The 115,343-nt window shown below is 72.1% G+C and carries 90 protein-coding genes and 1 pseudogene (2 of these 91 only partly in view); 41 read left to right on the forward strand and 50 right to left on the reverse strand.

Annotation, left to right across the window (positions count from 1 at the left end; genetic code table 11):
* Positions 1 to 1,339 carry the 3' end of an AfsR/SARP family transcriptional regulator gene (locus QOM21_RS26100; protein ID WP_407553456.1) on the forward strand. 2,195 nt of this gene lie to the left of the window's left edge, so only the last 1,339 of its 3,534 coding nucleotides appear in the window; the start codon falls outside the window, past its left edge; it ends in the stop codon at positions 1,337 to 1,339.
* Positions 1,340 to 1,531: 192 nt separating this feature from the next.
* Here the strand turns inward: QOM21_RS26100 and QOM21_RS26105 are convergent, their stop codons facing one another.
* The 3 genes from QOM21_RS26105 to panB all read right to left on the reverse strand — a co-directional run bounded on the left by QOM21_RS26105 (position 1,532) and on the right by panB (position 4,551).
* Positions 1,532 to 2,362, reverse strand: a complete 831-nt coding sequence (locus QOM21_RS26105; RefSeq protein ID WP_407553457.1) for an ABC transporter permease — start codon at positions 2,360 to 2,362, stop codon at positions 1,532 to 1,534.
* On the reverse strand, positions 2,359 to 3,399 hold the full coding sequence (locus QOM21_RS26110; protein ID WP_407553458.1) for an ATP-binding cassette domain-containing protein: 1,041 nt from the start codon (positions 3,397 to 3,399) through the stop codon (positions 2,359 to 2,361). Before QOM21_RS26110 ends, QOM21_RS26105 begins: the two co-directional genes overlap by 4 nt.
* A gap of 246 nt (positions 3,400 to 3,645) precedes the next feature.
* Entirely contained in the window at positions 3,646 to 4,551 is a 906-nt protein-coding gene (gene panB / locus QOM21_RS26115; RefSeq protein WP_407553459.1) for a 3-methyl-2-oxobutanoate hydroxymethyltransferase, read from the reverse strand.
* A gap of 153 nt (positions 4,552 to 4,704) precedes the next feature.
* Here panB and QOM21_RS26120 point away from each other — a divergent pair, with 153 nt between their 5' ends.
* The 4 genes from QOM21_RS26120 to QOM21_RS26135 all read left to right on the forward strand — a co-directional run bounded on the left by QOM21_RS26120 (position 4,705) and on the right by QOM21_RS26135 (position 9,713).
* The gene (locus tag QOM21_RS26120) at positions 4,705 to 6,315 is read left to right on the forward strand and encodes an MFS transporter (protein ID WP_407553460.1); all 1,611 of its coding nucleotides are present in this window, start codon (positions 4,705 to 4,707) and stop codon (positions 6,313 to 6,315) included.
* Positions 6,312 to 6,965, forward strand: a complete 654-nt coding sequence (locus tag QOM21_RS26125; RefSeq protein ID WP_407553461.1) for a TetR/AcrR family transcriptional regulator — start codon at positions 6,312 to 6,314, stop codon at positions 6,963 to 6,965. The genes QOM21_RS26120 and QOM21_RS26125 overlap by 4 nt, the downstream gene beginning before the upstream one ends.
* Positions 6,966 to 7,323: 358 nt before the next feature.
* Complete coding sequence (locus QOM21_RS26130) at positions 7,324 to 8,244, forward strand: endonuclease/exonuclease/phosphatase family protein (RefSeq protein WP_407555822.1); 921 nt, start codon at positions 7,324 to 7,326, stop codon at positions 8,242 to 8,244.
* A 224-nt stretch (positions 8,245 to 8,468) separates the two neighbouring features.
* The gene (locus tag QOM21_RS26135) at positions 8,469 to 9,713 is read left to right on the forward strand and encodes an MFS transporter (RefSeq protein WP_407553462.1); all 1,245 of its coding nucleotides are present in this window, start codon (positions 8,469 to 8,471) and stop codon (positions 9,711 to 9,713) included.
* 96 nt (positions 9,714 to 9,809) lie between these two features.
* On the opposite strand, the gene QOM21_RS26140 is transcribed toward QOM21_RS26135, so the two are convergent.
* Positions 9,810 to 11,564: an NAD+ synthase gene (locus tag QOM21_RS26140; RefSeq protein WP_407553463.1), complete on the reverse strand. Its 1,755-nt coding sequence runs from the start codon at positions 11,562 to 11,564 to the stop codon at positions 9,810 to 9,812.
* Between the two features lie 420 nt (positions 11,565 to 11,984).
* Between QOM21_RS26140 and QOM21_RS26145 the strand changes: the two genes are divergently transcribed.
* Positions 11,985 to 13,346 carry a glutamine synthetase family protein gene (locus QOM21_RS26145; protein WP_393892146.1) on the forward strand — a complete coding sequence of 454 codons (1,362 nt, stop codon included), beginning with the start codon at positions 11,985 to 11,987 and terminating at the stop codon, positions 13,344 to 13,346.
* A 61-nt stretch (positions 13,347 to 13,407) separates the two neighbouring features.
* Positions 13,408 to 16,428, forward strand: a complete 3,021-nt coding sequence (locus QOM21_RS26150; protein WP_407553464.1) for a bifunctional [glutamine synthetase] adenylyltransferase/[glutamine synthetase]-adenylyl-L-tyrosine phosphorylase — start codon at positions 13,408 to 13,410, stop codon at positions 16,426 to 16,428.
* A gap of 15 nt (positions 16,429 to 16,443) precedes the next feature.
* Here the strand turns inward: QOM21_RS26150 and QOM21_RS26155 are convergent, their stop codons facing one another.
* Positions 16,444 to 17,112: a TetR/AcrR family transcriptional regulator gene (locus tag QOM21_RS26155; RefSeq protein WP_407553465.1), complete on the reverse strand. Its 669-nt coding sequence runs from the start codon at positions 17,110 to 17,112 to the stop codon at positions 16,444 to 16,446.
* A gap of 188 nt (positions 17,113 to 17,300) precedes the next feature.
* On the opposite strand from QOM21_RS26155, the gene QOM21_RS26160 reads away from it, so the two are divergent.
* Together QOM21_RS26160 and QOM21_RS26165 are read left to right on the forward strand one after the other, a co-directional pair.
* Positions 17,301 to 18,971 carry an APC family permease gene (locus tag QOM21_RS26160; protein ID WP_407553466.1) on the forward strand — a complete coding sequence of 557 codons (1,671 nt, stop codon included), beginning with the start codon at positions 17,301 to 17,303 and terminating at the stop codon, positions 18,969 to 18,971.
* A gap of 79 nt (positions 18,972 to 19,050) precedes the next feature.
* Positions 19,051 to 20,691 (forward strand): amidohydrolase, encoded by a 1,641-nt coding sequence (locus QOM21_RS26165; protein ID WP_407553467.1) that lies wholly within the window; start codon positions 19,051 to 19,053, stop codon positions 20,689 to 20,691.
* Positions 20,692 to 20,899: 208 nt separating this feature from the next.
* On the opposite strand, the gene QOM21_RS26170 is transcribed toward QOM21_RS26165, so the two are convergent.
* The 3 genes from QOM21_RS26170 to QOM21_RS26180 form a co-directional block, all read right to left on the reverse strand.
* Positions 20,900 to 21,760, reverse strand: a complete 861-nt coding sequence (locus QOM21_RS26170) for a phosphatase PAP2 family protein (RefSeq protein ID WP_407553468.1) — start codon at positions 21,758 to 21,760, stop codon at positions 20,900 to 20,902.
* Positions 21,761 to 21,863: 103 nt separating this feature from the next.
* Positions 21,864 to 22,913, reverse strand: a complete 1,050-nt coding sequence (locus QOM21_RS26175; RefSeq protein WP_407553469.1) for a LacI family DNA-binding transcriptional regulator — start codon at positions 22,911 to 22,913, stop codon at positions 21,864 to 21,866.
* Between the two features lie 24 nt (positions 22,914 to 22,937).
* Positions 22,938 to 24,608: a glycoside hydrolase family 13 protein gene (locus QOM21_RS26180; RefSeq protein ID WP_407553470.1), complete on the reverse strand. Its 1,671-nt coding sequence runs from the start codon at positions 24,606 to 24,608 to the stop codon at positions 22,938 to 22,940.
* Positions 24,609 to 24,847: 239 nt separating this feature from the next.
* On the opposite strand from QOM21_RS26180, the gene QOM21_RS26185 reads away from it, so the two are divergent.
* The 5 genes from QOM21_RS26185 to QOM21_RS26205 are packed head-to-tail and all read left to right on the forward strand — an operon-like array spanning position 24,848 to position 30,635.
* Positions 24,848 to 26,128, forward strand: coding sequence for an extracellular solute-binding protein (locus tag QOM21_RS26185; protein ID WP_407553471.1), 1,281 nt, complete (start codon positions 24,848 to 24,850; stop codon positions 26,126 to 26,128).
* A gap of 53 nt (positions 26,129 to 26,181) precedes the next feature.
* A complete protein-coding gene (locus tag QOM21_RS26190; RefSeq protein ID WP_407555824.1) occupies positions 26,182 to 27,060 on the forward strand; it encodes a carbohydrate ABC transporter permease in 879 nt (292 codons plus the stop codon).
* Positions 27,061 to 27,062: 2 nt separating this feature from the next.
* Positions 27,063 to 27,980, forward strand: a complete 918-nt coding sequence (locus QOM21_RS26195) for a sugar ABC transporter permease (RefSeq protein ID WP_407553472.1) — start codon at positions 27,063 to 27,065, stop codon at positions 27,978 to 27,980.
* A 1-nt stretch (position 27,981) separates the two neighbouring features.
* Positions 27,982 to 29,601, forward strand: coding sequence for a glycoside hydrolase family 13 protein (locus QOM21_RS26200; protein ID WP_407553473.1), 1,620 nt, complete (start codon positions 27,982 to 27,984; stop codon positions 29,599 to 29,601).
* A complete protein-coding gene (locus QOM21_RS26205; RefSeq protein WP_407553474.1) occupies positions 29,589 to 30,635 on the forward strand; it encodes a LacI family DNA-binding transcriptional regulator in 1,047 nt (348 codons plus the stop codon). Before QOM21_RS26200 ends, QOM21_RS26205 begins: the two co-directional genes overlap by 13 nt.
* A gap of 16 nt (positions 30,636 to 30,651) precedes the next feature.
* Here QOM21_RS26205 and QOM21_RS26210 read toward each other — a convergent pair whose 3' ends face one another.
* The 3 genes from QOM21_RS26210 to QOM21_RS26220 all read right to left on the reverse strand — a co-directional run bounded on the left by QOM21_RS26210 (position 30,652) and on the right by QOM21_RS26220 (position 32,435).
* A complete protein-coding gene (locus tag QOM21_RS26210) occupies positions 30,652 to 31,290 on the reverse strand; it encodes a DUF1266 domain-containing protein (RefSeq protein WP_407553475.1) in 639 nt (212 codons plus the stop codon).
* A 75-nt stretch (positions 31,291 to 31,365) separates the two neighbouring features.
* A complete protein-coding gene (locus tag QOM21_RS26215; protein ID WP_407553476.1) occupies positions 31,366 to 31,614 on the reverse strand; it encodes a DUF397 domain-containing protein in 249 nt (82 codons plus the stop codon).
* A complete protein-coding gene (locus QOM21_RS26220) occupies positions 31,611 to 32,435 on the reverse strand; it encodes a helix-turn-helix domain-containing protein (RefSeq protein WP_407553477.1) in 825 nt (274 codons plus the stop codon). Before QOM21_RS26220 ends, QOM21_RS26215 begins: the two co-directional genes overlap by 4 nt.
* A 169-nt stretch (positions 32,436 to 32,604) precedes the next feature.
* Between QOM21_RS26220 and QOM21_RS26225 the strand changes: the two genes are divergently transcribed.
* The 3 genes and pseudogenes from QOM21_RS26225 to pulA all read left to right on the forward strand — a co-directional run bounded on the left by QOM21_RS26225 (position 32,605) and on the right by pulA (position 37,583).
* Positions 32,605 to 33,081 (forward strand): ATP-binding protein, encoded by a 477-nt coding sequence (locus QOM21_RS26225; protein WP_407553478.1) that lies wholly within the window; start codon positions 32,605 to 32,607, stop codon positions 33,079 to 33,081.
* Between the two features lie 261 nt (positions 33,082 to 33,342).
* A pseudogene (locus QOM21_RS26230) lies at positions 33,343 to 34,737 on the forward strand (alpha-amylase); the annotation flags it as partial.
* A gap of 176 nt (positions 34,738 to 34,913) precedes the next feature.
* Positions 34,914 to 37,583 (forward strand): pullulanase-type alpha-1,6-glucosidase, encoded by a 2,670-nt coding sequence (gene pulA, locus QOM21_RS26235; protein WP_407553479.1) that lies wholly within the window; start codon positions 34,914 to 34,916, stop codon positions 37,581 to 37,583.
* A gap of 136 nt (positions 37,584 to 37,719) precedes the next feature.
* On the opposite strand, the gene QOM21_RS26240 is transcribed toward pulA, so the two are convergent.
* The 7 genes from QOM21_RS26240 to QOM21_RS26270 form a co-directional block, all read right to left on the reverse strand.
* A complete protein-coding gene (locus QOM21_RS26240; RefSeq protein WP_407553480.1) occupies positions 37,720 to 38,415 on the reverse strand; it encodes a TetR/AcrR family transcriptional regulator in 696 nt (231 codons plus the stop codon).
* Between the two features lie 70 nt (positions 38,416 to 38,485).
* On the reverse strand, positions 38,486 to 39,595 hold the full coding sequence (locus tag QOM21_RS26245; protein WP_407553481.1) for a PDR/VanB family oxidoreductase: 1,110 nt from the start codon (positions 39,593 to 39,595) through the stop codon (positions 38,486 to 38,488).
* Position 39,596: 1 nt separating this feature from the next.
* Entirely contained in the window at positions 39,597 to 40,511 is a 915-nt protein-coding gene (locus QOM21_RS26250) for a metal-dependent hydrolase (protein WP_407553482.1), read from the reverse strand.
* Between the two features lie 160 nt (positions 40,512 to 40,671).
* The gene (locus QOM21_RS26255) at positions 40,672 to 42,660 is read right to left on the reverse strand and encodes a hypothetical protein (protein ID WP_407553483.1); all 1,989 of its coding nucleotides are present in this window, start codon (positions 42,658 to 42,660) and stop codon (positions 40,672 to 40,674) included.
* Between the two features lie 110 nt (positions 42,661 to 42,770).
* A complete protein-coding gene (locus tag QOM21_RS26260; RefSeq protein ID WP_393892166.1) occupies positions 42,771 to 43,001 on the reverse strand; it encodes a DUF397 domain-containing protein in 231 nt (76 codons plus the stop codon).
* A 48-nt stretch (positions 43,002 to 43,049) separates the two neighbouring features.
* Positions 43,050 to 46,199 carry an alpha-N-acetylglucosaminidase TIM-barrel domain-containing protein gene (locus QOM21_RS26265; protein ID WP_407553484.1) on the reverse strand — a complete coding sequence of 1,050 codons (3,150 nt, stop codon included), beginning with the start codon at positions 46,197 to 46,199 and terminating at the stop codon, positions 43,050 to 43,052.
* A 59-nt stretch (positions 46,200 to 46,258) separates the two neighbouring features.
* A complete protein-coding gene (locus tag QOM21_RS26270) occupies positions 46,259 to 46,417 on the reverse strand; it encodes a hypothetical protein (RefSeq protein ID WP_407553485.1) in 159 nt (52 codons plus the stop codon).
* Between the two features lie 303 nt (positions 46,418 to 46,720).
* Between QOM21_RS26270 and QOM21_RS26275 the strand changes: the two genes are divergently transcribed.
* Genes QOM21_RS26275 through QOM21_RS26285 form a run of 3 tightly spaced genes read left to right on the forward strand, consistent with a single transcriptional unit; the run spans position 46,721 to position 49,237 of the window.
* Positions 46,721 to 47,587 (forward strand): GNAT family N-acetyltransferase, encoded by an 867-nt coding sequence (locus QOM21_RS26275; RefSeq protein WP_407553486.1) that lies wholly within the window; start codon positions 46,721 to 46,723, stop codon positions 47,585 to 47,587.
* On the forward strand, positions 47,584 to 48,540 hold the full coding sequence (locus QOM21_RS26280; RefSeq protein ID WP_407553487.1) for a lysophospholipid acyltransferase family protein: 957 nt from the start codon (positions 47,584 to 47,586) through the stop codon (positions 48,538 to 48,540). The genes QOM21_RS26275 and QOM21_RS26280 overlap by 4 nt, the downstream gene beginning before the upstream one ends.
* Positions 48,533 to 49,237 (forward strand): DedA family protein, encoded by a 705-nt coding sequence (locus QOM21_RS26285; RefSeq protein WP_407553488.1) that lies wholly within the window; start codon positions 48,533 to 48,535, stop codon positions 49,235 to 49,237. Before QOM21_RS26280 ends, QOM21_RS26285 begins: the two co-directional genes overlap by 8 nt.
* A gap of 31 nt (positions 49,238 to 49,268) precedes the next feature.
* On the opposite strand, the gene QOM21_RS26290 is transcribed toward QOM21_RS26285, so the two are convergent.
* The 4 genes from QOM21_RS26290 to glnII all read right to left on the reverse strand — a co-directional run bounded on the left by QOM21_RS26290 (position 49,269) and on the right by glnII (position 53,014).
* The gene (locus QOM21_RS26290) at positions 49,269 to 49,832 is read right to left on the reverse strand and encodes a winged helix-turn-helix domain-containing protein (protein ID WP_407553489.1); all 564 of its coding nucleotides are present in this window, start codon (positions 49,830 to 49,832) and stop codon (positions 49,269 to 49,271) included.
* Positions 49,833 to 50,181: 349 nt separating this feature from the next.
* Positions 50,182 to 50,901 (reverse strand): rhomboid-like protein, encoded by a 720-nt coding sequence (locus QOM21_RS26295; RefSeq protein ID WP_407553490.1) that lies wholly within the window; start codon positions 50,899 to 50,901, stop codon positions 50,182 to 50,184.
* Position 50,902: 1 nt separating this feature from the next.
* Positions 50,903 to 51,808, reverse strand: coding sequence for a DUF6891 domain-containing protein (locus tag QOM21_RS26300; protein ID WP_407553491.1), 906 nt, complete (start codon positions 51,806 to 51,808; stop codon positions 50,903 to 50,905).
* 186 nt (positions 51,809 to 51,994) lie between these two features.
* The gene (glnII, locus tag QOM21_RS26305; protein WP_407553492.1) at positions 51,995 to 53,014 is read right to left on the reverse strand and encodes a glutamine synthetase; all 1,020 of its coding nucleotides are present in this window, start codon (positions 53,012 to 53,014) and stop codon (positions 51,995 to 51,997) included.
* A gap of 255 nt (positions 53,015 to 53,269) precedes the next feature.
* On the opposite strand from glnII, the gene QOM21_RS26310 reads away from it, so the two are divergent.
* Both QOM21_RS26310 and QOM21_RS26315 read left to right on the forward strand, forming a co-directional pair.
* Positions 53,270 to 54,157 (forward strand): Gfo/Idh/MocA family protein, encoded by an 888-nt coding sequence (locus QOM21_RS26310; RefSeq protein ID WP_407553493.1) that lies wholly within the window; start codon positions 53,270 to 53,272, stop codon positions 54,155 to 54,157.
* 221 nt (positions 54,158 to 54,378) lie between these two features.
* A complete protein-coding gene (locus tag QOM21_RS26315) occupies positions 54,379 to 54,651 on the forward strand; it encodes a hypothetical protein (protein WP_393892176.1) in 273 nt (90 codons plus the stop codon).
* A 72-nt stretch (positions 54,652 to 54,723) separates the two neighbouring features.
* On the opposite strand, the gene QOM21_RS26320 is transcribed toward QOM21_RS26315, so the two are convergent.
* Positions 54,724 to 55,275, reverse strand: a complete 552-nt coding sequence (locus QOM21_RS26320; RefSeq protein ID WP_407553494.1) for a PadR family transcriptional regulator — start codon at positions 55,273 to 55,275, stop codon at positions 54,724 to 54,726.
* Positions 55,276 to 55,295: 20 nt separating this feature from the next.
* Entirely contained in the window at positions 55,296 to 57,317 is a 2,022-nt protein-coding gene (locus tag QOM21_RS26325; RefSeq protein WP_407553495.1) for an FAD-dependent oxidoreductase, read from the reverse strand.
* A 418-nt stretch (positions 57,318 to 57,735) separates the two neighbouring features.
* Here QOM21_RS26325 and QOM21_RS26330 point away from each other — a divergent pair, with 418 nt between their 5' ends.
* The 3 genes from QOM21_RS26330 (at position 57,736) to QOM21_RS26340 (ending at position 61,400) form a co-directional block, all read left to right on the forward strand.
* A complete protein-coding gene (locus tag QOM21_RS26330; protein WP_407553496.1) occupies positions 57,736 to 58,605 on the forward strand; it encodes an arpA protein in 870 nt (289 codons plus the stop codon).
* Positions 58,606 to 58,671: 66 nt separating this feature from the next.
* Positions 58,672 to 59,574 carry a class I SAM-dependent methyltransferase gene (locus QOM21_RS26335; protein WP_407553497.1) on the forward strand — a complete coding sequence of 301 codons (903 nt, stop codon included), beginning with the start codon at positions 58,672 to 58,674 and terminating at the stop codon, positions 59,572 to 59,574.
* Positions 59,571 to 61,400: a choline/carnitine O-acyltransferase gene (locus QOM21_RS26340; protein WP_407553498.1), complete on the forward strand. Its 1,830-nt coding sequence runs from the start codon at positions 59,571 to 59,573 to the stop codon at positions 61,398 to 61,400. Before QOM21_RS26335 ends, QOM21_RS26340 begins: the two co-directional genes overlap by 4 nt.
* 63 nt (positions 61,401 to 61,463) lie before the next feature.
* Here the strand turns inward: QOM21_RS26340 and QOM21_RS26345 are convergent, their stop codons facing one another.
* On the reverse strand, positions 61,464 to 62,330 hold the full coding sequence (locus QOM21_RS26345) for an Fpg/Nei family DNA glycosylase (RefSeq protein WP_407553499.1): 867 nt from the start codon (positions 62,328 to 62,330) through the stop codon (positions 61,464 to 61,466).
* Between the two features lie 423 nt (positions 62,331 to 62,753).
* Between QOM21_RS26345 and QOM21_RS26350 the strand changes: the two genes are divergently transcribed.
* Both QOM21_RS26350 and QOM21_RS26355 read left to right on the forward strand, forming a co-directional pair.
* Positions 62,754 to 67,526 (forward strand): DUF6531 domain-containing protein, encoded by a 4,773-nt coding sequence (locus QOM21_RS26350; RefSeq protein WP_407553500.1) that lies wholly within the window; start codon positions 62,754 to 62,756, stop codon positions 67,524 to 67,526.
* On the forward strand, positions 67,523 to 68,323 hold the full coding sequence (locus QOM21_RS26355; protein ID WP_407553501.1) for a hypothetical protein: 801 nt from the start codon (positions 67,523 to 67,525) through the stop codon (positions 68,321 to 68,323). The genes QOM21_RS26350 and QOM21_RS26355 overlap by 4 nt, the downstream gene beginning before the upstream one ends.
* Positions 68,324 to 68,601: 278 nt before the next feature.
* On the opposite strand, the gene glnA is transcribed toward QOM21_RS26355, so the two are convergent.
* Complete coding sequence (gene glnA / locus QOM21_RS26360; protein ID WP_407553502.1) at positions 68,602 to 70,011, reverse strand: type I glutamate--ammonia ligase; 1,410 nt, start codon at positions 70,009 to 70,011, stop codon at positions 68,602 to 68,604.
* Positions 70,012 to 70,258: 247 nt separating this feature from the next.
* Between glnA and QOM21_RS26365 the strand changes: the two genes are divergently transcribed.
* Positions 70,259 to 70,726 carry an RDD family protein gene (locus tag QOM21_RS26365; RefSeq protein ID WP_407553503.1) on the forward strand — a complete coding sequence of 156 codons (468 nt, stop codon included), beginning with the start codon at positions 70,259 to 70,261 and terminating at the stop codon, positions 70,724 to 70,726.
* 196 nt (positions 70,727 to 70,922) lie between these two features.
* Here QOM21_RS26365 and QOM21_RS26370 read toward each other — a convergent pair whose 3' ends face one another.
* From QOM21_RS26370 to lipB, 4 genes are all read right to left on the reverse strand, one after another.
* Entirely contained in the window at positions 70,923 to 71,633 is a 711-nt protein-coding gene (locus tag QOM21_RS26370) for a DUF4191 domain-containing protein (RefSeq protein ID WP_393892185.1), read from the reverse strand.
* A gap of 10 nt (positions 71,634 to 71,643) precedes the next feature.
* The gene (locus QOM21_RS26375) at positions 71,644 to 71,859 is read right to left on the reverse strand and encodes a hypothetical protein (RefSeq protein WP_407555826.1); all 216 of its coding nucleotides are present in this window, start codon (positions 71,857 to 71,859) and stop codon (positions 71,644 to 71,646) included.
* Positions 71,860 to 72,097: 238 nt separating this feature from the next.
* Positions 72,098 to 73,048: a lipoyl synthase gene (gene lipA, locus QOM21_RS26380; protein WP_407553504.1), complete on the reverse strand. Its 951-nt coding sequence runs from the start codon at positions 73,046 to 73,048 to the stop codon at positions 72,098 to 72,100.
* Between the two features lie 139 nt (positions 73,049 to 73,187).
* Entirely contained in the window at positions 73,188 to 73,952 is a 765-nt protein-coding gene (gene lipB, locus QOM21_RS26385; RefSeq protein WP_407555828.1) for a lipoyl(octanoyl) transferase LipB, read from the reverse strand.
* Between the two features lie 340 nt (positions 73,953 to 74,292).
* On the opposite strand from lipB, the gene QOM21_RS26390 reads away from it, so the two are divergent.
* On the forward strand, positions 74,293 to 75,747 hold the full coding sequence (locus tag QOM21_RS26390; RefSeq protein WP_407553505.1) for a regulator: 1,455 nt from the start codon (positions 74,293 to 74,295) through the stop codon (positions 75,745 to 75,747).
* Positions 75,748 to 75,804: 57 nt separating this feature from the next.
* Here the strand turns inward: QOM21_RS26390 and QOM21_RS26395 are convergent, their stop codons facing one another.
* The 3 genes from QOM21_RS26395 to QOM21_RS26405 form a co-directional block, all read right to left on the reverse strand.
* A complete protein-coding gene (locus QOM21_RS26395; RefSeq protein ID WP_407553506.1) occupies positions 75,805 to 77,121 on the reverse strand; it encodes an FAD-dependent oxidoreductase in 1,317 nt (438 codons plus the stop codon).
* 251 nt (positions 77,122 to 77,372) lie between these two features.
* Positions 77,373 to 78,281: a TIGR01777 family oxidoreductase gene (locus tag QOM21_RS26400; RefSeq protein WP_407553507.1), complete on the reverse strand. Its 909-nt coding sequence runs from the start codon at positions 78,279 to 78,281 to the stop codon at positions 77,373 to 77,375.
* Positions 78,282 to 78,376: 95 nt separating this feature from the next.
* Positions 78,377 to 78,895 carry a DUF4240 domain-containing protein gene (locus QOM21_RS26405; protein WP_407553508.1) on the reverse strand — a complete coding sequence of 173 codons (519 nt, stop codon included), beginning with the start codon at positions 78,893 to 78,895 and terminating at the stop codon, positions 78,377 to 78,379.
* A 174-nt stretch (positions 78,896 to 79,069) separates the two neighbouring features.
* Between QOM21_RS26405 and QOM21_RS26410 the strand changes: the two genes are divergently transcribed.
* Together QOM21_RS26410 and QOM21_RS26415 are read left to right on the forward strand one after the other, a co-directional pair.
* On the forward strand, positions 79,070 to 81,016 hold the full coding sequence (locus tag QOM21_RS26410; RefSeq protein WP_407553509.1) for a hypothetical protein: 1,947 nt from the start codon (positions 79,070 to 79,072) through the stop codon (positions 81,014 to 81,016).
* A 317-nt stretch (positions 81,017 to 81,333) separates the two neighbouring features.
* Positions 81,334 to 82,287, forward strand: a complete 954-nt coding sequence (locus QOM21_RS26415) for an SDR family oxidoreductase (protein WP_407553510.1) — start codon at positions 81,334 to 81,336, stop codon at positions 82,285 to 82,287.
* 62 nt (positions 82,288 to 82,349) lie between these two features.
* Here QOM21_RS26415 and QOM21_RS26420 read toward each other — a convergent pair whose 3' ends face one another.
* From QOM21_RS26420 to QOM21_RS26450, 7 genes are all read right to left on the reverse strand, one after another.
* Positions 82,350 to 83,372: a helix-turn-helix transcriptional regulator gene (locus QOM21_RS26420; RefSeq protein WP_407553511.1), complete on the reverse strand. Its 1,023-nt coding sequence runs from the start codon at positions 83,370 to 83,372 to the stop codon at positions 82,350 to 82,352.
* Between the two features lie 206 nt (positions 83,373 to 83,578).
* Positions 83,579 to 86,263, reverse strand: coding sequence for a pyruvate dehydrogenase (acetyl-transferring), homodimeric type (gene aceE, locus QOM21_RS26425; protein WP_407553512.1), 2,685 nt, complete (start codon positions 86,261 to 86,263; stop codon positions 83,579 to 83,581).
* Positions 86,264 to 86,677: 414 nt separating this feature from the next.
* Positions 86,678 to 87,301: a GntR family transcriptional regulator gene (locus QOM21_RS26430; RefSeq protein ID WP_393892196.1), complete on the reverse strand. Its 624-nt coding sequence runs from the start codon at positions 87,299 to 87,301 to the stop codon at positions 86,678 to 86,680.
* A gap of 122 nt (positions 87,302 to 87,423) precedes the next feature.
* Entirely contained in the window at positions 87,424 to 89,148 is a 1,725-nt protein-coding gene (gene sucB, locus QOM21_RS26435; RefSeq protein WP_407553513.1) for a 2-oxoglutarate dehydrogenase, E2 component, dihydrolipoamide succinyltransferase, read from the reverse strand.
* A 53-nt stretch (positions 89,149 to 89,201) separates the two neighbouring features.
* The gene (gene lpdA, locus QOM21_RS26440) at positions 89,202 to 90,590 is read right to left on the reverse strand and encodes a dihydrolipoyl dehydrogenase (RefSeq protein ID WP_407553514.1); all 1,389 of its coding nucleotides are present in this window, start codon (positions 90,588 to 90,590) and stop codon (positions 89,202 to 89,204) included.
* Positions 90,591 to 90,889: 299 nt separating this feature from the next.
* Complete coding sequence (locus QOM21_RS26445; RefSeq protein WP_407553515.1) at positions 90,890 to 92,434, reverse strand: leucyl aminopeptidase; 1,545 nt, start codon at positions 92,432 to 92,434, stop codon at positions 90,890 to 90,892.
* 312 nt (positions 92,435 to 92,746) lie between these two features.
* Complete coding sequence (locus tag QOM21_RS26450; protein WP_407553516.1) at positions 92,747 to 93,541, reverse strand: adenosylcobinamide-GDP ribazoletransferase; 795 nt, start codon at positions 93,539 to 93,541, stop codon at positions 92,747 to 92,749.
* A gap of 69 nt (positions 93,542 to 93,610) precedes the next feature.
* On the opposite strand from QOM21_RS26450, the gene QOM21_RS26455 reads away from it, so the two are divergent.
* Entirely contained in the window at positions 93,611 to 94,348 is a 738-nt protein-coding gene (locus QOM21_RS26455) for a hypothetical protein (RefSeq protein ID WP_407553517.1), read from the forward strand.
* Here the strand turns inward: QOM21_RS26455 and QOM21_RS26460 are convergent.
* The 4 genes from QOM21_RS26460 to QOM21_RS26475 form a co-directional block, all read right to left on the reverse strand.
* Positions 94,323 to 95,033 carry a hypothetical protein gene (locus QOM21_RS26460; protein WP_407553518.1) on the reverse strand — a complete coding sequence of 237 codons (711 nt, stop codon included), beginning with the start codon at positions 95,031 to 95,033 and terminating at the stop codon, positions 94,323 to 94,325. The two genes, QOM21_RS26455 and QOM21_RS26460, sit on opposite strands and share 26 nt — an antisense overlap.
* A 598-nt stretch (positions 95,034 to 95,631) precedes the next feature.
* Positions 95,632 to 96,678, reverse strand: a complete 1,047-nt coding sequence (locus tag QOM21_RS26465) for a nicotinate-nucleotide--dimethylbenzimidazole phosphoribosyltransferase (RefSeq protein WP_407553519.1) — start codon at positions 96,676 to 96,678, stop codon at positions 95,632 to 95,634.
* 182 nt (positions 96,679 to 96,860) lie between these two features.
* The gene (locus tag QOM21_RS26470; protein WP_407553520.1) at positions 96,861 to 97,622 is read right to left on the reverse strand and encodes a class I SAM-dependent methyltransferase; all 762 of its coding nucleotides are present in this window, start codon (positions 97,620 to 97,622) and stop codon (positions 96,861 to 96,863) included.
* A gap of 62 nt (positions 97,623 to 97,684) precedes the next feature.
* Positions 97,685 to 98,956 (reverse strand): bifunctional adenosylcobinamide kinase/adenosylcobinamide-phosphate guanylyltransferase, encoded by a 1,272-nt coding sequence (locus QOM21_RS26475; RefSeq protein WP_407553521.1) that lies wholly within the window; start codon positions 98,954 to 98,956, stop codon positions 97,685 to 97,687.
* 160 nt (positions 98,957 to 99,116) lie between these two features.
* Here QOM21_RS26475 and QOM21_RS26480 point away from each other — a divergent pair, with 160 nt between their 5' ends.
* Positions 99,117 to 99,329: a hypothetical protein gene (locus QOM21_RS26480; RefSeq protein ID WP_407553522.1), complete on the forward strand. Its 213-nt coding sequence runs from the start codon at positions 99,117 to 99,119 to the stop codon at positions 99,327 to 99,329.
* A gap of 103 nt (positions 99,330 to 99,432) precedes the next feature.
* Here QOM21_RS26480 and QOM21_RS26485 read toward each other — a convergent pair whose 3' ends face one another.
* Both QOM21_RS26485 and QOM21_RS26490 read right to left on the reverse strand, forming a co-directional pair.
* A complete protein-coding gene (locus QOM21_RS26485; RefSeq protein ID WP_407555830.1) occupies positions 99,433 to 100,167 on the reverse strand; it encodes a methyltransferase domain-containing protein in 735 nt (244 codons plus the stop codon).
* Positions 100,168 to 100,226: 59 nt separating this feature from the next.
* Positions 100,227 to 100,823 carry a DUF3043 domain-containing protein gene (locus tag QOM21_RS26490; protein ID WP_407553523.1) on the reverse strand — a complete coding sequence of 199 codons (597 nt, stop codon included), beginning with the start codon at positions 100,821 to 100,823 and terminating at the stop codon, positions 100,227 to 100,229.
* Between the two features lie 296 nt (positions 100,824 to 101,119).
* On the opposite strand from QOM21_RS26490, the gene QOM21_RS26495 reads away from it, so the two are divergent.
* The 5 genes from QOM21_RS26495 to QOM21_RS26515 all read left to right on the forward strand — a co-directional run bounded on the left by QOM21_RS26495 (position 101,120) and on the right by QOM21_RS26515 (position 107,680).
* On the forward strand, positions 101,120 to 101,917 hold the full coding sequence (locus QOM21_RS26495) for a PspA/IM30 family protein (protein WP_407553524.1): 798 nt from the start codon (positions 101,120 to 101,122) through the stop codon (positions 101,915 to 101,917).
* A gap of 56 nt (positions 101,918 to 101,973) precedes the next feature.
* A complete protein-coding gene (gene pspAA / locus QOM21_RS26500; RefSeq protein WP_393892209.1) occupies positions 101,974 to 102,252 on the forward strand; it encodes a PspA-associated protein PspAA in 279 nt (92 codons plus the stop codon).
* Between the two features lie 115 nt (positions 102,253 to 102,367).
* Positions 102,368 to 103,618: a sensor histidine kinase gene (locus QOM21_RS26505; protein ID WP_407553525.1), complete on the forward strand. Its 1,251-nt coding sequence runs from the start codon at positions 102,368 to 102,370 to the stop codon at positions 103,616 to 103,618.
* Complete coding sequence (locus QOM21_RS26510) at positions 103,615 to 104,301, forward strand: response regulator (protein WP_393892211.1); 687 nt, start codon at positions 103,615 to 103,617, stop codon at positions 104,299 to 104,301. Before QOM21_RS26505 ends, QOM21_RS26510 begins: the two co-directional genes overlap by 4 nt.
* A gap of 211 nt (positions 104,302 to 104,512) precedes the next feature.
* A complete protein-coding gene (locus QOM21_RS26515; protein WP_407553526.1) occupies positions 104,513 to 107,680 on the forward strand; it encodes an efflux RND transporter permease subunit in 3,168 nt (1,055 codons plus the stop codon).
* 86 nt (positions 107,681 to 107,766) lie between these two features.
* Here QOM21_RS26515 and nadA read toward each other — a convergent pair whose 3' ends face one another.
* Positions 107,767 to 108,957: a quinolinate synthase NadA gene (gene nadA, locus QOM21_RS26520; protein WP_407553527.1), complete on the reverse strand. Its 1,191-nt coding sequence runs from the start codon at positions 108,955 to 108,957 to the stop codon at positions 107,767 to 107,769.
* Between the two features lie 348 nt (positions 108,958 to 109,305).
* Between nadA and QOM21_RS26525 the strand changes: the two genes are divergently transcribed.
* Positions 109,306 to 109,659 carry an iron-sulfur cluster assembly accessory protein gene (locus tag QOM21_RS26525; protein WP_362614785.1) on the forward strand — a complete coding sequence of 118 codons (354 nt, stop codon included), beginning with the start codon at positions 109,306 to 109,308 and terminating at the stop codon, positions 109,657 to 109,659.
* Positions 109,660 to 109,721: 62 nt separating this feature from the next.
* Here QOM21_RS26525 and QOM21_RS26530 read toward each other — a convergent pair whose 3' ends face one another.
* Entirely contained in the window at positions 109,722 to 111,239 is a 1,518-nt protein-coding gene (locus QOM21_RS26530; RefSeq protein WP_407553528.1) for a hypothetical protein, read from the reverse strand.
* 105 nt (positions 111,240 to 111,344) lie between these two features.
* Positions 111,345 to 111,569: a hypothetical protein gene (locus tag QOM21_RS26535; RefSeq protein ID WP_393892215.1), complete on the reverse strand. Its 225-nt coding sequence runs from the start codon at positions 111,567 to 111,569 to the stop codon at positions 111,345 to 111,347.
* A gap of 140 nt (positions 111,570 to 111,709) precedes the next feature.
* Between QOM21_RS26535 and QOM21_RS26540 the strand changes: the two genes are divergently transcribed.
* Positions 111,710 to 112,684 carry a carbohydrate kinase family protein gene (locus tag QOM21_RS26540; protein ID WP_407553529.1) on the forward strand — a complete coding sequence of 325 codons (975 nt, stop codon included), beginning with the start codon at positions 111,710 to 111,712 and terminating at the stop codon, positions 112,682 to 112,684.
* A gap of 14 nt (positions 112,685 to 112,698) precedes the next feature.
* Here the strand turns inward: QOM21_RS26540 and QOM21_RS26545 are convergent, their stop codons facing one another.
* Positions 112,699 to 114,162 (reverse strand): cysteine desulfurase/sulfurtransferase TusA family protein, encoded by a 1,464-nt coding sequence (locus QOM21_RS26545; protein ID WP_407553530.1) that lies wholly within the window; start codon positions 114,160 to 114,162, stop codon positions 112,699 to 112,701.
* A 350-nt stretch (positions 114,163 to 114,512) separates the two neighbouring features.
* Here QOM21_RS26545 and coxB point away from each other — a divergent pair, with 350 nt between their 5' ends.
* Positions 114,513 to 115,343, forward strand: the 5' portion of a protein-coding gene (coxB, locus tag QOM21_RS26550) for a cytochrome c oxidase subunit II (protein WP_393892218.1). It continues 132 nt past the right edge of the window; the window shows 831 of its 963 coding nt (coding positions 1-831); it begins with the start codon at positions 114,513 to 114,515; its stop codon lies off the right edge, out of view.

A 115,343-nucleotide genomic window follows, 5' to 3' on the forward strand; every position in this document is an offset into this window, starting at 1 on the left:
CGCCTCCGGCGACGAGCAGGAGGCGCTGTGCCTGGTGCTGTCCCTGCAGTGGTTCTGGTTCCTGCGCGACCATCGCAACGACGCCCACACCTGGTCGGCGGCGGCCGCCGCGCTGGGCCCCAACCCCTTCGAGCCGCCCGTCGCCCCCGCTCCCGATCTGTCCGAGCGGCCCATCGACAAGCCGCCGCCGATGGACCCCGAACAGCTCCAGGAGGCCCGCCGCGAGGTCCGGCTGGTCGCCCTCGCCAGCGTCGACAGCGACATCGAGACGCTACGGGAGCCCAAGATGCAGGAGGAACTGGCGGGCATCCTCGCCGCCTACCGCGGCGGGATGCCGCAGACCTGCAAGGTGCCGGGCGTCATGTGGCACTACGCGGTGCTGATCAACGGGGACTACGAGCAGCTGGCGCATTTGGTCAACACCACCGTCGAAGCCTGTCGCGACCTCGGCCACGACTGGGAGCTGGCGTTCGTCCTGCAGCTGCGCTCCAAGGTTCTCAACGACCACCCCGGCGCACTCGATACGGCGACCGCGGACGCCGACGAGGCCCTGCGGATCTTCCTGCGGATCGGCGATGCGTGGGGCGCGGCCGAGGCGCTGTCCGGTCGTGGCGAGGCCCGTGAGAAGCGGGGGGAGTACGTGCTCGCCGCGCGGGACTACCGCGCCGCGATGGTCCACGCCGAGCAGCTGGGGGCGCACGGCCAGACCCTGATGCTGCGCACCCGGCTGGGCGGCGTACTGATCGAGGACGGCCAGGACGAGACCGGCGAGCGGATGCTGCGCGACGTCCTGGCGCTGGCCGAGGGCCGGCACAGCGGGCGCGACACCGTCCCCTTCGCGCGGATGGCGCTCGCCATGTGGCTGGGTATCTCGGGGCGTATCGCGGAGGCCCGCGGCGAACTGCGCGCGGTGCGCGAGCTGCTGGGGCCGAGGGCCCCCGACCTGTTCGTCGGGATCATCGAGGCCTCGCTGCTCTCGCTGGACATCGACCAGGGGCGGACCGACGAGGGGCTGCTGACGGAGTTCCGGTCGGCCATGGACCGGGTCCAGGACATGTTGACGAAGATCGTCGCGCCGGAGCTTCCGGTCATCCAACTCCTCACCGCGGCACGCGTGCTGATGGCGGTCCGGGGGACGCACGGCGGGGCGGACGCGGCCCGGCTGCTGGGTGCGTACGACGCGCTGCGGGGGCGCTCGCACGTCCAGACGAGGAGCGTGCGCGCGGACCGGGCCCGCACCGAGGCCACCGCGCGGGCGCTGCTGGGCGACGCGGAGTACACCCGCGCGTACGCCGAAGGCGGCGACCTCTCCCTGGAAGAGGCCACCGCCCTCATCTGACGAGGCGGCGTACGGGTCGTGGGACGGCAGCGCCGGCCGGGTGGCCATCGGGCGCCTCCGGACGGCGCGTACGGCGGAGCCGAGGCGTACGACGCCCGCCGGGGCTCCGGGTGAGCGGGTGCGCCCGGACCGCGCCTCTCGGACCACCCGGGGTTCCGGGCTGATCCGAACGGCACGGCCCGGGCCGCGGGCTCAGGTCTTGTTGCGGAACTTCGCGACCGCCAGCGGCATGGTCACCGCCGTGATGGCGACCGCCCAGCCGAGGGTGACCAGGGTGGGGTGGGCGACGGCACCCTGTCCGTTGATCAGCGCACGCGCCGCGTCGGCCAGGTTGGAGAGCGGGTTGACCTGGGTGAACCCCTCAAGCCAGCCGGGCATCGACTTCGTCGGCGCGAAGATCGACGAGCCGAACTGGAGCGGCATCAGCACCAGCATCGCCACGCCCTGCACGGCCTGCGGGGTCTTCATCGCGAGTCCCAGCAGGATGAAGATCCACATCAGCGCGGCGCCGAAGGCCGTGGACAGCACGATCGCGCCCAGGAATTCGAGGATGCCGCCCTTGATCTCCAGGCCGAGCAGGAAGCCCATGCCCAGCAGGATCGTGGTGGCGATCAGCATCCGGCCGACCTCGACGACGATCTTGGCTATCAGCACCGAGGACCGGGCGATGGGCATGGTCCGGAAGCGGTCCATGACGCCCTTGCGGAAGTCCTCGTTGACGCCCGTGCCCACCGCCATGGCGATGTTCATGCCCATCATCGCCATCATGCCGGGCACCAGATACTGCACGTATTCCTGCTGGTTGCCCTTGCCGGCGATGGCGCCGCCGAAGACGTAGACGAACAGCAGGATGAAGATGACCGGCATCAGCAGGGCGTCGAACATCGACTCCGGGTCCTGCTTGATCTGCAGGGCGTTGCGCCGCACCAGCGCGCCGATGTGCCGCAGGTTGGCGCGGACGCCGATCCTGCCCTCGTCGGCGCCCGGCTTGATGCCCGGCGCCGTCATCGTCGCGGCACTCATGCCGATACCTCCGCGTACTGCTGGTCGTGGGTGTCGCCGGCGTCGGTGCCGGCCTCGGACTCGGAGGTCTTCTGGCCGGTGATGGCCAGGAACACCTCGTCCAGGCTGGGCAGATGGGTGCTGATCCCGGCGAGCTGGAAGTCCCGTTGCCCGAGGAGGTTGACCACGGCGGTCAGCTGCTCGTCGCTGATGATCGGTACGTTGACCACACCCCCGTCGTGGTCGGCGGTGGCGCCCGCGATGCCGTCCAGGCCGGACTGCGCGAGGGCGCCGACCATCCGGTCCAGCTCGCCGGAGTCCGCCGGCCGGATCTGCAGGGTGCGGCCGCCGACCTTGGCCTTGAGCTCGTCGACCTTGCCCTCGGCGATCACCCGGCCGCGGTCGATGACCGTCAGCTCGTTCGCCAACTGCTCGGCCTCTTCCATGTACTGGGTGGTGAGCAGGACCGTCGCGCCCTCACGGACCATCCGCTGGACCTCCTCCCACACCTCGTTGCGGGTGCGGGGGTCCAGGCCGGTGGTGGGCTCGTCCAGATACAGCACCGACGGCTGCCCGATCATCGAGGCGGCCAGGTCCAGCCGGCGGCGCATGCCACCGCTGTACTTGGCGGCGGGCCGCTTGGCGGCTTCGGTCAGGGAGAACCGCTCCAGCATCTCGTCCGCACGCCGGCGGGCGTCCTTGCGGGACAGATCGAGCAGCCGCCCGATCATGTAGAGGTTCTCCCAGCCGGAGAGCTTCTCGTCGACCGAGGCGTACTGCCCGGTCAGGCCGATCGTGCGGCGCAGTGCGCGGGGCTGGCGCACCACGTCGTAGCCGGCCACGAAGGCGCTGCCGGCGTCCGGGACAAGCAGGGTGGAAAGGCAGCGTACGAGGGTCGTCTTGCCGGCGCCGTTGGGGCCCAGCACACCGAGCACGGTGCCTTCCCGCACGTCCAGGTCCACCCCGTCGACGGCCTTGACGTCGCCGAAGTGCTTGACCAGACCGCGCACCTCCACGGCGTTGCCGCCCTTGGTGGCTATCGTCGTCTTTCGCGTCATGCCGCCAAAGATGGCAGCTGCCACTGACAACGCACCGACAAGCCACCGACAGGCCGCCGACAGCGCCTGTGCCAACGCGCCCGAAGCGCGTCCGAACGTACGCCGGAGAACGGGGTCGGAACGTACGCCGGAGCACGGGTGGGACGACGCGGACGGCGGCCGGAACGCAGTCGTTCCGGCCGCCGTCCGGGGCCTGGACCCCGGGGGGACAGGGCCCAGGCGTCAGGGGGCGGGTTCCCCTCCCGCCTAGTGGAAGGTGTGCTCCTCGGCCGGGAAGGTGCCGCCGACGACGTCCTCCGCGAACGCCTTGGCCGCGCCGCCCAGCAGCTCCCGCAGCTGGAGGTACTGCTTGACGAAGCGTGGCACCCGGCCCGCGGTGATGCCGGCCATGTCGGTCCACACGAGCACCTGCGCGTCGCAGTCCAGGCCCGCGCCGATGCCGACGGTCGGGATGTGCAGCGAGCGGGTCACCTCGGCGGCCAGCTCGGCCGGAACGGCCTCCAGGACGACCGCGAACGCCCCGGCGTCCTGGACCGCCTTCGCGTCCCGCAGCAGCTGCTGGGCGGCCTCCTCGCCGCGGCCCTGCACCGGGTAGCCGCCGAAGGCGTTGACGGACTGCGGGGTCAGGCCGACGTGCGCCATCACCGGGATGCCGGACGACACCAGCAGCTCCACCTGGTCCGCGGAGCGCTCACCGCCCTCCAGCTTGACGGCGCCGACACCGGCTTCCTTGACCAGCCGGGTGGCGTTGCGCAGGGCCTGGACCGGGCCCTCCTGGTACGTGCCGAACGGCAGGTCGCCGACGACCAGGGCGCGCTTGGTGCCCCGTACGACGGCGGCCGAGAGCAGGGTGATCTCGTCCATCGTGACCGGCACGGTGGATTCGTAGCCGAGGTGACAGTTGCCCATCGAGTCACCGACGAGCAGGACGGGAATCCCGGCCTCGTCGAAGACGGATGCGGTCATGGCGTCATAGGCGGTGAGCATCGGCCACTTCTCGCCGCGCTGCTTGGCCGCCGCGATGTCACGGACCGTGATGCGGCGCGAGCTGGTACCGCCGTACAGCGACTTGCTGCTTTCCGAGGGGGGCTTCGGCGCGGATGCGGAGGAGGACCCCTCGGCCGGCTTCTGGGCAGGCGAAAGCTGCGTCATGGTGACGGCTCCTGTTCATCATCTCGAGGCGCCCTGACGGCGTCCCCGGACTCGCTTCCATGCTGGCACGCGATGCCCGCAAGGGAAAGGGGCCGTGAACCGGTCTTCACCGATACGAGACGGGCTCGTATCGTAAAGGCTATGGTGGGTGTCATGGCCATCACCACGCCGGGCGAAACCGCCTCCCGCGTCCCCGACCACGTCCACCGTCGCCGCTGGGCGATCCTCACCGTCCTCATGCTCAGCCTGCTGATCGTGGTGCTGGACAACTCCATCCTCAACGTCGCCATGAAGACGATCGCCACCCCGGCCCCCACCGGCCTGGGCGCCACCCAGAGCGAGCTGGAGTGGGCGATCAACTCCTACACGCTCGTCTTCGCCGGACTGCTCTTCACCGCCGGGCTCCTCGGCGACCGCCTGGGGCGCAAAAAGGTGCTGCTGTTCGGCCTGGCCGTCTTCGGCGCGGGTTCGGTGCTCGCCGCGGTCGCCGGCTCGCCCGCCGAACTGGTGGCCTTCCGCGCCGTGATGGGCCTGGGCGGCGCCTTCGTCATGCCCGCCACCCTCGCCATCTTGATGAACGTCTTCGAGCGGGACGAGCAGCCCAGGGCCATCGGCATCTGGGCCGGCGGCGTGGGTCTGGCCATCGCCATCGGCCCGATCGCCGGCGGGCTGCTGCTCGACCACTTCTGGTGGGGCTCGGTCTTCCTCGTCAACGTCCCGATCGTGCTGATCGCGCTGGCCGCGATGGTCTTCCTGGTGCCCGACTCCAAGGACCCGAGCCCCGGCCGGCTGGACCCGGTCGGCGTCCTGCTGTCCGTGGTGGGGCTGGTGCTGCTGGTCTACGGGATCATCAGGGGCGGCCAGCTCGCCGACTTCACCGACCCGCAGGTGCTCGCCGCGACGCTGGGCGGCCTCGCCGTGCTGACCGGGTTCGTGCTGCACCAGAAGCACAGCGATCACCCGTCCATCGACATCAGCTACTTCCGCAAGCCCGCCTTCTCGGCGGCCGTCGCCGCCATAGCCCTGGTCTTCTTCGCGCTGATGGGCGTCACGTTCTTCATCGTCTTCTACGTCCAGAGCGTGCGGGGCTACACCCCGCTCCAGGCCGGGCTGCTGATCCTGCCGCTCGCGGCCGCCCAGATGATCTTCTCGCCGCGGGCCCGGCACGTCGTGGACCGCTTCGGCGCCCGCGCCGTGTGCACCGTCGGCATGCTGCTGGTCGCCGTCACCATGACCGGCATGCTCCTGCTCGACACCGACACCCCCATTTGGGTGCTGGAGGTGCTGTTCTTCATCCAGGGCACCGGCATGGCGCACATCATGCCGCCGGTCACCGTCTCGATCATGCAGTCCCTGCCCCGGGAGAAGGCCGGCTCCGGATCCGCCCTGAACAACACCTTCCGCCAGGTCGGCGGCACCCTCGGCGTCGCCGTCCTCGGCTCGCTGCTGTCCACCACCTACCGGAACGGCATCCAGGGCACGCTCGACGGCCTGCCCGGCGTCCCCGCGGCCGCCCGGCACGCCGCCGGCGAGTCCATCGAGGCGACCCTCGGCCTCGCCGACCGCATGGGCCCCGCCGGGCGGGAACTGGTCGGCGCCGCCCGGGACGCCTTCGTGCACGCCATGCATGTCACCGCCCTCGGCTCCGCCGGGACCGCGCTGGTCGGCGCCGTGGTGGTGGCGGTGTTCCTGCCCGGCAAAATGGCACCGGCACCGCGTGCGGCGGAGCCGCGGGAAGAGCGAAAGGCGGGCGCACGACGATGAGCCGGGCGGTGGGAGATTCCGAGGCGGCGGCGCCCGACGCGCGACCGGGGCCGGTGGCCCCCGAGCGCCGCGGCAGACCGCGCAGCGCCGCGGCGGACACCGCCATCATCGAGGCCGTGCTGCGCCTGATCGAGAACGGCGCGTCCATCGGCGAGCTGTCGATGGAGGGCATCGCCCGCGAGGCCGGTGTGGGCAAGGCCACCGTCTACCGCCGCTGGCCGGGCAAGAGCGCCCTGATGCTCGACGTCATGCGGTCGCTGGACACGCCGAGCCCGCCGCCGGCCGGACTCTCCGTACGCGACGACCTGATCCTGCTGCTGGAGTTCCTGCGCCGGCGCGGCCTGGCCAAGCGCAACTCCGCGCTGCTGCGCACCGTCGTCAGCCATGTGCAGGCCCAGCCCGAGCTGTGGGCCGAGTACCACGAGACGGTCGTGCGGGCCCGGCACGAGGCGCTGCTCGCCGTGCTCCGGCGGGGCATGGCGAACGGCGAGATCCGCACCGACCACGACGTCGAGACCGTCGCCGACCTCTTCGTCGGCCCGATGCTGGCCCGCGCCATCCTGCACGAGTGGAAGGAGCTTCCCGACGGCCTCGCCGAGGAGATCGTCGACATGGTGCTGGAGGGCGTACGTCCCGAGCCGGCCGGCTGACGGCCGCCGGGGCGCGCGGTGTTGACGCCCGGGGGGCTCCGGCGCCCGCCGCCGAAGGCCCCGTGGCGGCGCCCGCGGGCAGGCGGGACATGACGGGAGCGTGCCCGTTCTGTCACAGCCGCCCTCCGGGCCCCTCGGGCCGGAACCCGTACCCGTCGCCGCACCGTCCTCACTTCTAAGAAAGAGCGTTACGGACCATCGCCTAGGGTCGATGACCACAGGTGAGGCACACCGGAGCAAGGCAGTGAGGACAGCGGAAATGGCGCAGGCATACATGACGGAGCCGGGGCAGGGCCAGGGGCCCGATCGGACCGGTTCCCGCGTCGGGCGCCTGCTGAACTGGTGGCGTCCGGAAGGGATGTGGCGGCGCGGCGTCGTGCTCGCGGTGCTCGCCGTGCTGCTCGGGCTGCTGATGGTGCTGCACGCCAAGATCCCCAACGCCGTGGGGAACATGGGCAGTCTGCTGGAGACCTTCCTGCCGTGGCTGGGCCTGGGCGTTCCGCTGCTGCTGATCGCCGCGGTGCTGCGGCGCTCGGCGACCGCGCTGGTCGCCCTGCTGCTGCCGGTCGTCGCCTGGGTCAATCTCTTCGGCGGGCTCCTCACCGACAAGTCGGCCACCGGCGGCAATCTCACCGTCGCCACGCACAATGTCGACGCCGGCAACACCGATCCGGCCGCCACCGCGCGGGACGTCGCGGCGTCCGGCGCCGACGTGGTGGCCCTGGAGGAGCTGACGCCCGCCGCGCTGCCCACCTACCGCCGGGAGCTGGCCAAGACCTTCCGCTACCACGCGGTGGAGGGCACCGTCGGGATCTGGAGCAAGCGCCCGCTGTCCGACGCCGCGCCGGTGGACATCAAGATGGGCTGGACCCGGGCGCTGCGCGCCACCGTCACCGCGGCCGACGGCCGGCAGTTCGCCGTCTACGTCGCGCACCTGCCGTCGGTGCGGGTCAAGGTCGAGGCGGGCTTCACCGCCAACCAGCGCGACGGCAGCGCCCGGGCGCTCGGCGAGGCGATCGCCGCCGACCCGGTGCGCAAGGTGATGCTGCTCGGCGACCTGAACGGCACCATGAACGACCGCTCGCTGGCCCCGGTCACCTCCCAGATGCGCTCCGCGCAGGGCGCGGCGGGCGACGGCTTCGGCTTCAGCTGGCCCGCCGGGTTCGCGATGGCCAGGATCGACCAGATCATGATGAAGGGGATGGACCCGGTGGCGGCGTGGACGATGCCGGCCACGGGCAGCGATCACCTTCCGATCGCGGCGTCGGTCAAGGTCTGACCAGGGGCGAGGAGCGGGGACGGGGCGGTACGAGGCCGGCACGCGACCCCCGCAGGACGTCGGCGCGCGAGCCCCGTTCCCGGCGGTATGACGTCGGCTCGTAACGCCCCGTTCTCGGGATGGAATACTTGGGCTGAGAGACTTTGTTCCGCTAGAGAACTTACTGTCCTCCCTGCCGCATGCCCGACCGTGCGCGCTTCCCCTCGTCCCTGGAAAGGTCTTCCATGCCCTTGGCTCTGCTCGCGCTCGCGATCTCGGCCTTCGGTATCGGCACCACGGAATTCGTGATGATGGGCCTGCTGCCCAACGTCGCGGAGGATCTGGGCACGTCCGTGCCCACCGCCGGCTACCTCGTCTCCGCCTACGCCCTCGGTGTCGTCATAGGCGCCCCGCTCCTGACCGCCCTCGGCTCCCGCATCCCGCGCAAGCGGATGCTCGTCCTGCTGATGGCGGTCTTCACGGTCGGCAACCTCGCCTCCGCCCTGGCTCCCGGCTTCGGCACGCTGATCGCCGGCCGGCTGCTGGCCGGACTCCCGCACGGCGCGTTCTTCGGCGTCGGCGCGGTGGTCGCCGCCCGGCTGGTGCGCGAGGGCCGGCAGGCCCGCGCGGTCGCCACGATGTTCCTCGGCCTGACCGTCGCCAACATCGTCGGGGTGCCCGCCGCGACGCTGCTCGGCCAGCACCTCGGCTGGCGCGCGACCTTCCTCGTCGTCGCCGCCATCGGCCTCGTCGCGATGGCCGCCCTCGCCAAGCTGATCCCGCCGCTGCCCGCCGAGGAGCGCACCGGCCTGGGCCGCGAGCTGCGCGCCCTGGGCAACCGCCAGGTGCTGCTCGGCCTGCTCACCACGGTCTTCGGCTTCGCCGGGATCTTCGCCGTCTACAGCTATCTCGCGTCGATGATGACCGAGGTCACCGGCTTCTCCGAGACCTCGGTGACGCTCGTGCTCGCCCTCTTCGGTATCGGGATGACGCTCGGTGCGCTCGTCGCCGGCCCGCTGACCGACCGGGCGCTGCGGCCCACCCTGTACGGGTCGTTGGCGGCGCTCACCGTCGTGCTGGCCGTCTTCCACTTCACCGCCGAGGTGAAGTGGGCCGCACTGGTCTCCGTCGTCCTCATCGGTGCCGTCGGCTTCATGACCACCACTCCGCTGCAGATGCTGGTGATGAACAAGGCCCAGCAGGCGCCGACCCTGGCGGCCGCTTCCAACCAGTCCGCCTTCAACCTCGCCAACGCGGGCGGGGCCTGGGTCGGCGGACTGGCCCTGGCGGCGGGCTGGGGCTGGACCTCGCCGACGCTGGTCGGTGCGCTGCTCGCGGCCGTCGGCCTGATCGTCGCCGTCACGGCCGGCCTCCTGGACCGCGGCGCCCGGGACTCCTCCCGGATCGTGGCCCGCAGCGCGCAGGCGGACGCCGGCACGGACACCGGGGCCCACAGCGACACCGCGGTGGCGTCGAAGAGCCTCGGCTGAACCGAAGCGCTGCGCCGGCGGGGACACCGCACAGGGGCGCCGTGGCCCGAGGGTCACGGCGCCCCTTGCCGCACCCGGGCACCTGGCGGGGTCCCGTCAGGAGCCCTCACGCCAGCGGTTGGTGATCGGCAGGCGGCGGTCCTTGCCGAACCCCTTGGCGGAGATCTTGGTGCCCGGCGGGTACTGCCGGCGCTTGTACTCGGCGTGGTCGACCATCCGCAGCACCCGGGTCACCAGCTCCTCGTCGAAGCCCTGCGCCACGATCTCGTCGTGGCCCCGGTCGCGGTCGACATACAGCTCCAGCACGCGGTCCAAAACGTCGTAGTCGGGCAGCGAATCGGTGTCGACCTGGCCCGGGCGCAGCTCCGCGCTGGGCGGCTTGGTGAGGGTGTTCTCCGGGATCGGCGGGGTCTCGCCGCGCTCGGCGGCGGCCTGGTTGCGCCGGCGGGCCAGCTGGTAGACCACGGTCTTGTAGACGTCCTTGATCGGCCCGTACGCGCCCACCGAGTCGCCGTAGAGCGTCGAATAGCCGCACGCCAGCTCGGACTTGTTGCCCGGCGCGAGCACCAGATGGCCCTCCTGGTTGGAGATCGCCATCAGCGTCGTCCCGCGCAGCCGCGACTGCAGGTTCTCCTCGGCGAGCCCGGTCAGCCGCAGCGCGTCCATGTAGACGTCGAACATGGGCGCGATGGGCACGGTGCGCAGCGAAAGACCGGTGCGGCGGGCCAGTTCGGCCGCGTCGGTGAGCGAGTGCTCCGAGGAGTAGCGCGAGGGCATCGCGACGGCGTGCACATGCTCCGCGCCCAGCGCGTCGCAGGCGAGGGTGGCGACCAGCGCGGAGTCGATCCCGCCGGACAGCCCCAGGACCACGCTGTGGAAGCCGTTCTTGGCGATATAGGCGCGCAGCCCCACGACCAGCGCCGTGTAGATCTCGTCCAGGGCCGTCAGCCGTTCCGCCGGGCCGCCGGGCGCCTCGGGCGGGTAGGCCGGCAGCGGGTCGGCGGAGAGTACGACGTGTTCGACGCGGAGCCCGTCGTCCAGCACACCCGACAGCGGCTCGTCGGCCGCGGCCGGCAGCTCCAGGTCGACCAGCACGCAGGTCTCGGCGAACTGCGGAGCCCGCGCGATCACCCGGCCGTCCTTGTCGACGACGATCGAGTCGCCGTCGAAGACCAGCTCGTCCTGCCCGCCGGTCATCGCCAGATAGGCAGTGGTGCAGCCCGCCTCCCGGGCACGCCTGCGCACCAGTTCCAGGCGGGTGTCGTCCTTGTCCCGCTCGTAGGGCGAGGCGTTGACGGACACCAGCAGCCCGGCGCCCGCGCTGCGGGTCGCGGGCACCCGGCCGCCCTCCTGCCAGAGGTCCTCGCAGATGGCGAGCGCGACATCGACGCCGTGCACCCGCACGACGGGCAGTGTGTCGCCGGGGACGAAGTAGCGGAACTCGTCGAAGACGCCGTAGTTGGGCAGATGGTGCTTGGCGAAGGTCAGTGCCACCTCGCCGCGGTGCAGCACGGCGGCGGCGTTCTGCGGCGAGCCCGCGGGGAGCCCGTAGCGCGGCCGGTCCTGCGCGCAGCGGTCGAGGTAGCCGACGATCACCGGGAGGCCGCCCAGGCCCTCGTCGGCCAGCCGGCCGGCCAGCGCGCCCAGCGCCGTGCGGCTCGCCTCGACGAACGACGAACGCAGCGCCAGGTCCTCGACGGGGTAGCCGGTCAGGGCCATCTCGGGGAACGCGACGAGGTGCGCGCCCTGGTCGGCGGCCTGCCGGGTCCGGTGCACGATCGTCTCGGCGTTCCCGGCGAGGTCGCCGACGCAGGAGTCGATCTGTTGGAGGGCGAGACGAAGTTGAGGCACCTCGCCAGTCTAATCGTCTTTCTGACGCAATGGGGCTTGGCGGAGAACGGCGAGTGTCGCGGGGCCCGGTGGGCGGCCGTCGGAGCGGTCGGACGCAACCTACCCCGGCGGGGTATCCGCAGAGGGGTTGCGGACCGGCCGCGTGCCGGTCAGGGGTGCGGGGAAACGGGGCGCCCAACAGTGGGTCAACAAGGTGCCGTTTATCGCTCAAGAGTGCGCCAAGCCCCCCGATTGCCACCCCCGGTCGCGCTGAACGCGCGTCGGGCGGGAAGGATCGGGGCGGGGGTAACGGCCCGGCGGTTCTGCATCAGGCCAAGGGTGCGTAATGTGACGGTAACCCCCTCACGTGATACTGGTGTGCCACGCCGCGTTTGCCCACGAGCGTGGACAGGCCGATTGACCTGCAAGGATTGGTGACCCATGGACAAGCAGCAGGAGTTTGTGCTCCGAACGCTCGAGGAGCGCGATATCCGCTTCGTACGGCTGTGGTTCACCGACGTACTCGGGTTCCTCAAGTCCGTGGCCGTCGCCCCGGCGGAGCTGGAGCAGGCCTTCGACGAAGGCATCGGCTTCGACGGCTCCGCCATCGAGGGCTTCGCCCGTGTGTACGAGTCCGACATGATCGCGAAGCCGGACCCCGGGACCTTCCAGATCCTGCCGTGGCGGGCCGAGGCCCCCGGCACCGCCCGGATGTTCTGCGACATCCTGATGCCGGACGGCTCCCCCTCGTACGCCGACCCGCGCTACGTGCTCAAGCGCATCCTGGCCAAGACCTCCGACCTCGGGTTCACCTTCTACACCCACCCCGAGATCGAGTTCTTCCTGCTCAAGGACAAGCCCGTCGACGGCCAGCGGCCGACGCCCGGCGACTCCTCCGGCTACTTCGACCACACCCCGCAAAACGTCGGCATGGACTTCCGCCGGCAGGCCATCACGATGCTGGAGTCGATGGGCATCTCGGTGGAGTTCAGCCACCACGAGGGCGCGCCCGGCCAGCAGGAGATCGACCTGCGCTACGCCGACGCACTCTCCACCGCCGACAACATCATGACCTTCCGCCTGGTCATGAAGCAGGTCGCGCTGGAGCAGGGCGTGCAGGCCACGTTCATGCCCAAGCCGTTCTCGGAGTTCCCCGGCTCCGGCATGCACACCCACCTCTCGCTCTTCGAGGGCGACCGCAACGCCTTCCACGAGTCCGGCTCGGAGTACCAGCTCTCCAAGGTGGGCCGCTCCTTCATCGCCGGGCTGCTGCGGCACGCCGGCGAGATCTCCGCCGTCACCAACCAGTGGGTCAACTCCTACAAGCGCATCTGGGGCGGCGCCAACCGCACCGCGGGCGCCGGCGGCGAGGCCCCCTCCTACATCTGCTGGGGCCACAACAACCGCTCCGCGCTGATCCGCGTCCCGATGTACAAGCCCGGCAAGATGGGTTCCACCCGGGTCGAGGTTCGCTCGATCGACTCCGGCGCCAACCCGTACCTGACGTACGCGGTGCTGCTCGCCGCCGGACTCAAGGGCATCGAGGAGGGCTACGAGCTCCCGGCCGGCGCCGACGACGACGTCTGGGCGCTGTCGGACTCCGAGCGCCGCGCGATGGGCATCGAGCCGCTGCCGCAGAACCTGGGCGAGGCCATCGACCTGATGGAGCGCAGCGAGCTGGTCGCCGAGACCCTCGGCGAGCACGTCTTCGACTTCTTCCTCCGCAACAAGAAGCAGGAATGGGAGGAGTACCGCTCCGAGGTCACCGCCTTCGAGCTGCGCAAGATGCTGCCCGTGCTGTAGAGAGTCCGACGCACCCCGTGGAGCGTGCCCGCTCCACGGGGCGTCACCGAGAGGCTGCACCATGGCACCACCCGCTCCGCAGGGACGGCGGAGCAGCGCCTTCACCCGGCTGCTGAGGCACGGTTTCACCGACCCCTCGGCGGCAGGGCAGCTGCTCGACGCCCCCGAGTTCGCCGCGGTACGCGACGACTCGGTCCTGCTCGAAGCGCTCGGCGCCACCGCCGACCCCGATCTCGCGCTGCTCGGCCTGGCCCGGCTGGTGGAGGCGCAGGCAGCGGACGAGCAGCAGGCGCTGCTGAGCACGATCGTCTCGGCGAAGCCGGTGCGCGACCGGCTGCTGGGGGTGCTGGGGGCCTCCGAGGCCCTGGGCGACCATCTCGCCCGGCACCCGCACGACTGGCAGTCGCTGATCACCTACGAGTCGGTCGATCTGCACCCCACCACCCCCGAGTTCGAGCAGGCGCTGGCCGAGGGGATCTGGGGCGAGGGCGCGGACCGCTCGCGTGCGGACGCGCTGCGCGTCGCCTACCGCAGGGCGCTGCTGGGCATCGCCGCCCGCGACGTGTGCGGGACGACCGATGTCGCGGAGGCCGCGGCGGAGCTGGCGGATCTCGCCACCGCCACGGTCCGGGCGGCCCTGGAGATCGCCCACGAGGAGCAGCCGGAGGACGTCGCCCGCTGCCGGCTCTCCGTCATCGGCATGGGCAAGTGCGGTGGCCGCGAGCTGAACTACGTCTCGGACGTCGACGTCATCTTCGTCGCGGAGGCGAAGGACGGCGTCGAGGAGGCGGAGGCGGTCCAGGCCGCGACGCGGCTCGCCGCCCGGATGATGCGCCTGTGCTCGGACGTCACGGCCGAGGGCACCATCTGGCCGGTGGACGCCAATCTGCGTCCCGAGGGCCGCAACGGCCCGCTGGTGCGGACGCTGAGCAGCCATCTCGCCTACTACCAGCGATGGGCCAAGACCTGGGAGTTCCAGGCGCTGCTCAAGGCCCGCCCGATGGCCGGCGACCTGGAGCTGGGGCAGGAGTACGTCGACGCCCTCGCGCCCATGGTGTGGCAGGTCGCCGAACGGGAGAACTTCGTCGTCGACGTGCGCCAGATGCGCCGCCGTGTCGTGGCGAACATCCCCGCGGCCCAGGTCGACCGGGAGCTCAAGCTCGGGCCCGGCGGCCTGCGCGACGTCGAATTCGCCGTCCAGCTGCTCCAGTTGGTGCACGGCCGCAGCGATGCCACGCTCCGCAGCGCAACGACGCTCGACGCCCTGGGCGCGCTCGCGGCAGGCGGCTACGTCGGGCGCCAGGACGCCGCCGCCCTGGACGCCGCCTACCGCTTCCTGCGCACCCTGGAGCACCGCATCCAGCTGTTCCGGATGCGCCGGACGCATCTGATGCCGGAGGCAGAGGCGGATCTGCGGCGCCTGGCGCGCTCGCTGGGTCTGCGCACCGAGCCCGTGCAGACGCTGCGCAGGGAGTGGCGCTGGCATGCCCGCGAGGTGCGCCGGCTGCACGAGAAGCTGTTCTACCGGCCGCTGCTGGACGCCGTCGCGCATCTGGAGCCCGGCGAGACCCGGCTGTCCGCGAAGGCCGCGGGGCAGCGGCTGGAAGCCCTCGGCTACGCCGACCCGGTGGCCGCGCTGCGGCACCTGGAGGCGCTGTCGTCCGGCGTGACGCGCAAGGCCGCCATCCAGCGGACGCTGCTGCCGGTGCTGCTGTCCTGGTTCGCCGACTCCGCCGACCCGGACGCCGGACTGCTCAACTTCCGCAAGGTCTCCGACGCGCTGGGCAAGACCCCCTGGTATCTGCGGCTGCTCCGCGACGAGGGCGCGGCCGCCGAGAACCTCGCCCGGGTGCTGTCCGCCGGGCGCCTCGCCCCCGACCTGCTGCTGCGAGCCCCCGAGGCGGTGGCGCTGCTCGGCGCCTCCGACGGGCTCCAGCCGCGGAGCCGGGCCGCCCTGGAGCAGGAGGTGCTGGCGGCAGTGGGCCGCGCGGAGGGCGCGGAGGCGGGCGTCGCGGTGGCCCGAGGGGTGCGCAGGCGCGAGCTGTTCCGCACCGCCGCGGCCGACATCATCGGCGCGTACGGCACCGAGGGCACCCCCGCGGAGGAGGACCACGGCCACGCCATCGACGTCGTCGGCTCCGCAGTCTCCGATCTGAACGCCGCCACCCTCGCCGGCGCCCTGCGTGCCGCGGTCCGCGACCGGTGGGGCGACACCCTGCCCACCCGCTTCGCGGTGATCGGCATGGGCCGCTTCGGCGGCCACGAGCTGAGCTACGGCTCGGACGCCGATGTGCTGTTCGTGCACGAACCCCGCGAGGGCGCCGATGAGCACGAGGCCGCCAAAGCCGCGCAGGCCGTCGCCAACGAGATGCGCCGGCTGCTCGAACTCCCCTCCTCCGACCCGCCGTTGCCGATCGACGCCGATCTGCGCCCGGAGGGCAGGTCGGGCCCGCTGGTGCGCACCCTCGCCTCCTACGGCGCCTACTACCGGCGTTGGTCGCTGGTCTGGGAGTCACAGGCGCTGCTGCGCGCCGAACCGGTCGCCGGGGACATGGAGTTGGGGCAGCGGTTCATCGAGCTGATCGACCCGCTGCGCTATCCGGCCGAGGGCCTCGGTGAGGACGCGGTCCGCGAGATCCGCCGGCTCAAGGCCCGTATGGAGTCCGAGCGGCTGCCGCGTGGCGCCGACCCGACGACCCACGCCAAGCTGGGGCGCGGCGGCCTGAGCGACGTCGAATGGACGGTACAGCTGCTCCAGATGCGGCACGGCTGGGAGATCCCCGGGCTGCGCACGACCCGCACCCGCGAGGCGCTGGCGGCCGCACACGCCGCCGAGCTGATCGGCACCGAGGACGCCCGGACGCTGGACGAGGCATGGGTGCTGGCGGCCCGGGTGCGCAACGCCGTGATGCTGGTGCGCGGCCGCCCCGGCGACACCTTCCCGGTGGACGGCCGTGAGCTGGCGGCGGTCGGCCGCTACCTCGGCTACGAGGAGGGCCACGTCGGGGAGATGCTCGACGACTACCGCCGGATCACCCGGCGGGCGCGCGGCGTGGTGGAGGAACTCTTCTACAAGGGGTGAGCGCCGGGGCTCCGCTCACGCCGACGAGCCGCCCCGGCCGTCCCCGCCGCGATCGCCGTCCGCGCCGTCCGTCGGCTCCCGGTGCTGGTGCAGCTCTGCCCGTACGCGCTCCATGACGCCGGCGAGCGACAGCTCGAAGGCGTGGTCCGCGCGGGCGGGACCGGCGGCGGCCAGTGCGTGCGCCAGCCGGGGTGCGTCGGCCTCGTCCGCCTCCCACATGGTCGCCGGGGCGGCCAGATCCAGTGCGGAGCCCAGCACCACGTTCTCCAGCGCCGCGATCACCGGGATGACGTCGGACGGGGCGAAGCCGGCGTCCAGCAGCAGCCCGGCCGCCCGCTCGTACTGGGCGATGACTTTCGGGGCGCGCACCGGTGAGGCGGTGAGCAGCGGGATGGCGCGCGGGTGGGCGGCGAAGGCGGCGCGGTAGGAGCGCGCCCAGGACTCCAGCGCCGTGTCCCAGCGGGCGGCCTCCAGCGACGAGGGGTCGATGGCGTCGGCCACCCGCTCCCGCAGCAGTTCGATCACCCCGGCGCGGCCCTCGACATGGTGGTACACCGAGGCGGTCTGCACGCCGAGGGCCCTGGCGATCTGCGGGACGCTGAACTCACCCTGCTCGTCGACGAGTCGCAGTGCCGTCGCGGCGATCCGCGCCCGGTCGAGCAGCGGCTTGCGCGGCCTGCCCATGTCGTCTCCCACCCGTGAGGTCTTCCCGAATCGTACGGGCGGGGGTTACATTGCAAAAACCGAAAGGCTTTAGGTTTCTGCTTCAGGTTCCCGCCGCGGTCCCGCCGCCCCGCCGTGCCATCCGCACACGTGCCGGGCCGGCCGTCGCCCGGCGCCCCCGCTCCCCGCCGCAGAAGGGCACCAGCGCCATGGCCGTAGAGCCCGAGACCCGCGACGGGTCGCGCACGCGACCGTCCGGCCCACCCGGTCCCGCCGACCGCCCCGCTCCCTCCGATCCGACCGCACCGGCCACGCCGCAGCAGCCCGCCGGGCTGCGCCGCGCCACCCTCGGCGTCGCGGACATCGCCTTCTTCGTCATCTCCGCCGCCGCCCCGCTCACCGTGATGGCCGGGGTCGCCCCGCTCGCCATCGGTATCGGCGGTCTCGGCGCACCCGTCGGCTACCTGCTCGCCGGCGCCACCCTCGCCCTCTTCGCGGTCGGCTTCACGACCATGACGCGGCACGTCCGCAACGGCGGCGGCTTCTACGCCTACATCACCCGCGGCCTCGGCCGCCCGGCCGGCTTCGGCGCCGCCACCGTGGCCCTGCTCGCCTACAACGGCATGCAGATCGGCGTCTACGGGCTGCTCGCCACCGGCACCCAGGACGCTCTCGAAGCGCTCTGGGGTGTCCACGTCCCCTGGCCGCCCATCGCGGTGGCGGGCGTCTTCGTCATCTGGTTCCTCGGCTACCGCAGCATCGACTTCGGGGCCAAGGTGCTCGGCGTGCTGCTGGTCGCCGAGACCGGCATCCTCGTCCTGCTCGCCGGGGGAGTGCTGTTGCGCGGCGGGGCGGAGGGCCTCGCGCCGGACTCCTTCACCCCCGGCAACGTCCTGGTCCCCGGCACCGGCGCGGTCCTGGCCTTCGCCTTCGCCGCCTTCACCGGATTCGAGTCCACCGCCATCTACCGCCGCGAGGCCCGTGATCCGTCGCGCACCGTCCCGCGCGCCACCTACATCGCGGTCGCCTTCCTCGGCCTCTTCTACGCCTTCACCGTCTGGATCGTCATCCAGGCGTTCGGCGCCGACGACGTCATCCGGGCCGCCACCTCCGACCCGGCCGGGCTGTTCTTCACCGCCACCACCGAGTACGTCGGCGGCTGGGCCGCCGACCTGATGCACGTCTTCATCGTCACCAGCATCCTCGCCTCCCAACTGGCCTTCCACAACGCGATCAACCGCTACGGCCTCGCGCTGTCCCAGGAAGGCGTGCTGCCCGCCGCGATCGGCCGGATCCACCCCCGCCACCGCTCGCCGTACCTGGCCGGAGCGGTGCAGAGCGCCGTGGCGCTGGTCATCGTCATCGGCTTCGCGGCGGCCGGCGCGGACCCCTACCAGCAGCTGCTGCTGTGGATGAACACCCCGGGAATGCTGGGCCTGTTGGCGCTCCAGGCGGTCACGGCCGTCGCCGTGCCCTGCTACTTCCGGCGCTTCGCCCACCGCGAGGGCGCGCTGCGCACCGTGGTCGCGCCGATCGCCGCCACCGTGCTGATGCTCGGTGCCCTGTGGCTGGTCGTCGCCAAGATCGGCCTGATGACGGGGGCGCCGTTCGCCACCAACACCGCGCTGGTGCTGACCGTTCCCGCGGCCTTCGTCCTCGGTCTCCTCCTCGCCCGCCGCGTCCGCCGCACCCGGCCCGAGGTCTACGCGGGCTTCGCCGCGGAACCGGCGGAGGAGCAGGACGCCCCGCACGCGGCACCCGGCGACGTGCCGCCCGACCTCCCGCAGGACGGATCGCACCACGTACGGGACGAGGCGTCCCGGCCGGAGCCCGTCGGCGAGGCCCCCGCCGGTCCGGGCGCCGGGCGCCCCGCTCCCTGACCCGCCGCCTCACCCCGCCGCTGTCCGCACTCGCGCATCCCCGCGCCCCACCAGCACCACCTCACCCCAAGGAGCCCTCGTGCCGTCCGCCCCCACAGCCCTCACCGCCGCCGACACCGTGCTGACCGGTGCGCGGGTACGCACCCTCGATCCGGAGCGCCCCTGGGCCGAGGCCGTCGCCGTCAAGGACGGCCGGATCGTCGCGGTGGGCGACGAGCGGGACGTACGGGACTGGCGGGGCGCGGCGACCGAGATCGTCGACCTGGCCGGGGCCACCCTGACCCCCGGACTGGTCGACGGGCACAGCCACCCCGTCTGGGGCGTCGAGATGGCCACCGGCCTCGACCTCTCCGGCTGCCGCGACCTCGACGCCCTGCGCACCGCACTGGCCGCGGCGGCTCGCGCCCTGCCGCCCGGCGGCTGGGTGACCGGCTGGGGCCTGGACCACAACGTCTTCGGCGACCGCCCCGTCCACCGGGACCTGATCGAGGAAGCGCTGGGTGGCGCCCCCGGGTTCATCCGCCTCTACGACGGCCATTCGGCGCTGGCCTCCGGCCGCGCGCTGGAGGCCGCGGGCATCACGGGGCCGCGCGAGTTCGCCCAACGGGCCAGCGTCGTCTGCGACCCGACGGGACGGCCCACCGGGCATCTCGTCGAACACGCCGCCATGAACCTGCTGTTGCCCGTCATGCCGCGTCCCTCGGCGGCCGACCGCCGGGCCCGGCTGCTCGGGCTGCTGGGCGAGATGGCCGCCAACGGCCTGACCGGCGCCCACGTCATGGACCTGGAGGACACCGACGCCCCGGAGCTGCTGGCCGGCATCGAGGCGGACGGTGAACTCCCCCTGCGGCTGCGGCTCGCCCCCTGGTGCATGCCCGGCGTCGGCAAGGAGGAGCTCGACCACCTCGTCGAGTTGCAGCGGCTGGGCGGCCGGCACTGGCAGGTCGGCGGCGTGAAGTTCTTCATGGACGGCACCGTGGAGGGCGGCACGGCGTGGCTGGAGCACGCCGACTGCCACGGCCAGGGCACCGCCGCCTTCTGGCCCGACCCGGCCGCGTACACCCACGCCGTGCACCACCTCGCGCGGGCCGGTGTCCGCACCGCCACCCACGCCATCGGCGACGCCGCTGTACGGCACGTCCTGGACACCGTCGAGCTGCTCGGCGGGGAACCGGCGGCCGGCCCGTACCGGCACCGCATCGAGCACATCGAGACGGTGCCGGACGGGCAGCTGCCGAGGTTCGCCCGGCTCGGCGTGGTGGCCTCGATGCAGCCCACCCACACCGCCTACACCCGCGCCGACCACACCGACGCCTGGTCCCAGCGGGTCGGCGCGGAACGCGCGGGACGGGCCTGGCGCTGCCGCGATCTGCGCGACGCCGGTGCGGTGCTCGTCCTGGGGTCCGACTGGCCCATCGCGCACCACGACCCGCGCGAGGTCCTGGCCACGGCCCGGCTGCGACGCCCCGCGGGCGGGCACCACATCACCCCCGTCACCCCGGAGCAGGCCCTCACCGGCCTGATGGCCCTGGAGGGCCTCACCTCGCACGCGGCGCTCGCTGCGGGGGAGGAGGCCGAGGCCGGGCGTATCGCCCCCGGCTACCGGGCCGACCTCACGGCCCTGGCCGTGGACCCGGTGACCGCACCGGCCGACGAGGTGGGCACGGCTCCCGTGCGGCTGACCATGACCGGCGGCCATGTCACCCACCGGTCGTCCTAGTGCGCGCCACCGCGCCAACCGGCTGATCATCGTGTGCGGTTGACCGCCCGGGGCGGGCTCCGCTGCTCGCCCCGGGCAACCGAATTCCGGCGGTGGAGGGGACCCCGGGCCGAATAGATATACATGCGGGCCGACTGCGCCGACTACTCCGATCGGGTGACGCCGACCCCTCCCGGGCCCCCGGCCCGGGAGCCGCCCCGGAAGCCCTTCACCGGGCCTTGAGCAGGCTCGCGGTGGGGGCGCTCACATAGCGCGCCAGGCGGTGCGGCAGCGTGCCGTACCAGGCGAGGGCCAGTGCGAAGCCGAAGGTCAGGCAGAGGATGCCGCCGACGGCGTCCAGCCAGAAGTGGTTGGCGGTGGCAACGATGACCACCAGCGTCGTGGCGGGATAGAGCAGCCCCAGGAGCCTCGCCCACAGCGGCTTCGCCAGCAGGGCGATGGTGATGCCGCACCACAGCGACCAGCCGATGTGCATCGAGGGCATCGCGGCGTACTGGTTGGACATCGAGGCCAGGTTGCCGGACGCCATCGAGCCCCAGGTGTCGTGTTTGATCACGGTGTCGACGAAGCCGCCGCCCGGCATCAGTCTGGGTGGCGCCAACGGATAGAAGTAGTAGCCGAGCAGTGCGACGCCGGTGGTGGCGAAAAGGGCCATCCGAGCTGCGGCGTAGCGGCCGGGATGCCAGTGGTAGAGCCACACCAGGACCGCGATGGTCACGATGAAGTGCAGGGTCGCGTAGTAGTAGTTCATCGACACGATCAGCCACGTCACGGAATCCACCGCGTGGTTGACGCTGTGCTCCACGGCGACGCCGAGCGACTGCTCCGCGCGCCAGATCCAGTCGGCGTTCCGCAGCGCCTGGGTCTTCTGCTCCGGTACCGCGTTGCGGACGAGTGAGTACGTCCAGTAACCGAGTCCGATCAGCAGGATCTCGAACCACAGACGGGGCGCGCGAGGGGTCCGCAGCCGGGCCAGGCGGCCACCGCCCGAAGGGTGGTCCGCGCTCTCCCCGTTGGGTTTCGGGGCGGCCGTCCGACCTTCCAAGGTCCTCACATTCGCATCACCCATAGGCAGACAGTCTGCCAGAAAGCGGCATGTCGCCGATCATCCTTCGGGCGGGTATTCGAGGTCCCGTATCGGTCTTCAGGGGGAGGCGTGACCCCCGCCCGCGTCAGGGTGTGCGGAAGGGTTTGGGAACCTTCGCGGCTTTTGGTGCGGAGGCGGTTGAACCGCGAACGACCAGTTCCGGGTGGAAGACGAACTCGCTGTGCGGGGCGGGGGTACCGCCGATCTCCTCCAGGAGCGCGCGGACCGCGGCCTGCCCCATCGCGGGCACCGGCTGCCGGATCGTGGTCAGCGGCGGGTCGGTGAAGGCGATGAGCGGGGAGTCGTCGAAGCCGACCACGGACATCTCGCGCGGGACATCGAGCCCGCGCTGCCGCGCGGAGCGGATCGCGCCGAGCGCCATCATGTCGCTGGCGCAGACGATGGCCGTACAGCCGCGGTCGATCAGCGCACCGGCCGCGGCCTGGCCGCCTTCGAGGGTGTAGAGGGAGTGCTGGATGAACTGCTCCGCCTCGGCGGGGCCCAGGTCGAGGTGTTCCTGCACGCTGCGCAGGAAGCCCTCGATCTTCCGCTGGACGGGCACGAAGCGCTTGGGGCCGAGCGCCAGGCCGATCCGCCGGTGGCCGAGCGCGACGAGGTGGGTGACCGCCAGGTGCACCGCTGCGCGGTCGTCGGGCGAGACGAACGGTGCCTGCACCTTGTCGGAGAAGCCGTTGATGAGGACGAACGGCACGCCCTGGCCGCGCAGCTGCTCGTAGCGCTGCATATCGGCGGTGGTGTCGGCGTGCAGTCCGGAGACGAAGATGATGCCGGCGACCCCGCGGTCCACGAGCATCTCGGTGAGCTCGTCCTCGGTGGAGCCGCCCGGCGTCTGCGTCGCGAGCACCGGCGTATAGCCCTGGCGGGTCAGCGCCTGCCCGATGACCTGGGCGAAGGCCGGGAATATCGGGTTCTCCAGCTCCGGCGTGATCAGGCCGACCAGTCCGGCGCTGCGCTGCCGCAGCCGCACCGGGCGCTCGTAGCCGAGCACGTCGAGTGCGGCAAGCACGGACTGGCGGGTGGTGGCGGAGACGCCGGGCTTCCCGTTGAGAACCCGGCTGACGGTGGCCTCGCTGACACCCGCCTGCACTGCGATATCGGCCAGCCGGGCGGTCATGTGTGGGACTTTACCGTTCGCGTGTCAGATTGCCCACCAGGTGCAGCTGTCGCCCGGGAGCACCGCGATGCCGCCGTCGACGCGCGCAGGTGTGCTGGAGAGCAGCGGCTGTCCGGGCAGCGGGAGTTCGACGTCGCGGCCGAGGGTGTTGAGGGTGCACAGCACGCCGGGGCGGGAGAACGCCAGCACTCCCTCGGGGGCCGGCTGCCAGCTCATCCGGCCGTCGCCCAGCCCCGGCAGGCTCCGGCGCAGTGCCAGCGCGGAGCGGTACAGCTCCAGGGTGGAGGACGGGTCGCCGGTCTGCGCGGCGACGGTCAGCGCCCGCCAGTCGGCGGGCTGCGGCAGCCAGCTCCCGCCGGGGCCGAAGCCGTACGGCGGGTGCTCGCCGGACCACGGCAGCGGCACCCGGCAGCCGTCGCGGAAGCCGTCCTGCCCGCCGGGGTCGGCGAGGCCGTCGGGGGCGAGTTCGGTGTCGGCGCCGGAGCCCGCGGCACCGAGGCCCAACTCGCCGCTGCCGCCCCGGAAGAAGGCCGGGTCCTGGCGTACCTCGTCGGGCAGGTCGGTGACCTCGGGCAGGCCCAGCTCCTCGCCCTGGTAGAGGTAGGCGGAGCCGGGGAGCGCGAGCATCAGCAGGGTGGCGGCGCGGGCGCGGTCGAGGCTGCCGCCCAGGCGCGTGGTGTGCCGTACGACGTCGTGGTTGGAGAGCACCCAGGTGGTGGGGGCACCGACCGAGGCGGTGGCGGCGAGCGAGTCGTCGATGACCGAGCGCAGCGCGTCGACGCGCCAATCGGCGTTCAGGAACTGGAAGTTGAACGCCTGGTGCAGCTCGTCGGGGCGTACGTAGAGCGCGAGGCGTTCGGCGCTGGGGGCCCATGCCTCGGCGACGCCGATGCGCTCGCCGTCGTAGGAGTCCAGCAGCCGGCGCCAGGTGCGGTGGATGGCGTGCACGCCGTCCTGGTCGAAGAACGGCAGGACCTGGGTGCCGATCAGTTTGGCCTGCTGGCCGTGGCCGATGTCCGGCAGGCCGGGTGCCTTGACCATGCCGTGGGCGACGTCGATGCGGAAGCCGTCCACGCCGAGGTCCAGCCAGAAGCGCATGATCGCGGTGAATTCGGCGTGCACGTCCGGGTTGTCCCAGTCGAGGTCGGGCTGCTCGGGGGCGAAGAGGTGGAGGTACCAGTCGCCCCGGTCGGTGCGGGTCCAGGCAGGTCCGCCGAAGACCGACTCCCAGTCGTTGGGCGGCAGTTCGCCGCTTTCGCCCTTGCCGGGCCGGAAGATGTAGCGCGCGCGGGCGAGGTCGGGGTCCTGGAACCAGGGGTGCCGGTCGGAGGTGTGGTTGGGGACGATGTCGACGATCACCCGCAGGCCGGCTCCGTGGGCGGAGCGGATCAGGTCGTCGGCGTCCTGGAGGTCGCCGAAGAGCGGGTCGACGGCGCGGTAGTCGGCGACGTCGTAGCCGCCGTCGGCCTGCGGTGAGGCGTAGAAGGGCGTGAGCCAGACGGCGTCCACACCCAGATCCTTGAGATGGGGCAGGCGCTCGCGGACGCCGCGCAGGTCGCCGATGCCGTCGCCGTCGCTGTCGGCGAAGGAGCGGACGTACACCTGGTAGATGACGGCGTCGCGCCACCACCTCGGGCCTCGGCCCGGTCCTGACGACTGGCGGGCGGGGGTGGGGGAGGTGAGCTCCTGGGTCATCTGCCGTCCCTGTCGAGGTCGAAGAAGTCGAGGTCGAAGGGGCGGTCGCCCTTCACGCACTCAACGCTCGGGCGCCCGCGGGGTGACGGGGGAGCGGTCGGGCGGAAGGTGCCGTTCCGGCCATAGCGCTGCACATCGTTCCAGCATTCTTGCAGAAATTTGCCGCAAGGTCTTTCGGTTTGATTGCGGCGCTGTTACGTTCCAGACCGCCATCTGAGGCATTTCCCTAAGGAGTTCACATGCGGCGTGGCATACGTGGCATTTCCGCCACCGCGCTGGTAGCGGGCCTTGCACTGGCAGCGACGGCGTGCGGCGGCGGGGGTGAGAGCGGCGGCAACGACAACAGCGGGGGCGAACTGTCCGGAACCGTTACGTTCTGGGACACCTCCAACGACGCCGAGAAGGCGACGTACCGCAAGCTCGCCGAGGGGTTCGAGAAGGAGCACCCCAAGGTCGACGTCAAGTATGTGAGCGTGCCGTTCGGCGACGCCAACGCCAAGTTCAAGAACGCGGCGGGCGGCAACTCCGGCGCCCCGGATGTGATGCGCACCGAGGTCGCCTGGGTCGCCGACTTCGCCAACCTCGGCTACCTCGCCCCGCTGGACGGTACCGCCGCCCTCGACAAGGCCGACGACTACCTCCCGCAGGCGCTCGGCAGCACGAAGTTCAAGGGCAAGACCTATGCCGCGCCGCAGGTCATCGACACCCTCGGGCTCTTCTACAACAAGAAGATCCTCAAGGACGCGGGCGTCGCGGTGCCCAAGACGTTCGCCGAGCTGACCGCCGCCGCGAAGAAGATCAAGTCCAAGACCGGCGCCACCGCCCTCTACCTGCGCGGCGACGACCCCTACTGGTTCCTGCCCTACCTCTACGGCGAGGGCGGCGACATGGTCGACGCCCGCGACAAGATCGTCGAGATCGACGACGGCGCCGGCGTGAAGGCGTTCAGGACCATCAAGAACCTGGTCGACTCCAAGGCCGCCGTCACCGACGCCACCGACGGCCAGGAGAACCAGCTCAAGGCCCTCAAGGACGGCACCGTCGCGATGGCGGTCGACGGCCCCTGGGACATCGAGGGCGCCCGCGCCGGCAAGGCGTTCAAGGACAAGGACAACCTCGGCGTCGCCCCGGTCCCCGGCGGCGAAACCGCCCATGGCTCCCCGCAGGGCGGCTGGAACCTCTCCGTCTACGCCGGCACCAAGAACCTCCAGGCGTCCTACGCCTTCGTGAAGTACATGAGCTCGGCCAGGATCCAGCAGCAGACCACCGAGAAGCTCAGCCTGCTGCCCACCCGCAAGTCGGTCTACGACGTGCCGGCCGTCAAGAACAACGAGATGGTCAAGTTCTTCAAGCCCGCCGTCGACGGCGCCGTCCAGCGCCCCTGGATCGCCGAGGGCAACTCGCTCTTCGAGCCGATCAAGGTGCAGATGAACAAGGTGCTCACCGGCGCCTCCACGCCCGAGCAGGCCGCCAAGGCGACCGGCGACGCCTACCGGAAGCTGCTCAAGGACTACAAGTGACCTTTGCTGTACGGGTGCGCAGGGCGCTCGGCACCCACTGGTACGCATGGACGATGATCGCCCCGGTGGTACTCGTCATCGGGGTGATCATCGGCTACCCGCTGGTGCGCGGCGCCTATCTCTCGCTCACCGATGCCAACGAAGCCAACGTCGAGCGCACGATCGGCGTCAACCACATCCCGGCCACCCACGAATTCGTCGGCCTGGACAACTACAAGGCGATCCTCTCCGACAGCGTCTTCTGGGACCGCCTGGGCTGGACCGTGCTGTGGACGGTCGGCTGCGTCTCGCTGACCTTCCTGCTCGGCCTCGCCCTGGCGAACATGCTGAACCGGAAGCTGCGCGGACGCACCGTCTACCGGCTGGCGCTGATCCTGCCCTGGGCCATCCCCGCCTTCATCTCCGTCTTCACCTGGCGGATGCTCTACAACGAGAAGAACGGCATCCTCAACAAGCTGCTGGCCGGCGGCGGCATCGACGCCGTCCCGTGGCTCAACGACCCTTCCTGGGCCAAGCTCTCGGTCATCGCCGTCAACGTGTGGCTGGGCGTGCCCTTCATGCTCGTCGCGCTGCTCGGCGGACTGCAGTCCATACCGGGCGAGCTGTACGAGGCCGCCGAGATGGACGGCGCGGGACCCTGGCAGCGGTTCCGCAACATCACGGTGCCGGGACTGCGCGCGGTGAGCAGCACGGTGATCCTGCTCTCCACCATCTGGACCTTCAACATGTTCCCGGTGATCTTCCTGCTCACCAGGGGCGGGCCGGGCGACGCCACCGAGATCCTGGTGACCTACGCCTACCGGCTCTCCTTCATCGACAGCCCACGCAACTTCTCCGAGTCCGCGGCCTGGGGCGTTCTGATCCTGGTGATGCTCTCGCTCGTCGCGGTGGTCTACCGCCGGGCGCTGCGCAAGCAGGGAGAGGTGTGGTGACCATGACTCCTACGACAGCGAAGCCGGCGCCCGCCACGACAGCGAAGGCGGCGCCCGCCACGAGAGCGAAGGCGGCGCAGGACCGCCGTGGCCGCCGCGACCGGCGCACGCCCCTGGCCTCCGTCGGGCTGCACCTCGGCCTGCTGATCGCCGCAGTCGTCGCGGTGTTCCCGCCGCTGTGGCTGCTGGTGACGTCCTTCAAACCGCGCGACGACGCCTTCTCCACCCAGCTCGTCACCCATTTCACCTTCGCCAACTACCGCCATGTGCTGGCCGACACCGAGTTCCTGACCTGGTTCGGCAACTCCGTGATCATCGTCGGGGTGACCACCGTCCTCGGTGTGTTCATCGCGGCCACCACCGGCTACGCCGTCAGCCGCTTCCGCTTCCCCGGGATGCGCCCGCTGATGTGGCTGCTGCTGATCACCCAGATGTTCCCGGTCGCGGTGCTGATCGTGCCGCTGTACAACCTGATGGCGAGCCTGGGCCTGCTCAACCAGCCCACCGGCCTGATCATCACGTACCTGACGATCGCGGTGCCGTTCTGCGCCTGGATGATGAAGGGCTTCTTCGACACCATCCCCGCGGAGATCGACGAATCCGGCCGGGTCGACGGCCTGAACCCGTTCGGCACTTTCTGGCGGCTGGTGCTGCCGCTGGCCCGCCCGGGCCTCGCCGTCACCGGCTTCTACACCTTCGTCACCGCCTGGGCCGAGGTCGCCTACGCCTCCGCCTTCATGACGGGCGAGGAGAACCTGACGCTCGCCGGCGGCCTGCAGACCTTCGTCAACCAGTACACCAACGACTGGGGTTCGATGACCGCGGCGGCCGTGATCATCGCCGTGCCCGCCGCGCTGGTCTTCGCCTTCGCCCAGCGCCACCTCGTATCCGGACTGACCGCCGGCACCACCAAGGGATGACATGACCCAGCATTACGCCGACCCCTCCGCCCGGACGGGCAGCGACTCCGGCGCCCCGACCGGATGGTGGCGCGACGCGGTGATCTACCAGGTCTATCCGCGCAGCTTCGCCGACGGCAACGGTGACGGCATGGGGGACCTGGAAGGTATCCGCAGCCGCCTGCCGTACCTGCGTGACCTGGGCGTGGACGCCGTCTGGCTGAGCCCGTTCTACGCCTCGCCGCAGGCCGACGCGGGCTACGACGTCGCCGACTACCGCGCCATCGACCCGATGTTCGGCACCCTGCACGACGCCGACGCCGTCATCCGCGAGGCCCACGGCCTGGGCCTGCGCATCATCGTCGACGTCGTGCCGAACCACTGCTCCGACCGGCACGAGTGGTTCCAGCAGGCGCTGCGCGAGGGCCCCGGCTCACCGCTGCGCGAACGCTTCCACTTCCGGCCCGGCCGCGGCCCGGACGGCGAACTGCCGCCCAACGACTGGGAGTCCATCTTCGGCGGCCCCGCCTGGACCCGGCTCCCGGAGCCCGACGGGCAGTGGTACCTCCACCTGTTCGCGCCCGAGCAGCCCGACTTCAACTGGGACCACCCCGCCGTCCAGGACGAGTTCCGCTCCATCCTGCGCTTCTGGCTGGACATGGGCGTGGACGGCTTCCGGGTGGACGTGGCCCACGGCCTCGTCAAGGCCCCGGGCCTGCCGGACATGGGCCAGGGCGAGCAGCTGAAGCTGCTCGGCAACCAGGTGCTGCCGTTCTTCGACCAGGACGGCGTCCACGAGATCTATCGCTCCTGGCGCACCGTCCTCGACGAGTATGCCGGCGACCGGATCGCGGTCGCCGAGGCATGGACGCCCAGCGCCGACCGCACCGCGCTCTACCTCCGCCCGGACGAGCTGCACCAGGCGTTCAACTTCCACTACCTGAACACCGGTTGGGACGCGGCCGCGCTCCGCGCCACCATCGACGAGTCACTGGACGCGATGCGTCCGGTCGGGGCCCCCACCACCTGGGTGCTCTCCAACCACGACGTCGTACGGCACCGCACCCGCCTCGGCGGCGGACTGGACCGCGCCCGTGCCGCCGCCCTGCTGATGCTGGCGCTGCCCGGTTCCGCGTACGTCTACCAGGGCGAGGAGCTGGGCCTGCCCGAGGTCACCGACCTGCCCGACGAGGTCCGCCAGGACCCGTCCTTCTTCCGGGAGTCCGGCCAGGACGGCCTGCGCGACGGCTGCCGGGTGCCGCTCCCGTGGAGTGGTGAGACGGCGCCGTACGGCTTCGGCTCCGGCGGCAGCTGGCTGCCGCAGCCCGCCGACTGGCGCGAGCTGACCGTCGCGGCCCAGACCGGCGCCCCCGCCTCCACCCTGGAGCTGTACCGGGCCGCACTGGCCCTGCGGCGCACCCACCCCGGGCTCGGGGCGGGGGACGCGGTGGAGTGGCTGGACGCGCCGGACGGCGTGCTGGCCTTCCGACGGCCCGGCGGCCTGGTGTGCACGGTCAACACCACGGGCGCCCCGGTCCGCCTGGACGCCCCCGGCCGGATGCTCCTCGCCTCCCGCCAACTGGCGGCCGTGGGCGACGTGTTCGACCTTCCCGCCGACACCGCCGTCTGGTGGGAGGTGTGACCCTTCCCGCGTCCCGCGCCACCCCGCGGCTCGCCGACATCGCCGCGCAGGCGCAGGTCAGCGAGGCGACCGCCAGCCGGGTCCTGAACGGCAAGGCGGGCGTCGCGGCGAGCACCCGGCAGCGGGTGCTCGCCGCGCTAGACGTCCTCGGCTACGAGCGGCCGGTGCGGCTGCGCCGCCGCAGCGCCGGCCTGGTCGGCCTCGTCATCCCCGAACTCACCAACCCCATCTTTCCGGCCTTCGCCCAGATCATCGAGCAGTCCCTGGCCGGCCACGGCTACACCCCGGTGCTCTGTACGCAGATGCCGGGCGGCGCGACGGAGGACGAACTCGTCGAGCAGCTGGAGGAACGCGGCGTCACCGGCATCGTCTTCCTGTCCGGCCTGCACGCGGACACCGGCGCCGACCCGGCCCGCTACGCCCGGCTGGCCTCCCGCGGCGTCCCGTTCGTGCTCATCAACGGCTACAACGAGCACATCGACGCTCCCTTCGTCTCACCCGACGACGGCGCCGCGGCCCGGATGGCCGTGCGCCACCTGGCCGAACTGGGTCACCGCCGGATCGGGCTGGCCGTCGGCCCGTCCCGGTACGTGCCCTCGCGCCGCAAGGCCGAGGGCTTCGTGGCGGCGCTGGGCGAGTCGTTCGGCCTGTCGAGGGGGCAGGCCGAACGGCAGGTCCGGCACACCCTGTTCAGCGTCGAGGGCGGCCACGCGGCGGCGGCCACCCTGCTCGACGACGGTTGCACGGGCATTGTCTGCGGCAGCGACCTGATGGCCCTGGGCGTGGTCCGCGCGGCCCGCCAGCGCGGGCTGACCGTTCCCGGCGATGTCTCGGTCGTCGGCTTCGACGACTCCCAGCTGATCGCCTTCACCGACCCGCCGCTGACCACGGTGCGGCAGCCGGTCCAGGCGATGGCCACGGCGGCGGTCGGCGCGCTGATCGAGGAGATCCAGGGAAACCCGGTCCAGCGCACCGAGTTCGTCTTCCAGCCGGAGCTGGTGGTGAGGGGGTCGACGGGGCGGGTACGGGGGTGAGCGCCGGGCGGGGCGGTCAGTGCCCGCCGGTGCGCTGGTCGGCCCGGTGGATGGTCTCCCACGGGACCTGCTGCCAGGGACTTTCGCCGTTCGCGGGGTCCAGCAGGCTCCGCACCGCGCTGACGGTCTCCTCCTGCGATCCGTTCCATTCGGCGCCGGCCGAGCGCATCCACAGCTCCCGCCCGGCCACGAAGTCGTCGGCGAACTCCCGCCAGGAACGGTAGGTCTGCGCCACGGGTGCCACGGCGTTGCTCAGCAGCTGCCAGGCGCCCGGCTCGTCGACGTACCCGGCGGCGAACCCGGCCCGCACGATGCAGACGTAGCGGCCGAAGTCCCATGCCACCGGCTGGCGGCCGAGCACCGGAGCCATCTGGATCCGGTGGCCCTCGGTGGCCAGCCACCGCAGGGTCGAGTGGAAGCTCTCGGGCGAGGTGACGCCCCAGCTGCTCTTCAGGCTCACCCGGGGTTGCGTGGAATTGATCCGCTTCAACGGGTAGAGCGCCAGGTGACGATGGCCGTAGCTGCGCTCCGCGAGGATCGCGTCGAGGGAGACGATCCACTTCTGATGGTCGGTCAAGGTGGCGGGGTAGCGCTTGTGCGCCGGTCGTCCGATGGCCATCTTCACCAGCGCGACGGCCATGATTCCTATGTTCATGACACGCCATCCTCACAGAGCCGACCCGCCGGGACGACGCGAGGCCCGACGGCCCGGTGCCGTACGAGGCGGCGGTCAGGCAGCGTGCACGGCGTACGAGACGAACTCGGCCCAGGCGGAGGCCGGGACGGCGAGCTGGGGGCCGGCGAGGTTCTTGGAGTCGCGGATGTGGATGGTGGTGGGGCAGGCGGCGATCTCTACGCAGCTGTCGCCTTCGGGGCCGCTGTAGCTGGACTTCTGCCAGGAGAGGGCGATTTCTACGCAGCTGTCGCCCGAGCTGCCGCTGTAGCTGCTCTTGAACCAGGCCAGTTCGTCAGTGCTCATAACGCTCCTCGCATCTGCTTCAGCAGGCCCCGGGAGTCCTCGGGGGTGAGGGCCTGTGAACGCAGTTTTGCATACCGCATATGGAGGGTGCTGATCGTCTTCGGGTCGGAGAGAAACTGTCCGCTCTCCTGGCCCTCGCAGTATCCGAGCCACTGATTGTTCGGAGTCTCCAGCAGCTGGATCGGACCGTCCATTCCGGCGTGAACGCCCCTTCCCAGAGGAATGACTTGGAACTCAACATTCCGCAGCCGCGCCGAGCACTCCAGCACGTGGTCGATGAGTGCTCGGCTGGTCTCCACGCCACCCGTCCGCCGCTGGAGGATGTGCTCATCGACGATGAAGCTGAACGCCGTATTCGGCCTGGTCCGCAGCAGCTCCTGGCGCGCCAGACGGGCCGCCACCTGGGTCTCGGACTCCTCGTCGGTCAGCGGCGGGACGCGCTCGTCGAACAGCGTCCGTGCGTACGCTTCCGTCTGCAGCAGGCCAGGAATCAACCGGCATTCGTAGGTGTACAGGCTGATCGCCTGCTCCTCCAGCTCGGCCCACTGCCGGAACCAGGCGGCTAAGCCGGGCTGCCTCGACAGATATTGCGCCGCGGCCTTCAGCACGCCGAGCGCATCCAGAACTTCCCCCGCCCGCTCGATGAACCGTGGCGGCGGCAGTCGTCGCCCCTGCTCGATGGAGGCGACCGTCGCCGGTGAGAACTGCACCCGTCGGGCCAGTGCCTCCTGCGTCATCTCCGCCCGCTCCCGGAACGCCTTGAGTACCGCACCGAACTGCTTGAGGCTGTCCGTGGATTCCGGCTCGCCGTTGCCGCTCATTCCGGCCCCTCCCATGGTGTCGTCCGCACAACACGTCCATGGTCACGGTCCGTTACGCGCGCCGTCTACCCCAAGTACCCGCACGCACACCCTCCGTACGGGCAGCGTACGGGCTCCGTAGGGTCGGAAACCCTGGTCACGGCACCGCGTGGGCACCACCGTTGGCCCCATGTCAGCCCACGCCGCCCACCGCACCCCGCAAGACCCGCTCACCGTACGTATGTTCACGCAACGATTCAGCGCCACCCGCCTCGGGGCCCGGCTCGCCCGGCATCTCGCCGTTCATCAGCTCGACCTGTGGGGCTTCCCGTACGGCAGCGAACTCTCAGATTCCGCCGCCGTGATCGTCGGCGAACTGGCCGCCAATGCGGCCACCCACGGTCGCGTGCCCGGCCGGGACTTCGAACTGCGCCTCATGCGACTGCCCGGCTCCGCCCGTCCCGGCACGCTCCGCATCGAGGTCGCCGACACGCGGGCGGAGAAACGCCCGCCGGCCGCCGGCGCGCTCGAACTCCCGCCGTCGGACGCCGAATACGGCCGCGGACTGCTGCTCGTCGCGGCGCTCGCCACCTGCTGGACGGTCCTGGACCGGCCGCCCGTCGGCAAGATCGTCCGCGCCGAACTCGACCTGCCGGACCATGCCTAGGGCGAGTCCCGTGGGTCCGGTCCGACCGGCCGGGCGCGTGGGGTCAGGCCGACGGGTCGGCCGTCCCCCCGGCCGGCCGGACCGGGGCTCGTTGTTGAACGTAACACCGTTGCAATGTTTTGCGTAAGACCTTGCAACGTGGCTTTCCGACAGCTAGAACCGTCAACATCAGGGGCGCAGTCGGCTGTCGGCACCCCTTCAACGGCCTTTCGGGCACGGCGCGTTGCCGAGCAAGGTCACTCCACCCCCTCAGGAGGAACCATGCTGCACCGGATCAGGCAAGCCACCCGCAGACCCGCGGCTGCCGCCCTCGCCCTGGTGGCGGGCGCGGCAGCCTTCCTGGTGCCCCAGCAACCGGCCCAGGCCGCGCCGCCCGGAGACAAGGACGTCACCGCCGTCCTCTTCGAGTGGCGCTTCGAGTCGGTCGCCGCGGAGTGCCGCAACACCCTGGGCCCCGCCGGATACGGCTACGTCCAGGTGTCGCCGCCCCAGGAACACATCCAGGGCGCGCAGTGGTGGACCTCGTACCAGCCGGTCAGCTACAAGATCGCCGGTCGGCTCGGCGACCGCACGGCCTTCGCGAACATGGTGGCCACCTGCCACGCCGCCGGGGTCGAGGTCGTCGCCGACACCGTCATCAACCACATGTCGGCCGGGTCCGGCACCGGTACGGGCGGCTCGTCGTACACCAAGTACGACTACCCGGGCACCTACTCCGTCCACGACTTCGACGACTGCACCGCGCAGGTCACCAATTACAACGACCGCTGGAACGTCCAGCACTGCGAACTCGTCGGCCTCGCCGACCTCGACACCAACGAGCCGTACGTCCGCGGCCGCATCGCCGCCTACCTCAACGACCTGCTGTCCCTCGGCGTCGACGGCTTCCGTATCGACGGTGCCAAGCACATCGCCGTCGACGACCTCGCCGACATCAAGAACAGGCTCAGCAACCCACAGGCGTACTGGAAGCAGGAAGCCATCTTCGGCGCGGGCGAGGCCGTCTCCCCGGACGAATACCAGGGCACCGGCGACGTGCAGGAGTTCCGCTACGCCCGGGACCTCAAACGGGTCTTCACCGGCGAGAACCTCGCCTACCTGAAGAACTACGGCGAGGGCTGGGGATATCTCCCCGGCGCCAAGGCCGCGGTCTTCGTCGACAACCACGACACCGAGCGCGGCGGCGACACCCTCAGCTACAAGGATGGGGCCAACTACACCCTCGCCAACGTCTTCATGCTGGCCTGGCCCTACGGTGCGCCCGACGTCCACTCCGGCTACGAGTTCACCGACCGGGACGCCGGTCCGCCGCTCGGGGGCAAGGTCAATGCCTGCTGGCAGGACGGGTGGAAGTGCCAGCACAAGTGGCCCGAGATCGCGAGCATGGTCGCCTTCCGCAACACCGTGCGCGGCGGCGCCGTCACCAACTGGTGGGACAACGGCGGCGACGCCATCGCCTTCGGGCGCGGTGACAAGGGCTACGTCGTGATCAACCACGAGAGTTCCGCCCTCAGCCGCACCTTCCAGACCTCACTGCCGGCCGGCGGCTACTGCGATGTGCAGAGCGGGCGGGCGGTGACCGTCGACGGCTCGGGCCGCTTCACCGCGACCCTGGCCGCCAACACCGCGCTGGCCCTCCACCAGGGGGCGCGCACGGGCTGCTGACACCGGACCCGGCCGGTGGCCCCGCGGCCACCGGCCGGGCGGGCGGCACCGCCGCCCCTCGCGAACCGGCCGCCCGGCACCGTCCCCGCCTGCCGGGCGGCCCTCCCACCCGCGGACGCTCGTACGCCCGCATGCCCCATCCGTACGTCACGTGAAGGAGCCCCTTCGTGAACGGCCCCCTCCGCCGAACCGTCGCCGCCGTGGCCCTGGCCCTGTGCGCCACGGTCCTGCCCGGCGCGGCACCCGCGACCGCCGGGCCCGCGCCCGAGCCCGGCACGGCCCTGGCCCAATGGATCGACCGCGACACCGTGGTCTGGAAGGGCGCAGGACCCGGCGCCGCCCAGCTGGAGTTCGGCCCCGCCGACACCGCGGGAGGCGGCCGCGGCGGCCGCCTCCGCCTCACCCCCGCCACGCTCACCCCCGCCGAACGCGCCGCCCACCCCCACCTGAAGACCTTCCCGGCATTCGCCGTCGACCAGCGAGACCAGCACCTGGCCCGTACCGCCCTGCGCGAGCGGCTGGTCGCCACACAACGGACGGCGGACCGCACGCTTCGCGCCGTCACCGGCGTCCAGATACCCGGAGTCCTCGACGACCTCTACGGGCCGGCCGCCGAGCGTGCCGCACTGGGCCCGGTCTTCCACCGCGGCCGCCCCACCCTCTCCGTCTGGGCGCCCACCGCCCGCACCGTCTCGCTCGAACTCGACGGGCGCACGGTCCCGATGCGGCGGGACGACGCGAGTGGGGTGTGGCGGGCCCGGGGCGAGCGTGACTGGGCCGGCAAGTCCTACCGTTTTGTCGTCGAGGTCTGGGCGCCGAGCGTCGGCAAGAGGGTCACCAACAAGGTCACCGACCCCTACTCCACCGCGCTGACCGCCGACTCCGCCCGCAGCCTCGTCGTCGACCTGGACGACCCGAGCCTCGCCCCTCCGGGATGGCGGGGGCTGCGCAAGCCGGCCGCGACGCACGCCACCGCCGAGCGCCCGGACCCCCTCCGCAACGCCCGCATCCAGGAACTGCACATCCGCGACTTCTCCGTCGAGGACTCCACCTCCCGACACCGCGGCCAGTACCTCGCCTTCACCGACCGCGACTCGGCCGGCATGCGGCACCTGAGGAAGCTGGCCCGCACCGGAACCTCGTACGTCCACCTGCTGCCCGCCTTCGACGTGGGCACCGTCCCCGAGCGCAGGTCGGACCAGGCGCACCCCGACTGCGACCTCGCCTCCTACGCACCGGACTCCGACCGCCAGCAGTCCTGCGTCGCGGCGGCCGCCGCCAAGGACGCCTACAACTGGGGCTACGACCCGCTGCACTACACCGTCCCCGAGGGCTCCTACGCCTCCGACCCCGACGGCACCGCCCGCACCGTGGAGTTCCGCCGCATGGTGCAGGGACTGAACCGGACGGGCCTGGGCGCCGTCATGGACGTCGTCTACAACCACACCGTCGCCGCGGGCCAGGACCCGAAATCCGTCCTCGACCGGATCGTTCCCGGCTACTACCAGCGCCTCCTGGACGACGGCGGCGTCGCCACCTCCACCTGCTGCTCGGGCACCGCGCCCGAACACACCATGATGGGCAAGCTCGTCGTCGACTCCGTCGTCACCTGGGCCAAGGAGTACAAGGTCGACGGCTTCCGCTTCGACCTCATGGGCCACCACCCCAAGGCCAACATCCTCGCCGTCCGCAAGGCCCTGGACGCGCTCACGCCGCAGAAGGACGGAGTGGACGGCTCGTCGGTCGTCCTCTACGGCGAGGGCTGGAACTTCGGCGAGGCCGCCGACGACGCCCGCTTCGTCCAGGCCACCCAGAAGAACATGGCCGGCACCGGCATCGCCACCTTCAGCGACCGCGCCCGCGACGCGGTGCGCGGCGGCAGCCCCTTCGACGCCGACCCGCGCGTCCAGGGCTTCGCCTCCGGTCTCTACACCGACCCCAACTCCGCCCCCGGCCAGGGGACTCCGGCCGAACAGCGCGCCCGGCTGCTGCACTACCAGGACCTCATCAAGGTCGGCCTGACCGGCAGCCTCGCCGACTACACCTTCACCGACACCACCGGTCGTCGCGTCAAGGGCTCCGAGGTCGACTACAACGGCGCGCCCGCCGGATACGCCGCCGACCCCGGCGACGCCCTCGCCTACGCCGACGCCCACGACAACGAGACCCTCTACGACACCCTGGCCTTCAAACTGCCCCAGGGCACCTCTGCCGCCGACCGGTCCCGTATGCAGGTACTCGCCCTCGCCACGGCCGGCCTCTCCCAAGGCCCGGCACTCTCCCAGGCCGGCTCCGACCTGCTGCGCTCGAAGTCCCTGGACCGCAACTCCTACGACAGCGGCGACTGGTACAACGCGCTGCACTGGAACTGCGCCGACGGCAACGGCTTCGGCCGCGGCCTGCCCCCGGCCGCCGACAACAAGGACAAGTGGCCCTATGCCCGGCCCCTGTTGGCCGCCCCCGCGCTCCGGCCCGGCTGCGCCGCGATCACCGCCACCTCCGCCGCCTACCGCGACCTGCTGCGCATCCACGCCACGGAACCGGCTTTCGACCTGCCGACCACCGCCCGCGTGCAGTCCGCCCTGAAGTTCCCGCTCTCGGGCGAGGACGAGACCCCCGGTGTCCTCACGATGCGGGTCGGCGACCTCGTCGTCGTCTTCAACGCCACCCCGCAGCGCCGGGACCAGACCGTCGGTGCCGTCGCGGGGGAGCGCTACGCCCTGCATCCCGTGCAGGCCCACGGCGCGGACCGGGTGACCGCCACCGCCTCGTACGCACCGGCGACGGGCACCTTCACCGTCCCGGCCCGCACCGTCGCGGTCTTCCGCCACCGCTGATCACGAGCAGCGGAACCTTCGAGGAGGGGACGCGACGGCGTGCTCGCTGCCGCCCGCCCCCTCCTCGAATCCTCCGGGCCCGAGCCGTCGGTTCCTCGCGGCATCGCCTCCCGGCGGCCCCGCGGCACCCGACGGCTCAGGCCGGCTGCGGCAATGCCAGCAGCCGGGTCACCAGCTCCCCGAACATCCCGTCGGCGGGCTCGTCCGCGAGCATCGTGCGCACCACCTGCGCCATCCGCTCGTCGTACGCGGCGCTGACCGCCGTCAGCGCCGCGAAGTCGTGCACCAGCTGCCGTTCCAGTTCCTCGCGCGGAATGTGCCGCCCGTCCAGCCACAGCAGTGCGGTGGTCTCGGCGAGGGAGATCCACGAGCGCACCACCAGCGCCAGCCGGGGCGGCGGGTCGGCGATCCCCAGATGCGCCAGGATCTGCTCGTAGGCGGCCTGCCGCACGCCGTCGATCATCGCGCTGGTCCGCCCCGACCCGACGGCGGGGCCGCCCCGCATCAGCGCCGAGAAGCCCGGACCGTGGTCGTCGACGAAGTCGAAGAAACGCTCCATGACCCGCAGCAGCCGGGCACCGAGCGGGCCCTCGTGCGGCTCCTCGAAGCGCCCCGAGAGTTCCTGCGCGGCACGCCGCAACGCCTCTTCGTACAGCTGCTGTTTGCCGGGGAAGTAGTGGTAGACGAGCGGCCGGGAGATCCCCGCGGCCTCGGCGATCTCGTCGATCGAGACATCATCGGGGGATCGCCTGCTGAACAGGTCGAGTGCGACGGCGATGAGCTGCTCACGCCGCTCCTCGACACCCATCCTGCGGCGCGCCCCGGTCGTCATGCGCACCACCCTAACGACCTGGCGGAGCGGGCCCGACGCCGGACTCACTCCGCCGGACCGCGGCGCGGCCTCACAGGTCCAGCACCAGCCCCGCGCCGCGCGCCCGCGACACGCAGATCAGCATCGAGTCGTCCCGCTCGGCCTCCGTCAGCAGCTCGTCGCGGTGGTCCACCTCACCGGCCAGTACCCGCTGTTGGCAGGTGCCGCAGAACCCCTGCTCGCAGGAGTACGGCAGATCCGGCAGCGCCTGGTCGCGGATCGCCCGCAACGCCGTGGTCCCGGCGCCCACCGTGACCGTGCGGCCGGTGCGCCGCAGCTCCACCTCGAACGGGGTGTCCTCCCCGGACGGCACGGGCGCGGCCGGCGCGAACCGCTCGGTGTGTAGGGTCAGCCCCTCCGGGCCCGCCGGCAGCAGCTCGGCCACCGCCGCCATCATCGGCTCCGGGCCGCAGCAGTGGACGGCCGCGTGTGCGGGTGCGTCGGCGAGCACCGCGGCGAGGTCCGGCCGGCCGTCCTCGTCCTCGGCGACCACCGCCAGCCGCCCGCCGTCCGCCCCCGCGAGCTTCTCCAGCTCCGCCAGGAACGGCATCGACGCCCGCGACCGCCCCGCGTACACCAGACGCCACGGCACCCCCGCCGCCTCCGCCTGCCGCACCATGGGCAGGATCGGGGTGATGCCGATGCCGCCGGCCAGGAAGACGAAGGCGTTCGCCTCTTGCAGGCGGAAGCGGTTGCGCGGGCCGCGTACCTCGACGGTGGTGCCCTCGTGCAGCGTCTCGTGCACCTCGCGGGAGCCACCGCGGCCGTCCTCGATCAGCCGGGCCGCGACGGTGTACGAACCGCCGTCCGGCCGCACCGCGTCGGCGGGCTCCCCGCACAGCGAGTACTGGCGCACGGTGCCCGAGGGCAGCACCAGATCCAGATGCGCGCCGGGCTCCCACGCCGGCAGCCGCGCCCCCTCCAGCCGCAGCGTCACCACGCCCTCGGCGGCCACCGTCCGCTCCGCGACCCGCAGCAGCAGCGCCGCCGCCCCGCGCCGGCCCTGGCCCGATATCGGCTCCTCCAGGGCGGGCAGCGGCCACAGCGGTGACCGCTGGACACGGCGCCGCAGCGCGCGGCGGGCGGCCAGCGCGGCACCCGCGACCACGATCACACTCCCGATACGGGGCAGTGCCGGCATCTCAGGCGCCTCCGTGGGCAGATGCCTCGGCCGCGGTGGCGGCGGGCGAACGGTCGAGGTACGCGACGGCCTGCGCGGTGCTGCCGTGCTGGGAGGGGTGGTAGGACCGGTTCAGATACTGCGGGATGGAGCGCAGCATCTGCCCGGTGGTGGGCAGCACGCCCTGCCGCCCGCCGCGCAGGAATTCCTTGATCTCGGCCTTGCCGTCGAGCAGGGAGGGGTCATGGGCCATGAAGAAGCGCACGCCGCGCTGCCACAGGAACACCAGCGCGGCGAACGCCGTCGCCCAGGTGCGTACCCGCCGCCGGTATCCGCCGTCGAGGTGCAGGAAGAGGTCGAAGGCGACGGAGCGGTGCTCGACCTCCTCCGCGCCGTGCCACCGCAGCAGGTCGAGCATCGTCGGATCGGCGCCCTTGGCGTCCAGCGCCTCGGCGTTGAGCACCCAGTCGCCGAGGAACGCGGTGTAGTGCTCGATCGCGGCGATGGTCGCGACCCGCTCCTTCAGCCACCATGTGCGGGCACGGCCCGGCGGCAGGGTGCGGTCGCCGAGCAGCTTCTCGAAGAGCCAGTCCACCTGCGCCGTGTAGGGCGTGGGGTCCAGGCCCTGCTCCTTGAGGTGCGGCAGCACGTCGTCGTGCGCCTGCGAGTGCATCGCCTCCTGACCGATGAACCCGATCACGTCCTCCCGCAGCCGGGGGTCGCGGATATGGGGCAGCGCCTGCTTGTAGACGTGGACGAACCAGCGCTCGCCGGCGGGCAGCAGCAGGTGCAGGACATTGATCGTGTGGGTGCTCGCCGGGTCACCCGGTATCCAGTGCAGGGGAGTGTCCGCCCAGTCGAAGGCGACGTTGCGGGCCTTCAAGGGGGTGTGCTCGGACGCGACCGGCTGGGGCCGCAACGAGGCCGTATTAGACATGGCGTCAATGTACTGGCGGGTAAGCGCTCGGCAATACCCCCCGCACAACGGAAATCACAGAGACGGGACCGGGAGTGGGCCGCCGCGGTCGCGGGGCCGGGCGCCGGGGCGTGCGCCGGGGGAGCCCACGCCCCGGCACCCAGCCGTCCGGCGGGCCGGCTCAGCGCAACGCGGCGAGCTTCTTGCCGTCTCGCAGTAGACCGTCCAGCTCCGCCCGGTCACCGGCCCGCGCCCGCACGGCCAGCAGCCGGCCGTCGGCCCGCCCCTGCACCCCGCCGGTCGCGGTGATCGACGTGACCTGCTCGCTGCCCGCCGCCAGCAGCCACCACTGTCCGCCCGCCGCCTTCCACAGCACCCCGGCCAGCACCCGCGGAGCCCGCGGCCCGCACGCCGTACCGCCCTCGGCGCGCGCCACCACCACGCCCGGCGCGTACGGCTGCCCGTTCGGCGACGGCGCCTGGAACTGCGCCATCGTCCTGTTGCCCGCACCCCGCCAGGTCTCGGCGCGGGTGCACACCCACGTCGCGGCAGCCGACCCGCTCGCCGCGCCCGCGGCCCCGGGCAGCGGCTGGCGGGCGAACTCCCAGGAGTTGACGGTCCGCACGCCCTGCCCGCGCACCGCCGCCAACTGGCAGGCCGTCCGCGCCCACGCCGAGCGGGCCTGCGGCGTGCTCACCCCGCCCGGCGAGCGCGGCGGGCCGTACGTCAGCCGGGCCGGCGTCAGCTCACCGAGGTCGGTCAGGGTGTGGCCACCCATCCGCAGCGCCGGCCACGCCGTGCACTTCCTGTCCGGGCGGGGCAGCGGGACGGGGGCGGTCAGCCCGCTCGCGCCGACGGCCACCGCCTCGCTCGCGCCGGTCGGCTTCAGCAGGTCGACCAGCCGCACCGACCGCACCCACGGGGCCGCCAGATAGCGGATGTTGCCCTCCGTGCGGTTCACCACCAGCGCACCCGCCGACGACGTCTGCGCACCGTCCGTCCGCGCGAAGTCCAGCCCCGCGCCCGAGCCGTCGCTGTGCCCGTCGGCGTCCGCCGCCTCGGCGTAGCGCACCACGCGCAGCCCGTCGTGGAAGAGCACCACCACGGCATGGTCGACGACCCCCGCGAACAGCAGCTGTGGCGGTCCCGCGGGCGGGCCGGTCGCCGTGCCGGGCGTCGCCGAGACCGGCACCCCGGCCCCCGGCCTCGCCCACACCGCGAGCGCCCGCCGCAGCAGCGCCTTGTCGCCGAGCCGGTCGCCCCGGGCGGGCCAGGCGGAGAAGTCCGTACGGGCCGACGTGCGCCACGCCTGCGGTGTGACCACCGTCAACTTGGCCGGATCCAGGGCCGCTTCGGCGGAGACGTTCTGCGCGTAGGGCGGGGCGGCCGCGCCGTCCGGGCCCCAGCCGTCGCCCGGCAGCCCGAGCAACGCCCCGCACACCAGCACCGCCACGCCTGCCGCCAGCACCGCCCGGACGTGCTGGCGCCGCCGGATCAGATCCGTCGGCCGGGCCTGCAGGGCGCACGGGTCGAACTCCACCGACTCCAGCAGCGAACGGTCCCGGCTGCCGGCCGGTGCCTCGACCGCGTCGGCCTCCTCCAGCGCCTCCCGCGCCTCGGCCACACCGGCGGCCTCCAGCAGGCGGCGGATCTCCGGCGCGCCCAGCCGCTCCAGTTCGCGCAGCACGAATGCCGCCCGGCCCGGCCGGGAAAGCTCCGAAAGCGCCTGGTCCAGGGCGAGTTCATCGGCGCCACCGGCCCGCGGGAACAGTCGCAGCCCCCATACCTGGGGAAGCAGCGGCGGCATCGCCGGCAGCCGCCACCGCGGACGCCCGGAGGCGAGCGCCGACCGCAGCACCCGCAGCCGTACGAAGGCGTAGCCGGGGTCGCAGTCATCACCGCGGCGCTGTGCGGGGAGTTCGAGGCCCTGGGTGGAGGTGCGCTGGCGCGGCAGGCTCCGCTGCACCACCGCGTGCGCGGCCAGCACCCGCCGGCCGCGGCTCACCCCGGGCGGCAGGACGAGATACGCCAGCCGTACCAGCCGGGGGTAGTGCTCGACCAGCGCCGCCTCGGCTTGTTCGACGTCGATGACGTCTCCGGCTTCGATGCCGCCGAAGCCGTCGGGGGCGGTGCGGTCCGGTCTCGGGGATGTCGCCTGCTGCTGCTCCACGTTCGGTGAAACGAGTGAATCCTGCGATGGTCACCCGTGGTGCCCATCCGCCCCACGGGTGACATCACGTACCGGGGCGGGCGCACCGCCGCGGTCGCCGAGCCGGTGTCTCAGCGCCGGAGGTCGAACTCGCCGTCCCGCGCGCCGAGGACGAAGGCGCGCCACTCGGCCTCGGTGTACCGCAGGACGACGTCCGGGTCCTTGGAGTTGCGCATGGCCACCGCCCCGCGCTCCAGGAAGGCGATCTCGACGGCCTCCTCGGAGTCACCGGGGGCGCGCTGCCAGGTGGCGTCGGAGATGTCGAGGGCGTAGAGCCACTCCTTCTCAGCTGCGGCACTCATACCGTGATCCCCTCGCTCGTGATCCGTCCCGGTCAGCGTACGCGGTGGTCAGGTGACCTTCCAGCCGCGGAACTCGGCTGTCCCGCGCGCTCCCGTACCGGAGTTGGCGGCGCACTGGTGCAGGCCGGTGTCCTGGGTGGCGGCCGCCCCGGGGACGGTGACGGTGGCGATCTCCCGCCAGTTGGCGCCGTCATCGGTGGAGCACGCCCCGGTGTACGTACCCGCTCCGCCCGCGTCCTCGCCGCGCGTCAGGCGGAGCAGCACGGGGGCGGTGACGCCGGTGATCCGGCGGTAGGTGTCCAAGGTGCCGTCGCCGGTGGAGTCGTAGGAGAGCACCACGCCGTTCGCGGGCGTCACCGACAGGTTGAGGAAGCCGCGGCCGTCGGGGGAGCCGGTGGCGGACGCGGCGAGGCGGTTGCGGACGACGAGGCCGGCGCGGGCCCAGGGCCCGGTGACGTCCTGCCGGGTCACCTCGGCCGTCGCCGACCCGCCCGGGGCGAGGGCGCCCGCGCGGTAGACGGTGCCGAACTCGGCGGTCGCCTTCCACAGGTCGGACCCGGCCCCGTCGATGGCGAAGCGGTCCTCCAGCCGGCCGCACACCGCCGCGTTGGTGGTGGCCGTCCGCAGCCCGGCGGGCAGCGGCCCGGCCACGAACAGGGTGCCGTCGCGGATGGTGCGGACCCGCGGCTCGCCCCGGGGGCCGTACGCGACGCCGAGTTCGTAGGGCAGCGGCAGCAGTGGGTCCCGCAGCGGCCCGGCCGGCGCCGCGACCCGCCAGCGGGCCTCGCCGCTGCCGCCCGCCGGGATCGACGGCAGGGACACCGGGCCCGTGGGGGTGGCCGCAGGGCCGGTCAGCGTGAAGTCGACCCGGCCGGTCGCCCGCAGCCCGCTCTCGTTGCGCAGCACCGCGGTCACGGTGGCCTCGCCGCCCGGCGGCATCGCCTCCGGTGCGGCGGTGACCGTGACGGTTCCTTGGTAGGGCGCCTTCGCGAGAACGTCGTGGACTCGTGTCGCGGTGCGGTGGGCGTCGGCCGTGGGGCGCAGCGGGTAGTTCTTGCGCTCCCGGGTCCAGGGCTCCTCGGTCGCGTACCAGTCGAACGTCTTCGGTGCCCGGCCCGCGGCCAGGGCGTCCGCCAGCTCGTCCAAGTACGTCTGCCACTGCGGCAGATGGACGTCGCCGATCAGGCCGTGCCAGTCGCGGTTGGCGTAGTTGGCGAGCGAGCCGCCGTCGGCGGTGGCCCGGTCCGCCCAGGTGGTGATCAGCGCGCGGGCGCTGTGCTCCAGCCGCGCCTCCTCCTCGGGGCCGGAGGCCATCGCCTTGGCGTCGGCCAGCCACGGCCCGAGCAGGAACCCGCGGTGCGCCCCGGTGACCTCCTCGCTCAGCCGCATCAGCCGCAGCCACAGCTCCGACAGCGCGCGGAAGGCGGCCAGGTCGGACCGCCGAAAGGCGTCCTGGAGCTGGGGGATCAGCTGCCAGGACCGGTTGGCCAGGGCCTGCCGGGCGGCGTCGGTCAGGTCGTAGCGGTAGGCGTCGCTGCCCCGCAGCGCCGGGCGGACCGTGAGCAGCGCGGCGAACGCGGTATCGAAGGCCGCCGGGTCGAAGGCCGGTGTGTGGGTGGCCCAGCGGGTGCCGGAGCGGGCGGTCAGGCTCGGGCGGGCGGCGAAGACCGAGTCGTGCGGCCGGCCGTCCTTGCTGCTGATCTCGTACGCGCTGGTGCGCAGCGCGGCGAAGGCGGCTCGGGCCTGCGCGTCGCGCCCCCCGTAGCGGGTGTCGGCGTAGTCGTCGAACCAGGCGGCGCGGTCCACCGGCCGTTCCCGCCAGGCGAGTTCGCCGAACAGCTCGAACGCGGCCGGGTCGCGTTCGGCGGCCTCCGGCATGTAGGCGGTGCCGGCGAGCCTGCTGCCCGGCTTGTCGCGCCACGCGGTGAACCGCTCGGCCCACATATGGGTCTTGGCGCCGATGGTGGTGCGGCCGCCGAAGTTGGGGATCGTGCCGAAGGCGTAGGGCACCCCGCCCCAGTCCCGCTCCCGGTCGGTGACCGTGTCGAGGTCGCTGAGCCCGTCCACGATCAGCATCCGGTCGCGGTCGACGGCGTCCAGCAGATCGCGCCGCGGGTTCTCCTGCCAGCCCAGGATCACCCAGGTAGCGCCGGGGCGGGCGGTGCGCAGCGCCCGCTCGACCGCGCGGGCGGCATCCGGCACCGGCACGTCCCCGGGGTTGCCGCCCTCGTGCAGCAGGTCCATCTTGAAGTGGTCGGCGGAGCCCAGCAGTTGGTGCTGGTGGCGGTAGAACGCCGCCGCGACCTCGGCGAAGACCTCGGTGCGCGGGTCCAGCCAGTCGGGGCGCTTGAGTCCGGACCACGTGCCCTGCGGCACGGTGCGCGCCCCGGGGTTGCGGTCGGCGAAGCCGTCCGGCACGGTGCCGAAGTAGCCGGGCAGCACCGGGTGCATCCCCAGCGCCCGCAGCCGGTCGGTGATCTTGCGTCCCAACTCCGCACGGCGGGCGATGAGTTCGGAGGAGGTCGGGCCGCCGTAGGTGCTCATGTTCTGCAGCAGCCACCACGGCTGGTGCGACGGCGCGGGAATCCAGGCGCGGGCCTCGGCGTCCGTGTAGCCGAAGTCGGTCAGCACCCGGTGGTAGACGGCTTCCGATCCGGTTGTCACCAGCACCTCGTTGACGCCGCGCAGCGCCAGCATGTCGATCATCCGCTTCCAGCGGGGCCAGTCCGCGTACGGCGCGGTGTAGCCGTCGTGCGTGTCGTTGAGTGCGAAGCGGTGCGGCAGCGCGGTGGACCGTTCCAGGGGCGCGGCGGGGGCGGGCAGCCGGGCGGGCAGGTCGAGCTGATCGCCGGCCCAGGTCAGCTGGGCCCGGCAGGTGTGGCGCAGATACCAGTTCACACCGGTCAGCAGCACCGCCGGGCTGGTGCCGGCGACCGTGATCCGCCCGGTGGTGCCGTCGACCCGGAACCGCTCGGTGCCGCCGTCCGCCGGGAGCGGCTCCAGGGTGAACTGCTCCGCATGCCGGGGCAGCAGCCGGCGCAGCGCCGCGCGCGCCGGAGCGGTGTCGTGGGTGGCCGCCCGTCCGGGCCGGTGGCCCGAGTGCCCGGCCGCGGAGGCCGGAGCCGCTCCGCCCAGCGCGGCTCCGGCGCCGATCGCTCCGGCGGCTCCCAACAGCGCGCGTCGTGACGGTTGGCTCACGTGTGCCCCCACTGCTCGGCAGAAACAACAGAACCGTGCGGGAGCACGCTAACGGCCCGTCAGCGCCGCTCCAAGTAGGCCGGGGCGGCCCGCACCCCGCCCGCCGCGGTACGCAGCGCGGCCGGAGCGGGCGAATCGCCTGGCCGTGGCCCCGTACGGGCCCGGTCCTTCGCGGCCCCGGCGCCGACCGCGGCGACCAGTGTTCTGCGGACCCTCATCCGTACGCTCCCTGGGCTTCACGCGCTCGGCCGTCCGGCACGGGAACAGTCTGACGGGCAGAGAACGCCAGGTCATGGGGCTGCGCCTCCGGCAGGAGGGGCTCCCCGCAGCACGTCACAGCGGTCCGGGAAACGGTCCGCCGGAGGCCGCCCGGTACGCAGGGCGGGTGGCCGTCCGTACCGGCGGTACGCCTCGCTTCCCCACCCGGGCCCGCACCGAAAACCGCCGCGCGCTGTCCCACGCGGCTCCTGGCTCACCGCCCGTCGACCCCACCGGCCTCCCCCTCCCCATGGAGAGCTCGTATGAGCATGGCATCGACCGCGTCCGCCAACTTCCCCATCACCGAAGGCGCCGCCAGGACCGGGCCGCGCACCGGCCCGTCCGCCGCCCCGCCCCTGACCGACCCCTCCGCCGCCGACCCCGCCCACGCGCCCGGCTACGCCGCCGTCCTCGCCGACAGCCAGGAGCAGATCCGGGCCGCGCAACGCCTGCGCCACCGCGTCTTCGGCGAGGAGATGGGCGCCCACCTGCACTCCCCGCTCGCCGGGCACGACATCGACGCCCTCGACGACCTCGCCGACCATCTGATCGTCACCTCCACCTCCACCTCCACCGCGACCCCGCCGGTGCCCGGCGAGGTGGTCGGCACCTACCGCCTGCTGCCGCCCGGACGCAGCCCACGGCTCTACTCCGACGGCGAGTTCGACCTCACCGCGCTGGACCCGCTGCGCCCCTCCCTCATCGAGGCAGGCCGCTCCTGCGTGCACCCCGACCACCGGGGTGGCGCCGTCATCAACCAGATGTGGGCCGCCCTCGCCCGCTACACCCTGCTCTCCGGCCACCGCTACCTCGCGGGCTGCGCCTCCGTCCCGCTCGGCGACGGCGGCACCGCGGCCGCGCATGCCTGGGAGCTGGGCAGGACGCGCCATGCCGCGCCGCCCGAGCTGCGGATCACCCCGCACCACCCCTGGCGGCCCTCCGTCCCGGTGCCCGACCGCCCCCGCGTCGCCCTGCTGCCCCCACTGCTGCGCGGCTACCTGCGGATCGGCGCGTGGATCTGCGGCGCGCCCGCCCACGACCCCGAGTTCGACGTCGCCGACTTCTTCGTCCTGCTGGACATGGAGCGGCTCGGCGAGCGCTACCGCCGCTACTTCCTGGGCGACCGGTGAACGGCCCCTGGGACGTCTGGTCCGACTGCACCCCCGCCTGCGCCACCCATGCCGTGCGGCGCGTCCCCGCCACCGTGACCGCCCGGCGCTGCGCCGCCTTCGCGCACGCCGTACGCCGCGCACTCACCGACGGCGAGCGGATGGCCGACCCGGTACGTCTGCGTCGGCACGCCCGCGCGCTGCTCACCGCGCTCGGCATACGCCTCGAAGGCCCGGCCGCCGGTGCGTTGCGGGCCGCGGCGGACACCCGCACCCGGGAGACGCGGCTCGGGACCGCGCCGGCCGCCCGGCCACCCGCCCCCGGCGGCCCCGGCACCCTCGTCGTCGTCAACCACATCTCCTGGCTCGACATCCCCGCGCTGCTCGCCGTCGAGCCGGTGACCCTCCTGGCGAAGCGCGAGGTCGGTGGCTGGCCGGTCGTCGGCGGGCTGGCCCGCCGCGCCGGAACGCACTTCATCGACCGCGGCAACCCTCGCGAACTCCCGGGGACCATAGTTGAGTTGAGCGAACTGCTGGCGTCGGGCCGGTCGGTGGCGGTCTTCCCGCAGGCCACCACCTGGTGCACCGGCGACCGGGGCGCCTTCCGCCGGGCCACCTTCCAGGCGGCCATCGACGCGGGCGCTCCCGTCCGGCCGGTGACGCTCAGCTACGCCCAGCACGGTCTGCCCAGCACGGCCGCCGCTTTCTGCGGCGAGGACACCTTCGCCTCCTCACTGCGCCGCGTCCTCACCGCACGCGGGCTGACGATCCGCGTCACCGCCCACCCACCGCTGTCCGCACCGGAATCCGGGCACGACCGCAGGACCCTGGCCGCGCTGGCAGGCACGGCCGTCATGGGCGGCCCGCCCCGCTCCACCCGGCAGGCGACGGAGCGGGCACCGGCACATCAGGGGCAGCTGTGCGGCACCTCACCCCACCTACGGGCGACGGCGCAGGCTCCGCACCGTGTTTGAGCAGCTGGACCGGCTCGCCGAACCGCTCCAGGGCATGCTCGGCTCTCCCTGGCTGTGGGTGGTCGTCCTGCTGGTCTCCGGACTCGACGCGCTGCTGCCGTTCATGCCCAGTGAGACCACCGTCGTCCTGGTCGCCGTCCTCATCGGCCCGGACCCGCCCCTGCTGACTCTGCTCGCCGTCGTCGCGGCGGCCGGCGCCCTGGCCGGAGACTGCCTCGGCTACGCCGTCGGCCGCTTCGCGGGCCCCCGCGCGACCGCCCGGCTGCTGCGCGGCGCCCGCGGCCGGACGCGGCACGCGCAGGCCGGGGCGATGGTCGAACGGCACGCCGCCCCCCTCGTCATCGCCGGCCGCTTCCTGCCCGGCGGGCGCGTGGTCGCGGCGCTCTGCACCGGCGGGGTCCGCTTCCCGCTGCGCCGGTTCGTCGCGCTGGACACGGTGGGCGCGGGCCTGTGGGCGCTGTACGGCACCGCCCTCGGCGGCTTCGGGGGCGCGGCGTTGACGGACTCGCCGGCCAAGGCGCTGCTCCTGGCTTCGGGGGCGGGAGTGGCGGTGGCCGGCACAGTGGCCTGGGCGTCGCGACGCGGACTGCCCTACCGGTCCGCGGCCCGCAGGGAGGGCGGTGCGGGCCGGAGCCGGGCGGGGAAGCGCATCCCGCCGGGCCCCGGCCCGCGGTCCGGCCTCACGGAAGGGACCTGAGAGCCGGGGACGGGGATGGCATTCCCCGCCCTCAGACGCTGGGCACGTACTTGTAGCCCACCCGCCGCACCGTCACGATCGACGACCGGTGCTCGGCGCCCAACTTGCGGCGCAGCCGGGCCACATGGACATCGACGGTGCGGCCGTCGCCGACGTGGCCGTACCCCCACACCGTGGTCACCAGCTGGTCGCGGGTGTGCACCCGGTGGGGACGCGCGACGAGGTGGCTGAGCAGCTCGAACTCCAGGTAGGTCAGGTCCAGCGGCCGGCCCTGGACCTGTGCGGTCCGCTGCTCCGGGTCGATGCTGATGATCGCGTCACCGGTCGGCTCGGCCGCCGGTTCCGCGGCCTGCTGCGGCGCGGCGGCCGCTTCGGCGGGGACGAGCACGAGGTAGCCGACCATCGGCGGCCGGCCGGGCAGCTCGGGCAGGCTGTGCGCGGGTGCCGGCAGCCAGGTCGCCCCGGAGTTCAACAGCTCGGCGACCGGCGGTACTTCGTCCGGGCTCACGGCGCGCAATCGGTGCCGGGGGGCGTGGGGGAGGGGCGGAAGGGTGGCCGTCGCGGAAGCGGCAGGCAGCGTACGGACGTTCGTCATCAGGGTCAGCTCTTTCGCGCAGAGGGGCGTCAGGGACGTCATGCGCGCGGGCAGGGCTGGGGACGCCGGTCAACGGCGTCGAGGAGAGGAGTGCGGGCCCGCGCTCAGTGCGCGCGGCAACACAGACGATCGAAAGCGTGCGCCTGCCGGGACGGCCAGAACGGCTCGAGGTCGCTGCGACCCGTCGCGGTGTCTGTGAGGCTGGCCATGGCCCCATTCAACCAGACCGCCGGGGATCTGTCCCTCGTCGCGGTACCGGCTTGGCTTGAATCACACGGTGCGGCCCGGCCATTCGCCGGCAGGAGCCGGTCGGCCCCGCGGCCGACCGCACGCCTCGCCGTCCGGACGCTCAGCCTCCCACCGGCGCCGGCGGCACCGCCCTGCGCGCCCGTGCCGCCCGGAGGGCACCCCGCGGCCCCGCTGCCTCGGCTCCGGCCGGCCTCCGCCGCGGCTCATCCGCGCCGAGCAGCGCGCCCGCCGCGACGCCGAGCACGACCGCCGCCAGATGCCCGGCATCGGTGAAGGTCCGGCGGGGGCGCAGGACGGGGCGTATCCCCAAGCCGAGCACCCCGGCCGTCGCCGCGACCCGTACGCCGCGGTGCGAGGCGGTGGCGGCCAGCGCGCCGACCGTGGCGCAGAAGCCGTAGCTCGCCCCGACGTCGACGGCCCGCGCGGTCGCGTCCGGCGGATCGGCGCGCACCCGGCCGCGCAGGCCGGCGTACACCAGCAGGCTGGCGCCGAGGTGCCCGGCGGCGAACAGGCCCGCCGCACGCGCCGGCCCCCACCGCGCCTCGGCCGTACCGAGGGCGGCGAGCAGGGCGGCGGCGTACGGCACGGGCAGGGGTTCCTCGACGAATACCGCGCTGGTGACCAGCGTCCGCCACCGGCCTGCCCGCAGATTGGCGACATTGGTGGAGTGCGCGCGCAGCAGCTCGACGCGCTGCCGGCGGGGGAGCCGCGCGGTGGCGTACGCGCCCAGCTGGACGGCGCCGACGTACAGCGGAGTGCCCCAGGGGATTCGCCGCGCGGCGGGCATCGCGGCGGAGCCGGGCGCGGGGTGCGGTGGCATCTCAGGCTCCCGTCGGCAGCCGCTTGAGCCACTCCAGCGGCGTGACCCGGACGACCTGGCCGGGGTCGCCGTCCCACTGCACCGGCAGGCCCGCACCGGCGAGCGCGGCAGTCACCGTCCGCCCGATCTCCGCACGGTCCCGGCCGGAATCGGGGTAGGCGCCGAAGCGCACCGCGAGGCCGTGGCCCGCGGCGGCGGCCTCGGTGTCCTGGTAGTGGAAGAAGGCGAAGCCGTGGTCGGCCTCGGCGCGCTCCGCGCCGATCTCGGCGAGCCCGCAGGAGGCGCAGCAGCTGAAGTTCATCCGGGCCGTCACCCCCTGGCCGTCGAGCACGGCGAACGCCCGCGCGACCAGGTCCGGTTCGGTCACCTCGGGCCAGCCGGCCTGCTCGGCGAGCCGCTCCTCCCAGAGGCCGGCGACGATCCGCCGCGCCTGGTCCGGCGAGACCGGGGACTCCTCGGGGTCGCAGGTGTCCACCACGCCCTGGGCGATGTCGCGGAACCCCCAGAAACCGGACCTGATGTCCTTACGGGCGCGCTCCTCGGCCGCCGCGCGGATCTCGGGATCCAGACCGGGCGTCGAGACCAGGTCCGCGGGCTGCCAGTCGAGCGCCGTGCGCCAGGAATCGGTGCCGCGCGCCCAGGCCAGGAACACCTCGACGACCTGGCCGGTGTCGGTCGACTCGGCGGTGAAGTGCCGGTCGGGAGCGCCGTCACGGAACTCCACCGTGAACGGCCCCGGGCCCTCGCGCCAGGTCTGCAGGAAGAAGTGATCCTCCTCGGGATCGCGCTCGACCACCACGAAGTGATCGTCGTCACCGCCGATCCGCCCCAGCAGGCCGACGAGTTCGCCCTCGGCGGGGCGGGCAAGGACCGGCCCGGTCTCGGTCTTCACGGTGATCGCAAGCATGGGGTACAGCCTGCCAGCTGCCACTGACATCCGGCATCGGCACTGCGCGCGCGGCACCGACCGGGAGCGCTGGGGCACCGGCCGGGCGCGCGCGTAGGGGCCGGGCCTCGCCGGCCCGGCCCCTACGTATGCGCTTCACCTGCCAGGCACCTGCGAGGCGCCTGTGATGCGGGTCCGCCCTCGGCGTCAGACCTGCTCGCGCCGCGCCAGCTCGGTGCAGCAGGTGTCCACCATCAGACGGGTGACCACGTACGGGTCGACGTTGGCGTTGGGCCGCCGGTCCTCGATGTAGCCCTTCTTCTCCACCTCGACCTGCCACGGGATACGCACCGAGGCGCCGCGGTCCGAGGCGCCGTAGGAGTACGCGTCCCAGGGGGCGGTCTCGTGGGCACCGGTCAGGCGGTCCTCGATGCCGGTGCCGTACTGGCGCACGTGCTCCAGCGGCTTGTCGCCCTGGCCCAGCGCCTCGCAGGCGGTGATGATCGCGTCGTAGCCCTCACGCATCGCCCGGGTGGAGAAGTTGCAGTGCGCGCCGGCGCCGTTCCAGTCGCCCTTGGCCGGCTTGGCCTCCAGCGACGCGGTGACGCCGAAGTCCTCGGCCACGCGGTGCAGCAGCCAGCGCGCCACCCACATGTGGTCCGAGACCTCCAGCGGCGCCAGCGCGCCGACCTGGAACTCCCACTGGCCGGGCATGACCTCGGCGTTGATGCCGGACAGGCCGAGACCGGCCGCCAGGCACAGGTCGAGGTGCTTCTCGACGATCTCCCGGCCGAAGATCTCGCCGGCGCCCACGCCGCAGTAGTAGCCGCCCTGCGGGGCGGGGAAGCCGCCCTCGGGGAAGCCGAGCGGGCGGTCGCCCTTGAGGAAGGTGTACTCCTGCTCGATGCCGAAGATCGGCTCCTGGCCGGCGAACTTCTCCGCCACCGGGCGCAGCAGGGCGCGGGTGTTGGTGGCGTGCGGCGTCAGGTCGGTGTGCAGGACCTCGCAGAGCACCAGGAGGTGGTCGCCGCCGCGGATCGGGTCGGGGCAGCTGAACACCGGCTCCAGGACGAGGTCCGAGGAGTGGCCTTCGGCCTGGTTGGTGCTGGATCCGTCGAAGCCCCAGCGGGGCAGCTCGGCGCCGTCGGCCAGGATCCTGGTCTTGGAGCGGAGCTTGGCGGTCGGCTGGGTGCCGTCGATCCAGATGTACTCGGCCTTGAAGGTCACGGGGTCCTCTTATACGGGTAGGTGCGGGTACGCGTGCGGGCGTACCCCGGCACTCTCGCAACCAGCCGTTTCTCATCCGTTGCCCGTATGTGAACCACAGGTTACTCAACCGGACGAGCCGGTAATCCCAAGGATTTTGCCCCTTTATGCCCTGGAATGTATGGCTGTTTTCGGTGCCTGTCCGGCCCCTTCCACCCCGTGAATCCCAGATGGCGGACGCCGGGCCCGCGCCGGGTGCCGCGAGAGACTGGCCCCATGACGACCCCGCGTATCGGCCTTCTCGGCACCGGTCCCTGGGCGCAGCGCGTCCACGCCCCCGTCCTCGCCGCCCACCCCGGCGTCACCCTCGCAGGCGTCTGGGGGCGCAGGCCCGAGGCCGCCGCCGCACTGGCCGAAAGCCACGGCAGCCGCCCCTGTGCCACGCCCGAAGAGCTCTTCGCCGCCTGCGACGCGGTCTCCGTCGCGCTGCCGCCGTCCGTCCAGGCGCCGTTGGCGGTTCGCGCCGCCGAGGCGGGCTGCCACTTGCTGCTCGACAAGCCGGTGGCCACGACGGTGGCCGAGGCCCGCGCCGTCGCCGAGGCCGCGGAGCGCGCGGGCGCCGCCACCGTGGTCTTCTTCACCGCGCGCTTCGGGAAGGAGGAGGGGGAGTGGATCGACGCCCAGGCCGCCGCCGGCGGCTGGTTCACCGCGCACGCGGACTGGCTCGGCTCGGTGTTCGCCGCGGACAGCGCGAGCCCGTACGCGGACTCGCCCTGGCGTCGCGAGAAGGGCGCGCTCTGGGACGTCGGACCGCACGCCCTGTCCGTGCTGCTCCCCGTGCTCGGTGACGCGGAGGACGTCACCGCCACCCGGGGGCCGGCCGACACCGTGCTGCTGGCGATGCGCCACAGCGGCGGTGCGGCGAGTTCGGCGACGCTCAGCCTGACGGCCCCCGCGGCGGCGGCAGGCGTGGGGATCACCCTGCGGGGCAGCGCCGGCACCACCGATCTGCCCCGCCGGGCCGACGGCCCGCAGCCGGCGTTCCACCGCGCCGTCGACGCCCTCCTCGCCGCCGCCCGCACCGGCCGCCCGCACCCCTGCGACATCCGCTTCGGGCTCAGGGTGAGCGAGATCCTGGCGGTGGCGGAGCAGCAGCTGGGGTGAGACCGGCAGCCGGGCGCGCGGGGTGCCGAGGGGCGTCGGGACGGGCGCCGGGGGCGTCCGGCGGCGGCCGCCGAAGGGCCGCGGCCACCCGCTCCACGGCCGGTGCGCGAGGCGGTCCCGGAAGGCCCCAAATACCCGCTGGCCAGGGGCTTTTGTCAGTGGTCGCCGGTAGAATGGGAACCAGTCAGTGAGGGTTCATCCACGCTCCAGGAGGTCCGCCGATGGCCGCTGCCACACTCATGACGAAGCCTCTCCCGGCCCACCCGCTGCCCAAGAAACCCCTGCCCGCCGGATGGCCGCGCGAGCGGTACGAATCCCACAACCGCCGCCTGAAGGCGATGCGTCTGGCCATCGCCCTGCTCGACACCGGCGTCTACCGCCCCGAGCAGGCCCACAACCGCAAGATCCGCGCCACCGCCGCCGACATCGGCGTGCACGCCCCCTCCGACACCACCTGCCGTCTGGTGCGTGCCCTGATCTACGACAACTGCTGACGACGCCCGGCTGACAGTGCGGCCGGCTCCGGGATTCCCCGGGGCCGGCCGCCGCCGTATGTGCGCCCCCGCTCAGCGGGCGGGGTCCGCCTCCTCGATGTCCGCCACCTCGGCGAGCGCTTCGGTGAGCCATTGCACCCAGAACGTCTCCAGTCCGATGCCCGCCCGCAGTACCAGCCGCTGCAACCGGTCGTCGGGCGACGTCGGGGCGTCGAAGTCCCGCTCCTCGATACGGCTGTACTCCGCCAACTGGCTCCGGTGCAGGGCGAGATGGCGTCGCAGTTCCTCGTCGAGCCCGTCGCGCCCCACCACCGCCGCGGCGCGCAGCCGCAACAGCAGCGCGTCCCGGATGGGCTTGGGGTCCTGCTCCCCGGCCGCCCAGCGGGTCAGCTCGGCCCGCCCCGCCGGCAGCACCTCGAAGTCCTTCTTCTGCCCGCGGGCGGGCTGGTCCGAGGGCAACGCCCTGATCAGCCCGGCCTGCTCCAGCTTTCCCAGCTCGCGATAGATCTGCTGGTGCGTGGCGGACCAGAAGTATCCGATCGACCGGTCGAACCTGCGGGTCAGCTCCAGGCCCGACGACGGCTTTTCGAGCAGGGCGGTGAGGATCGCGTGCGGGAGTGACATGGGGAAATCCTAGGCACGGCTCACAGCGTGGCCGCCAGCTCGGTGCCCTGCTGGATGGCGCGCTTGGCGTCGAGCTCCGCGGCGACGTCCGCCCCGCCGATGAGGTGCGCCTCGTGCCCGGCGGCCAGCAGCTTCTCGTACAGCTCGCGGCGGGGCTCCTGCCCCGTGCACAGCACGACCGTGTCGACGTCGAGGATCTCGCGCCTGCCGTCCACCGTCACATGCAGCCCGGCGTCGTCGATGAGGTGGTAGTCGGCGCCGGCGATCATGGTGACCCCGCGGTGGCGCAGCTCGGTGCGGTGGATCCAGCCGGTGGTCTTGCCGAGCCCCGCGCCGACCTTGGTCGCCTTGCGCTGCAGCAGGTGCACGGTCCGCGGCGGCGCCTGCCGCTGCGGGGCCTGCAGCCCGCCCGGCGTGCCGTAGCCGGTGTCCACGCCCCACTGCCGGAAGAACACCGCCGGGTCCAGGCTCGCCTCGTCCCCGCCGTCCGTCAGGAACTCCGCGACGTCGAAGCCGATGCCGCCCGCCCCGATGATCGCGACCCGCTCACCGACCTGCGCCCCGTCGCGCAGCACATCGAGATAGGTGACCACGCTGGGGTGGTCGGTCCCGGGGATCTCGGGCCTGCGCGGGGTCACACCGGTGGCGATCACCGTCTCGTCGAAGCCGCCTTCGGCGATCGTCTCCGCGGTGACCGTTGTGCCCAGCCGGACGTCGATCCCCCACTGCTCCAGCTGGTGGCGGAAGTAGCGCAGGGTCTCGTTGAACTCCTCCTTGCCCGGGACCTTCCGCGCGATGTTCAGCTGCCCGCCGATCCGCTCCGCTGCGTCGAACAGCGTCACCTCGTGGCCCCGCTCGGCCGACGCCACGGCGCAGGCCAGCCCCGCGGGCCCGGCGCCGACCACGGCCACGCGCTTACGGCGCCGGGTCGGCGAGAGCACCAGCTCCGTCTCGTGGCATGCCCGGGGGTTGACCAGGCAGGAGGTGATCTTTCCGCTGAAGGTGTGGTCGAGGCACGCCTGGTTGCATCCGATGCAGGTGTTGATGGCCGCGGCCCGGCCCTCCCGGGCCTTGTTGACGAAGTCGGGGTCGGCGAGCAGCGGGCGGGCCATCGAGACCATGTCGGCGTGCCCGTCGGCGAGCAACTGCTCCGCCATCTCCGGGGTGTTGATGCGGTTGCTGGTCACCAGGGGGACCGAGACCGCGCCCATCACCTGCCGCGTCACCCAGGCCCACGCGCCGCGCGGCACCGATGTCGCGATGGTGGGGATGCGGGCCTCGTGCCAGCCGATGCCGGTGTTGATGATCGTCGCACCGGCGGCCTCGATCTCCTTGGCGAGCGTGATCACCTCGTCCAGCGAGGAGCCACCCGGTACGAGATCGAGCATCGACAGCCGGTAGATGAGGATGAAGTCGGGGCCGGCCCGCTCCCGGACCCGGCGGACGATCTCGACGGGGAAGCGGATGCGGTTCTCGTAGCTGCCGCCCCACCGGTCCTCGCGCCGGTTGGTGGCCGCGACGATGAACTCGTTGATCAGGTAGCCCTCGGAGCCCATGATCTCGACGCCGTCGTAGCCCGCCTGCCGGGCCAGCTCCGCCGCCCGCACGAAGTCCTCGATGGTCTGCTCGACCTCGTCGTCGGTCATCGCGTGCGGCATGTGGCCGCTGATCGGCGCCTGGAGCGCGCTGGGCGCCACCAGCCCCGCATGGTGGGCGTACCGCCCGAAGTGCAGGATCTGCATCGCGATCTTTCCGCCCTCGCGATGCACCGCGTCGGTGACGAGCCGGTGCTGCGCCGCTTCGTCCTCGGTGGTCAGCGAGGCGCCGCCCTCCCAGGGCCGCCCGGCCTCGTTGGGCGCGATGCCTCCGGTGACCATGAGCCCGACGCCGCCGCGCACCCGCGCCGCGTAGAACGCGGCCATCCGCTCGAAGCCGCGTGGCGCCTCCTCCAGGCCGACGTGCATCGACCCCATCAGCACGCGGTTCGGCAATGTGGTGAAGCCGAGGTCGAGCGGGCTCATCAAGTGCGGGTACTGGCTCATCCGGCGCCTCCTTGCACAGCGGTGTCAGCCACTTTCTAGACCACCCGAGAGCCTTGTGCAACAAGTTGCATAAGAACGTGACGCACGCGACGCCGGGAGTGCGCGGGCGGCGCCGGGCCCTCGCCGCCTCCGGTGGCCGGCTCCCTCGACGGGGGGTCGGGGTCGGTATGGGCGCAGCCGCGCCGATTCGCTGCCGAGTGGCCCTCGCGTCCGGGGCGCCGTGTGACGCGTCACAGGCAATCCCGGGTCTCCCCATGGCGAACCCAACTGTGTTACTCATCAGTAGAGTTGATGATGAGCCAAGGGTGCGCCCCGAGGCTCGCGGACCTCGCCGGGCGTCCCCTGCGGACCCCCGGAACCGGCCGCGAGCGTCGGGGCGTCCGTTCGGCACGGTCTGCCCGCATGTGGAGAGGATCGAATGAGCACTCTGGAAGCCATGAAGTTCGACCAGCTGGTCGACACGGCTCGCTACCCCCTGTCGGATCTCGAAAGCGCCGAGGCCAGGGCCGTCGTCACCCGCGCCCGGCAGGAGCTGGAAACCGTCGGTTGCACCGTGCTGCCGGACTTCGTCCGCGCCTCGCTCCTGGACGCCCTGCGCCAGGAGTGCGCGGACATCGCGCCCCGGGCGCACTTCGACGTCGAAACGGTCAACGTCTACAACATCCCGGTCGACGCGGACCTGCCGGCCGACCACCCCGGACGGCGGACCTTCCAACGGGGCAACGCGTTCGTCGCGCGGGACCGCATCCCCGCCGACGCCCTTATCAGCCGCCTCTACTCCCACACGGTCTTCCAGCGCTTCATCGCACGCTGCTTCGGGCTGCCGCAGCTGCACCAACTGGCCGACCCGCTCTCCGGACTTGTTCTCAACGTCGTCTCGCCGGGCATGGAGCACCCGTGGCACTTCGACACCAACGAATTCACCGTGAGCATGCTCACCCAGCAGGCGCAGGACGGCGGCGTCTTCGAGTACTGCCCGCACATCCGGTCCCCGCACACCGAGAGCTTCGACGACGTCCGGGACGTCCTGGACGGCCGGGGCGAGCGCCTGACGCGGCGCCTCCCGCTGAAGCCCGGCGACCTCCAGCTCTTCAAGGGCCGCTACTCCCTGCACCGGGTCAGCCCCGTCCAGGGCGACATCGCGCGGCACTCCGCGATCTTCGCCTACAGCGAGCGGCCCGGCGTCATCGGGAGCGTGGCGCGCACCCGGCAGCTCTTCGGCCGGGTACTCCCCGCGCACGAGGCCGCGGAGGGGCGAGCCGTCAGGGGCGACCAACTGCTGGATTAGCGGACGGCCAGGGCACGCAGTCGTAGGCCGAATCCCCTCTCTGCGATCCACCAAGGAGTACGCCCCGTGCGCTTCGACGCGACCGGAAAAGTCTCGCTCGACCACATCTACACCCAGCCCGATCCGCGCTCCTACTTCCGTCTGCTGCAACCGCTCGGCTACTGCATCCCGCAGCAGGCCAAGCCCTACTTCGCCAAGCTGATCCAGGAGTACCGCGAGTACCGGCGGGTCGCCGCGCCGACCGTGCTCGACATCGGCTGCTCGTACGGCATCAACGCCGCCCTGCTGAAATACGACGCGACGATGGACGAGCTCTACGGCCGCTACTGCGGGCCCGACGCCGACGGCACACCGGCCGCCGAACTCACCCGCGAGCAGCTGCTGGCCCGCGACCGGGAACTGTCCCGGTCCCGCCGGCCCGCGCACGAGCTCCGCTTCGTCGGCCTGGACACCTCCGCCCCCGCGCTGGCCTACGCCACCGAGGCCGGCTTCCTCGACGACGCCGTCCACGCCGACCTGGAGCGCGACGAACCCACCGCCCGCCAGCGCGCGCAGCTCGCCGGGGCGGACCTCGTGATCTCCACGGGCTGCCTCGGCTACGTCACCGAGCGGACCCTCACCCATGTCGTCCGCGCCCAGGAAGGCCGTCTGCCCTGGATGGCTCACTTCGTGCTGCGGATGTTCCCGTTCGACCCCGTCGAGGACACGCTGTCCCGGCTCGGCTACCACACCACCCGCGTCGAAGGGGTCTTCAGGCAGCGGCGGTTCGCCTCCCCGGAGGAGCAGGCCCAGGTGCTGGAGACGATGGCGGCCGCCGGGGTCGACCCGCACGGCCTGGAAGCCGACGGCTGGCTCCACGCACAGCTCTACCTCTCCCGCCCGGCGGGCACGGCCGGCGCCCCGGCCGACGATCCCGCCGCCCCCGCGGAACCCACCCGTTCCCCCGATCCGAATCGAGAGCAGAAGTGAATACCAGTCAGGACACGGCAGCCACCGCGACGTTCGCGGGGGAGGACAGCCTGCCGCGCGTACCGCTGCCCACGCTGGAGGAGAGCTGCGAGAGGTTTCTCGCCTGGTGCGCGCCGCTGCTGACCGCCGACGAGCGGGCGGCGACCGAGGCGGAGGTGGCCGCCTTCCTCCGGCCCGACGGCCCCGGCCGGGCACTGCACGCGGCGCTGGCGGAGTACGACGCCACGGAGGGCGTGCACAGCTGGCTCGACACCTTCTGGCCCTACCGCTACCTGGGCCGCCGGGACCGGATCGCCCTCAACGCCAACTTCTTCTTCCTCTTCCAGGACACCGGACGGCCCCAGGTCGAGCGGGCGGCCGGGCTCATCGCGGGGGCCGTCCACTACAAGCGGCAGCTCGACCGGGAAGCGATCCCGCCGCTGGCACCGCGCGGCGTGCCCCAGTCGATGGAGCAGAACAAGTACCTGTTCGGCACGACCCGCATCCCGGGGGCGGAGCAGGACACCGTCCGCGCCCCGTACACCGAGGCGTCGCCGGGGCCGTCCCGGGCGCGGCACATCGTGGTCTTCCACCGCGGCAACATGTTCGCGCTCGACGTGTTCGGCCCGGACGGCGAGCCGCACGGCCTGGAGGACCTGGAGGCGGGGCTGAACGCCGTCCTGAAGGCCGGCGCAGAACCGGCCGCCCGGGACACCTCGGTCGGCCATCTGACCACCATGGCCCGCGCCGAGTGGGCGGCCACCCGCCAGGACCTGCTCGCCTGCGATCCCCGCAACGCCGACGCCCTGGAGGACGTCGAGACCGCGCTGTTCTGCCTCTGCCTGGAGGACTTCGCCCCCGCGGACACCCAGGAAGCCTGCGACCAGCTGCTCCACGGTGACCGCGGCAACCGCTGGTTCGACAAGGCCGTGTCCCTGATCGTGTTCGCCGACGGCCGGGCCGGCATCAACGTCGAACACTGCGAGCTGGACGGGACCACCATCCTCAGCTTCGTCGACGCCCTGCTCGCCACCCCGGCCGAGGAGCACTCCCGGCGGTCCGGTGCCCGGGCCCAGGGACAGCCCGCCCTGCGGCCGGTCGTCTTCGGACTGGACGAGCCCCTGCGGGCACAGGTGCGCTCCGCCGCCGACGCCTTCGCGGCGTACGGCGAGAACACCGCGACCACCACCCTGTCGTTCGAGGACTTCGGCAGCACCGCCGCCAAGGCCCTGCGGGTCTCGCCGGACGCCTTCGTCCAGCTCGCCTACCAGCTCGCCCACCAGCGCGCCAAGGGACGCCTGGGCGCCACCTACGAGTCGATCGCCACCCGGCAGTACCGGCGCGGGCGGACCGAGGCGATGCGCGTCGTCACCCCGGAGATCCAGCAGTTCGTCGCGGCGATGGAGGATCCGGCCGCGGACGCCGACACCCGCCGCGCCGCGTTCCGGACCGCCGCCGCCGCGCATGTGGCGCGCGCCAAGGAGTGCCAGGTCGGTCAGGCGCCCGAGCAGCACCTGTGGGAGCTGGAGCTGATCCAGCGGCGGCGCGGAACCGAGCTGGGAGTGACCGAGCAGCCCTCCCTCTACCGGTCATCGGGCTGGCTGACCATGCGGGACGACTACCTGAGCACCAGCTCCGCGCCGTCCGCCCACATCCAGTATTTCGGCTTCGGCTCGACCAGCAGCCGGTGCATCGGCGTCGCCTACGTGCTCCTGCCCGACCGCTTCAACGTCTACCTCAGCACCCCGCTGGCGGTGGCCGACCAGATGCTGAATTTCGCCGGCCGTCTCCGCGAGGCGGTCGCCGAACTCCGCGAACTCCTCGCCTCCGAACAGCCCGAGGGCTGACCCCGGCCCGCCGCCGGACCGGTGCCGTTTCGCGGTTCCCGGTCCGGCGGCGGGAGCGGCCCCCTACTTCAGCAGCCGCGAGAGCCGCCGGTCCGCGAGGATCTTGCCGTCGGTCTGGCAGGTGGGGCAGTACTGCAGCGCCGAATCGCTGAAGGACACCTCACGGATCGTGTCCCCGCAGACCGGGCAGGGCTCGCCCTTCCGCCCGTGGACCCGCAGCCCGCTCTTCTTCTCCGCCTTGAGATCCCCGAGGGCCAGCCCTCTGGAGCGCTCGACGGCGTCGGTGAGCGTCGTCCCGATCGCCCCGTACAGCCGGGCCACCTCGTCCTCGGAGAGGTTGGCCGCCTGCTTGAACGGCGACATCCGCGCCGTGTGCAGGATCTCGTCGGAGTAGGCGTTCCCGATGCCGGCCAGCACGCTCTGATCCCGCAGGACGCCCTTGATCTGCCGTCGTTCCCCCGCCAGCAGCGCGGCGAAATCGGCCAGGCCGAGAGCCCCGGACAACGGATCGGGGCCGAGCCGCGCCACACCGGGCACCTCCTGCGGGTCCCGTACGACATACACCGCCAGGTGCTTCTGGGTACCCGCCTCGGTCACGTCGAAGCCCGCGCCGTCGGGCTCTTCGAGCCGGACCCGGAGCGCCAGCGGCCCCTTGCCGGGCCGCGGCGGCGCCTCCGGCAGTTTGTCCTTCCACCGCACCCAGCCCGCCCTGGCGAGGTGCAGGACCAGATGCAGGTCCCCGGCCCGGAGATCGAGGAACTTGCCGTGCCGGGTCACGTCGTCGAACGCGCGGCCCTCGAAGGCGGTGAGCGGCGGGTCGTACGTCTTCAGTGCGTGCACCGAGACCGGGTGGACCCGCGCGACGGACCGGCCGGCAAGCCGATCGGCCAGGAACCGGCTGAGGGACTCGACCTCCGGCAATTCAGGCATACCCCCAGTCTGCACGGCCCCACCGACACCCGGCCCGCCGACGACCCCGGGGAGCCCGCCCGAACGCAAAAGGCCGCCGGCCGCGCCTCCCGGTGAAGGAAGGACACGGCCGACGGCCCGAAGACGGCGAGCGAACGGGAAGCCCGCTCCGCCCCGCGCTCTTTAGAGGTCGAAGTACAGTACGAGAAGTGCTCTGAGCTGCACAGATAGCGTTTGAAAGCTGAGTGGGTGCACGTCCGGTGCGCAGCGTGGGCGAGACGGCGCGCCTGGTGCGCGTCCGCCCATCACAGGCATGCCCACGACTGGGTGACGACGCTCGCGGTAAACCCGCCACGCGACGGCTGATAGGGCGCTTGAGAAGCCGTTCGCCCAGCTGGAAGCATTTGATCATCTGAGAAATGGTCAACGGGGGAGTGTTCTTACGTGGGTGTGGTGCTGCCTGGCTGGGCGGACGAAGTACTCGACATCATTGGTGTCTCATGGCCGAACGTCGACGAGGACGACTACCGCGACATGGCCGATGCCATGCGGGAGTTCGCCAACGACATCGACCACGGTGCCAACGAAGCTCACACGGCCATCCAGGGATTGGTGGGGTCAGCGGGTGGCTCGTTGGCTGTCGAGTCGCTCAACGCTCACTGGAGCAAGATCAATGGCACTCACCTCAAGAATTTGGGTGAGTGCGGCCGCATGGCGGCCACTGCCATGGACGGTGTGGCGGTTCTCATCGAGGGCGCGAAGATCGGCGCGATTGTCCAGCTGGGCATCCTCGCCGCAGAAGTGATCGCCGCGCAGGCGGCGGCACCGTTCACCCTGGGCCTTTCCGAAGTCGGTGCGCTGGCCGCGACCCAGGCGACCCGTGTAATCGTCAAGCGCCTCTTCAAGGAGGTGTGCCAGCAGGTCGCCGAACAGGTCATCAGCATCGCCCTGACGCCCGTGGAGGAGGCCCTGGGCGCAATGGTCGGCGACCTGGTCGTCCAGATCGGCGCCAACGCCCTCGGAGTCAAGGACGGAGTGGACCTGGGGCAGACCGCCAAGGCCGGCAAGGACGGCTTCCATCAGGGCGTGCAGGACGCCAAGGACTCCGCGAAGTCTGCCGCCGCCAACCCGATGGAGCTCCTCAGTGCCGGCGGCAGTGGGGGCGGAGGCGCCGGAGGCGCCGGCGGAGGGTTCAGTTTCGATCCGGATGGACACGACCGCGTGGTGACGGGCCTGCAGAGCGCAGGTGGCACCTTCCGCAACAAGGCCGGTGGCAAGATCGGCCGGGCCAGAAGTCACCACGGGCGCACTCGTGGCAAGGACGCCATCGCTGACGCGGCTAACGCGATGTTGGACAAGGTCATCGACGGCATCGAGGACGGCGTCAAGAAGACCGCCAAGCACCTCGACGACAACATGACCCGTGGTGTGAAGCAGATGGCCAAGAACCATCAGGACAACGACCGTAAGCTGGCCGACCACTTCACAGGCATCGGCAAGGGCGACAAGAAGGACCCCAAGGCGCCGGGGGGCGGCAGCCGTGCCAGCGGCAAGAATCCGGGAAGGGGCGCACCGAATTCGCCCCTGCGGAACGGGGCAGCAGAACCGCACAAGACCAGTACCCCAGCGGACGACCGCAACTGTCGAAGCGACCCGATAGACATCGCCTCGGGTGAGATGGTCCTGGCTCAAGAGGACGTAAGCCTGCCGGCCGTTCTGCCGCTCTTGCTCGCACGAACCCATGTGTCCTCGTACCGCTGCGGTGGATGGTTCGGCCCGTCGTGGTCCTCGACCCTCGACCAGCGCCTCGAAGTCGACAGCGAAGGTGTCGTCTTCGCTGCTGAGGACGGCATGATTTTGGTGTACCCGGTGCCCGGGCACGATGAGCCGGTCCTCCCCGTCGAGGGCCCCCGATGGCCGCTTAGCCAGGATCCGGAAACGCCGGGTGGGCTCCGCATCAGTGACCCGCAGGAGGGACGCTCCTGGCACTTTGCCAAGCCGGCCAACGTTATGGGTGAGCTGAGAGGGCTGAGTGCCTCACAGCTCCCGCTGACGGCCGTCACCGACCGGCACGGGAATCAGATCGACATCGACTATTCCGACGACGGTACCCCCAGCGAGGTCTGGCACAGCGGCGGCTACCGGATCCGAATCGAGACCGCAGGGCTACGGATAACCGGGCTGCGCCTGCTGGGTGCGAGGAGTTCGGACGCCGTGGCACTGGCCGCCGAGCCAACCGGTAGCGCGGAGGCCGAGGGCGACTCCGCGGCGGGGCTGCTGCTGACGACATTCGCCTATGACGGCAACGGGGATCTCACCGAGGTCACCAACTCGTCCGGTGTACCGATGCGCTTCACGTATGACCAGGACGGCCGGATCACCTCCTGGACCGACCGCAACCGGCATCGGTACGACTACCTCTACGACGCGGCTGGGCGCTGTGTCGAGACCCGCGGCGAGAGTGGTTTCCTCGATGCGGTCTTCGTGTACGACGATGAGGCGCGCTGCACCCGGGTGACCGATGCACTGGGACAGGTCACTGTCTACCAGCTCAACGAGCGCGGGCAGACGACAAGGGAGACCGATCCCTCGGGGGCGGTCACCACCTTCGAATGGGACCGGTACCGCCGACTGCTGCGGCGTACGGACCCGCTGGGCCGTACGGTCACGATGGAGTACGACGCGGCGGGCAACGCCACCGCGGTCACCCGCCCCGATGGCTCGCGGATGACCGCTGTCTACAACGAACTGCACCAACCCTTGCTCATGGTCGGCGCGGACGGTGCGGGCTGGCAGTACGCGTACGACGATTGCGGAAACCTGCTGCAGATCACCGATCCCGTCGGAGCCACCACCAGCTATGAGTACGGCTCCTTCGGTCATCTCACAGCCGTCACCGACGCAATGGGAGGGACAACCCGGCTCACCACCAACGCCGCCGGATTGCCGGTAGCCGTCACCGATTCTCTGGGAGCCGTGAGCAGATGCGAGCGGGACGCCTTCGGCCGACCCGGACTGGTGACCGATCCGATGGGCGCGGTGACGGCGTTCGGCTGGACGGTGGAAGGACAGCCGGCCTGGTGCGTTCGGCCTGACGGTCACACCGAGCGGTGGTCCTACGACGCGGAGGAGAACCTGCTCCAGCACGTCGATGCGGCTGGCGGAACCACGTCCTTCGAATACACGTTCTTCGATCGTGTCTCCGTCCGTACGGGCCCTGACGGTGCCAGGTTCACCTTCGCCTACGACGCTGAGCTGCGACTCGTCGCCGTCACCAACCCTCAGGGACAACTGTGGCGCTACACCTACGACTCGCTGGGCCGGGTCGTGCAGGAGACCGACTTCAACGGACGGCAGATCAGCTACACCCACGATGTGGCCGGCCGCCTGACGTCGCGAACCAACGGTGCGGGCCAGACCGTGTGCTACACCCGCGATCCGCTCGACCGTGTTGTCAGAGAAGCCACGCAGGCCGGCGGAGCGCGCTTCCACTACGACGCCGAAGGGCGTCTGCTGTACGCGGCGAACGGCGACACGGACCTGGCTTTCACATACGACCCAGCAGGACATTTGCTGAAGGAACAACAGGACTTGGCGGTCATCGAGTTCGCCTACGACGACCTGGGCCGGCGCACCCTGCGCCGTACCCCCAGCGGTGTAGAGAGCCGGTGGACCTACGATGCTGCCGGTCGGCCGGCATCGCTGGTCAGCGCTGGGCGAGAGGTCAGGTTCGGCCACGACCTCGCCGGTCGGGAGGTCCGTCGCAATCTCGGTGCGGCGGTCCTCTCCCAGACCTGGGATCCGGCCAACCGTATGACGGCCCAGACTCTCTCAGGTATGTCGGCGCCGCCTGGTGCCGACATACCTGAGACTGCGCTACGACACCGGACCTTCGCCTACCGACCGGACGATCAGCTGCTCGGTTTCACGGACACCATGCTGGGGACGCGAGCCTTCGATCTGGATCCGGTGGGGCGGGTCACCAGCGTCTCGGGACACAACTGGTCCGAGACCTATGCCTACGACGCTGCGGGCAACCTGGCCTCCACGGGAGGCCAGACCGCCGGGCAGACGGGCCTGAACGACACCGCGGGGACGAGGTCGTACGACGGCACTCTGCTCCGCCAGGCCGGCCGCACCAGCTATGAGTACGACGGCCAGGGACGGGTCATCAAACAATGCCGCAGACTGCTCTCCGGCGGCACCCGCAGCTGGCACTATTCATGGGACGCAGACGACCGCCTCACCGCGGTCACCCTCCCGGACGGCACCATCTGGCGCTATCACTACGATCCCCTAGGGCGTCGCATCGCCAAGCAGCGGCTGAGCGGCGACACCACCACTGTGGTGGAGCAGACCACGTTCACCTGGGACGGCACTGTTCTTGCCGAGGAGCTGCGCAGCGGTTCAGGGCCGGCTGGTGTCCAGGTCACCAGCTGGGAGTGGGATCCGTTCGGCTACCGCGTCCTGACCCAGGTGGACCGAACCGCCGGCGGATCCGAGCCGACGCAAGAGGAATTCGACGAGCGGTTCTACTCCATCATCACTGACCTGGTCGGCACACCCACGGAACTTGTCGGTGAAGACGGTGCGATTGCCTGGCATGCCAGATCCACGCTGTGGGGAACACCGCACCCCGCTGATCGCCGCGAGGCTGTGGTGGAGTGCAGTCTCGGCTTCCCAGGTCAGTACCACGACCGTGAGAGCGGGCTGCACTACAACCTGTTCCGTTATTACGACTCACTCACCGGCCGATATCTCAGCCCTGATCCGCTCGGCCTCGGGCCCGCCCCCGACCCACACGGCTATGTGGACAATCCCTTCGCCGAGATCGACCCGCTCGGCCTGGCGAAGAAGAAGTGCCCGGTCATCATCGAACGCTACGGCAGCGAGGCGGAAGCGAAGGCGAGCGCCGCAGTGAAGCCGAACGGGGGTCTTGTCCCAAGGCCCGGCCACGAACGGCAGCCAAAGTGGATCGCCCAGACCGGCAAGGTAAACCCCGGCACGCTGGGCAAGAACAAGAATTACACCCACAAAATGGAGTTCCACTGCAAGCCAGAGGTGTTGGCCTGGTTGAAACAGTACGAGATCAAGCCGACCAATGAGCCAGGTCGCTATGCGGTACCGGCGGACAAGATCGATGAGTTCAACAAGTACGTAGAGAAGACGACCGTCCAGCCGCTCGACTCAGGCGGCGGCCGTAGGAGGAGACGATGAATCCGTCATCGCCGCGCGGGCGCCTGCGCCAGGCGCTGTTGTGTGTCGGCGAAAGGGGTGACGTAAACGAGGCCGGCCTCAGTGCGGCAGTCACCTCCGCGCTGCGCGAACTGGCTTCGGAGGCGCTGGGTAAGCGATCGCGCGTCGAACTGGTCACCGTTGGCGCTGAGGACCGCCCCTGGGGGCGAAGCCTCGGTCTTCGGCTTGCGGACTATGACGTCGAGTTGCCGGACGTGCTCTTGTACGCAGACCAGAGTGACCTTCCGCCCCAGGTGCAGAAGAGCTTCCCCACTCTGAGCCAGGAGGAGTGGCAGGCCGTACTGCTGGTCTCCAAACTCATTTTCATGGGGCTTCAATCGGAGCCCGAGCCGGTAAGCGACGTTGCCGGCCAACATCCGCAGGTCACCCCGAGGCCGCCCCGGTCGGTAGCGAGAGAGCAGTTCTGCCAGGCGTTGGCTGCCATTTCGGAACGTGCGGACCTGCACCAGGACGAACTCACTGCGCGATTGCGGACCGCGCTCCTGACCTTCGCGTCGGAGACACCCGACAACAAGGACGCCGCTCAGCGCATCGCGGTGCTGCACTCGGGGAAGCCCCGGCAAGGGCCGCGCTTGTGCCTCAGCCGCTCGGGGGTGGCCTTCGCGAAGGTGGTGCTGAGCGCTGATGGCTGTCCTGTCCCCAGCTGTGTACTGGAGGAATTTCCGGACTTGACCCAGGACGAGTGGAACGCCGTCATCCACGTCACAGGGATGACGCTCATGGCGTTCGAGACCGAGTCGGCCCGCGACGCGGGATAGCGTCCGAGGTCTGCACACTCAGGTTCGGGTGGGCAGCGTTCGCCGCCTTCGTCACGCGTTCTTCGTTGACAGCGTCAGCACGCCAGTGGGGCCGCCACTCCGGACGGAGTGGCGGCCCCACTGGCGTGCTGACGCTGGTCAGGCTTTGAGTGGCCTGGTGCACACGCGGTGCACGGGAGGGTGGAAATCAAGCGGGAACGGGGAGAACCGCCGCGAAGCGATTCCGCAGGTTAAAGCCTGTTTCCGGGGATCCCACCCAGGTCATCCGGCTCTGCTCTTTAGAGGTCGAAGTACAGCTCGAACTCGTGCGGGTGCGGACGCAGCTGGATCGGGGCGATCTCGTTCGTGCGCTTGTAGTCGATCCAGGTCTCGATCAGGTCGGAGGTGAAGACACCGCCCTGCTGGAGGTACTCGTTGTCGGCCTCGAGCGCGTCGAGGACGGCCGGCAGCGAGGTCGGGACCTGGGCGACGCCCGCGTGCTCCTCGGGAGCGAGCTCGTAGAGGTCCTTGTCGATCGGCTCGGCCGGCTCGATCTTGTTCTTGACGCCGTCCAGGCCCGCGAGGAGCAGGGCGGAGAAGGCGAGGTACGGGTTCGACGACGGGTCCGGGGCGCGGAACTCGACGCGCTTGGCCTTCGGGTTGGAGCCCGTGATCGGGATACGCATGGCCGCGGAGCGGTTGCGCTGCGAGTACACGAGGTTGACCGGGGCCTCGAAGCCGGGGACCAGGCGGTGGTAGGAGTTCACCGTCGGGTTGGTGAAGGCCAGCAGCGACGGGGCGTGCTTGAGGATGCCGCCGATGTAGTAGCGGGCGGTGTCCGACAGGCCCGCGTAGCCCTGCTCGTCGTAGAAGAGCGGGTTGCCGCCGGACCACAGCGACTGGTGGACGTGCATGCCCGAGCCGTTGTCACCGAAGATCGGCTTCGGCATGAAGGTCGCGGTCTTGCCGTTGCGCCAGGCGACGTTCTTCACGATGTACTTGAAGAGCATCAGGTCGTCGGCCGCGGCGAGCAGCGTGTTGAACTTGTAGTTGATCTCCGCCTGGCCGGCCGTGCCGACCTCGTGGTGCTGGCGCTCGACCTGCAGGCCGGCCGCGTCCAGCTCCAGGGAGATCTCGGCGCGCAGGTCGGCGAAGTGGTCGACCGGCGGGGCCGGGAAGTAGCCGCCCTTGTACCGGACCTTGTAACCACGGTTGTTGATCTCCGAACCGGTGTTCCAGGCACCGGCCTCGGAGTCGATGTGGTAGAAGGACTGGTTCGCGCTGGTCTCGAAGCGGACGCTGTCGAAGACGTAGAACTCGGCCTCGGGGCCGAAGAACGCGGTGTCCGCGATGCCGGTGGAGGCGAGGTAGGCCTCGGCCTTCTTGGCGATGTTGCGCGGGTCGCGGCTGTACTGCTCGCCCGTGATCGGGTCGTGGATGAAGAAGTTGATGTTGACCGTCTTGTCCCGGCGGAACGGGTCCACCCGGGCGGTCGACAGGTCCGCGCGCAGCGCCATGTCGGACTCGTGGATCGCCTGGAACCCACGGATCGAGGAGCCGTCGAACGCCAGCTCCTCGGCCGGGTCGAACGCCGTTGCCGGGATCGTGAAGTGCTGCATCACACCGGGCAGGTCGCAGAAGCGGACGTCGACGAACTTGACGTCCTCGTCCGCGATGAACTTTTTGGCCTCGTCGGCGTTCTGGAACATCCAACTCCTCCTAGCCCGGTCACCGGTCGGCGGACGCGGGGTTGCTACTCGGAGCGCGTCCATGTGCGGTGGCGCGCTTGCCCGACCATAGGCAGGCGGGATTTCCCAAGCATGACCCATTTGTTTCGGTGAGGTTAACCGGCGCGCGGCCATCCTCGCCTCCCAGTGTGCGCCGTCGGAGGCTCGAACGGCTCGTCCCCACCGCCCCTGATAAATCGAACGTATGCGGTCGCAGTACCGTGGACGGGTGGACAACAGGCAAGCAATCGGATCGTGGATCTCCGGGCCCCGCGCGACAGCGGAGGACATGGGCGTCGAATTCGGATACCGCGGGCAGCAGCTCGGGCTGCCGGAGGAAGGGCCGGGCGCGATCGCCCGCCCCGGTCGCCGGATCGCCGCGCTCTTCATCGACTGGGCGCTGTGCATGCTCGTCGCGTACGGCCTGCTCAGCGGCGGTAAGCCGGACTCGGCGAGCAACTGGGCACTGATCGTCTTCGCGGTGCTGAGCGTGCTGACGGTCGGCACGGTCGGCTTCACCCCCGGCAAGCGGCTGCTGGGCCTGCGGATCGCCGCCGAGGGCGGCGGCCGGCTCTCGCTGCCCCGCGTGGTGCTGCGCACCCTCCTGCTGCTGGTGGTCATTCCGGCCGTCATCTGGGACCGCGACGGCCGCGGCCTGCACGACCGCCTCGCCCGCTCCGTCCAGGTACGGATCTGAAGATCTGAAGGCAGGCCGTTCCTTCCGAAGGGCCGTCCCTCCCGGCACCGCGGACGGAAACGACCCTGCAGCGGCCCCGCATCAGAGGCATCGCGGCATCAGGCGGATCGCATACAGAACGCCCCGGAGCGGAGAGCTCCGGGGCGTTGTGGTCGGGCGGGGTCGCGTCGGTCGGCGGGAGCGGCGGCGCGGCCGCTCAGCGCATCTTGCCGCCGCCCCTGGGCATCCGCATGCCCTTGGGCATGGGCCCCTTGGGTACCGGCATGTTGCTCATCAGGTCGCCGAGTGCACGCAGCCGGTCGTTGACGCTGGTGACCTGGGCGCCGGGAAGCACGCGCGGCAGCTTCATGAGCGTCGTACGGAGCTTCTTCAGCGGCACCTGGCCCTCGCCGTCACCCACCACGATGTCGTGGACCGGGGTGTCGGCGACGGTGCGCGCCATCCGCTTCTTCTCGGCGGACAGCAGCCCGCGGAGCCGGTTCGGGTTGCCCTCGCCGACGAGCACGATGCCGGGCTTGCCGACGGCACGGTGCACGACGTCCTGGTTGCGGTTCATCGCCACCGCCGGGGTGATCGTCCACCCGCGGCCGACGTTCTCCAGCACGGCCGCGGCCGCGCCGGGCTGGCCCTCCATCTGCCCGAAGGCAGCTCGCTCGGCGCGCCGTCCGAAGACGATCGCCATCGCGAGGAAGGCCAGCACGAAGCCCAGGATGCCCGCGTAGATGGGGTGGCCGATCGCGAAGCCGATGGCAAGGAGAACGCCGAATACGACGATGCCTACGCCAGCGACGACAAGACCGACCTTGGAGTCGACCCGACGGGTCATCTTGTAGGTCAGGGCGATCTGCTTGAGCCGCCCGGTGTTCTCAGCGCCGGCAGCGCCGTCTGAGTTTGCCTTCCTCGCCATACAGCGAAGTTTACGTGGCCTGCGGACGCCCGGTCGCCGCGGCCTCCAGTACGTACTGGGCCTCGTGGCGGTCCTTGGCCCGACGGCGGTCCTCCAGGACCGACGTCCAGGCGTTACGGCGTGCGGTGCGCTGCCCGCCGCCCATCAGTACGGCCTCGACGGCACGCAGTGCACCGGAGACGGAAGGGACGGGGCGGGCGGTGGCGCGGAACGGCGCGGCCTGCATGGTGGAGTCTCCCTCGGGGAGGTCGATCGGGGCGGAAGGTGTGCGAATGTCCATCGGTTCGAGCGCGGTGCGTACATCCATCGTCACTGAAGGGTGTTACCAACGGATGACCTGTCGGTCAAACACCGATGAAACAAAGTGACGCACCGGACGCGGCCCGCACGCCCCCGGCCTGGGGGAGAGCGGGCCGCGTCCGTTCAGCATGTGCCACGATTCACAAGATGGCGCGCCGGGCGGGTCAGACCGCCTGACTGGACGCCTCGACCTCGCGCCGCTCGACGGCCTGCTGGTAAAGGCGGCCGGCGCGGTAGGAGGAGCGGACCAGCGGACCGGACATGACGCCGGCGTAGCCGATCTCCTCGGCCTCCTCCTTCAGCTCCACGAACTCGGCGGGCTTGACCCAGCGCTCGATGGGGTGGTGCCGCACGGAGGGGCGCAGGTACTGCGTGATCGTGATCAGCTCGCAGCCCGCGTCGTGCAGGTCCTGCAGCGCCTGGCTGATCTCCTCGCGCTCCTCGCCCATGCCCAGGATCAGGTTGGACTTGGTGACGAGGCCGGCCTCGCGGGCCTGGGTGATGACGTCGAGCGACCGCTCGTAGCGGAAGCCGGGGCGGATCCGCTTGAAGATCCGCGGCACCGTCTCGACGTTGTGCGCGAGCACCTCGGGGCGTGAGGAGAAGACCTCGGCCAGCTGCTCGGGGACCGCGTTGAAGTCGGGGATCAGCAGCTCGACGCCGGTCTCGGGCATCGCGGCGTGGATCTGGCGGACGGTCTCCGCGTAGAGCCAGGCCCCGCCGTCCTCCAGGTCGTCGCGGGCGACGCCGGTGATGGTGGCGTACTTCAGGCCCATGGTCTCGACCGACTCGGCGACCCGGCGCGGCTCGTCGCGGTCCAGCTCCTGCGGCTTGCCGGTGTCGATCTGGCAGAAGTCGCAGCGACGGGTGCACTGGTCGCCACCGATGAGGAAGGTCGCCTCGCGGTCCTCCCAGCATTCGTAGATGTTGGGGCAGCCCGCCTCCTGGCAGACCGTGTGCAGACCTTCGCTCTTGACCAGGCTCTGCAGGTGGTTGTACTCGGGACCCATTTTCGCCCGGGTCTTGATCCACTCGGGCTTGCGCTCGATGGGGGTCTGGCTGTTCCGGACCTCCAGGCGCAGCATCTTGCGTCCGTCGGGTGCGACTGCGGACACGTCCGGCTCCCTACGACTTCGTTTCTTCGGCGTACACCAGGGTACGCCCGATAATTCGCACGTCTTTACGCGTGCAGACTGTGCAGGTCAACCTCGGGTGGGAGGAGAGCATTCCTGCCGTCCCGCCCGGCGCGCGGTCTCAGACCGCGCGGGGAAGGAGCTCGGCGCCTTCCAGGACGTCCCGCAGGTGTTCCTCGACGACCGGCAGCACCTCGGCGATGGTGACCTCGCGGCCCAGCTCACCGGAGAGCGAGGCGACGCCGGCGTCCCGGATGCCGCACGGCACGATCTTGTCGAACGAGGTGTTGTCCGGGTTCACGTTCAGCGCGAAGCCGTGCATCGTGACGCCCTTGGCGACGCGGATGCCGATCGCGGCCAGCTTGCGGTCCTCGCGGCGCTGGCCGGCGTTGGACGGCGCGTACTCCGGGCCGTTCAGCCGCGGGTCGAACAGCTCGTCCGCGGCCCGCGGGTCGAAGTCCAGCTGCAGGCCGCCCAGGGCCGCCCGCTCCTCCACCGGGTCGCCGAGCACCCACACACCGCTGCGGCCCTCGACACGGGAGGCCGCCACACCGAAGTCGGCGCAGACCCGGATCAGGGCGTCCTCCAGGCGGCGGACGTGGGCGACCACGTCAACCGGACGAGGCAGCTTCTGGATCGGGTATCCGACCAGCTGGCCGGGGCCGTGCCAGGTGATTTTCCCGCCGCGGTCGACATCGACGACCGGGGTGCCGTCCAGGGGGCGCTCGTCGTCCGACGTGCGCCGTCCGGCGGTGTAGACGGGCAGGTGCTCCAGCAGCAGGCAGGTGTCGGGCACCTCGTCGGCGAACCGGGCGGCGTGGACCCGGCGCTGCTCCTGCCATGCGGTTTCGTATTCCACGGCGTCCGCACCGAAGCCCAGATGCACAAAGCGCAGCCCCTCGGGTGCGGGGGTCTCCCCCCGAGAGATCGCAGTCACGGCAGCTCCTCTTCGAACCTCTGTTGCAACTCGCTGCAACATTTGATGCCACTTCGCGCCCAGGCCACTGTACGGCGGCCCGCTCCGGCAGCCGTAGGCGGCCGGTGCCGAGCGCCCCTGAGCACCGCATGCGCCCTGCTCACACGATCGGATGAACACAGGGCACAGGCCGGGAGAACGGCCTCTTGGGCCGTTACATTCACGCCGTCCCACAAGGGCGAGGAGCGTGCCGGACAGGGACAGCCGAGTCCGGCAGCCCGGCCCGGAAGGCAGGAGACCGGTAAAGCTGATGACGGAACGACCCCCGCAACACACACCCAACCGCCAGCTCGCCGCGCTCATCGCCGAGGCGGGGTTCTCCAACGCAGGGCTGGCCAGAAGGGTTGATCAGCTCGGTATCGAGCACGGCCTCGACCTGCGCTACGACAAGACCTCGGTGACGCGCTGGCTGCGCGGCCAGCAGCCCAGAGGCACCACCCCCGCCCTGATCGCGGAGGTGTTCACCCGCCGGCTGGGACGCCGGCTGTCCGCCCAGGACCTCGGCCTGGACGCCTGTGCGCCGGTGTACGCCGGGCTCGAATTCGCCGCGACCCCCACCGAGGCCGTGGACATCGTCAGCGGCCTGTGGCGCAAGGACTCCGGCAGCCACGCGGAACTGCGGAAGATCGCCTTCACCCCGGCCGGCCTCGTGGTGCCGAGCCGGGACTGGCTGATCGGCCGCGCCGACGAGCGGGTCGCCCGCGGCGACACCGGCACCGAGAACCCGGGCCGGGTGCCCGCCCAGGGGCGGGCCTCGGTGCCGCGCCAGCGCCGGACCGACCGGGTCGACCGCGTCCAGGGCGCCCGGGTCTCCTCCGGGGACATCGCGGCGCTGCGCTCGGTCGGCGAGCTGTTCCGGTCGCTGGATCACGCCTACGGCGGCGGCCATGCCCGCCAGGCGCTGGTGCGCTATCTGGAGCACGAGGCCGAGCCGATGCTGCGCGGCAGCTACGGCGAGGCGACCGGCCGCCGGCTGTTCGCGGCCGCCGCGGACCTCACCCGGCTGGCCGGCTGGACCTCCTACGACATCGCCGCGCACGGCCTGGCGCAGCGGTACTTCGTCCAGGCGCTGCGGCTGGCCCAGGCGGCCGGCGACCGGGCGTACGGCTCCTACGTCCTGGTGACGATGAGCCGGCAGGCCGTCTATCTGGGACACGGCAGGGAGGCCGTCCAGCTGGCGCGGGTCGCGCAGCAGGGCATCGGCAGCAGCGCGCCGCCGGTGGTGCAGGCGCTGCTGCACGCCGCGGAGGCCCGCGGCCACGGCCTGATGAGCGAGGTCCGGGCGTGCACCGCCGCGCTGTCGCGGGCCGAGCGGGCCCTGGAGGCCGCCCGGCCGGGCGACGAAACCCCGTACTGGGCACGGTTCTTCGACGAGGCCCAGCTCGCCGACGAGCTGGCGCACTGCCACCGCGACCTCCAGCAGTACCGCACGGCCTGCCAGCACGCCGAGCGGTCGCTGCAGCTGCGGGCCGCGGGATTCGCCCGCAGCCGGCTGTTCTGCCGGGTCGTCCTGGCGACCGCCCGGCTGGGTCTCGGCGAGCTGGAGCAGGCGTGCACCCTCGGCGCGGAGGCGGCGCTCCAGGCCACCGAGATGCGCTCGGTGCGCGCCCATGAGTACGTCAGGGAGTTCGAGCGGCGGCTGGAGCCGTTCCGTGACGCGGCCGCGGTGCGTGGCTACCGCGACCGGGTGGCGGCGCTGGGGTGAGACCTCCCCGCACCCGGGAAGCCGCCGGGTGCGGGGGCGCTCAGCCCGTACGGGACATCAGGCCACCGGGCGCAGGGAGTTCGGCTCGGCCGGGGTCGGCAGGCCGAAGTCCTGGAGCAGCGCGTGGGCGGCCCTGCGGCCCGAATGCAGGGCGCCCTGCAGCGTGCTGGAGTCCCGGTGGTCGCCGCAGACGTAGAGGCCCGCCAGCACCCGCACCGGCCGCTCCGGGTCGTGCGGCGCGGGCATCGCCGGGGCGGCCCAGGGGTCGTGATGGGCGGTCAGCAGCTGCCAGTCGTCGGTCATCGCCCCGTAGATCCGCTCCAGTTGGGGCCGCACCGTCTTGTCGAGGACGGAGGCCGGCAGCGCGGCAGCGGCACCCAGCACGGTCGTGGTGATCAGCGTCCGGCCGGGGGGCGTGCGCGACGGGTCGATGGCGCCGGCGGCGTAGGTGTGCGCGACCGGTCCGGCCGTCGGCAGGATCAGCGCGGTGTCGCGGTGCGGGCCGCCACGCGCCCCCGCGGCCCCCGCCGTGTGGTGCAGGACCGTCGCCGGGTGGAAGGCGGGCACCCGCAGCCCCGGCAGCAGTTGCGCCGCGTCGTGTGCGGCGGTCGCCACCAGCACCGCGCGGCAGGGGATCCGGCCGTGCTCGGCGGTGCTGACGCCCGTGGTGGAGACGGCGGTGGCCCGGACGGACGTGCGTATCGTGCCGGCCGGCAGCGCGGCGGCGAGGAGTTCGGGGACGGCCGAGGCGCCGCCGGCCGGCAGGCTCAGCCGGCCCCCGGCGAAGGCCCGGAGCACCTGTGCGGCGCCCCGGCTGGAGTCGCGCAGCTGCGGATCGCAGGTCAACGCGCCGAGCAGCGGCCGGAGGAAGGCGTCCTGGGTGCGCGGCGGGAAGGCCGGGCGGCGCGCCAGCACCTCGCCCACCGGACGGTCGGCGGGTGCCGAGGCGGTGCCCCGGTCCCCGTGCCGTTCGGTGTGCCGGTCCGGCCTCCGCTCCGCGCGGCGTTCGGCCCGGCGCTCGGCGCGCGAGAGGGCGCGCGCGGCAGAAAGTGCGCCCCTCGTGCTCCGGGCCGCGCTGATGCGCTGGGCGCGTTGGCCGTTGTGCACCGTCAGCCCCGCCGCGAACGGACGCAGCGGCAGATCGCCGAGTCCGGGCGTGCGGTGCAGTTCGTCGGCGCCGATGGCCAGCGGCCGCCCGCTGCGGTCCAGCCGGAAGCCGTCGAGCTCCTCGGTGGCGGACCTGCCGCCGATGTGTGGCGCGGCCTCCAGCACCGTGACGGAGACGCCCGCCCCGGTCAGATGGCGGGCGGCGGCAAGGCCGGCCGAGCCGGCTCCCACGATGACGACGTCCACGGTCGAGGTGGTGCGCAGCACGTGGCCCTCCCCAGGTCGGTCCCAGCCTCGGCGGCACGGGGTCTCATGCCCGGTGCCGCCGGGCGGAATGCCGATTTATGTGTGCGAGGACGGTAGGGAGGCGCGCGGGGCGGCCGACAGGTAGCGCGCGGGGCGCGTAGGGGGCAGGCCCCGGTGCGGGCGGCCCGCCGGACGGCACGGGGTGCCACGAATTCGCCGCCGGCCGGACCGGAGCGGCGTCGGATCCGTGGCCGGGACCGGAGCGGGTGGGCTCACGCGGCGCGCACGGCGTCGGCGATCCCGGGATGCGCGAAGGAGAATCCGGACTCCAGCAGGCGCCGGGGGATGATCCGCTGGCTGCCGAGCACGTCCCCGGCGAACTCGCCCAGCGCGATGCGCAGGGCCGCGGCGGGCACCGGGAAGGGCGTCGGGCGGTGCAGGACGCGGCCCATGACCTCGGTGACCTCGCGATTGGTCACCGGCTCCGGCGCGGTGAGGTTGACCGGACCGGCGAGGTCCTCGGTATCGATCAGATGGCGCAGCGCCGCGATCTCGTCCTGGAGGGAGAGGAAGCTCCAGTACTGGCGGCCGTCGCCGAGCCGCCCGCCGAGCCCGGCGCGGAAGAGGGGGAAGAGCCGGCCCCAGGCACCGCCCGAGCGCGCCACGACCAGGCCGGTGCGGGCGAAGACGGTACGGATGCCCGCCTCCTGCGCCGGTGCGGCGGCGTTCTCCCAGTCGACGCAGAGTTCGGGCAGGAACCCCGTACCGGCCGGCGCGCTCTCGTCCGTACGCCGGTCGCCGGTGTCGCCGTAGTAGCCGATCGCGGTGCCGCAGACGAAGACCCGCGGGGGGTTGTCCATCGAGGCGAGCGCGGTGGCGAGGGTCCGGGTGCCCAGGATGCGGCTGTCGCGGAGTTCGCGCTTGTAGGCGGCGGTCCAGCGGCGGTCGCCGACCCCGGCCCCGGCGAGATGGACCACCGCGTCGCAGCCGGCCAGCCCGGCCGTGTCGATCTCCTCCCGCGCGGGATCCCAGCGCACCTCGTCCGCGGCCGCGGGCGCCCGCCGGACGAGGCGTACGACCTCGTGTCCGCCGGACTCCCCGTCCCCGGTGCCCCCCGCGCGCAGGGACTGTACGAGTGCTGTGCCGATGAGGCCGGCCGAGCCGGTGATCGCGATCCGCATGGGGCCATCCTGCCCGCACCCCGTCCCGGCCGGTGGCACCCGGGGTCAACCGGCCGCCCTGCGCGGAGCGCGGGCGGGCGCGGAGCCGGTCCGGCCTACTGCCGGAACCGCTCCCACAGCCGGGGGAAGCGTTCGGCGAGAGCCTCGTCGTCGTCCAGGTCCAGGTAGCTGCCGAGCGGTTCGCGGGGCGGTGACGCCAGGCCCAGGTCGGGCATCTCGGCGCCGGTCAGCTGCTCGTACGCCTCGTCGGCCGCATAGCCGAGCTCCTCGGCGTCGCCGTCCACCGCCTCGTCGAAGTCGTCCAGCAGCTCGGCGAGATGGTCCGGGTCGTGCAGCGCGCCCTCGAAGACCTCCCGGCCCTGCCCGATCAGCCAGCAGCGGAAGTAGTCGAAGGCGTCATCGCTCGCGCCGTCCAGGAGGACGGCCGCCGCGGCCCACAGTTCCCAGGCGTACGCCCGGTTGTAGCGCGACTCGAAGTGGCGGGCGAAGTCCACGACGGAGTCCGGGTCGCGCCCCGACAGCCGCTCGACCAAGGAGTCGGCCTGCTCCTCGGGGTCGCCGTCGGCTGCCCGGCGGGAGCCGTCGATCAGCTCCCAGAACTCCGTCTCGTCCATCACCGCTCCAGCATCGGTCCTGCCGTGGTGCCCCGCATGCCGAGTACCCCATCTGCGACACAGGTGTGACGCGGACCGGTGACATGTCGTGTGACCGCCCTCGGATTCACTCGTTGGAAGGCGTGCAACGACGGCAGATCCCCACCTGGTGAAGGGCTGTTTCAGGCCATGCCCATGGACGAACGTACCCGGGCCGATGTCGAACGGGCCGAAGCGGCCATCGTCGAGCACTACCCACGGCTCGTCCGCCTCGCCTACCTCGTGCTTCCCCCGTCGATGGGCCGCCACCCCCGCGTCCTGACCGCCCATGGCCTGGTGCAGCGGGCACTGCCCCGGGTGCTTCCCCGGGCACGGCTGCGCAGGCGCGTGAGTCCCCTGCCCGCGCAACGCGGCCCGGCGCCCGGCACCGGATACACCGCGGTACGTCTGCGGACCCTGCGACTCGCCCTGGCGTACGAGCCGGGGACGGGCCCGGGGGCCGCCGCCCGCCTGCTGCCCTCCGTACCGGTCGTCTGGGGACTGCGGCTGTTCCCCCAGGCCGGCGGTGCCGACGAACTCGCCCTGGACCAGGCGCTGTCCGGCGTACCCGCGCCGGTGCGCGCCGCCCTCGGGCTGTGGCACCTGGAGGGGCTGGAGGAGGACGTGGCGCGCGCCGTGCTGGCGGATGCCGGGGTCGCCGACCCGGAGGCGGCGCAACGGGCCGCCGGGCAGCTCGACCAGGCCGCCGCAGCCGATGTCGCGGTCCTGCTGAACTCCGGGGAGTTCGACCCCTGCACGGTCCAGACCCGGCCGACGGACCTGCTGCGCCGCCGCCAGCGGGTGCGCGCATCGCTCCTGGCGGCGGCCGTGCTGGTGGTCGGCGCGGTGGTGGTGGGGGTGGCGGTGCCGGGCGAGGGCGTGAACTCCCCGGACGCCGGCCGGCCGGCGAGCGCCGCGTCCTTCGCGCAGCAGGCGCTGGAGCCGGAGCGGCTGCTGCGCGCCCCCAACGACCAGTGGGCCGACACCTCGCGGCTCGACTTCACCACCTGGCCCGCCCGCGGCCGGCAGGCCGGCAACGGCAAGCTGCTGGCACGGGCGCTGCGGGTCTGGGCGGAGCCGCCCGCCGACGCCCGGATCACCGCCACCGCCGGTACGTCCACCCGGCCGCCGGCCCGGCCGCCGCGGCTGCTGTTCGCGGGCCTCATCGACGGCGTGATGGTGGTGGTCCTCCACGACGGCGAGCGGCTGGTGCGCTACGCCGAGCCGGAGGCGGCCACCCCGACGCTGCATTTCGCCCGGGTCGACGACGCGGATGTGACCACCGGCGCCGCGCTGGTGATCGGGCGCGGCAACGGCTGGATGCGGTACCTCATCGCCCCCTGGGTCTCCGACGCCACGACCCGCGACCTGCTCGCGCCCGACGCCCCGGCCCGCCCGCTGCACCTCGCCCCCGACGGCGTCACCGACCGGGTGCCCACCCCGCCCGAGGCGGCCACCGCCTGCGGGCGGTGGCCGGTGGTGCAGTTCCGCTCCTCGCAGCGCATCGCGGAGGACCACCGCTTCCTGGTGACCGACCTGGGGGATCTGGTGCCGGCCCATCTGTCCTACCTGCCCGCCCCCGCGGACGGTGCGCCGCCGCAGCCGCCGCGCGAGGCGACCGGCCCCGAGGGCCTGCGGAGCTGGGCCCGCACCGCCTGCTCGCTGCGCTCGCTGCGGGGCGAGGGGGTGCGGTCGGTGAACAACTGGGAGTTCGCCCGGCAGCGCCTCCCCGAGGGCGGCGGCGAGGCGACCTGGGTGTGCAGCCGCGCCGACACCTGGCGCGGTCCCGGCCTGGTCACCGTGCAGCTCCAGCCGCCGGCCACGCGCCCGGCGGATCCCGGGCTGGTCGCCGGCCGGGCCAGGAACACCGCCGCGTGCAGCCGCTTCGGGCCGGACGTGGTCGGGGACATCCGCTGGCGGGCGAAGTCGGGGAAGTGGTACCTCCTCGCCGCCGGCAGCCGGGCGGTGGGCGGCATCACCGTCGCCGGCAAGGTCAGGGCCGCCTCGGGCACCGGCACGCTCGCCGCACCTGTCGCGCACGACGCACCGGCCGGTGTCACGGGCAGGCTGCGCAACGGCCGCAGCCTGCGGGCGATCCCCTAGGGCGTGTCCGCAAAGTCCCGCCTGGCCCGCGACGCCTGGCACACACGCTCGCTGCGTTGTCGGGATCGGCCCCGTAGACCCACTACGAGGACGACCCTCCGCCTTGCGATCGCACGCACCGGACGCCGCGGACCCCGCCCTACGGGCGGACGGCGGGACTTTGCGGACACGGCCTGGGCCGATTCCGTACGGCCGGTACGGCACGCGGGCGCGGCCCGTCGGCAAGAGCCCGAAAAAAGGCGACAGAAGGTGTCGGGATTGGCTGCCAGGGTCGGGACGTACGGATGCGGGTCAGCGGACAGCGAGGAGTGGCGGACGTGACGGAACACGGGGAAACGGGACGTGCGGACCGGCCGGTCGTGGCGGATCTGACGGGGCGGGTGGCGCTGGTCGCCGGCGCCACCCGGGGCGCGGGCCGGGCGATGGCCGTGGAACTCGGCCGGGCCGGGGCGCTGGTGTATGTGACAGGGCGGACGACCCGGGAGCGGGTCAGCGAGGTCGGCCGGCCCTCGGAGACCATCGAGCAGACCGCGGAGCTGGTGACCGCGGCCGGGGGCACCGGGATCGCGGTGGCCGTCGACCACCTGGAGCCGTCCGCGGTGAAGGCGCTGACCGAGCGCATCGACCGGGAGCAGGGGCGCCTGGACGTGCTGGTCAACAGCCTCTGGGGCGGCGACCGGCTGATCGAGTTCGAGACCGCGCTGTGGGACCTGGATCTGGACAACGGCCTGCGGATGTTCCGCCTCGGCATCGACAGCCACGTCATCACCGGCCACTTCGCGCTGCCGCTGCTGATCAGGCGGCCGGGCGGGCTGGTGGTCGAGATCACGGACGGCACCGCCGACTTCAACCGGGCCTACCGCGGCAACCTCTGCTTCGACCTCACCAAGAACGCCCCGCACCGCATCGCCTTCGGTCTCGCGGCCGAGCTGAAGGAGCACGGCGGCACGGCCGTCTCGCTCACCCCCGGCTTTCTGCGGTCCGAGGAGATGCTCGACCACTTCGGGGTGACGGAGGAGAGCTGGCGCGACGCGGTGGCGCAGGAACGGCACTTCGCCATCGCCGAGTCCCCGGCCCTCATCGGCCGCGCGGTCACGGCGCTGGCCGCCGACCCCGACAAGGAGCGCTTCAGCGGCCGGTCGCTCTCCAGCGGGCAGCTGGCGAAGGTCTACGACTTCACGGACACCGACGGCTCGCGGCCCGACTGCTTCCGGTACTTCGAAGAGGTGGTCTTCGGCGGGAAGGCCGCGAGCCCCGAGGACTACCGATGAGGGGCACGGGGCACCGCAACACGTGTGCGCCGCACCGTCGTTGAGACCACGCAGCGCGGCAGTCAGGAGTACAGCGCCGCGGCCCGCCGGGCGGCCACCGCGAACCGCTCGCGCAGCCCGGCGGGCGCGAATACCTCGCACTCCGGGCCGAGTCCGAGCAACTGCGCGTACGCGACTTCCTCGGACTCCACGGCGAGCGTGACGGTCAGCCGGCCCTCCGCGTCGGGCGGGTCGGCCCTGTCCACCGCTTCCCCGGCCGCCACCCTGTCGGTGACGTACGGCAGTTGCCGGACGCCCTCCCGCGAGAGCCGGAGCACGACCTCCGCACGCAGGAGGGAGCGGGTGAACTGCGCCGCCCGCTCCGCCCAGAACGCCGGCAGGTCGAAGGTCTCGTCGCGGGTGAAGCGCTCGCCGGTGGTGTCCACGGTGGCGAAGCGGTCGACCCGGTAGACCCGTAAGCCCCTGCCCTGCTCCGACGCCTTCTCCTCCGCGTCGGCCGCACCGCCGGTGGACGCGGCGTCCCGTGGGCGGGCCGCCAGATACCAGACGCCCGCCTTGAGCACGAGACCGTACGGCTCCAGCTCCCGCGCCACCTCGGTGCCCTTGCGGAGATAGCGGGCGGACAGTCGGCGGTCGTCCCACACCGCGTCGGCGACGGCCGGGAGCAGCGGCGGCGTCTCCGGCTCGTGGTACCAGCCGGGCGCGTCGAGATGGAAGCGCTGCGCGGCGCCCGACGCGGCATCGCGCAGCTCGGGCAGGAGGGCGGCGGAGACTTTGAGACGGGCGGCGGACGCGGCGTCCGCGAGGCCCATCTCCCGCAGCGCGGACGGCACTCCGGACAGGAAGAGCGCCTCCGCCTCACTGCGGCCCAGACCCGTCAGGCGGGTGCGGTAGCCGCCGACGAGACGGTAGCCGCCGGCCCGCCCGCGGTCCGCGTAGACGGGGACCCCGGCCTCGGAGAGGGACAGCACGTCCCGGGCGACCGTGCGCTCGGAGACCTCCAGCTCCCGCGCCAGTTCGGCGGCCGTCATCGACGGCCGGGACTGGAGCAGCAACACCATCTTGATCAGCCGGGCAGCACGCATGGCGTCATCATGCCGGGCCGCAGCGGCCGGCGCGGGCCGGTGCGGGGAAGCCGGTGGAGGCTGCTGGGCCCTGCCCGGTCACCGCCTCCAGGGCGTGACCGGGCAGGGCCGAGGGATTCCCGTGCGAAGACCCCGGGCGCGGTGGATGGTCTTCGCACGGGAGCAGTGGTGGGCGGCGCCCGGTGTCGGCCGGGGCCGCCCACAGCTCACAGGCCGTAGCGCTCCTTGGCCTCCTTGACGGTCTCCGGCTTGACCTCGCCGCGGCGGGAGAGCGCCGCGAGGGCCTGCACGACGACCGACTGCGGGTCCACGCCGAAGTGCCGGCGGGCCGCGTCACGGGTGTCGGAGAGGCCGAACCCGTCGGTGCCGATGGACACCCAGTCCTGCTCGACCCACGGGGCGATCTGGTCCGGGACCGCCCGCATCCAGTCGCTGACCGCGACGACCGGTCCGGGAGCACCGGCCAGCGCACGGGTGACGTACGGGATGCGGTCCTCGCCGTCGAGCCGGGCGGCGTCGCACTCCAGCGCGTCGCGGCGCAGCTCCGTCCAGGACGGCGCCGACCAGACGTCCGCCGCCACGCCCCAGTCGTCGGCCAGCAGCTGCTGCGCCTCCAGGGCCCAGTGGATGGCGGTACCGGAGGCCAGCAGCTGGAGCTGCGGGCTGTCGGCGGCGGGCTTGGTGCCCTCCTGGTAGCGGTACAGGCCCTTGAGGATGCCCTCTTCGACGCCCTCCGGCATGGCCGGCTGGACCTTGGTCTCGTTGTAGACCGTCAGGTAGTAGAAGACGTCCTCGGCGTTCTCGCCGTACATCCGGCGCAGACCCTCCTTGACGATCACCGAGACCTCGTAGGCGAAGGCCGGGTCGTAGGAGAGCGCCGCCGGGTTGGTGGAAGCGATCAGATGCGAGTGGCCGTCGGCGTGCTGGAGGCCCTCACCGGTCATCGTGGTCCGGCCGGCCGTCGCGCCGATGACGAACCCGCGGCCCAGCTGGTCGGCGAGCGCCCAGAACTGGTCGGCGGTGCGCTGCCAGCCGAACATCGAGTAGAAGATGTAGAACGGGATCATCGGCTCGCCGTGGGTGGCGTAGGACGTCGCCGCGGCGGTGAAGTCGGCGAGCGAACCGGCCTCGGTGATCCCCTCGTTGAGGATCTGGCCGTTCTTGGCCTCCTTGTACCAGAGCAGCTGGTCGCGGTCGACGGGGTCGTAGTTCGCGCCCTTGGGGGAGTAGAGCCCCGCCGTCGGGAAGAGCGACTCCATGCCGAAGGTGCGGGCCTCGTCGGGGACGATCGGGACCCAGCGCTTGCCGGTCTCCTTGTCCCGCATCAGGTCCTTGATCAGCCGGACGAACGCCATGGTGGTGGCGATCTCCTGGCTGCCGGAGCCCTTCTTCAGGGCGTCGAAGTTCTTGTCCGCCGGCATCGGCAGCGGCTTGGCGACGACCTTGCGGGCCGGGGCCGGGCCGCCGAGCGCGGCGCGCCGCTCGCGCAGGTAGACCATCTCGGGGGAGTCCTCGGCGGGGCGCCAGTACGGCGGCAGGTCGCCTTCCAGGGCGCTGTCCGGGATGGGCAGTTCGAGGAGGTCGCGCATGGCGCGGAACTCCTGCCCGGTCAGCTTCTTCATCTGGTGGTTGGCGTTGCGGGACTCGAAGCCCGCGCCCAGGGTGTAGCCCTTGACGGTCTGCGCCAGGATGACGGTCGGCCCGCCCTTGTGGTCGACGGCGGCCTTGTAGGCGGCGTACACCTTGCGCGGCTCGTGGCCGGCGCGGGAGGTCTGGAACAGCTCCAGCAGCTTGGCGTCGGACAGCGTGCGGCCGATGGCCTCCAGGGCCGGCTCGCTGCCGAAGAAGTGTTCGCGCAAGTAGGCGGCGTCGCGCGTGGCGTACGTCTGGAACTGCGCGTCAGGGGTCTCGGCGAGGCGCCGGACGAGCGCGCCGTCGGTGTCGAGCGCGAAGACCTCGTCCCAGGCCCGGCCCCACAGCGACTTGACGACGTTCCAGCCGGCCGCGCGGAACTGGGCCTCCAGCTCCTGCACGATCTTGAAGTTGGGGCGGACCGGGCCGTCCAGGCGCTGCAGGTTGCAGTTGATGACGAAGGTCAGGTTGTCCAGGCCCTCGCGGCCGGCCAGCGCCAGGGCGGCGGTCGACTCGGGCTCGTCCATCTCGCCGTCGCCCAGGAACGCCCATACGTGGGAGTTGGCGGTGTCCTTGATCCCGCGGTGCTCCAGGTAGCGGTTGAAGCGCGCCTGGTAGATCGCGGAGAGCGGGCCGAGGCCCATGGAGACGGTGGGGAACTCCCACATCCAGGGCAGCCGCCGCGGGTGCGGGTAGGAGGGCAGCCCCTCGCCGCCCGCCTCCTGGCGGAAGTGGTCGAGCTGGTCCTCGGTGAGGCGGCCTTCGAGGAAGGCGCGGGCGTAGATGCCGGGGGAGGCGTGGCCCTGAATGTAGAGCTGGTCGCCGGAGTCACCGCCGCCGTCCAGGCCCTCCTTGCCGCGGAAGAAGTGCTGGAAGCCGGTCTCGTAGAGCCAGGCGGCGGACGCGAAGGTGGCGATGTGGCCGCCGAGGCCGAGCTTGGAGCCGCGGGTGACCATGGCCGCCGCGTTCCAGCGGTTCCAGGCGGTGATCCTGGCCTCCATCGCCTCGTCGCCCGGGAACTCGGGCTCGGCGGAGGTCGGGATGGTGTTGACGTAGTCCGTCTCCAGGAGGGACGGGAGGGCGGTGCCCTCGCTGCGCGCGGTGTGCTCCAGGGCACGGCGCATCAGGTACGCGGCACGCTGCGGGCCCGCTGCCTCGGTGACGGCGTCGAGCGACTCGCGCCATTCGGCCGTCTCCTCGGGATCGCGGTCCGGGAGCTGGTCGAGCTGGCTGTACGGCAGGCGCACGGGTTCGGGCATGGGTGGCCCCTTTCCGGACGGGAGGGATGCTCGGGGGAGTCGTCCCAGCACCCGTCCGGCTCGCGGTACCCGGCACGGCACACCGCGGCGGTCCGGCCGTCCCGTACGCCTGGTACGGCGAGGACCTTCTCGCCTGTGCGATGCGCCGCGCCACATGTCGCGGGCCCCCGCCCCTGAGGGCGGATGACGGGGCTGCGACGACACCCCCTACGAGTTCTTCGGCAGGAATTCGGCAGGCAGGGTGTCGCGCCCCGCAAACGACGATACGCCTCTGATCGATGATCGATCAACGGTCTCGGGACGAATAACCGCAGGTCGGCACGGCGTGCCGCATTTCCGGGCACGCGGTGCCACGGGAAATCGGGTCTCCGGGAGCGGCCCCGGAGACCTCGGCGAGCGCCCTCCCGCCGCCCCTCAGACCCTCGGTGCGCAGCTCAGAACGTGTGTCTTGAGCAGGGTGCCGATCTTCGGGTCGCGCCGCCGGAACGCATCGACGATCTCCTGGTGATCCTGGGCGTGCGAACGCGGCTCCGGGCTGAACCAGCGGATGGAGAGCGTCGTCCAGACCTCGATCCCCAGCGACTCCCAGGTGTGCAGCAGCACGGCGTTACCGGCCGCCCGCACGATCTCCCGGTGGAAGGCCACCGTGTGCCGCACCTGCGCCTCCCCGTCGCCCGCCCGGTCCGCCTCCCGCAGCGCCGCCACCTCGGTGTCCAGCGCCGCGGTGTCCTGCGCAAGCCGCACGGCGGCCAGTTCCGCGGCCACCTGCTCCAGACCGGCCCGTACCGGGTAACTCTCCTTGAGGTCGGCCGCGGTCAGATTGCGTACCCGTACGCCCTTGTTCGGCGCCGACTCGATCAGCTGCAGCGACTCCAGCTCACGCAGCGCCTCGCGGACGGGCGTCTGGCTGACCTCCAGCTCCACCGCGATCCGCCGCTCCACGATCCGCTCGCCCGGCTGCCAGCGGCCGCTGACGATCCCCTCGAGGATGTGCTCGCGGATCTGCTCGCGCAGCGAATGGATGACGGGCGGGGTCATGACGTGCTCCTTCAGAGCGTGGGGTGAGCAGGGGGCCATTATCCGGGAAACGCAAAGGGGCCGGCCCCGGCTCGAATGAACCGGGGCCGACCCTTGGCACACCTGGCGCGTGCCTGCCGGACTCAGAGACCGATCTCGGTCTCGAACTCGGCGGCCTCCAGGATCTGCTTGACCGTGGTCAGGTAGCGGGCGGCGTCGGCGCCGTCCACCAGACGGTGGTCGTAGGAGAGCGCGAGGTAGGTCATGTCGCGCACCGCGATGGTCTCGCCGAGGTCCGGGTGGTTGAGGACCACCGGGCGCTTGACGGTCGCACCGATACCCAGGATGCCGACCTGGTTCGGGGGCACGATGACGGTGTCGAACAGGGCACCGCGCGAACCGGTGTTGCTGATGGTGAAGGTCGCACCGGACAGCTCGTCCGGCGTGATCTTGTTCGCGCGGACCTTGCCCGCCAGGTCCGCCGTCTTGCGGGCGATACCGGCGATGTTGAGGTCACCTGCGTCCTTGATGACCGGGGTCATCAGGCCCTTCTCCGCGTCCACCGCGATACCGACGTTCTCGGTGTCGAAGTAGGTGATGGTGCCCTCGTCCTCGTTGATCCGGGCGTTGACGACCGGGTGGGCCTTCAGCGCCTGGACCGCGGCCTTGACGAAGAACGGCATCGGCGAGAGCTTGACGCCCTCACGCTGCGCGAACCCGTCCTTGGCCTTGTTGCGCATCCGCATGATCGCGGTGATGTCCACCTCGACCACGGAGGTCAGCTGAGCCTGGCCGTGCAGGGCCTTCATCATGTTGTCGCCGATGACCTTGCGCATCCGCGGCATCTTGACGGTCTGACCGCGCAGCGGCGACGCCTCGATGGCCGGGGCGCCCGCCTTGGCGGCGGCCGGAGCGGCAGCGGCCGGGGCGGCGGCCTTGGCGGCCTCCGCGGCGGCGATGACGTCCTGCTTGCGGATGCGGCCACCGACACCGGTGCCCTTGACCGCGGCGAGGTCCACGCCGGTCTCCGCGGCGAGCTTGCGCACCAGCGGAGTGACGTACGCGCCTTCGGCCTCACCCGCGGCCGGAGCCGGGGTGACCGGGGCCGGAGCGGCCGGGGCGGGCGCGGGAGCCGGCGCCGGGGCGGGCGCCGGAGCGGCCTTGGCCTCGGGAGCCGGAGCGGGCGCCGGAGCCGGGGTGGGCTCGGGCTGCGCGGCCGGGGCCGGGGTGGGCTCCGGCTGGGCGGCCGGGGCGGCGGCCTGGTCGGCCGAACCGATGACGGCGAGCTTGGCGCCGACCTCGGCGGTCTCGTCCTCGCCGACCACGATCTCCAGCAGCGTGCCGGAGGCCGGCGCGGGGATCTCGGTGTCGACCTTGTCGGTGGAGACCTCCAGCAGCGGCTCGTCGGCCGAGACCTCCTCGCCGACCTCCTTCAGCCAGCGGGTGACGGTGCCCTCGGTGACGCTCTCGCCCAGTGCGGGGAGCACGACATCGGTGCCCTGGGCACCACCGGCGGGGGCGGCGGCCGGGGCCGGGGCCTCGGCGGCCGGCGCCGGGGTGGGCTCGGGCTGCGGCTGGGCGGCCGGGGCCTCGGCGGCGGCCGGAGCCGGCTCCTCGGCCGGCGCACCGGTGCCGTCGTCGATGAGGGCCAGCTCGGCGCCGACCTCCACGGTCTCGTCCTCGGCCACCTTGATGGAGGACAGGACGCCGGCGGCCGGGGCCGGGATCTCGGTGTCGACCTTGTCGGTCGACACCTCGAGCAACGGCTCGTCGGCCTCTACGCGCTCACCCTCGGCCTTGAGCCAGCGGGTGACGGTGCCCTCGGTGACGCTCTCGCCGAGCGCCGGCAGGGTTACGGAAACCGCCATGGTTTCAGTTGCTCCTATCGAATGTGCGGATGTGGTCGCGCCCGGGACTGGGGTCAGTCGTGGGAGTGGAGAGGCTTGCCGGCCAGGGCCAGGTGGGCCTCACCGAGTGCCTCGTTCTGCGTGGGGTGCGCGTGAACGAGCTGCGCAACCTCGGCCGGCAGGGCCTCCCAGTTGTAGACCAGCTGGGCCTCACCGACCTGCTCGCCCATACGGTCACCGACCATGTGGACGCCGACCACGGCGCCATCCTTGACCTGGACGAGCTTGATCTCGCCCGAGGTCTTCAGGATCCGGCTCTTGCCGTTGCCTGCGAGGTTGTACTTGAGTGCGACGACCTTGTCGGCGCCGTACAGCTCCTTGGCCTTGGCCTCGGTGATACCCACCGAAGCGACCTCGGGGTGGCAGTACGTGACGCGCGGCACGCCGTCGTAGTCGATCGGCACGGTCTTGAGACCGGCCAGCCGCTCGGCCACCAGCATGCCCTCGGCGAAGCCGACGTGGGCGAGCTGGAGGGTGGGGACGAGGTCACCGACGGCCGAGATGGTCGGCACGTTGGTCTGCATGTACTCGTCGACCAGGACGTAGCCGCGGTCCATCGCGACGCCCTGCTCCTCGTAGCCCAGGCCCGCCGAGACCGGCCCGCGGCCGATCGCGACCAGGAGCACCTCGGCCTCGAAGGTCTTGCCGTCGGCGAGGGTCACCTTGACGCCGTCGGCGGTGTACTCGGCCTTCTCGAAGAAGGTGCCGAGGTTGAACTTGATGCCGCGCTTGCGGAACGCGCGCTCCAGCAGCTTGGAGCTGTTCTCGTCCTCGACCGGGACGAGGTGCTTGAGGCCCTCGACGACGGTGATGTCGGTGCCGAAGGACTTCCACGCGGAGGCGAACTCGACGCCGATGACGCCGCCGCCCAGCACGATCGCGGACTTCGGCACGCGGTTGAGCTTCAGCGCGTGGTCCGAGGAGATGATGCGGTCGCCGTCGATCTCCAGGCCCGGCAGCGACTTCGGCACGGAGCCGGTCGCCAGCAGGACGTGCCGGCCCTCGACGCGGCGGCCGTCGACGTCGACGGAGGTGGGGGAGGAGAGACGTCCCTCACCCTCGATGTAGGTCACCTTGCGGGAGGCGATCAGACCCTGCAGGCCCTTGTACAGGCCCGAGATGACCTCGTCCTTGTACTTGTGGACCGCCTCGATGTCAACGCCCTCGAAGGTGGCCTTGATGCCGAACTGCTCACTGTCGCGAGCCTGGTCGGCGATCTCGCCGGCGTGCAGCAGAGCCTTGGTGGGGATGCATCCGTTGTGCAGGCAGGTACCGCCGACCTTGCCCTTCTCGATCAGGGCGACGTCCAGGCCCAGCTGCGCCCCGCGCAGGGCAGCGGCGTAACCACCGCTACCGCCTCCGAGGATCACTAGGTCGAAAACGGTGCTGGCGTCGTTCGCCACGTCACGTCCTCCATGCATGGGTACGCCGGAGCCGGTCTCCAATGACCGGACGGCGGCTGTTGTTCGGCCGCTTTAACTTCGGCCCTGGGTAAGGGGGGCCCTGTCCTGCCGAGAACCCATCTTCGCACTTGTTCCGCGAAGGCGGGACGGCGGGCCGGGCCCGGGGGCGGCGGAACAGCCGCCTCAGGGGGTTACTGGTGCGTACGGGCGTGCGGATTTCGTTGACAGCGAACGCACACCGACGGCCCCGGACGGTGAGTCCGGGGCCGTACGGACAAATCAGGCGAGAGGGGAAAGGGTCAGCCGAGGTCGCCCGCCGCGGTGCGCTCGGCCAGGCGCACCAGGGTGCGCACCGCGGAGCCGGTGCCGCCCTTGGGGGTGTAGCCCCAGGGCGCGCCCTCGTGGAAGGCCGGGCCCGCGATGTCGAGGTGCGCCCAGGTGATGCCCTCGCCGACGAACTCCTTCAGGAAGAGTCCGGCGACCAGGCCGCCGCCCATCCGCTCACCCATGTTGGCGATGTCGGCGATCGGTGAGTCCATGCCCTTGCGCAGCTCCGACGGCATCGGCATGGGCCAGGACTGCTCGCCGACCTCTTCCGCGATCTCGTGGATCGAGGTGCGGAAAGCGTCGTCGTTGCCCATGATCCCGAAGGTGCGGTTGCCCAGGGCGAGCACCATCGCGCCGGTCAGCGTGGCGACGTCCACGATCGCGTCCGGCGACTCCTCCGAGGCGCGGGTCAGCGCGTCGGCCAGCACCAGCCGGCCCTCGGCGTCGGTGTTGAGCACCTCGACCGTCTTGCCGCTGTACATGCTGAGCACGTCGCCGGGGCGGGTGGCGGAGCCGGACGGCATGTTCTCGGCGAGCGCCAGCCAGCCGGTGACATTCACCTCAAGGCCCAGCTTCGCGGCGGTCACGACGGCGGCGAACACCGCGGCCGCGCCGCTCATGTCGCACTTCATCGTCTCGTTGTGACCGGCGGGCTTGAGCGAGATGCCGCCCGAGTCGTAGGTGATGCCCTTGCCCACCAGCGCCAGGGTCTTCTTGGCCTTGGCGTGGGTGTACGCGATCCGGACCAGCCGCGGCGGCGACTGGGAGCCCTGGCCGACGCCCATCAGACCGCCGTAGCCGCCCTTCTTGAGCGCCTTCTCGTCCAGCACCTCGACCTTGAGGCCGAACTCCTTGCCGGCGGCCTGCGCCTGCGCCGCGAACGCCTTGGGGTCGAGGTCGTTGGAGGGCATGTTGATCAGGTCGCGGGCGCGGTTGATCTCCGCGGCCAGCGCCTGGGCGCGCTCGACCGCGGCCTTGAACTCCTTGTCGCGCGGCTTGGCGCCGACGATCGTGGCCTCGCCGAGCGGCGCCGACCTGCCGTTGTCGGCGCCCTTGCCGCTCTTGCCGCCCTGCGCGCCGCTGCTGCGGTACGCGGTGAAGGTGTACGCGCCCAGCAGCGCGCCCTCGCCGACCGCGGCGGCCGCTTCGGCGTCCTCCACCGGCAGGGCGAAGGCGGCCTTCTTGGTGCCCGCCAGCGCGCGGGCGGCGCTGCCCGCGGCGCGCCGCAGCGTCTCGTTGCCGTAACCGTCGCCCTTGGCCGGTGCCTCGCCGAGACCGACCGCCAGCACGACCGGAGCCTTGAGGCCGTCGGCGGCCGGCAGCTTGGTCACCTCGCCCTCGGCACCACTCGCGCCGAGGGTCTCCAGCACGGCGGCGAGCTTGCCGCCGAATGCCTTGTCCACGGTCTCCGCGCCGGGGGCCGCAACGACGCCCTTGGCGCCCTTGGCCACGCCGACGACGACGGCGTCCGCACGCAACGTTGCGGCGGAGGAAGTACTGAGGGTCAGTGCAGTCACGGTGATGAAGGTCCTGTTCCGTCCGGGAATCCGTTCGCGCCCAGGGCGCTGCTGCGGCCGAGCCTACGCTCGGAGGTGCCGCATGGCGCCGCCCGATGTCGCGCCGGCCTGCCACGCGGCGTTGACGGCCCCCACCCGCCCCCTGCCGAACCGGCCACCGGCAAAGGGGAGTTGGGCGCTTTGTGGCGATTACGCCGCATTGGCCCGAAGGGTCGGGGCGGTGGGCCGGCCGCACCGAATGAGAGGTGTGCCACACGGCGGTGACGTGACGTCAGTGCGGACCGGGTGGGTCCGCGCGGTGACGCGGTCGGCTCAGCCGAGCGAGAGCGCGATCAGGGCCGTCAGTCCCGCGCACTCCGCGAGCGCGCCGAACACATCGCCGGTCACCCCGCCGAACCGCCGCCGGCAATGCCGGAGCAGCAGTTCGGACAGTCCGAGGCCGAGCAGTACGGCAAGGCCGGCGTGCAGTGCGCCGTACGGGCCGAAAGCGGCGCCGCCGGCCGCGCACAGGGCCGTCACCAGTGCGGCGCAGAGCAGCGCGGCGCCGGCCGGTACGGTGCCCGCGACCGCGGCGCCCAAGCCCTCGGGGCGGGCGGCCGGAACCCCCGTGCGGGAGGCGAGCGTCAGGGCGCAGCGCGCGGTCATCGCCGCGGTGACGGCCGCCAGCACCCCGCGCCCCCAGCTCTGCGCGTACAGCTCGCCCAGCGCGGCCACTTGGGCCAGCAGGACGAACAGCAGGGTGATCACCCCGAAGGGGCCGATATCGGACTGCTTCATGATGCGCAGCGCGTCCTCGGCCGGTTTGCCGCTGCCCAGGCCGTCGACGGTGTCGGCGAGCCCGTCCAGGTGGAGGCCCCGGGTGAGGGCGGCGGGGACCGCTGCGGTGCCGACGGCGGCGAGCAGCGGGCCGCCGCCCAGCAGGAGCAGCGCACCGCCGAACGCGGCCGCGGCCACGCCGACGACCAGACCGGCCAGGGGTGCGCAGAGCATCCCGCCGCGGGCGGTCGGTCGGTCCCAACGGGTGAGGTGCACCGGCAGCGCGGTCAGCGTCCCGAAGGCGAACCGCAGGGCGTCGGAGGGGGCCGGGGGCTCGGGGGTGTCGCTCACCGGCGCAGGCTATCCCGGCCCCCTCCGGCGCTAAATTGGCCTCTACGCGACAAATGGGGAGCATGTGGGATGGATCACTGGTGGTTCCGCAACATCGTCGAACCCGGGAAGCTGCCGCTCCTCCTCGCCCTCGGCTCCTTCGTGCTCACCTTCCTCGTCACCCGCGCCATCACCCGCCTCATCCGCGCGGGCAAGGGACCCTTCCGCAACGTCACCCCCGGCGGGGTGCACATCCACCACGTCGTCCCCGGGGTGATCCTCATGGTCGTCGGCGGCTTCATCGCCCTCGCCGGGGGCAGGCGCGGTTTCGGTTCCGGTGTCGCGGCGGTGCTCTTCGGTATGGGGGTCGGCCTGGTCCTGGACGAGTTCGCGCTGATCCTGCACCTGGACGACGTGTACTGGAGCGAGGCGGGCACCAAGAGCGTGGAGATCGTCTTCCTCACCGCCGCCCTGGCCGGGCTGATCCTCTGCGGCTTCCTGCCGTTCGGCGTCAACGAGCTGAGCCCGGACGAGACCAGCGACCGCCTCCACGTGGTGCGGACGGTGGGTGCCAACTTCTTCTTCGTGCTGATCGCGCTGGTCAAGGGCAAGGCCCGGATGGCCGTCGTCGGGACGTTCGTCCCCTTCGTGGCCCTCTTCGGTGCCGTCCGGCTGGCCCGGCCCAACTCGCCCTGGGCCAAACGCCTCTACCGCGACCGGCCCAGGGCACGGGCGCGCGCGACGGTGCGCGCCTACCGCCACGACCTGCGCTGGAACTCGGTCCGCCGCAGGATCGAGTACCTCATCGGGGGCGCCCCGAGCCGCTGACGCGACGCGCACCGTCCGGGCCGCGCCGGCCGAAAACCCGCAGCTCTCCCACCGCGCACACCACCAGCACCACCAGCACGGCAGCGACATGCTCCTTGCCGGCCAGGTTGTTCTTGATGAACACCACCTCGATGACCATCGCGGCCGACACCAGGGCGCAGGACAGCCAGGCGCGGTGGTGCCAGCACACGAAGACGGCCAGGCCCACCACGGCCGCCGACGGGCCGGTGTCGATGACGTAGGCGTCCGAGTCCGGCAGGCCGAAGGGGCTGTCCGCGCCGGCCCAGAGGCCGAGCCGGGCGTACATCGTCCCGGCGAGCGTCGCGGTGTAGGCGACGGCCAGCGTCCGCCACCGGCCCAGACAGATCTCGGCGATCCCGAAGACCACCAGTATCTGCGCCAGTGCGCCCCAGACCGGCAGGTCCAGCGCGGGAACGAACAGCGACAGGGGCGTCCGCAGCAGGGCCAGCCACAGGTGCTCGTCGGCCTGCACCGACCCGATGTTCTGGATCGGCCGGTAGCCCCACGACTGGTTCTGCACGAACTGGAAGGCCAGCGTCAGGCACACCGCGGTGAGCGTCATCGCGATCGCGCGCAGCTTCCGCGCGGCCAGCGCGGACCGCACGGTCCGCAGCAGCGGTCCCCACTCCGCACGCGCGGCGCGACGCAGGGCCGGCTCGCTCATCTCGGGTTCTTCCGGTGCCCGCGGAGCCGCCCCGTCGGCGGGCCCGGTGCCGCCGGGCAGCCCGGCGCCGGGGCGGAGACGGCCCCGGTACGCGGCGAAGGGGTGCGCATGGCGACGAGCATGGCCCGCGGTTCCCGTGGCGGGCGGTATTTCGCAGGGGTGCGGGAGAGCGATTCCATCTGCCACCGCCGGGAGGAGAGGCTGAGCGGCGCGCGCCACCGGCACCGCACCGGGCCCGCGTCGAATCGCGATCCGCGAACGAAGACGGAAGGTGACATCACGGAGTTCAGTGGGATCCGGGTGATCTGCGCCTCTTGCGCCCGCCCGCTCCGGCGTCGTGCCGCGGCCGGTGTGCGTCGTGCCGCCTGCTTCACCGGCGTCCGTGGCCGCCGCCGGGGGAGCGTTCCGTCGCATCATCGGCGCCGCGGTGCGCACGGCGCCGCGCCGCCACCAGGGGCCCGCAGGGCGGTCATCATCCGGACTCAAGCGACATCTCCCATGAAGAGCGATCTTATGGGGATGCCACTGACGGGGCCGGAGCGGTCCCGATGTGTGACCGCTCCGGCCCGTGGTGCCGGCCGCTACCGGCCGGTCGTGCTCAGTCGCGTACGGGCAGTTCCGCCGCCAGAGCCGCCGCTGCCCGCACCAATGGCAGGGCCAGCAGCGCCCCCGTCCCCTCCCCGGCAGTGACGCCGTGGTCGAGCAGGGGGTTGAGCGCGATCCGGTCCAGCGCCTTGCCCTGGGCGGGCTCACCGCTCGTCTGCCCGGCCACCCACCAGTCCGGCGCCCGGAACGCCACCCGCTGCGCGACCAGCGCGCAGGCCGCGCCGACCACACCGTCCAGGATCACCGGCGTGTGGCGCACCGCGCTCTGCAGCAGGAAGCCCGTCATCGCCGTCAGGTCCGCGCCGCCGACCGTGGCCAGCAGCTCCAGCTGATCGCCGAGCACCGGCCGGGCCCGGCGCAGCGCGTCGCGGATCGCCGCGCACTTGCGCATCCAGGCAAGGTCGTCGATCGGCGCACCGCCGCGCCCCGTGACGACCGAGGCGTCGGTCCCGCACAGCGCCGCGATCAGCGTGCTCGCGGCGGTCGTCCCGCCCACGCTGAGATCGCCGAGCACCACCACATCGGTGCCGGCGTCCGCCTCCTCGTCCGCGATGGCCATACCGGCCCGGAACGCCGCCTCGGCCTCCTCCGCGGTCAGCGCGTCCTCGACGTCGATCCGGCCGGATCCGCGGCGCACCCGGTGGCGGGAGACCTCCGCGGGCAGCTCGTCGGCGTCGCAGTCCACCGCCATGTCCACCACGCGCACCGGCACCCCGGCCCCGCGCGCCAGCACGGCGGCCGGGCTCGCGCCGTCCAGCACGGCGCGCACCAGGTCCTTCGCGGTGCCGGCCTCACGGGCCGAGACGCCGAGCTTCGCGACCCCGTGGTCGCCGGCGAACAGCAGCACCCGCGGCTGTGCGACGGGCCGCACCGGCACCTGGTGCTGGGCGGCGGCCAGCCACTCGCCCAGCTCGTCGAGGCGGCCGAGCGCACCCGGCGGCACCGCAAGCCGGGCCCGGCGCTCCTCGGCGTCACGGCGCACGCCGCCGTCGGGGCGCTCGATCAATTGGGCGAAGTCATCGAGGTTCAGGGCGCTCATTGGGCGCAGATTACCGGCATCGCGCCGCCGGCGAGGCGGCCCGGTACCGGCCGGCCCCACCTGCCGGCCTGCCCGTCCCGGCTGCCTGTCCCACCCGCGCGGCCGGCCGGCCTCATCGGTGCGGCCCGTCGGCCTCCCGGCGATCCACCGGATCTCCGCCCGCCCTTGGGCCGTGCCCGCCGCTACCGGGCCGCGAACCGCACCTCGACCACCAGGGGAGCCACTGCGCGCACGCCCGGCAGCCGGGTCCGCCACCATCCCTCGGACCTCGTCAACCACTGGCGCAACAAAGGGATTTCGCGCACCTCGGCGATGCCGGGATGGGCACTGGCCATCCGTGCCAGGCCGGCCCGGTCGAGGCCCCACCGGGAAGCCGGCGACCGGCCGTCCGACAGCCCGGCACACCACCGGGTCAGCGCGGTGACGCGCCGTGGCAGTACGTCAAGGACCAGCGCACCACCGGGAAACCGCTCCGCGCAGGCCGCGAGCAACGCCCGCACCGCGGACGGCGGCATCCGCGTCAGCACCCCCGGCGCCACGACGACGACCCCGCGATCCGGCCGCGGCACCGCGTCCAGCCACCGGTGATCGGTCACGGCGCACGGGACCGTACGCCACCGGGGGCCGTCCGGCAGCAGCATCCGGCGCATCGCGGCGGTCGCCGGCGGCTGCACCGTCAGCCAGGTCAGCAGCCCGTTGTCCAAGCGCCAGAAGCCGGTGCCCAGCCCCTCGCCGAGCGCGACCACCGTCGCCTGCGGAGAGCGCGCCACGTAGGCCAGGACCGCCGCATCGAAACACCGCTCCCGCGGCCCGGGGGACCGCGACCCGCCGCCACCCCTGTCCGCGCCGGTGGCGCACCGCGGCTCCCGCACGATGCGGACACCGGCTGCCGCGCGGCCCGCCGCAGCCGGCGGTACGGTCGTGGGCGATTCGGATTCGGTCACGGGTCAAGGGCACCCGCCGCGGCGCCCCCGGGCAAGCGGACACGGGCCGCTCCCGCGCCCTGTCATCCACGCAGCGCAAGCGCCTGGCCCGCGACGACCAGCAGCAGCTGCTCGCACTCGGCGCCGAACGTGGCGTTCAGCCTTCCGAGTTCATCGCGGAAGCGGCGGCCCGCCGGGGTGGCCGGGACCACCCCGGAACCCACCTCGTTGCTCACCGCCACCACCGGGCGCCGGGTGGCCCGGAGAGCCGCGACCAAGGCGTCGGTCCGCTCCCGCAGGGCGCGCCGGCCACCGGCCTCCCATGTCTCGTCGTCCCACGCCCCGACCTCGTCCATGGCATGCGTCAGCCACAGCGCGAGGCAGTCGATGAGCAGCGGCGAGGCATCCGCGGGCCGGCCGGTGCCCGGGTCGGCGCCGGGGCCGGTGTCCGCGAGCAGCGGCACCAGATCGCAGGTCTCCTCCGTACGCCAGCCGGCGGGGCGCCGCTCGCGGTGCAGCGACACCCGCTGCGCCCACTCCGTATCGCCCTCCCGGGTGCCGCCGGTGGCCACGTACAGCACCTCGGGGAAGGTCGCCAGCCGCCGTTCGGCCTCCGCCGACTTACCGCTGCGCGCGCCGCCCAGCACCAGGGTGCGGCGCGGCAGATCGGGCACGGCGTGATACTCGCCGACCACCAGCGAGCTGCCGTCCGGCACCGCGCGGGCGCCCGCCGCCGCCAGCCTGCGGTGCAGCTCGGGGCCCGGCGGCACACCGTGGTCGATGTGCACCGCGACCACATCGGTCGCCGCGTCCACCGCTCCGCTCGCGCGCAGCCGGGCCAGGGCGTCCGGCCGCTCCAGCACGTCCAGCAGCACCAGGTCGTACGGGCCGCTGCCGCCCATGCCCTCGTAGCCGCCGCCCCGGTTCTCCCCGCCGAGCCCGGCCGGTGCGGCGCCCGGGGGCAGATACAGCAGCCGCTCCCCGCCGGAGCCGCCCACCTCGTAGCCGGTGCCGGGAATGTCCACGGCGATGGCCCGTACCCGGTGTCCGTCGAGCAGCGCCAGCTCCCGCCCGTCCGCGACCCGGCCGGGCTGCGGCAACCCGGCAGGCACCTCAAGCGCCGGCCCGTCGTGCGGGTGCGAGAGCAGCACCTGCCGTACCCCGGCCAGCGACTGGCCGGCCCGGGCGGCCGCGAAGGCGGGGCCCGGCGTCAGGTCGATGAGCAGCGCGCCGTCGATGAGCAGCGCGGTCGCCGCCCGCGCCTCGCCGCCGACGGCGGTGGCACAGGCGGCGCACGGGCAGCCGGGGCGCGGCAGCCCCTGCGGGGCTCCGGTGCCAAGGAGAGTCAGTTCCACCTGCCGAGTTTCTCGCGTCCGTGCCGCCCGGGCGCGCGGGGGGACCTCTCGACACGGCCGTTAGGCTGCGGATCAGCACGAAAGCACGACATCACGGCCGCGGCAGGCCCGCGGTCCGCGGTGGCACAGACACGTACTCGGTGGGATCCAGGAGGCGGACATGGCGTGGACGTGGCGGTTCGAGAAGGCGGACGGTACGGAGATGGCGCCCGCGGTGGAGCCGGAGGAGTTCACCACGCAGGGGGACGCGGAGTCCTGGGTCGGTGAGGAGTGGAAAGCCCTGCTCGACGGCGGGGTGGACCAGGTCAGGCTTTTCGAGGACGGTACGGAGATCTACACGGCCCCGATGAGTCTGCACGCCGACGCGGACTGAGTCCGCGAGCCGATCGACCAAGGGGCGCCCGCCGGCCTTACGGCCTGCGGGCGCCCCTTGTCGTCGTCAGATTGTCGTCGTCAGAGCCGGCCGGCCGGGGCCGTCAGCCGCGGACGCCGCACAGGTGCAGCAGCGCGGCGACCGCGCGGTAGGGGTCCGTGCGGCCCGCACGGTCCTCCGCGGCCAGCAGCTTCCGCCACTCGTCGGCGGACTCCGGGGTGGTGGCGTCCACCGCGAGATCGGTGAGGACCCGGACGCCGTACCAGGTGTGCAGCGGAGCGCCGCTCCCCGCGAGCGTGGCGCGCAGCGCGTCCAGCCGGTCGGCGCGCACCGGCAGCCCGAGGCGGTTGGTGTAGGCGGGCGAGTCGAAGGCCGCAAGCGCCGTGTCCCAGTCGCCGGACAGCCCGGGCCGCATCGCCAGCGCGTCGGCGTTGCGGACGACCAGGGACAGCAGACCGCCGGGTGCCAGCACCCGGGCGAGGCCCGCCAGCATCGGATCCGGGTCCGGTACGTACATCAGGACGCCGTGGCACAGCACGACGTCGAAGGAGCCGGGCAGGAAGTGCACGCCGGTCTCCCGGCCGTCGCCCTCCATCAGCCGGACCCGGTCCTGGATTCCGGCCGGCTCCGTGGCCAGCGCTTCCTGCGCGGCCCGGAGCATCTTCGGGTCGGATTCCAGTCCGGTCACCTGATGGCCGGCCCGTGCCAGCCGCAGGGCCTGCGTGCCCTGCCCCGGGCCCACGTCGAGCACCCGCAGCCGCTGCCCCACCGGGAAGCGTGCGGAGATCTGCTCCTCCAGCTGGCGCGCCACCAGCTCCTGACGGACGGTGTTGCGCAGTCCGCCCAGGCCACCGAGCCAGGCATCGGCCCCGCCTCGGAACCCGGACGGACTCCGGCTCAGGGCCGCTCTCCGCGCTTGACCTGCGGCTTCGGCAGCCGCAGTCGACGCATCTGGAGGGTGCGCATGACGGCGTAGGCCTTGACGCCCTTCTGGCTCTCGTTCGGGAAGCGCGCGGTGAGCTGCTTGCCCAGACGGAACCAGATGCCGACCGAGTCCAGCACGATCAGCACGATGATCACGAGCCAGAGCAGCAGCGCGATGTTCTGGATCTGCGGGACGCGGACCATGGTGAGCACCAGGATCACCACGGCCATCGGCAGGAAGAACTCCGCGACGCACCAGCGTGAGTCGACGAAGTCGCGGGCGAACCGGCGCACCGGTCCCTTGTCGCGCACCGGCAGATAGCGCTCGTCACCGCTGGCCATGGCCTCGCGCTGCTTGGCCATATCGGCACGTCGGGCCTCGCGCTGGGCCTTTGACGCCTCCTTGCGGTTGGTCGGCGTATGCGCACGCGAGCGGCGCTGCGACTGGGCGTCGCTGCGCTTCGGCGTCGGCCGCCCCTTGGGGGCCTGCGGGTCGCGGGGCTGCTGGGGCTGGTCCGCGGTCACCTTGGCGGTCGCGGCCTGCTCATCCTTCGAACGGCTTCGGAACACAACACCCAAGGGTACGTGGTCGGCGGGTGTGGGCCATCGTCCGACGGGGAACGATCCGGCAACGGCGCGTCCCCGCGCCCGGTGACGTACCAGGACGGAGCGGACGCCACGGCCGTTCTCCGGCGCTTCCTACTCCCTGGGCGGGAGAAGGCGTACTCCCTGATCGTCCTGGAGGAGGAGCGCATCCGGGTCCGAACAGTGCGGTAATGGAACCAAGGCCCGTACTGTGGGGTCTGTAGATGTGCTGGAGCCTAAGCCCGATGTAAAACTCGGTCAGAAGGGGGCGCGCGAGGCCCATGAGCGGTGTCATGAAGCGGATGGGGATGATCTTCCGCGCGAAGGCCAACAAGGCCCTGGACCGGGCCGAGGATCCGCGCGAGACCCTCGATTACTCGTATCAGAAGCAGCTGGAGCTGCTCCAGAAGGTGCGTCGCGGTGTCGCCGATGTGGCGACCTCCCGCAAGCGCCTGGAGCTGCAGCTCAACCAGCTCCAGGGCCAGTCCTCCAAGCTGGAGGACCAGGGCCGCAAGGCGCTCGCGCTCGGCCGGGAGGACCTCGCCCGCGAGGCGCTCTCCCGTCGCAGCGCGCTGCAGCAGCAGGTCACCGACCTGGAGGCGCAACACCAGACGCTGCAGGGCGAGGAGGAGAAGCTCACCCTCGCGGCGCAGCGGCTGCAGGCCAAGGTCGACGCCTTCCGTACGAAGAAGGAGACCATCAAGGCCACGTACACCGCGGCCCAGGCCCAGACCCGGATCGGCGAGGCATTCTCCGGCATCTCCGAGGAGATGGGCGACGTCGGCATGGCCATCGAGCGTGCCGAGGACAAGACCGCGCAGATGCAGGCGCGGGCCGGCGCGATCGACGAGCTGCTGGCCTCCGGGGCGCTGGACGACCCGACCGGCATGGCCAAGGACGACATCACCGCCGAGCTGGACCGGCTGTCCGGCGGCACCGATGTCGAGCTGGAACTGCAGCGGATGAAGGCCGAGCTCGCGGGCGGCCCGTCCGCCGGCAAGCAGGCCATCGAGCCGGGCCAGGGCGGCGAGGCCCAGCCGTCGCAGCAGCAGGACCAGCCGCGTTTCGACAAGCAGTGACGGTCGGCGGCGGATAGCCTCGCAGGGATCGTCGGACCGGACCAAGGGAGACCGTCGTGATCGTACGGATCATGGGGGAGGGCCAGGTGAAGCTGGACGATGCCCACTTCACCGAGCTCAACAAGCTGGACGATGAGCTGCTCGCCGAGATGGAGAGCGGCGACGACGACGGCTTCCGCCGGACGCTCGGCGCCCTGCTGGACGCGGTGCGCCGGATGGGCACCCCCCTGCCCGACGACGCCCTGGAGCCGTCCGAACTCATCCTGCCGTCGCCGGACGCGACGCTCGAAGAAGTCCGGGAGATGCTCAGCGACGACGGCCTGATCCCGGGCTGAGCGCCCGGCCGGCGCGGACCCGTGGTCCGTACCGGCCGTGTGCCGCCTTCCACTCCAGCGCACAACGACAGCGCCCCGGCCCCCTCGTGGGACCGGGGCGCTACCGTTTGCTCTTGTGACCTCACCCGAACCCGGCCAGGACGCGCCCCGCGCGGGCCGCTTCCCGTGGTACCGGACGCATCCGCTCGCGTTCGACGCCGTGCTGGCGGTGGGCGTCTTCGCGGCGATCCTGTGCGGCGCGGTGGCCGACCCGCACGGCCCGCACGGCCCGCGGTTCGGCGCCCGCGAGCTGTCGGCCACGACCGTGGTGCTGGCCGCCCTGGCCTGCTCCGCGCTGGTGCTGCGCCGCCGGCTGCCGCGATCGGTCCTCGCCGCCACCGGGTCGCTGACCATCGTCGAACTCATCGTGCAGTCCAGCGATCCACGGGCCCCCGTGGCGGCCTCCGCCGTGGTCGCCCTCTTCACCCTCGCCTCCCGCACCGACCGGCCCACCACCTGGCGGGTCGGCGCGCTGACCGTCGTCGGGCTGACCGCCGCCGCGATGCTCTACGGCGCGAGCCCCTGGTACGCGCAGGAGAACCTGGGGATCTTCGCCTGGACGGGCATGGCCGCGGCGGCGGGCGACGCGGTACGCAGCCGCCGGGCCTACATCAACGCCATCCGTGAGCGCGCCGAGCGGGCCGAGCGGACGCGTGAGGAGGAGGCCAGACGCCGGGTCGCCGAGGAACGGATGCGCATCGCCCGCGAGCTGCACGACGTCGTCGCCCACCACATCGCGCTCGTCAACGTGCAGGCCGGCGTCGCCTCGCACGTCATGGACAACCGGCCCGACCAGGCCAAGCAGGCGCTGGCGCACGTACGCGAGGCGTCCCGCTCGGCGCTGGAGGAACTCCGCGCCACGGTCGGCCTGCTGCGCCAGTCCGACGACCCGAAGGCGCCGACCGAACCGGCGCCGGGGCTCGGCGTCCTGGACCAGCTCGTCGAGGGGTTCACCCGCGCCGGACTCCCCGTCGAACTGGAGATTCCGCGGCCGCCCGACGCCCTGCCCGCCTCCGTCGACCTCACCGCCTACCGGGTGGTCCAGGAGGCGCTGACCAACGTCCACAAGCACGCCGGCGAAGGCGCCCGCGCGACGGTGCGCATCGTCAGGTCCGACGCCGCGCTGTCGGTGACCGTCCTGGACGACGGCGCCGCCGCGGAGCCGGCCGGGCCGGAGGAGAACGGCGGCGGCCACGGACTGATCGGAATGCGCGAGCGGGTCTTCGCGCTCCGCGGCACCGTCGTGACCGGGCCGCGCGCCAACGGGGGATTCCAGGTGCGGGTCACCCTGCCGCTGCAGACCGTCCGTACGGGGGAGACCGCATGACGATCAAGGTATTGCTCGCCGACGACCAGACGCTGCTGCGCAGCGCGTTCCGCATACTCGTCGACTCCGAGCCCGACATGGAGGTGGTCGGGGAGGCGTCCGACGGCGCCCAGGCGTACGAACTGGCCGCGTCCAGCGTCCCCGACGTGGTGCTGATGGACATCCGGATGCCCGGCGTGGACGGCCTCGCCGCCACCCGCATGATCAGCCAGGACCCGAAGCTGACCGGCGTGCGGGTGGTCATCCTGACCACCTTCGAGGTCGACGACTACGTGGTGCAGTCCCTGCGCGCCGGTGCGAGCGGCTTCCTCGGCAAGGGCGCCGAGCCCGACGAGCTGCTCAGCGCCATCCGGATCGCGGCGGCCGGCGAGGCGCTGCTCTCCCCGGTCGCGACCAAGGGGCTGATCGCCAAGTTCCTCGCGCAGGGCGACAGTTCGGCCGACGGCGGGCCCGGCGGCCGCGGCGCCGAGCGGCTCTCGACGCTCACCGGCCGCGAGCGGGAGGTGCTGGTCCTGGTCGCCGGCGGGCTGTCCAACGACGAGATCGCCGAGCAGCTGGCCGTCAGTCCGCTGACCGTCAAGACGCATGTGAACCGTGCGATGGCGAAACTCGGGGCCCGGGACCGGGCGCAGCTGGTGGTCATCGCGTACGAATCGGGACTCGTACGCCCAAGGGTGCAGTGAGGGCGAGGGGCCCGTACTCCGAACGCTGTACGACCCCGGCCCCGAAACCGACCTGCGAGCGAGGGAAAGTGGCCCTGCCAGGGTCGATGGTGTAGGTGGGCCGGTGCAGGCCCCCGGGGACGCGACCCGGACGGGGGCGGAGCAGGCCGCCGCGCCCCGGTCCTCCGGCGCGCCCGGCCGACCCTTTCAGAACAGAAGAGAGACGCCACCCATGTCCTGGCTGTCCCGACTCAGCCTCGTACAACGGGGCCTGATAGCGCTGATGTCGATCGTGGCGATCGCCTTCGGCGCCATCGCGATACCTCAGCTCAAGCAGCAGCTCCTGCCCTCCATCGAACTCCCCATGGTGTCCGTGCTTGCGCCGTACCAGGGCGCGTCCCCCGACGTCGTCGAGAAGCAGGTGATCGAGCCGCTGGAGGACGGCATCCAGGCGGTCGACGGCATCAAGAGCGTCACCTCGACGTCGAGCGAGGGCTCCGGCGTCATCATGGCGCAGTTCGACTACGGCAACGACTCCAAGCGCCTGGTCGCCGATGTCCAGCAGGCTGTGAACCGGGCCCGTGCGCAGCTGCCGAAGGACGTCGACCCGCAGGTGGTGGCCGGCTCCACGGACGACATACCCACCGTCGTCCTCGCGGTCTCCTCCACCACCAAGGACCAGCAGACGCTCGCCGACCAGCTGGACCGCAGCGTCGTCCCGGGCCTGAAGAACATCGACGGCGTCGGCCAGGTCACCGTGGACGGCGTGCAGGACCGGATCGTCGCGGTCACCCCCGACGACAAGAAGCTCGCCGCCTCCGGGCTGAGCGCCGCCGCCCTCGGCCAGGCGCTGGAGGCCGGCGGCACCTCGGTGCCGGCCGGCTCGTTCGCCGAGGACGGCCGGAGCAGGACCGTCCAGGTCGGCGCGGGATTCAGCTCGGTCCGCCAGATCCAGGACCTCATGATCGCCCCGAGCCCGGCGGCGGGTGGGTCCGCGGCCCCGGGCGGCGCGGCCGAGCCGGTCCGGCTGGGTGACGTCGCGAGCGTCAAGGAGAAGCCGGCGGCGCCGACCTCGCTGACCCGCACCGACGGCAAGCCCAGCCTCGCCGTCATGGTGACGATGGACCAGGACGGCAGCGCCGTCGCCATCTCCGACGCGGTCAAGGACAAGCTGCCCCAGATCCGTCAGGACCTCGGCAAGGGCACCGACGTCACGGTCGTCTCCGACCAGGGCCCGGCCGTCTCCAAGTCGATCGAGTCGCTGACCACCGAGGGCCTGCTCGGCCTGATCATGGCCGTGATCGTGATCCTGGTCTTCCTGCTGAGCCTGCGCTCCACGCTGGTGACGGCGGTCTCCATCCCGCTCTCCGTCGTCATCACCCTGATCGTCCTGTGGACCCAGGACCTCTCCCTGAACATGCTCACCCTCGGCGCGCTGACCATCGCCATCGGCCGCGTCGTCGACGACTCCATCGTCGTCCTGGAGAACATCAAGCGGCACCTGGGCTACGGCGAGGAGCGCCGCTCGGCCATCCTCACCGCCGTCCGCGAGGTCTCCGGAGCGATCACCTCCTCCACCCTCACCACCGTCGCGGTCTTCCTCCCCATCGGCGTGGTCGGCGGCATGGTCGGTGCCCTCTTCGGCTCCTTCTCGCTCACCGTCACCGTCGCGCTGCTCTCGTCCCTGATCGTGTCGCTGACGGTCGTGCCGGTGCTCTCGTACTGGTTCCTGCGCGCCCCGAAGATCCCCGAGGGCACCGACCCCGAGGAGCTGCGCCGCGCGGCCGAGGAGAAGGAGACCCGCAGCCCGCTCCAGCGGATGTACGTCCCGGTGCTGCGCTTCGCCACCCGCCGCCGTGTCACCAGCCTGGTGATCGCGGTCGTCATCCTCATCGGCACCTTCGGCATGGGGCCGCTGTTGAAGACCAACTTCTTCGACCAGGGCGACCAGGACACCCTCTCCGTCAAGCAGGAGCTGAAGCCCGGCACCAGCCTGGGCGCGTCCGACGCGCAGGCCAAGAAGGTCGAGAAGCTGCTGGCCGGCACCGACGGCGTCGAGGACTACCAGGTCACCGTCGGCTCCTCCGGCTTCATGGCGGCCTTCGGCGGCGGCACCGGCGCCAACCAGGCCTCGTACCAGCTCAAGCTCGCCTCCGACGCGGACTCCGGCAAGGTCTCCGACGACCTGCGGGCCGGGCTCGACAAGCTCGGCAAGGACATCGGCGAGACCACGGTCACCGCGGGCGGCGGCTTCGGCAGCCAGGACCTGAGCGTGGTGGTCAAGGCCGGTGACGCCGACGTCCTGCGGGCCGCCTCGGAGAAGGTGCGCAAGGCCGTCGCGGGTCTCGACGACGTCACCGACGTGCAGAGCGACCTGGCGCAGAGCGTGCCGCGGATCTCCGTCAAGGCCAACGCCAAGGCCGCGGCGGCCGGTTACAACCAGGCCACCCTCGGCGCGGCGGTCGCCCAGGCGGTCCGCGGTACCACCAGCGGCAAGGCGCTGCTGGACGACACCGAGCGCGACATCGTCATCATGGCGGCCCACCCGGCCACCACCGAGGCGGAGTTGCGGAACCTGGCCGTCCCGACGCCGGCCGGCCCGGTCGAACTCGGCGAGATCGCGACCGTGCGGACCGTCCCCGGTCCCGTCCAGAAGACCCGGATCGACGGCGCGCGCTCGGCGACGATCACCGCCAAGCCGACCGGTGACAACACCGGCGCGGTCAGCACCGCGCTGCAGAGCGAGATCAAGGCGCTCGACCTGCCGGACGGCGCGACCGCGGAGATCGGTGGCGTCTCGCAGGACCAGACCGAGGCGTTCTCCTCGCTCGGACTGGCCATGCTGGCGGCCATCGCGATCGTCTTCATGCTGCTGGTCGCGACCTTCAAGTCGCTGGTGCAGCCGCTGATCCTGCTGGTCTCGATCCCCTTCGCGGCGACCGGCGCGATCGGCCTGCTGGTCGCCACCGGCACCCCGCTGGGCGTGCCGGCGATGATCGGCATGCTGATGCTGATCGGCATCGTGGTCACCAACGCCATCGTGCTGATCGACCTGATCAACCAGTACCGGGCGCAGGGCCACGGCGTGGTGGAGGCGGTCATCGAGGGCGGCCGGCACCGGCTCCGCCCGATCCTGATGACGGCGCTCGCGACGATCTGCGCGCTGCTGCCGATGGCGCTGTCCATCACCGGGGACGGCGGTTTCATCTCGCAGCCGCTCGCAGTGGTGGTGATCGGCGGTCTGATCACCTCGACGCTGCTGACGCTGCTCCTCGTCCCGACGCTCTACGCCATGATCGAGCTGCGCAAGGAGCGCCGCGCGAGGAAGAAGGCGGCCAGGAACGCGGACGCGGCCCCGGCCGGGAAGGACGACCGCACCCCGGAGCCGGCGGGCGTCTGACCGCCCCTCGGGCCACCTGCACGACCACGAAAGGGCCGGGCCCGCACCTCAACGGTGCGGGCCCGGCCCTTCGGCTTCCGGCACGCCTACGGCAGCGCCAGCATCCGCTCCAGCGCCAGCTTGGCGAAGCTCTCGGTCTCCTTGTCGACCTCGATGCGGTTGACGACCTTGCCGGCCGCCAGCGACTCCAGCGTCCAGACCAGGTGCGGCAGGTCGATGCGGTTCATGGTCGAGCAGAAGCAGACCGTCTTGTCGAGGAAGACGATCTCCTTGTCCTCCGCGGCGAACCGGTTCGCCAGCCGCCGGACGAGGTTCAGCTCGGTGCCGATCGCCCACTTCGAACCGGCGGGCGCGGCCTCCAGGGCCTTGATGATGTACTCCGTCGATCCGACGAAGTCCGCGGCCGCCACGACCTCGTTCTTGCACTCGGGGTGCACCAGGACGTTCACGCCGGGGATCCGGGCCCGCACGTCCTCGACCGACTCCAGCGAGAAGCGGCCGTGCACCGAGCAGTGCCCGCGCCACAGGATCATCTTGGCGTTCCGCAGCTGCTCGACGGTCAGCCCGCCGCCCGGCTTGTGCGGGTTGTAGACGACGCAGTCCTCCAGCGACATGCCCAGGTCGCGGACGGCGGTGTTGCGGCCCAGGTGCTGGTCGGGCAGGAAGAGCACCTTGCCCGTCGAGGGGTCCCCCTGCTCGAACGCCCACTCCAGAGCCCGCTTGGCGTTGGAGGAGGTGCAGATCGTGCCGCCGTGCTTGCCGGTGAACGCCTTGATGTCGGCCGAGGAGTTCATGTACGACACGGGCACGACCTGCTCGGCTATGCCGGCCTCGGTCAGCACGTCCCAGCACTCGGCGACCTGCTCGGCGTTGGCCATGTCGGCCATCGAGCAGCCCGCGGCCAGGTCGGGGAGGACGACCTGCTGGTCGTCGGTGGTGAGGATGTCCGCGGACTCCGCCATGAAGTGCACACCGCAGAAGACGATGTACTCGGCGTCCGGCCGAGCGGCGGCGTCCCGCGCGAGCTTGAAGGAGTCGCCGGTCACATCGGCGAACTCGATGACCTCGTCGCGCTGGTAGTGGTGCCCGAGGATGAAGACCTTGCCCCCGAGCTTCGCCTTGGCCGCGCGGGCGCGCTCGACGAGGTCGGGGTCGGACGGAGCCGGCAGGTCGCCGGGGCAGTCCACGCCGCGCTCGCTCTTCGGGTCGGCCTCGCGGCCGAGGAGAAGCAGCGCGAGCGGGCTCGGCTGGACGTCCAGGGGCTGGGCGGTGGTCACGACACGCACCCTCTCTTTTCTTCGATGAGCGCGGCGCAGCCGCACACCAGTGGAGCCGGTGCGTGCACACCGGGAGCCTTTTCGTCTATTTGACGCTATCTATCATAGCTCCTTCACGTCACTTTGACGATGGCCATTGTGTCGATGTGACGCATCCGCCCCGCCGCTCGTGCGGGCGGCCACAGTCAACCGCGCGCCGGTGTGCGAGCATGAAGAGAGAACCCTTGCGGGCAGTGTCCGGAAGGCTTCTCGACAAGTTGAGCCCAGCCGGAATTTATCCGGGACGTCTCTGGTTGCAGAGTTCTGCATCCGATGACAAGCGGTCCGTACAACCCGGGAGAGATGTAGATGAGCGTTCAGGACGAGACCACCGTCAGCGACGGCATCATCCTGTCCGACGCGGCCGCGTCGAAGGTGAAGGGCCTGCTGGAGCAGGAAGGGCGGGACGACCTCGCGCTGCGGGTGGCTGTTCAGCCCGGTGGCTGCTCCGGACTGCGCTACCAGCTCTTCTTCGACGAGCGCTCGCTCGACGGTGACGTCGTGAAGGACTTCGACGGCGTCAAGGTCGTCACCGACCGGATGAGCGCCCCCTACCTGGGTGGTGCCTCGATCGACTTCGTGGACACCATCGAGAAGCAGGGCTTCACGATCGACAACCCGAACGCCACCGGCTCCTGCGCCTGCGGCGACTCCTTCAGCTAAGAGTCAGCGGGAAGAAAAGCGGCGCCCCTCGGGGCGCCGCTTTTCGCTGTTCCCGGACCTCGTCACTGCTTCGGCACGGACTCACCCGTCGACACATCGACGACCTTGCGGCCGTCCAGCGGCTTGTCCAGGGTCACCGTCTTGGTGAACTCCTTGGCGATCTTGACGCAGACCTGGCCCGGCTTCTTGTCCTTGCCGGTCACCTTGGTCTTCACCGTCTTGCCCGACTCCTCGGCGCTGACCGAGTACGTGCTGCACACGCCGCCCCAGAAGTGCAGGGTGAGCTTCTTGCCGCCGTCGGCGACGGCGTACGACTCCAGTGCCATCGCCCCGGGCTTCCCGGAGGGCTTCTGCGGCGACTGCCCAGGGCTGTGCGACGTGCCGTCGCCGTCCCGGTGCGCCAGATACGCCGGGTCCACCGCCGGGTGCGCGACCGTCGACAGTGCGTCCGGGCCGTTGCTCGCGCCCGGCTGGTGCACCTTGTACAGCCACGACGGCACCAGCGCCTGCCGGCCGTCCACGTACTGCACCGAGAGCCCGAAGACCGCGCCGGTCACCTCGGCAGGCTTCTGCGCCCGCGTCGGCGCCGGCTCGCAGGGCGCGACACCGCCGCCGCTGCGGCCCTTCTCGGTCTGCGGCGAGGCGCAGTCACCGGGCTTGTTGCGGCCGTCCCGCGAGTTCAGCCGGTCCAGCGTCTTGTCCGCGTTCAGCACCGGATAGTCCGCGCCCTTGGCCGGATTCGCCAACTGGCCGCTGCCGCCCACCACTTGACCGTCCGAGCCGACCTGCAGATCGCTCTGCCAGCCGTACGTCGGCAGGCCGCCGAGCACCGGGTCCGCGGTCACGATCCGCACCGCGCCGGACAGCCCGCTCGCGTCCAGCTTCGCGTCCTGCCGGCCGAGCGCCTTCAGCGCGGGCTGCACCGCCTGCTTCGCCTTCTCCTGCGACACCGCGCCCTTGCCGCTGCCGTCGTCCTCCGTCGAGGCGTCCCCGCCGCCGCGGTAGGACGGGCAGCCGGGCCGGCTCGACGGGTCCGAGCCCTCCGCATCGCCCTTGGGGGTGGCGGGCAGCGCGCAGTTCGTCCCGCCCGGGGTGCCGTACTGCGTGTACGTCCACGAGCCCGAGCCGGTCTTGTTCACCTGGAGGACGGGGCTGCGGGCATCCCGCGTCAGCCCTCCGACCTTCCAGGTGTTGCCCTCCGACCGGACCTTTCCGGCCACATCCAGCGCCTTGGCCAGCCGTTCCACCGCGGCCTTGCCGATCTGCCCCTGCGGTCGGTACACCGGCGCGGAGTCCGGCCCGTCCGGCAGCTTCTCGACCGCCCGGTAGTTCGAACCCTGCGGGTTGGGCTCCCCGGCGGCGATCCCGCCGCCGCCGTAGCCGTCGAGCGCCAGTGGCGGCGGGTCCTTCTTCGCCCCGGCGTCCGCGGCGGAGTCCCCGCCGCTGGACGCGGACGACGCCCAGTACGCCGCACCGCCGCCGGCGAGCAGCACCGCAGCGGCCATCGAGGCGACCACCAGGGGGGTGCGCCGCCTGCGCTCCGTGGACGTCGGGGTCTCGGTGGTGTCCTCGGTGTTCACCGCATCGCTCCTTCGGCTCCGCTGGACATCTGACGTGCCATCCTCCGTGAGGGGGACGCCGATGGGACGGGCCGGGGGTGCGTGCGGTTCCCTTCAGGGGCCTTTTCAGTCGCCGTATTCGGACATACCGTCGACGAGCGCCGCGGAAGCCGCGGAGACCTTGATACCGCGCAGATCGGACGCGCTGCCGGGGGCCGGTGCGGACCGCTCGCCGGCCTTCCAGTGAGGTGCCATGCGTGCGCAGTCCCCGCGCAGCTGGTCGAGCGACTCCGGATCCCCGGTGGAAACCGCGGCGGAACGAGGGGTGACGGCTTTCACATTGTTGGCCATAGCGGAACCGTACGCACCCCTCGGCCTGCGGAGAAAGCCCTACTATTGGGTAGTTTTGTCAGGTAGGAGGGTCTGCTGCTACCGGGTAGCGTTGCTCTCCGTCCGTCCGCCCTCACGCCTTCCGCAGGAGCAGACCCGTCGTGCGTATCGCAGTCACCGGCTCCATCGCCACCGACCATCTGATGACCTTCCCCGGCCGCTTCGCCGACCAATTGGTCGCCGATCAGCTGCACACGGTCTCCCTCTCCTTCCTGGTCGACCAGCTCGACGTCCGCCGCGGTGGCGTCGCCGCCAACATCTGCTTCGGCATGGGCCAGCTCGGCACCGCGCCGATCCTGGTCGGCGCCGCGGGCAACGACTTCGAGGAGTACCGGGCCTGGCTCGACCGGCACGGCGTGGACACCCGCTCGGTGCGCATCTCCGAGGTCCTGCACACCGCGCGCTTCGTGTGCACCACCGACGCCGACCACAACCAGATCGGCTCCTTCTACACCGGCGCCATGAGCGAGGCCCGGCTGATCGAGCTGCACACCGTGGCCGAGCGGGTCGGCGGCCTCGACCTCGCCCTGATCGGCGCGGACGACCCCGAGGCGATGATCCGGCACACCGAGGAGTGCCGCAGCCGCGCGATCCCCTTCGCGGCCGACTTCTCGCAGCAGATCGCCCGCATGGACGGCGAGGCCATCCGCACGCTCATGGAAGGCGCGGCCTACCTCTTCTCCAACGAGTACGAAAAGGGCCTGATCGAGTCCAAGACCGGCTGGACCGCCGACGAGATCCTCGCCAAGGTCGGCACCCGGGTGACGACCCTGGGCGCCAACGGCGTCCGCATCGAGCGGGTCGGCGAGCCCGCCATCGAGGTCGGCGTCCCGGAGGAGACCACCAAGGCCGACCCGACCGGCGTGGGCGACGCCTTCCGCGCCGGCTTCCTGTCCGGCCTGGCCTGGGGCGTCGGCCTGGAGCGCGCAGCGCAGGTCGGCTGCATGCTGGCGACGCTGGTCATCGAGACCGTCGGCACCCAGGAGTACGAGCTGCGCCGCAGCCACTTCCTGGACCGCTTCACCAAGGCATACGGCCACGAGGCCGCCGGCGAGATCCAGGCCCACCTGGGCTGACCCGGCCGCACCGGTCAGACGCGGCGCCGCACCACATACGCGGCGCCGCGTTCCGCTGCCCGCTCGCCGACGTACTCCTGCTCACGCATCGCGCACCAGGCAGGGATGTCCAGCCGGGCCGCCTCGTCGTCGGACAGCACCGTCACGGTGTCACCGACCGGCACCCGGCCGATCACCTTCGCCAGCTCGATGACCGGGATCGGGCAGCGCCTGCCGAGTGCGTCGACCACCGTCCCGGCGGGGGAGCCTTCCGCCGGAGCCGGCGCGACCGCCTCCTCCGGCGCGCTTCCCGCGCCCGCCCCGTCCGCGGCGGCCGGCACCGTCGCCGCGGACTCCCCGGCGGGCACGCCCAGCCGGTCCCGCACCGAGCGCACCGTCTCCGGCAGCACCTCCAGGAACCGGTCCACCTCCGCCTCGGACGTGCCGTACGGCAGCGAGACCCGCACATTGCCCTCGGACAGCACCCCCATCGCCCGCAGCACATGGCTCGGGATCAGCGTGCTGGACGTGCACGAGGAACCCGACGAGACCGAGAAGCCCGCACGGTCCAGTTCGTGCAGCAACGTCTCCCCGTCCACGTAGAGACAGGAGAAGGTCACCATGTGCGGCAGCCGGTGGACGGGGTCGCCGACGACCTCCACATCCGGTACCAGCTCCGGCACCCGGGCCCGGATCGTCTCCACCAGCCCCCGCAGCCGCGCCCCTTCGTCAGGTCCCGACTCCGCGGCCGCGCGCACCGCCCGCAGGGAAGCCGCCGCGGCCACGATCGCCGGAAGGTTCTCGAACCCCGCTGCGCGCCCCGACTCCCGCTCGTCCAGGGGCCCCTGGGGCGAAAACCGGGTGCCCTTGCGGACCACCAGCAGTCCGACGCCGGGCGGCCCGCCCCACTTGTGCGCGCTTCCCGCCAGCAGCGACCAGGCGCCGGGCACCCTTCCCCACTGGAGGGACTGCGCGGCGTCCACCAGGAGGGGCACACCCGCCTCCCGGCAGAGCGCGGCTACCTCCTCGACCGGCTGTTCGGTTCCCACCTCGTGATTGGCGGACTGCAGGCAGACGAGCGCGGTGTCCGGGCGCAGCGCGGCGGCGACGTCCTCGGCCGCCACCCGGCCGGCACGGTCCACGGCCACCTCCGACACCGTGCCGCCCGCGGCCGCGTGCACCTCCGCGGCATGCAGCACCGCGGAGTGCTCGACCGAGGAGTGCAGCAACCGGCGCCCGACACGCCGACGGGCCGCGAGCGCGCCGAAAATTCCGGAATGTACGGCCTGCGTCCCCGAAGGGGTGAAAACCAGCTCGTCGGGGCGGCACCCCACGGCCTCCGCCGCCGCCTCCCGCGCGGCGTCCAGCAGCAGCCGGGCCCGCCGCCCCTCGCGGTAGAGACGGGCCGGGTCGGCCCAGCCCTCGTCCAGGGAGGCGAGCAACGCGTCCCGGGCGACGGGATGCAGGGGAGCGGCGGATGCGGCGTCGAAGTAGGGCACGTACGAGACGTTAGATGACCGGCCGGGCCACCGCTCCGGGCGCAGGGGCGCGGAGGTGGGCGGGCCGGTGGGAGGGCAGGAGGGCGCCGCCGGGCCGGGTGTCGGGCGCGTCGTCAGATGCCTGGTGGAAGCGGCGATTCGGGAGCTTTGGGGGCGGCGCGGGAGGGGCCCGGCCACCCCTTCGGGGTGCCGTGCGGCGCGTTGGGCACCCTCCCCGCGCGGCCCCAAATAGCGTCCAGTAGGGTTTGGTCCGCATAAACATCCAAACCCCTGCCCGTGCCAGGGCCGGCGACCGACCAGCGAGACGGCCGCAGCCGGTCTCGCGGGCGAGACTCTCGGGAAGGCGCTACGTGAGTCCCAACGGCTCCGACCGCTCGTCGCGGCGCCCGATGCGGCGGAAGCTGCCGCAGGTGCTTGCTGCGGGCCTGGTCCTGGCGACCGCGACTGGTTGCACATATAAGGACTTCCCCCGCCTCGGCATGCCAACGCCCGTCACCGACGAGGCGCCGCGGATCCTCTCTCTTTGGCAGGGCTCCTGGGCCGCCGCCCTCGCAACGGGCGTGCTGGTGTGGGGCCTGATCATCTGGAGCGTGATCTTCCACCGTCGCAGCAGGACCAAGGTGGAGGTCCCCGCGCAGACGCGGTACAACATGCCGATCGAGGCGTTGTACACGATCGTCCCGTTCATCATCATCGCGGTGCTTTTCTACTTCACCGCGCGTGATGAGAGCGAACTCCTCAAGACTTCCAAGAAGCCGGACCACGTCGTGAACGTGGTGGGCTTCCAGTGGAGCTGGGCGTTCAACTACCTGGAGGACGTGGACGGCAACAAGTCGACCTCGGCGATCGACTCCAAGGAACTCTCCGCCATCCCCGACAAGTGGAAGAAGAGTGCTCCCGCCGGCGCCGACGGCGTCTACGACGAGGGCACTCCGGGCGAGCGGAATCCCCAGACGGGCAACCCGGGTCCGACCCTGTGGCTGCCCAAGGGCGAGACCGTCCAGTTCGTCCTGACGTCGCGTGACGTCATCCACTCCTTCTGGGTGGTGCCCTTCCTGATGAAGCAGGACGTCATCCCGGGCCACACCAACGTCTTCGAGGTGACTCCGAACCACGAGGGCACCTTCATGGGCAAGTGCGCCGAGCTCTGCGGCGTCGACCACTCCCGGATGCTCTTCAAC

The organism is Streptomyces sp. Pv4-95 (assembly GCF_045782725.1).
GTDB lineage: Bacteria > Actinomycetota > Actinomycetes > Streptomycetales > Streptomycetaceae > Streptomyces.

Coding starts and splice junctions, on each gene's coding strand:
- panB (WP_407553459.1), bottom strand. CDS start 4,551: ATGACGCAGCTTTCGCCTGCCCAGAAGCCGGCCGAGGGGTCCTCCTCC.
- QOM21_RS26510 (WP_393892211.1), top strand. CDS start 103,615: ATGACGATCAAGGTATTGCTCGCCGACGACCAGACGCTGCTGCGCAGC.
- QOM21_RS26420 (WP_407553511.1), bottom strand. CDS start 83,372: ATGCGTGCTGCCCGGCTGATCAAGATGGTGTTGCTGCTCCAGTCCCGG.
- QOM21_RS26170 (WP_407553468.1), bottom strand. CDS start 21,760: ATGGGTGATGCGAATGTGAGGACCTTGGAAGGTCGGACGGCCGCCCCG.
- QOM21_RS26310 (WP_407553493.1), top strand. CDS start 53,270: ATGACGACCCCGCGTATCGGCCTTCTCGGCACCGGTCCCTGGGCGCAG.
- QOM21_RS26295 (WP_407553490.1), bottom strand. CDS start 50,901: ATGCCACCGCACCCCGCGCCCGGCTCCGCCGCGATGCCCGCCGCGCGG.
- QOM21_RS26200 (WP_407553473.1), top strand. CDS start 27,982: ATGACCCAGCATTACGCCGACCCCTCCGCCCGGACGGGCAGCGACTCC.
- QOM21_RS26190 (WP_407555824.1), top strand. CDS start 26,182: ATGATCGCCCCGGTGGTACTCGTCATCGGGGTGATCATCGGCTACCCG.
- QOM21_RS26125 (WP_407553461.1), top strand. CDS start 6,312: ATGAGCCGGGCGGTGGGAGATTCCGAGGCGGCGGCGCCCGACGCGCGA.
- QOM21_RS26275 (WP_407553486.1), top strand. CDS start 46,721: ATGAGCATGGCATCGACCGCGTCCGCCAACTTCCCCATCACCGAAGGC.
- QOM21_RS26135 (WP_407553462.1), top strand. CDS start 8,469: ATGCCCTTGGCTCTGCTCGCGCTCGCGATCTCGGCCTTCGGTATCGGC.
- QOM21_RS26220 (WP_407553477.1), bottom strand. CDS start 32,435: ATGAGCGGCAACGGCGAGCCGGAATCCACGGACAGCCTCAAGCAGTTC.
- QOM21_RS26145 (WP_393892146.1), top strand. CDS start 11,985: ATGGACAAGCAGCAGGAGTTTGTGCTCCGAACGCTCGAGGAGCGCGAT.
- sucB (WP_407553513.1), bottom strand. CDS start 89,148: ATGGCGGTTTCCGTAACCCTGCCGGCGCTCGGCGAGAGCGTCACCGAG.
- QOM21_RS26390 (WP_407553505.1), top strand. CDS start 74,293: ATGACGGAACGACCCCCGCAACACACACCCAACCGCCAGCTCGCCGCG.
- QOM21_RS26160 (WP_407553466.1), top strand. CDS start 17,301: ATGGCCGTAGAGCCCGAGACCCGCGACGGGTCGCGCACGCGACCGTCC.
- QOM21_RS26155 (WP_407553465.1), bottom strand. CDS start 17,112: ATGGGCAGGCCGCGCAAGCCGCTGCTCGACCGGGCGCGGATCGCCGCG.
- QOM21_RS26270 (WP_407553485.1), bottom strand. CDS start 46,417: ATGAGGGTCCGCAGAACACTGGTCGCCGCGGTCGGCGCCGGGGCCGCG.
- QOM21_RS26315 (WP_393892176.1), top strand. CDS start 54,379: ATGGCCGCTGCCACACTCATGACGAAGCCTCTCCCGGCCCACCCGCTG.
- QOM21_RS26410 (WP_407553509.1), top strand. CDS start 79,070: ATGGACGAACGTACCCGGGCCGATGTCGAACGGGCCGAAGCGGCCATC.
- QOM21_RS26320 (WP_407553494.1), bottom strand. CDS start 55,275: ATGTCACTCCCGCACGCGATCCTCACCGCCCTGCTCGAAAAGCCGTCG.
- QOM21_RS26355 (WP_407553501.1), top strand. CDS start 67,523: ATGAATCCGTCATCGCCGCGCGGGCGCCTGCGCCAGGCGCTGTTGTGT.
- QOM21_RS26180 (WP_407553470.1), bottom strand. CDS start 24,608: ATGACCCAGGAGCTCACCTCCCCCACCCCCGCCCGCCAGTCGTCAGGA.
- QOM21_RS26430 (WP_393892196.1), bottom strand. CDS start 87,301: ATGACCCCGCCCGTCATCCATTCGCTGCGCGAGCAGATCCGCGAGCAC.
- QOM21_RS26455 (WP_407553517.1), top strand. CDS start 93,611: ATGGATCACTGGTGGTTCCGCAACATCGTCGAACCCGGGAAGCTGCCG.
- QOM21_RS26130 (WP_407555822.1), top strand. CDS start 7,324: ATGTGGCGGCGCGGCGTCGTGCTCGCGGTGCTCGCCGTGCTGCTCGGG.
- QOM21_RS26300 (WP_407553491.1), bottom strand. CDS start 51,808: ATGCTTGCGATCACCGTGAAGACCGAGACCGGGCCGGTCCTTGCCCGC.
- QOM21_RS26345 (WP_407553499.1), bottom strand. CDS start 62,330: ATGCCTGAATTGCCGGAGGTCGAGTCCCTCAGCCGGTTCCTGGCCGAT.
- QOM21_RS26535 (WP_393892215.1), bottom strand. CDS start 111,569: ATGGCCAACAATGTGAAAGCCGTCACCCCTCGTTCCGCCGCGGTTTCC.
- QOM21_RS26185 (WP_407553471.1), top strand. CDS start 24,848: ATGCGGCGTGGCATACGTGGCATTTCCGCCACCGCGCTGGTAGCGGGC.
- QOM21_RS26250 (WP_407553482.1), bottom strand. CDS start 40,511: ATGTCTAATACGGCCTCGTTGCGGCCCCAGCCGGTCGCGTCCGAGCAC.
- QOM21_RS26325 (WP_407553495.1), bottom strand. CDS start 57,317: ATGAGCCAGTACCCGCACTTGATGAGCCCGCTCGACCTCGGCTTCACC.
- QOM21_RS26245 (WP_407553481.1), bottom strand. CDS start 39,595: ATGCCGGCACTGCCCCGTATCGGGAGTGTGATCGTGGTCGCGGGTGCC.
- QOM21_RS26215 (WP_407553476.1), bottom strand. CDS start 31,614: ATGAGCACTGACGAACTGGCCTGGTTCAAGAGCAGCTACAGCGGCAGC.
- QOM21_RS26225 (WP_407553478.1), top strand. CDS start 32,605: ATGTCAGCCCACGCCGCCCACCGCACCCCGCAAGACCCGCTCACCGTA.
- glnA (WP_407553502.1), bottom strand. CDS start 70,011: ATGTTCCAGAACGCCGACGAGGCCAAAAAGTTCATCGCGGACGAGGAC.
- QOM21_RS26240 (WP_407553480.1), bottom strand. CDS start 38,415: ATGACGACCGGGGCGCGCCGCAGGATGGGTGTCGAGGAGCGGCGTGAG.
- QOM21_RS26120 (WP_407553460.1), top strand. CDS start 4,705: ATGGCCATCACCACGCCGGGCGAAACCGCCTCCCGCGTCCCCGACCAC.
- QOM21_RS26525 (WP_362614785.1), top strand. CDS start 109,306: ATGAGCGTTCAGGACGAGACCACCGTCAGCGACGGCATCATCCTGTCC.
- QOM21_RS26260 (WP_393892166.1), bottom strand. CDS start 43,001: ATGAGTGCCGCAGCTGAGAAGGAGTGGCTCTACGCCCTCGACATCTCC.
- QOM21_RS26150 (WP_407553464.1), top strand. CDS start 13,408: ATGGCACCACCCGCTCCGCAGGGACGGCGGAGCAGCGCCTTCACCCGG.
- QOM21_RS26105 (WP_407553457.1), bottom strand. CDS start 2,362: ATGAGTGCCGCGACGATGACGGCGCCGGGCATCAAGCCGGGCGCCGAC.
- QOM21_RS26465 (WP_407553519.1), bottom strand. CDS start 96,678: ATGAGCGCCCTGAACCTCGATGACTTCGCCCAATTGATCGAGCGCCCC.
- QOM21_RS26405 (WP_407553508.1), bottom strand. CDS start 78,895: ATGGACGAGACGGAGTTCTGGGAGCTGATCGACGGCTCCCGCCGGGCA.
- QOM21_RS26175 (WP_407553469.1), bottom strand. CDS start 22,913: ATGACCGCCCGGCTGGCCGATATCGCAGTGCAGGCGGGTGTCAGCGAG.
- QOM21_RS26330 (WP_407553496.1), top strand. CDS start 57,736: ATGAGCACTCTGGAAGCCATGAAGTTCGACCAGCTGGTCGACACGGCT.
- QOM21_RS26480 (WP_407553522.1), top strand. CDS start 99,117: ATGGCGTGGACGTGGCGGTTCGAGAAGGCGGACGGTACGGAGATGGCG.
- QOM21_RS26370 (WP_393892185.1), bottom strand. CDS start 71,633: ATGGCGAGGAAGGCAAACTCAGACGGCGCTGCCGGCGCTGAGAACACC.
- QOM21_RS26110 (WP_407553458.1), bottom strand. CDS start 3,399: ATGACGCGAAAGACGACGATAGCCACCAAGGGCGGCAACGCCGTGGAG.
- QOM21_RS26290 (WP_407553489.1), bottom strand. CDS start 49,832: ATGACGAACGTCCGTACGCTGCCTGCCGCTTCCGCGACGGCCACCCTT.
- QOM21_RS26515 (WP_407553526.1), top strand. CDS start 104,513: ATGTCCTGGCTGTCCCGACTCAGCCTCGTACAACGGGGCCTGATAGCG.
- QOM21_RS26460 (WP_407553518.1), bottom strand. CDS start 95,033: ATGAGCGAGCCGGCCCTGCGTCGCGCCGCGCGTGCGGAGTGGGGACCG.
- QOM21_RS26495 (WP_407553524.1), top strand. CDS start 101,120: ATGAGCGGTGTCATGAAGCGGATGGGGATGATCTTCCGCGCGAAGGCC.
- QOM21_RS26210 (WP_407553475.1), bottom strand. CDS start 31,290: ATGAACATAGGAATCATGGCCGTCGCGCTGGTGAAGATGGCCATCGGA.
- QOM21_RS26400 (WP_407553507.1), bottom strand. CDS start 78,281: ATGCGGATCGCGATCACCGGCTCGGCCGGCCTCATCGGCACAGCACTC.
- aceE (WP_407553512.1), bottom strand. CDS start 86,263: ATGCCCGAACCCGTGCGCCTGCCGTACAGCCAGCTCGACCAGCTCCCG.
- QOM21_RS26375 (WP_407555826.1), bottom strand. CDS start 71,859: ATGCAGGCCGCGCCGTTCCGCGCCACCGCCCGCCCCGTCCCTTCCGTC.
- QOM21_RS26195 (WP_407553472.1), top strand. CDS start 27,063: ATGACTCCTACGACAGCGAAGCCGGCGCCCGCCACGACAGCGAAGGCG.